Source organism: Gilliamella sp. B2838, assembly GCF_026536185.1.
GTDB lineage: Bacteria > Pseudomonadota > Gammaproteobacteria > Enterobacterales > Orbaceae > Gilliamella.
The window spans coordinates 1-115,343 of the sequence record NZ_JAFNOO010000009.1 but is presented as its reverse complement, the minus strand read 5'-3'; the positions used below and the strand labels follow the sequence as shown (position 1 = coordinate 115,343).

The 115,343-nt window shown below is 36.4% G+C and carries 121 protein-coding genes (1 of these 121 running past the window's edge); 38 read left to right on the top strand and 83 right to left on the bottom strand.

The window, feature by feature from the left end; translation table 11 throughout:
• From ompA to gyrB, 5 genes are all read left to right on the top strand, one after another.
• Positions 1 to 1,057: the 3' portion of a porin OmpA gene (gene ompA, locus J3U63_RS10325; RefSeq protein ID WP_267344429.1), read on the top strand. 41 nt of this gene lie to the left of the window's left edge; only the last 1,057 of its 1,098 coding nucleotides appear in the window; the start codon falls outside the window, past its left edge; the stop codon is at positions 1,055 to 1,057.
• 161 nt (positions 1,058 to 1,218) lie between these two features.
• Positions 1,219 to 2,577: a chromosomal replication initiator protein DnaA gene (gene dnaA, locus J3U63_RS10320; RefSeq protein ID WP_267367290.1), complete on the top strand. Its 1,359-nt coding sequence runs from the start codon at positions 1,219 to 1,221 to the stop codon at positions 2,575 to 2,577.
• Between the two features lie 15 nt (positions 2,578 to 2,592).
• Positions 2,593 to 3,696, top strand: a complete 1,104-nt coding sequence (gene dnaN, locus J3U63_RS10315; protein WP_267333878.1) for a DNA polymerase III subunit beta — start codon at positions 2,593 to 2,595, stop codon at positions 3,694 to 3,696.
• Positions 3,697 to 3,748: 52 nt separating this feature from the next.
• The gene (gene recF, locus J3U63_RS10310; protein ID WP_267371429.1) at positions 3,749 to 4,822 is read left to right on the top strand and encodes a DNA replication/repair protein RecF; all 1,074 of its coding nucleotides are present in this window, start codon (positions 3,749 to 3,751) and stop codon (positions 4,820 to 4,822) included.
• A gap of 42 nt (positions 4,823 to 4,864) precedes the next feature.
• The gene (gyrB, locus tag J3U63_RS10305; protein WP_267333880.1) at positions 4,865 to 7,276 is read left to right on the top strand and encodes a DNA topoisomerase (ATP-hydrolyzing) subunit B; all 2,412 of its coding nucleotides are present in this window, start codon (positions 4,865 to 4,867) and stop codon (positions 7,274 to 7,276) included.
• A 137-nt stretch (positions 7,277 to 7,413) separates the two neighbouring features.
• Here the strand turns inward: gyrB and J3U63_RS10300 are convergent, their stop codons facing one another.
• The 13 genes from J3U63_RS10300 to gss form a co-directional block, all read right to left on the bottom strand.
• Positions 7,414 to 8,898 carry a hypothetical protein gene (locus J3U63_RS10300; protein WP_267333881.1) on the bottom strand — a complete coding sequence of 495 codons (1,485 nt, stop codon included), beginning with the start codon at positions 8,896 to 8,898 and terminating at the stop codon, positions 7,414 to 7,416.
• 98 nt (positions 8,899 to 8,996) lie between these two features.
• Positions 8,997 to 10,385, bottom strand: a complete 1,389-nt coding sequence (locus J3U63_RS10295) for a VWA domain-containing protein (RefSeq protein WP_267371427.1) — start codon at positions 10,383 to 10,385, stop codon at positions 8,997 to 8,999.
• A gap of 62 nt (positions 10,386 to 10,447) precedes the next feature.
• Positions 10,448 to 10,930, bottom strand: coding sequence for a hypothetical protein (locus tag J3U63_RS10290; RefSeq protein ID WP_267333883.1), 483 nt, complete (start codon positions 10,928 to 10,930; stop codon positions 10,448 to 10,450).
• 2 nt (positions 10,931 to 10,932) lie between these two features.
• Positions 10,933 to 11,625 carry a hypothetical protein gene (locus J3U63_RS10285; RefSeq protein ID WP_267333884.1) on the bottom strand — a complete coding sequence of 231 codons (693 nt, stop codon included), beginning with the start codon at positions 11,623 to 11,625 and terminating at the stop codon, positions 10,933 to 10,935.
• Positions 11,625 to 13,238: an SUMF1/EgtB/PvdO family nonheme iron enzyme gene (locus J3U63_RS10280; RefSeq protein ID WP_267344425.1), complete on the bottom strand. Its 1,614-nt coding sequence runs from the start codon at positions 13,236 to 13,238 to the stop codon at positions 11,625 to 11,627. Before J3U63_RS10280 ends, J3U63_RS10285 begins: the two co-directional genes overlap by 1 nt.
• Positions 13,195 to 14,418 (bottom strand): ABC transporter permease, encoded by a 1,224-nt coding sequence (locus tag J3U63_RS10275; RefSeq protein ID WP_267371424.1) that lies wholly within the window; start codon positions 14,416 to 14,418, stop codon positions 13,195 to 13,197. The genes J3U63_RS10280 and J3U63_RS10275 overlap by 44 nt, the downstream gene beginning before the upstream one ends.
• On the bottom strand, positions 14,411 to 15,139 hold the full coding sequence (locus tag J3U63_RS10270) for an ABC transporter ATP-binding protein (protein WP_267367302.1): 729 nt from the start codon (positions 15,137 to 15,139) through the stop codon (positions 14,411 to 14,413). The genes J3U63_RS10275 and J3U63_RS10270 overlap by 8 nt, the downstream gene beginning before the upstream one ends.
• Positions 15,140 to 15,144: 5 nt before the next feature.
• Positions 15,145 to 17,118: a vWA domain-containing protein gene (locus tag J3U63_RS10265; protein WP_267367304.1), complete on the bottom strand. Its 1,974-nt coding sequence runs from the start codon at positions 17,116 to 17,118 to the stop codon at positions 15,145 to 15,147.
• 14 nt (positions 17,119 to 17,132) lie between these two features.
• Positions 17,133 to 18,143 carry a hypothetical protein gene (locus J3U63_RS10260; RefSeq protein WP_267371423.1) on the bottom strand — a complete coding sequence of 337 codons (1,011 nt, stop codon included), beginning with the start codon at positions 18,141 to 18,143 and terminating at the stop codon, positions 17,133 to 17,135.
• Between the two features lie 130 nt (positions 18,144 to 18,273).
• Entirely contained in the window at positions 18,274 to 20,952 is a 2,679-nt protein-coding gene (locus J3U63_RS10255) for a putative virulence factor (RefSeq protein WP_267367306.1), read from the bottom strand.
• Positions 20,949 to 23,975, bottom strand: coding sequence for a virulence factor SrfB (locus tag J3U63_RS10250; protein ID WP_267344420.1), 3,027 nt, complete (start codon positions 23,973 to 23,975; stop codon positions 20,949 to 20,951). Before J3U63_RS10250 ends, J3U63_RS10255 begins: the two co-directional genes overlap by 4 nt.
• Before the next feature lie 8 nt (positions 23,976 to 23,983).
• Positions 23,984 to 25,525 carry an SrfA family protein gene (locus J3U63_RS10245; protein ID WP_267371421.1) on the bottom strand — a complete coding sequence of 514 codons (1,542 nt, stop codon included), beginning with the start codon at positions 25,523 to 25,525 and terminating at the stop codon, positions 23,984 to 23,986.
• 258 nt (positions 25,526 to 25,783) lie between these two features.
• Positions 25,784 to 27,658: a bifunctional glutathionylspermidine amidase/synthase gene (gene gss, locus J3U63_RS10240; RefSeq protein WP_267333893.1), complete on the bottom strand. Its 1,875-nt coding sequence runs from the start codon at positions 27,656 to 27,658 to the stop codon at positions 25,784 to 25,786.
• A gap of 195 nt (positions 27,659 to 27,853) precedes the next feature.
• Here gss and ybeD point away from each other — a divergent pair, with 195 nt between their 5' ends.
• A complete protein-coding gene (ybeD, locus tag J3U63_RS10235) occupies positions 27,854 to 28,123 on the top strand; it encodes a DUF493 family protein YbeD (RefSeq protein WP_065634508.1) in 270 nt (89 codons plus the stop codon).
• A 74-nt stretch (positions 28,124 to 28,197) separates the two neighbouring features.
• Positions 28,198 to 29,475, top strand: a complete 1,278-nt coding sequence (locus J3U63_RS10230) for a bifunctional O-acetylhomoserine aminocarboxypropyltransferase/cysteine synthase (RefSeq protein WP_267371420.1) — start codon at positions 28,198 to 28,200, stop codon at positions 29,473 to 29,475.
• Between the two features lie 53 nt (positions 29,476 to 29,528).
• On the opposite strand, the gene adk is transcribed toward J3U63_RS10230, so the two are convergent.
• The 11 genes from adk to putP form a co-directional block, all read right to left on the bottom strand.
• Entirely contained in the window at positions 29,529 to 30,173 is a 645-nt protein-coding gene (adk, locus tag J3U63_RS10225; RefSeq protein ID WP_267333895.1) for an adenylate kinase, read from the bottom strand.
• A 39-nt stretch (positions 30,174 to 30,212) separates the two neighbouring features.
• Positions 30,213 to 30,461 (bottom strand): zinc-ribbon domain-containing protein, encoded by a 249-nt coding sequence (locus tag J3U63_RS10220; protein WP_267333896.1) that lies wholly within the window; start codon positions 30,459 to 30,461, stop codon positions 30,213 to 30,215.
• Between the two features lie 3 nt (positions 30,462 to 30,464).
• Positions 30,465 to 31,931, bottom strand: coding sequence for a ribosome biogenesis GTPase Der (der, locus tag J3U63_RS10215; RefSeq protein WP_267348791.1), 1,467 nt, complete (start codon positions 31,929 to 31,931; stop codon positions 30,465 to 30,467).
• 15 nt (positions 31,932 to 31,946) lie between these two features.
• Positions 31,947 to 33,119 (bottom strand): outer membrane protein assembly factor BamB, encoded by a 1,173-nt coding sequence (gene bamB, locus J3U63_RS10210; protein WP_267371419.1) that lies wholly within the window; start codon positions 33,117 to 33,119, stop codon positions 31,947 to 31,949.
• A 26-nt stretch (positions 33,120 to 33,145) separates the two neighbouring features.
• Entirely contained in the window at positions 33,146 to 33,862 is a 717-nt protein-coding gene (locus tag J3U63_RS10205) for a YfgM family protein (protein ID WP_267333899.1), read from the bottom strand.
• Positions 33,863 to 33,880: 18 nt separating this feature from the next.
• Positions 33,881 to 35,158, bottom strand: a complete 1,278-nt coding sequence (gene hisS / locus J3U63_RS10200; protein ID WP_267371416.1) for a histidine--tRNA ligase — start codon at positions 35,156 to 35,158, stop codon at positions 33,881 to 33,883.
• Between the two features lie 24 nt (positions 35,159 to 35,182).
• Entirely contained in the window at positions 35,183 to 36,292 is a 1,110-nt protein-coding gene (ispG, locus tag J3U63_RS10195) for a flavodoxin-dependent (E)-4-hydroxy-3-methylbut-2-enyl-diphosphate synthase (protein WP_065634500.1), read from the bottom strand.
• A gap of 86 nt (positions 36,293 to 36,378) precedes the next feature.
• Positions 36,379 to 36,813 (bottom strand): helix-turn-helix domain-containing protein, encoded by a 435-nt coding sequence (locus J3U63_RS10190; RefSeq protein ID WP_065634499.1) that lies wholly within the window; start codon positions 36,811 to 36,813, stop codon positions 36,379 to 36,381.
• A gap of 58 nt (positions 36,814 to 36,871) precedes the next feature.
• Positions 36,872 to 37,738: a pyridoxal kinase PdxY gene (gene pdxY, locus J3U63_RS10185; protein WP_267348795.1), complete on the bottom strand. Its 867-nt coding sequence runs from the start codon at positions 37,736 to 37,738 to the stop codon at positions 36,872 to 36,874.
• Between the two features lie 4 nt (positions 37,739 to 37,742).
• A complete protein-coding gene (gene tyrS, locus J3U63_RS10180; RefSeq protein WP_218056882.1) occupies positions 37,743 to 39,014 on the bottom strand; it encodes a tyrosine--tRNA ligase in 1,272 nt (423 codons plus the stop codon).
• Positions 39,015 to 39,067: 53 nt separating this feature from the next.
• Positions 39,068 to 40,561, bottom strand: a complete 1,494-nt coding sequence (putP, locus tag J3U63_RS10175; protein ID WP_416379599.1) for a sodium/proline symporter PutP — start codon at positions 40,559 to 40,561, stop codon at positions 39,068 to 39,070.
• 255 nt (positions 40,562 to 40,816) lie between these two features.
• Between putP and nth the strand changes: the two genes are divergently transcribed.
• Both nth and smrB read left to right on the top strand, forming a co-directional pair.
• Positions 40,817 to 41,455 carry an endonuclease III gene (gene nth / locus J3U63_RS10170; protein ID WP_065634495.1) on the top strand — a complete coding sequence of 213 codons (639 nt, stop codon included), beginning with the start codon at positions 40,817 to 40,819 and terminating at the stop codon, positions 41,453 to 41,455.
• 6 nt (positions 41,456 to 41,461) lie between these two features.
• On the top strand, positions 41,462 to 41,992 hold the full coding sequence (gene smrB, locus J3U63_RS10165) for an endonuclease SmrB (protein WP_267333904.1): 531 nt from the start codon (positions 41,462 to 41,464) through the stop codon (positions 41,990 to 41,992).
• A 639-nt stretch (positions 41,993 to 42,631) separates the two neighbouring features.
• Here the strand turns inward: smrB and cgtA are convergent.
• From cgtA to rplU, 4 genes are all read right to left on the bottom strand, one after another.
• The gene (gene cgtA / locus J3U63_RS10160) at positions 42,632 to 43,798 is read right to left on the bottom strand and encodes an Obg family GTPase CgtA (protein WP_267371415.1); all 1,167 of its coding nucleotides are present in this window, start codon (positions 43,796 to 43,798) and stop codon (positions 42,632 to 42,634) included.
• Positions 43,795 to 44,763, bottom strand: a complete 969-nt coding sequence (locus tag J3U63_RS10155) for a DMT family transporter (RefSeq protein ID WP_267333906.1) — start codon at positions 44,761 to 44,763, stop codon at positions 43,795 to 43,797. Before J3U63_RS10155 ends, cgtA begins: the two co-directional genes overlap by 4 nt.
• Before the next feature lie 88 nt (positions 44,764 to 44,851).
• Positions 44,852 to 45,112 (bottom strand): 50S ribosomal protein L27, encoded by a 261-nt coding sequence (rpmA, locus tag J3U63_RS10150; RefSeq protein WP_034915250.1) that lies wholly within the window; start codon positions 45,110 to 45,112, stop codon positions 44,852 to 44,854.
• 15 nt (positions 45,113 to 45,127) lie between these two features.
• Positions 45,128 to 45,436 carry a 50S ribosomal protein L21 gene (gene rplU, locus J3U63_RS10145; protein WP_025314436.1) on the bottom strand — a complete coding sequence of 103 codons (309 nt, stop codon included), beginning with the start codon at positions 45,434 to 45,436 and terminating at the stop codon, positions 45,128 to 45,130.
• Between the two features lie 738 nt (positions 45,437 to 46,174).
• Between rplU and J3U63_RS10140 the strand changes: the two genes are divergently transcribed.
• From J3U63_RS10140 to J3U63_RS10125, 4 genes are all read left to right on the top strand, one after another.
• Positions 46,175 to 47,197: a DUF4272 domain-containing protein gene (locus J3U63_RS10140; RefSeq protein WP_267333907.1), complete on the top strand. Its 1,023-nt coding sequence runs from the start codon at positions 46,175 to 46,177 to the stop codon at positions 47,195 to 47,197.
• Positions 47,198 to 47,504: 307 nt separating this feature from the next.
• Positions 47,505 to 48,002: a MarR family winged helix-turn-helix transcriptional regulator gene (locus tag J3U63_RS10135; RefSeq protein ID WP_267333908.1), complete on the top strand. Its 498-nt coding sequence runs from the start codon at positions 47,505 to 47,507 to the stop codon at positions 48,000 to 48,002.
• A gap of 75 nt (positions 48,003 to 48,077) precedes the next feature.
• Positions 48,078 to 49,196, top strand: a complete 1,119-nt coding sequence (locus J3U63_RS10130) for an HlyD family secretion protein (RefSeq protein WP_065634490.1) — start codon at positions 48,078 to 48,080, stop codon at positions 49,194 to 49,196.
• Positions 49,196 to 50,377, top strand: a complete 1,182-nt coding sequence (locus J3U63_RS10125; RefSeq protein ID WP_267333909.1) for an ABC transporter permease — start codon at positions 49,196 to 49,198, stop codon at positions 50,375 to 50,377. The genes J3U63_RS10130 and J3U63_RS10125 overlap by 1 nt, the downstream gene beginning before the upstream one ends.
• A 208-nt stretch (positions 50,378 to 50,585) precedes the next feature.
• On the opposite strand, the gene J3U63_RS10120 is transcribed toward J3U63_RS10125, so the two are convergent.
• Entirely contained in the window at positions 50,586 to 51,011 is a 426-nt protein-coding gene (locus J3U63_RS10120) for a lipoprotein (protein WP_267344413.1), read from the bottom strand.
• An 810-nt stretch (positions 51,012 to 51,821) separates the two neighbouring features.
• On the opposite strand from J3U63_RS10120, the gene agaR reads away from it, so the two are divergent.
• From agaR to agp, 8 genes are all read left to right on the top strand, one after another.
• Entirely contained in the window at positions 51,822 to 52,592 is a 771-nt protein-coding gene (gene agaR, locus J3U63_RS10115) for a transcriptional repressor AgaR (protein WP_416379600.1), read from the top strand.
• Between the two features lie 50 nt (positions 52,593 to 52,642).
• Entirely contained in the window at positions 52,643 to 53,809 is a 1,167-nt protein-coding gene (locus J3U63_RS10110) for an SIS domain-containing protein (protein ID WP_267344412.1), read from the top strand.
• Between the two features lie 42 nt (positions 53,810 to 53,851).
• Positions 53,852 to 54,340, top strand: a complete 489-nt coding sequence (gene agaV, locus J3U63_RS10105) for a PTS N-acetylgalactosamine transporter subunit IIB (RefSeq protein ID WP_267333913.1) — start codon at positions 53,852 to 53,854, stop codon at positions 54,338 to 54,340.
• 16 nt (positions 54,341 to 54,356) lie between these two features.
• Positions 54,357 to 55,133 (top strand): PTS N-acetylgalactosamine transporter subunit IIC, encoded by a 777-nt coding sequence (gene agaW, locus J3U63_RS10100; RefSeq protein ID WP_065634485.1) that lies wholly within the window; start codon positions 54,357 to 54,359, stop codon positions 55,131 to 55,133.
• On the top strand, positions 55,123 to 56,019 hold the full coding sequence (locus tag J3U63_RS10095; RefSeq protein WP_267333914.1) for a PTS system mannose/fructose/sorbose family transporter subunit IID: 897 nt from the start codon (positions 55,123 to 55,125) through the stop codon (positions 56,017 to 56,019). The genes agaW and J3U63_RS10095 overlap by 11 nt, the downstream gene beginning before the upstream one ends.
• A gap of 10 nt (positions 56,020 to 56,029) precedes the next feature.
• On the top strand, positions 56,030 to 56,467 hold the full coding sequence (gene agaF, locus J3U63_RS10090; protein WP_267333915.1) for a PTS galactosamine/N-acetylgalactosamine transporter subunit IIA: 438 nt from the start codon (positions 56,030 to 56,032) through the stop codon (positions 56,465 to 56,467).
• On the top strand, positions 56,457 to 57,617 hold the full coding sequence (nagA, locus tag J3U63_RS10085; RefSeq protein ID WP_267371414.1) for an N-acetylglucosamine-6-phosphate deacetylase: 1,161 nt from the start codon (positions 56,457 to 56,459) through the stop codon (positions 57,615 to 57,617). The genes agaF and nagA overlap by 11 nt, the downstream gene beginning before the upstream one ends.
• Before the next feature lie 120 nt (positions 57,618 to 57,737).
• Positions 57,738 to 58,997, top strand: coding sequence for a bifunctional glucose-1-phosphatase/inositol phosphatase (gene agp, locus J3U63_RS10080; RefSeq protein ID WP_267344410.1), 1,260 nt, complete (start codon positions 57,738 to 57,740; stop codon positions 58,995 to 58,997).
• 73 nt (positions 58,998 to 59,070) lie between these two features.
• Here agp and J3U63_RS10075 read toward each other — a convergent pair whose 3' ends face one another.
• From J3U63_RS10075 to gatA, 7 genes are all read right to left on the bottom strand, one after another.
• Complete coding sequence (locus J3U63_RS10075; RefSeq protein WP_267333918.1) at positions 59,071 to 59,730, bottom strand: HAD-IA family hydrolase; 660 nt, start codon at positions 59,728 to 59,730, stop codon at positions 59,071 to 59,073.
• 327 nt (positions 59,731 to 60,057) lie between these two features.
• On the bottom strand, positions 60,058 to 61,002 hold the full coding sequence (locus J3U63_RS10070; protein ID WP_267371412.1) for a hexose kinase: 945 nt from the start codon (positions 61,000 to 61,002) through the stop codon (positions 60,058 to 60,060).
• 184 nt (positions 61,003 to 61,186) lie between these two features.
• On the bottom strand, positions 61,187 to 61,960 hold the full coding sequence (locus tag J3U63_RS10065) for a DeoR/GlpR family DNA-binding transcription regulator (RefSeq protein WP_267371411.1): 774 nt from the start codon (positions 61,958 to 61,960) through the stop codon (positions 61,187 to 61,189).
• Positions 61,961 to 62,052: 92 nt separating this feature from the next.
• Entirely contained in the window at positions 62,053 to 63,096 is a 1,044-nt protein-coding gene (locus tag J3U63_RS10060) for an alcohol dehydrogenase catalytic domain-containing protein (protein WP_267344406.1), read from the bottom strand.
• 102 nt (positions 63,097 to 63,198) lie between these two features.
• Positions 63,199 to 64,575, bottom strand: a complete 1,377-nt coding sequence (locus J3U63_RS10055; protein ID WP_267344405.1) for a PTS galactitol transporter subunit IIC — start codon at positions 64,573 to 64,575, stop codon at positions 63,199 to 63,201.
• Between the two features lie 4 nt (positions 64,576 to 64,579).
• Positions 64,580 to 64,864 (bottom strand): PTS galactitol transporter subunit IIB, encoded by a 285-nt coding sequence (gene gatB, locus J3U63_RS10050; RefSeq protein WP_065634476.1) that lies wholly within the window; start codon positions 64,862 to 64,864, stop codon positions 64,580 to 64,582.
• 15 nt (positions 64,865 to 64,879) lie between these two features.
• Entirely contained in the window at positions 64,880 to 65,332 is a 453-nt protein-coding gene (gene gatA / locus J3U63_RS10045; RefSeq protein WP_267344404.1) for a PTS galactitol transporter subunit IIA, read from the bottom strand.
• Positions 65,333 to 65,602: 270 nt separating this feature from the next.
• On the opposite strand from gatA, the gene J3U63_RS10040 reads away from it, so the two are divergent.
• Entirely contained in the window at positions 65,603 to 66,133 is a 531-nt protein-coding gene (locus tag J3U63_RS10040; RefSeq protein ID WP_267344402.1) for a gluconokinase, GntK/IdnK-type, read from the top strand.
• 46 nt (positions 66,134 to 66,179) lie between these two features.
• A complete protein-coding gene (gene edd, locus J3U63_RS10035) occupies positions 66,180 to 67,985 on the top strand; it encodes a phosphogluconate dehydratase (RefSeq protein ID WP_267333925.1) in 1,806 nt (601 codons plus the stop codon).
• A gap of 100 nt (positions 67,986 to 68,085) precedes the next feature.
• Here edd and J3U63_RS10030 read toward each other — a convergent pair whose 3' ends face one another.
• Positions 68,086 to 69,807 carry a thiamine pyrophosphate-dependent enzyme gene (locus J3U63_RS10030; protein ID WP_065634472.1) on the bottom strand — a complete coding sequence of 574 codons (1,722 nt, stop codon included), beginning with the start codon at positions 69,805 to 69,807 and terminating at the stop codon, positions 68,086 to 68,088.
• A 311-nt stretch (positions 69,808 to 70,118) separates the two neighbouring features.
• On the opposite strand from J3U63_RS10030, the gene J3U63_RS10025 reads away from it, so the two are divergent.
• The 3 genes from J3U63_RS10025 to fmt all read left to right on the top strand — a co-directional run bounded on the left by J3U63_RS10025 (position 70,119) and on the right by fmt (position 73,406).
• On the top strand, positions 70,119 to 71,936 hold the full coding sequence (locus tag J3U63_RS10025; protein ID WP_369126357.1) for an SLC13 family permease: 1,818 nt from the start codon (positions 70,119 to 70,121) through the stop codon (positions 71,934 to 71,936).
• Between the two features lie 78 nt (positions 71,937 to 72,014).
• Complete coding sequence (locus J3U63_RS10020) at positions 72,015 to 72,317, top strand: hypothetical protein (RefSeq protein ID WP_065634471.1); 303 nt, start codon at positions 72,015 to 72,017, stop codon at positions 72,315 to 72,317.
• A 129-nt stretch (positions 72,318 to 72,446) separates the two neighbouring features.
• Positions 72,447 to 73,406: a methionyl-tRNA formyltransferase gene (gene fmt / locus J3U63_RS10015; protein ID WP_267371409.1), complete on the top strand. Its 960-nt coding sequence runs from the start codon at positions 72,447 to 72,449 to the stop codon at positions 73,404 to 73,406.
• A gap of 34 nt (positions 73,407 to 73,440) precedes the next feature.
• Here the strand turns inward: fmt and tehB are convergent, their stop codons facing one another.
• Positions 73,441 to 74,307 (bottom strand): SAM-dependent methyltransferase TehB, encoded by an 867-nt coding sequence (tehB, locus tag J3U63_RS10010; protein ID WP_267371407.1) that lies wholly within the window; start codon positions 74,305 to 74,307, stop codon positions 73,441 to 73,443.
• Positions 74,308 to 74,500: 193 nt separating this feature from the next.
• Between tehB and fabI the strand changes: the two genes are divergently transcribed.
• Positions 74,501 to 75,289 carry an enoyl-ACP reductase FabI gene (gene fabI / locus J3U63_RS10005; protein ID WP_267333928.1) on the top strand — a complete coding sequence of 263 codons (789 nt, stop codon included), beginning with the start codon at positions 74,501 to 74,503 and terminating at the stop codon, positions 75,287 to 75,289.
• 118 nt (positions 75,290 to 75,407) lie between these two features.
• On the opposite strand, the gene ppnP is transcribed toward fabI, so the two are convergent.
• Positions 75,408 to 75,698 carry a pyrimidine/purine nucleoside phosphorylase gene (gene ppnP, locus J3U63_RS10000; protein ID WP_065634467.1) on the bottom strand — a complete coding sequence of 97 codons (291 nt, stop codon included), beginning with the start codon at positions 75,696 to 75,698 and terminating at the stop codon, positions 75,408 to 75,410.
• Positions 75,699 to 76,025: 327 nt separating this feature from the next.
• Between ppnP and slyD the strand changes: the two genes are divergently transcribed.
• The 3 genes from slyD (at position 76,026) to J3U63_RS09985 (ending at position 77,678) form a co-directional block, all read left to right on the top strand.
• Positions 76,026 to 76,592 carry a peptidylprolyl isomerase gene (slyD, locus tag J3U63_RS09995; RefSeq protein ID WP_267371404.1) on the top strand — a complete coding sequence of 189 codons (567 nt, stop codon included), beginning with the start codon at positions 76,026 to 76,028 and terminating at the stop codon, positions 76,590 to 76,592.
• 159 nt (positions 76,593 to 76,751) lie between these two features.
• Positions 76,752 to 77,420 carry a RadC family protein gene (gene radC / locus J3U63_RS09990; protein ID WP_267344398.1) on the top strand — a complete coding sequence of 223 codons (669 nt, stop codon included), beginning with the start codon at positions 76,752 to 76,754 and terminating at the stop codon, positions 77,418 to 77,420.
• A 54-nt stretch (positions 77,421 to 77,474) separates the two neighbouring features.
• The gene (locus tag J3U63_RS09985; RefSeq protein ID WP_416379596.1) at positions 77,475 to 77,678 is read left to right on the top strand and encodes a SlyX family protein; all 204 of its coding nucleotides are present in this window, start codon (positions 77,475 to 77,477) and stop codon (positions 77,676 to 77,678) included.
• Positions 77,679 to 78,018: 340 nt separating this feature from the next.
• On the opposite strand, the gene rplQ is transcribed toward J3U63_RS09985, so the two are convergent.
• The 37 genes from rplQ to iscR form a co-directional block, all read right to left on the bottom strand.
• Positions 78,019 to 78,405: a 50S ribosomal protein L17 gene (gene rplQ / locus J3U63_RS09980; protein ID WP_034884211.1), complete on the bottom strand. Its 387-nt coding sequence runs from the start codon at positions 78,403 to 78,405 to the stop codon at positions 78,019 to 78,021.
• 29 nt (positions 78,406 to 78,434) lie between these two features.
• On the bottom strand, positions 78,435 to 79,424 hold the full coding sequence (locus J3U63_RS09975) for a DNA-directed RNA polymerase subunit alpha (RefSeq protein WP_065634463.1): 990 nt from the start codon (positions 79,422 to 79,424) through the stop codon (positions 78,435 to 78,437).
• A 25-nt stretch (positions 79,425 to 79,449) separates the two neighbouring features.
• Entirely contained in the window at positions 79,450 to 80,070 is a 621-nt protein-coding gene (gene rpsD / locus J3U63_RS09970) for a 30S ribosomal protein S4 (RefSeq protein WP_065558591.1), read from the bottom strand.
• 46 nt (positions 80,071 to 80,116) lie between these two features.
• Complete coding sequence (gene rpsK, locus J3U63_RS09965; RefSeq protein ID WP_034948028.1) at positions 80,117 to 80,506, bottom strand: 30S ribosomal protein S11; 390 nt, start codon at positions 80,504 to 80,506, stop codon at positions 80,117 to 80,119.
• Between the two features lie 15 nt (positions 80,507 to 80,521).
• Positions 80,522 to 80,878 carry a 30S ribosomal protein S13 gene (gene rpsM, locus J3U63_RS09960; RefSeq protein ID WP_025314404.1) on the bottom strand — a complete coding sequence of 119 codons (357 nt, stop codon included), beginning with the start codon at positions 80,876 to 80,878 and terminating at the stop codon, positions 80,522 to 80,524.
• Positions 80,879 to 81,047: 169 nt separating this feature from the next.
• Positions 81,048 to 81,161 carry a 50S ribosomal protein L36 gene (gene rpmJ, locus J3U63_RS09955; RefSeq protein ID WP_034884218.1) on the bottom strand — a complete coding sequence of 38 codons (114 nt, stop codon included), beginning with the start codon at positions 81,159 to 81,161 and terminating at the stop codon, positions 81,048 to 81,050.
• 26 nt (positions 81,162 to 81,187) lie between these two features.
• A complete protein-coding gene (gene secY / locus J3U63_RS09950) occupies positions 81,188 to 82,528 on the bottom strand; it encodes a preprotein translocase subunit SecY (protein WP_267371402.1) in 1,341 nt (446 codons plus the stop codon).
• 8 nt (positions 82,529 to 82,536) lie between these two features.
• Positions 82,537 to 82,971, bottom strand: a complete 435-nt coding sequence (gene rplO / locus J3U63_RS09945) for a 50S ribosomal protein L15 (protein ID WP_065634461.1) — start codon at positions 82,969 to 82,971, stop codon at positions 82,537 to 82,539.
• Between the two features lie 5 nt (positions 82,972 to 82,976).
• Complete coding sequence (rpmD, locus tag J3U63_RS09940) at positions 82,977 to 83,156, bottom strand: 50S ribosomal protein L30 (RefSeq protein ID WP_025314400.1); 180 nt, start codon at positions 83,154 to 83,156, stop codon at positions 82,977 to 82,979.
• Between the two features lie 6 nt (positions 83,157 to 83,162).
• Positions 83,163 to 83,663: a 30S ribosomal protein S5 gene (rpsE, locus tag J3U63_RS09935; RefSeq protein ID WP_025314399.1), complete on the bottom strand. Its 501-nt coding sequence runs from the start codon at positions 83,661 to 83,663 to the stop codon at positions 83,163 to 83,165.
• A gap of 14 nt (positions 83,664 to 83,677) precedes the next feature.
• Positions 83,678 to 84,031 carry a 50S ribosomal protein L18 gene (gene rplR / locus J3U63_RS09930; protein WP_025314398.1) on the bottom strand — a complete coding sequence of 118 codons (354 nt, stop codon included), beginning with the start codon at positions 84,029 to 84,031 and terminating at the stop codon, positions 83,678 to 83,680.
• A gap of 9 nt (positions 84,032 to 84,040) precedes the next feature.
• Positions 84,041 to 84,574: a 50S ribosomal protein L6 gene (gene rplF, locus J3U63_RS09925; RefSeq protein ID WP_267333932.1), complete on the bottom strand. Its 534-nt coding sequence runs from the start codon at positions 84,572 to 84,574 to the stop codon at positions 84,041 to 84,043.
• 11 nt (positions 84,575 to 84,585) lie between these two features.
• Complete coding sequence (gene rpsH / locus J3U63_RS09920; protein ID WP_034884228.1) at positions 84,586 to 84,978, bottom strand: 30S ribosomal protein S8; 393 nt, start codon at positions 84,976 to 84,978, stop codon at positions 84,586 to 84,588.
• Positions 84,979 to 84,995: 17 nt separating this feature from the next.
• Positions 84,996 to 85,301, bottom strand: coding sequence for a 30S ribosomal protein S14 (gene rpsN, locus J3U63_RS09915; protein WP_065634459.1), 306 nt, complete (start codon positions 85,299 to 85,301; stop codon positions 84,996 to 84,998).
• 11 nt (positions 85,302 to 85,312) lie between these two features.
• Positions 85,313 to 85,852 (bottom strand): 50S ribosomal protein L5, encoded by a 540-nt coding sequence (rplE, locus tag J3U63_RS09910; protein ID WP_065634458.1) that lies wholly within the window; start codon positions 85,850 to 85,852, stop codon positions 85,313 to 85,315.
• 17 nt (positions 85,853 to 85,869) lie between these two features.
• Positions 85,870 to 86,184, bottom strand: coding sequence for a 50S ribosomal protein L24 (gene rplX, locus J3U63_RS09905; RefSeq protein WP_065634457.1), 315 nt, complete (start codon positions 86,182 to 86,184; stop codon positions 85,870 to 85,872).
• A gap of 10 nt (positions 86,185 to 86,194) precedes the next feature.
• Positions 86,195 to 86,566, bottom strand: coding sequence for a 50S ribosomal protein L14 (gene rplN, locus J3U63_RS09900; protein WP_025314392.1), 372 nt, complete (start codon positions 86,564 to 86,566; stop codon positions 86,195 to 86,197).
• A 194-nt stretch (positions 86,567 to 86,760) separates the two neighbouring features.
• Entirely contained in the window at positions 86,761 to 87,021 is a 261-nt protein-coding gene (rpsQ, locus tag J3U63_RS09895) for a 30S ribosomal protein S17 (RefSeq protein ID WP_025314391.1), read from the bottom strand.
• Between the two features lies 1 nt (position 87,022).
• Positions 87,023 to 87,214, bottom strand: a complete 192-nt coding sequence (gene rpmC, locus J3U63_RS09890; RefSeq protein WP_065634456.1) for a 50S ribosomal protein L29 — start codon at positions 87,212 to 87,214, stop codon at positions 87,023 to 87,025.
• Positions 87,215 to 87,625 carry a 50S ribosomal protein L16 gene (gene rplP, locus J3U63_RS09885; protein ID WP_025314389.1) on the bottom strand — a complete coding sequence of 137 codons (411 nt, stop codon included), beginning with the start codon at positions 87,623 to 87,625 and terminating at the stop codon, positions 87,215 to 87,217.
• A 12-nt stretch (positions 87,626 to 87,637) separates the two neighbouring features.
• Complete coding sequence (gene rpsC / locus J3U63_RS09880; protein WP_065634455.1) at positions 87,638 to 88,375, bottom strand: 30S ribosomal protein S3; 738 nt, start codon at positions 88,373 to 88,375, stop codon at positions 87,638 to 87,640.
• A 14-nt stretch (positions 88,376 to 88,389) separates the two neighbouring features.
• A complete protein-coding gene (gene rplV / locus J3U63_RS09875) occupies positions 88,390 to 88,722 on the bottom strand; it encodes a 50S ribosomal protein L22 (protein ID WP_034884235.1) in 333 nt (110 codons plus the stop codon).
• Between the two features lie 13 nt (positions 88,723 to 88,735).
• Positions 88,736 to 89,014, bottom strand: coding sequence for a 30S ribosomal protein S19 (rpsS, locus tag J3U63_RS09870; protein WP_024496505.1), 279 nt, complete (start codon positions 89,012 to 89,014; stop codon positions 88,736 to 88,738).
• 19 nt (positions 89,015 to 89,033) lie between these two features.
• Positions 89,034 to 89,858 (bottom strand): 50S ribosomal protein L2, encoded by an 825-nt coding sequence (gene rplB / locus J3U63_RS09865; RefSeq protein WP_065562943.1) that lies wholly within the window; start codon positions 89,856 to 89,858, stop codon positions 89,034 to 89,036.
• An 18-nt stretch (positions 89,859 to 89,876) separates the two neighbouring features.
• On the bottom strand, positions 89,877 to 90,179 hold the full coding sequence (rplW, locus tag J3U63_RS09860; protein ID WP_034885052.1) for a 50S ribosomal protein L23: 303 nt from the start codon (positions 90,177 to 90,179) through the stop codon (positions 89,877 to 89,879).
• Positions 90,176 to 90,778, bottom strand: coding sequence for a 50S ribosomal protein L4 (rplD, locus tag J3U63_RS09855; RefSeq protein ID WP_025314384.1), 603 nt, complete (start codon positions 90,776 to 90,778; stop codon positions 90,176 to 90,178). Before rplD ends, rplW begins: the two co-directional genes overlap by 4 nt.
• Before the next feature lie 16 nt (positions 90,779 to 90,794).
• Positions 90,795 to 91,421, bottom strand: coding sequence for a 50S ribosomal protein L3 (gene rplC / locus J3U63_RS09850; protein WP_065567159.1), 627 nt, complete (start codon positions 91,419 to 91,421; stop codon positions 90,795 to 90,797).
• Positions 91,422 to 91,452: 31 nt separating this feature from the next.
• On the bottom strand, positions 91,453 to 91,764 hold the full coding sequence (rpsJ, locus tag J3U63_RS09845) for a 30S ribosomal protein S10 (RefSeq protein WP_006120582.1): 312 nt from the start codon (positions 91,762 to 91,764) through the stop codon (positions 91,453 to 91,455).
• A 373-nt stretch (positions 91,765 to 92,137) separates the two neighbouring features.
• Positions 92,138 to 93,073 carry a pseudouridine-5'-phosphate glycosidase gene (locus tag J3U63_RS09840; protein ID WP_267333933.1) on the bottom strand — a complete coding sequence of 312 codons (936 nt, stop codon included), beginning with the start codon at positions 93,071 to 93,073 and terminating at the stop codon, positions 92,138 to 92,140.
• Positions 93,070 to 94,161, bottom strand: a complete 1,092-nt coding sequence (locus J3U63_RS09835; RefSeq protein ID WP_267371400.1) for a PfkB family carbohydrate kinase — start codon at positions 94,159 to 94,161, stop codon at positions 93,070 to 93,072. The genes J3U63_RS09840 and J3U63_RS09835 overlap by 4 nt, the downstream gene beginning before the upstream one ends.
• A gap of 192 nt (positions 94,162 to 94,353) precedes the next feature.
• Positions 94,354 to 94,692 (bottom strand): ISC system 2Fe-2S type ferredoxin, encoded by a 339-nt coding sequence (gene fdx, locus J3U63_RS09830; protein WP_065634451.1) that lies wholly within the window; start codon positions 94,690 to 94,692, stop codon positions 94,354 to 94,356.
• Positions 94,693 to 94,706: 14 nt separating this feature from the next.
• Positions 94,707 to 96,566, bottom strand: a complete 1,860-nt coding sequence (gene hscA, locus J3U63_RS09825) for a Fe-S protein assembly chaperone HscA (RefSeq protein ID WP_267371398.1) — start codon at positions 96,564 to 96,566, stop codon at positions 94,707 to 94,709.
• 37 nt (positions 96,567 to 96,603) lie between these two features.
• Positions 96,604 to 97,122, bottom strand: coding sequence for a Fe-S protein assembly co-chaperone HscB (hscB, locus tag J3U63_RS09820; protein ID WP_267367348.1), 519 nt, complete (start codon positions 97,120 to 97,122; stop codon positions 96,604 to 96,606).
• A gap of 14 nt (positions 97,123 to 97,136) precedes the next feature.
• Positions 97,137 to 97,460 carry an iron-sulfur cluster assembly protein IscA gene (iscA, locus tag J3U63_RS09815; RefSeq protein ID WP_065634448.1) on the bottom strand — a complete coding sequence of 108 codons (324 nt, stop codon included), beginning with the start codon at positions 97,458 to 97,460 and terminating at the stop codon, positions 97,137 to 97,139.
• Positions 97,460 to 97,846, bottom strand: coding sequence for a Fe-S cluster assembly scaffold IscU (iscU, locus tag J3U63_RS09810; RefSeq protein ID WP_065634447.1), 387 nt, complete (start codon positions 97,844 to 97,846; stop codon positions 97,460 to 97,462). Before iscU ends, iscA begins: the two co-directional genes overlap by 1 nt.
• Before the next feature lie 15 nt (positions 97,847 to 97,861).
• A complete protein-coding gene (locus J3U63_RS09805; RefSeq protein ID WP_267333937.1) occupies positions 97,862 to 99,076 on the bottom strand; it encodes an IscS subfamily cysteine desulfurase in 1,215 nt (404 codons plus the stop codon).
• 38 nt (positions 99,077 to 99,114) lie between these two features.
• On the bottom strand, positions 99,115 to 99,570 hold the full coding sequence (iscR, locus tag J3U63_RS09800) for a Fe-S cluster assembly transcriptional regulator IscR (protein WP_065634445.1): 456 nt from the start codon (positions 99,568 to 99,570) through the stop codon (positions 99,115 to 99,117).
• Positions 99,571 to 99,732: 162 nt separating this feature from the next.
• Between iscR and sltY the strand changes: the two genes are divergently transcribed.
• Positions 99,733 to 101,673 carry a murein transglycosylase gene (gene sltY, locus J3U63_RS09795; RefSeq protein WP_267344394.1) on the top strand — a complete coding sequence of 647 codons (1,941 nt, stop codon included), beginning with the start codon at positions 99,733 to 99,735 and terminating at the stop codon, positions 101,671 to 101,673.
• A gap of 11 nt (positions 101,674 to 101,684) precedes the next feature.
• On the top strand, positions 101,685 to 101,969 hold the full coding sequence (gene trpR / locus J3U63_RS09790) for a trp operon repressor (protein ID WP_218056877.1): 285 nt from the start codon (positions 101,685 to 101,687) through the stop codon (positions 101,967 to 101,969).
• A 22-nt stretch (positions 101,970 to 101,991) separates the two neighbouring features.
• Here the strand turns inward: trpR and robA are convergent, their stop codons facing one another.
• The 3 genes from robA to J3U63_RS09775 all read right to left on the bottom strand — a co-directional run bounded on the left by robA (position 101,992) and on the right by J3U63_RS09775 (position 104,348).
• On the bottom strand, positions 101,992 to 102,906 hold the full coding sequence (gene robA / locus J3U63_RS09785) for an MDR efflux pump AcrAB transcriptional activator RobA (protein ID WP_065634442.1): 915 nt from the start codon (positions 102,904 to 102,906) through the stop codon (positions 101,992 to 101,994).
• Between the two features lie 85 nt (positions 102,907 to 102,991).
• Positions 102,992 to 103,567: a Fe-S biogenesis protein NfuA gene (gene nfuA, locus J3U63_RS09780; RefSeq protein ID WP_267333970.1), complete on the bottom strand. Its 576-nt coding sequence runs from the start codon at positions 103,565 to 103,567 to the stop codon at positions 102,992 to 102,994.
• A 109-nt stretch (positions 103,568 to 103,676) separates the two neighbouring features.
• Positions 103,677 to 104,348: a phosphoribosyltransferase family protein gene (locus J3U63_RS09775; protein WP_267344393.1), complete on the bottom strand. Its 672-nt coding sequence runs from the start codon at positions 104,346 to 104,348 to the stop codon at positions 103,677 to 103,679.
• Between the two features lie 251 nt (positions 104,349 to 104,599).
• Here J3U63_RS09775 and J3U63_RS09770 point away from each other — a divergent pair, with 251 nt between their 5' ends.
• Positions 104,600 to 105,166, top strand: a complete 567-nt coding sequence (locus J3U63_RS09770; RefSeq protein WP_416379670.1) for a peptidylprolyl isomerase — start codon at positions 104,600 to 104,602, stop codon at positions 105,164 to 105,166.
• A 62-nt stretch (positions 105,167 to 105,228) separates the two neighbouring features.
• Here J3U63_RS09770 and pepB read toward each other — a convergent pair whose 3' ends face one another.
• Entirely contained in the window at positions 105,229 to 106,509 is a 1,281-nt protein-coding gene (gene pepB / locus J3U63_RS09765; protein ID WP_267344392.1) for an aminopeptidase PepB, read from the bottom strand.
• A gap of 102 nt (positions 106,510 to 106,611) precedes the next feature.
• On the opposite strand from pepB, the gene J3U63_RS09760 reads away from it, so the two are divergent.
• Together J3U63_RS09760 and ftnA are read left to right on the top strand one after the other, a co-directional pair.
• Entirely contained in the window at positions 106,612 to 107,382 is a 771-nt protein-coding gene (locus J3U63_RS09760; RefSeq protein WP_267333941.1) for a tyrosine-protein phosphatase, read from the top strand.
• A 92-nt stretch (positions 107,383 to 107,474) separates the two neighbouring features.
• Entirely contained in the window at positions 107,475 to 107,993 is a 519-nt protein-coding gene (gene ftnA / locus J3U63_RS09755; RefSeq protein ID WP_065634437.1) for a non-heme ferritin, read from the top strand.
• Positions 107,994 to 108,043: 50 nt separating this feature from the next.
• Here the strand turns inward: ftnA and J3U63_RS09750 are convergent, their stop codons facing one another.
• On the bottom strand, positions 108,044 to 108,661 hold the full coding sequence (locus tag J3U63_RS09750; protein WP_267358454.1) for a 4'-phosphopantetheinyl transferase family protein: 618 nt from the start codon (positions 108,659 to 108,661) through the stop codon (positions 108,044 to 108,046).
• 97 nt (positions 108,662 to 108,758) lie between these two features.
• Here J3U63_RS09750 and metC point away from each other — a divergent pair, with 97 nt between their 5' ends.
• Positions 108,759 to 109,976, top strand: coding sequence for a cystathionine beta-lyase (gene metC / locus J3U63_RS09745; RefSeq protein WP_267344391.1), 1,218 nt, complete (start codon positions 108,759 to 108,761; stop codon positions 109,974 to 109,976).
• Between the two features lie 32 nt (positions 109,977 to 110,008).
• A complete protein-coding gene (tilS, locus tag J3U63_RS09740; RefSeq protein WP_416379672.1) occupies positions 110,009 to 111,295 on the top strand; it encodes a tRNA lysidine(34) synthetase TilS in 1,287 nt (428 codons plus the stop codon).
• Positions 111,296 to 111,379: 84 nt separating this feature from the next.
• Here the strand turns inward: tilS and J3U63_RS09735 are convergent, their stop codons facing one another.
• Positions 111,380 to 113,569, bottom strand: a complete 2,190-nt coding sequence (locus J3U63_RS09735; RefSeq protein ID WP_267344387.1) for a heavy metal translocating P-type ATPase — start codon at positions 113,567 to 113,569, stop codon at positions 111,380 to 111,382.
• A 198-nt stretch (positions 113,570 to 113,767) separates the two neighbouring features.
• Between J3U63_RS09735 and J3U63_RS09730 the strand changes: the two genes are divergently transcribed.
• The gene (locus tag J3U63_RS09730) at positions 113,768 to 114,088 is read left to right on the top strand and encodes a winged helix-turn-helix transcriptional regulator (RefSeq protein ID WP_267344441.1); all 321 of its coding nucleotides are present in this window, start codon (positions 113,768 to 113,770) and stop codon (positions 114,086 to 114,088) included.
• A gap of 83 nt (positions 114,089 to 114,171) precedes the next feature.
• On the opposite strand, the gene suhB is transcribed toward J3U63_RS09730, so the two are convergent.
• Positions 114,172 to 114,975, bottom strand: a complete 804-nt coding sequence (gene suhB / locus J3U63_RS09725; protein WP_267333946.1) for an inositol-1-monophosphatase — start codon at positions 114,973 to 114,975, stop codon at positions 114,172 to 114,174.
• Positions 114,976 to 115,343: the final 368 nt, after the last annotated feature.

Sequence of the window (115,343 nt, the reverse complement as noted above, 5' to 3'; positions counted from 1 at the left end):
CTTAACAGCTACTGCCGCTAACGCAGCATATGAAGACAACACTTTTTATACAGGTGCTAAATTAGGTTGGGGAGAACTTTATAGCTTAGATGCACATAAAGTTCGTGGTGATGATGAAATTGGCATTAAAACTTCAGACCGTAGCAACGTTGCTGGTGGTGCTTTTGTAGGCTTCCAAGCTAACCCTTATTTAGCATTTGAATTAGGCTATGATTGGTTAGGTTCAGCTAAATATAAAAGAACTTGGTCAGATGATAATACCAAAGCAGGTAACAGCAAAGTTTCTGCGCAAGGTGTTTCTTTAACTGGTAAATTAAGCTATCCATTATCATTCATCTCTGACGATTTAGATGTTTACGGTCGTGCTGGTGGTATGGTGACTATTGCTAAATGGAAAAACAGTGGTGACTATAAAGACTATTATGGTCATGGTGGCACTAAAACTGATGTATCTCCAGTTTATGCATTAGGTCTTGATTATCGCTTAGACGAAGACTTCTCTACTCGTTTAGAGTACCAATACACTCAACATATTCATACTAAAAGTGATGCATCACCTGATTCAGGCTTGTTAACTTTAGGTATTACTTACCGTTTAGGTTCTCCAGCAGTTGCTGCTCCAGAAGTTGAAGTTAAAACTCAAGAAAACCGTTATGTATTAAACGAAGATGTTCTATTTGCTTATGCAAAAGCTGATTTAAAACCAGAAGGACGTCAAGCACTTGATAACCTATTAACATCTCTTGTTAAAATTAACCCAACTCAAAGTGCAATTGTTGTAATTGGTCATACTGACCGTATTGGTTCAGACAGCTACAACCAAAAACTATCTGAACAACGTGCACATTCAGTAATGAAATACCTAGTAGAAAAAGGTGTTCCAGCTGATTTAATTAGTGCTCGTGGTATGGGTAAATCTCAACCAGTTACAGGTACTAAATGTAATGCACTTCGCGGCGCTGACTTAAAAGCATGTTTAGCACCAGATCGTCGTGTTGAAATTGAAGTTAAAGCACGTAACGTTAAAGAAGTGAAAGTGATCGACTCAACCAATTAATTTTGATTGATTTAATCACTAAAACCCGGCTGATGCCGGGTTTTTTATTTATAAGATTTGGTTAGTAACTAAATAATATATCACCTTCGATCTATAAATTACCCACAAAAAAGATTATAATCAGTACTGTTTTGTTAGTAATTATAATTAAAGGGGTTATTGTGCCTACCGCTATTTGGCAAGATTGTCTTTCTCAATTACAAGAAGAACTTCCGACAACTGAATTTAATTTATGGATTCGGCCATTGCAAGCGGAAATGGTTGATAATAAACTTTACATCTATGCCCCAAATAGATTTGTGCTCGATTGGGTTCGAAATAAATATCTCTCAACTATCACACAACTATTAAATAAACATTTCAATAACGATTCTTTAAAGCTATATCTTGAAGTTGGCTCTACGTTATCAATTGATAAAAAAGTCAAAAAGGAACAACCGAAAGCTGATCTGGCTCCGGCATGGAAAACAACTAAAGAAAATAATAGTAACTATAATTATCATTCAGGAATCAATCAAAAACATACCTTTGATAGTTTTGTAGAAGGTAAATCTAACCAACTTGCTGTCGCGGCGGCAAAACAAGTGGCAGAAAACCCAGGTAAAGCCTATAACCCATTATTTTTATATGGATCAACAGGTTTGGGCAAAACACATTTATTGCATGCAGTTGGTAACCAAATAATTGAAGAACAAAATAATGCAAAAGTTGTTTATATGCATTCGGAACGATTTGTGCAAGATATGGTCAAAGCATTACAAAATAATGCTATTGAAGAATTTAAAAATTACTATCGATCAGTTGATGCGTTATTAATTGATGATATCCAATTTTTTGCCAATAAAGAGCGTTCACAAGAAGAATTTTTTCATACTTTTAACTCATTATTAGAAGGTAATCAACAAATTATCTTGACATCTGATCGCTATCCGAAAGAAATAAATGGTGTTGAAGATCGTTTAAAATCACGTTTTGGTTGGGGGCTAACAATAGCAATAGAACCACCAGAGCTTGAAACTCGCGTTGCGATACTAATGAAAAAAGCAGAAGAAAATCATATAAAGTTACTTGAAGAAGTAGCATTTTTTATTGCTAAACGCTTACGTTCTAATGTACGAGAACTAGAAGGTGCATTAAACCGAGTCATTGCCAATGCTAATTTTACAGGTAAAGCGATAACGATTGATTTTGTTAAAGATGCGTTAAAAGATTTACTCGCATTGCAAGAAAAACTTGTGACTATTGAAAATATTCAAAAAACTGTGGCGGAATATTATAAAATTAAAGTATCAGACCTATTATCTAAACGCCGCTCTCGCTCTGTAGCAAGACCTCGTCAAGTTGCGATGGCATTAGCTAAAGAATTAACCAATAAAAGTTTACCTGAAATTGGTGATGGATTTGGTGGCAGAGATCACACTACAGTTTTACATGCATGTCGAAAAATTGCAGAATTAAAAGAAGAAAACAATGATATTAAAGAGGATTATTCCAATTTAATTCGAACATTATCAACTTAAAAAAGAATCAACATTATGAAATTTATTATTGATCGCGAAAAACTTATCAAACCACTGCAACTTGTCAGCGCACCTTTAAGTAGCCGTCCAACGTTACCCATTTTAGGTAATTTATTATTACAAGTGAACGATAATACTTTATCAATGACAGGCACCGATCTTGAAATCGAAATGATTGCGCATTTACCTTTAACCGAAGCAAATGAACCGGGTGCAACAACAGTTCCAGCAAGAAAATTCCTCGATATCTGTCGAAATTTACCCAATAATGCGCAAATTTCGATAACCGTTGACGATAATCGATTAATAATTCAATCGGGTCGAAGTAAATTTTCCTTAGCGACCTTACCTGCTAGTGATTTTCCTAATTTAGAAAATTGGCAAAGCGATGTTGATCTTGCAGTTCCGCAAAAAACAATAAAACGACTTATTGATGCTGTTCAATTTTCAATGGCTAATCAAGATGTAAGATATTACTTAAATGGTATGTTATTTGAAATTGAAGACGGTCTATTAAAGACAGTTGCAACTGATGGGCATCGTTTAGCCGTTTGTGCTCAACCAATTGGTCAAAATATTGCTAGCCCTTGCTCAGTCATTATGCCAAGAAAAGGGGTGATAGAACTTGCAAAATTAGTTGCCGATAATGAAGAACTGATTAATATGCAAATTGGTAATAATAATTTACGCGTTAATCTTGGCGATTTTACCTTCACTTCAAAACTCATCGATGGTAGATTTCCCGACTATAAACGCGTATTACCTAGAAACCCAGATAAACCACTTGAAGTATCCTGTGATGAATTAAGAAATGCATTATCTCGCGTGGCAATTTTATCCAACGAAAAATTTCGTGGAATAAGATTATACGTACATAATGATCAGATAAAAATTACGGCCAATAACCCAGAACAAGAAGAAGCAGAAGAATTAATTGATGTTAAATATCAATCATCAGAGCTCGAAATCGGCTTCAATGTCACCTATTTATTAGATATATTAAATACTCTAAGATGTGATAGCGTACAACTTTTATTAACTGATGCAACATCCAGTGTTCAAATTGAAGATATAAATGATCAATCTGCCACATATGTTGTCATGCCAATGCGCTTATAATCATAACTTCTCTTAGCTTCTGATCCCAGTCGGAAGCCTTATTTTATACTATATGACAATTTCACAAATCAAAATTCATCATTTTCGTAATATTGATCATGCCGAGTTATCGTTATCTCGGCATTTTAACTACATCATTGGTGATAATGGTAGTGGAAAAACTAGCCTACTTGAAGCAATATACATGCTTGGGCATGGCCGGGCATTTAGACATATTCAATCCAATCGAATTATACAACATGAACAACCTGAATTAATTTTATTTAGCCAAATTGAATCTGCCAATCAACAAACACGCACAATTGGCTTATCAAAAACACGCAATAATGAAAACAAAATAAAAATTGATGGTGATGAAGGTTTTCGGCTCACTGATTTAGCAAAACTATTGCCTATTGAACTCATTACGCCAGAGGGTTTTGATTTACTCACTGGTGGTCCTAAATATCGACGAGCTTTTATCGATTGGGGCTGCTTTCACCATTACCCTGAATTTGTCTATCTTTGGAACAATTTAAAACGATTATATAAACAGCGTAATGCGTTATTAAAACAATCTTATAACTATAACCAACTATTACCTTGGGATAAACAGCTAGTCCCAGTTGCTGAAAAAATAAGCCAGATTAGAGCGGATTATACTCACCATATTTTTCCAAAAATTATAAAAACCTGTGTAGATTTTCTACCTGAATATCAATTAAATTGCCTGTACTATCAAGGTTGGGAACACAGCAGTGATTATGCAGAAATACTTTACAAGCAATTTGAACGAGATAAATTACTTAATTATACCTCGCTAGGTCCACATAAAGCAGATATCAAATTGCGAGTTGACAACATTCCCGTTGAAGATCTTTTATCACGTGGTCAGTTAAAACTACTCATGTGTGCTTTACGTTTATCACAAGGTGAGTATTATTCAAAACAAACAGGGCAATCATGTATTTATTTAATTGATGATTTTGCTTCTGAACTTGATAACAATAAACGAAATCTATTAGCAAAACGTTTAAAACTTGCAAATTCACAAGTGTTTATTACAGCCGTTAACCAAGACCAAATAACCCAGATGATCGATGAAAATGATAAGATTTTTAACATAAAATCTGGTATAATTTCATAATTGTACGAAACGATAAAAGAAATTAAATAGGTCAAAAAATCCATGTCTAACTCTTATGATTCATCTAGTATTAAAGTGCTTAAAGGGCTTGATGCAGTCCGCAAACGTCCTGGTATGTATATTGGAGATACCGATGATGGAACAGGCCTTCATCATATGGTTTTTGAAGTCGTTGATAATGCCATTGACGAAGCATTAGCAGGTTACTGTAACCATATCGAAGTAATCATTCATCCTGATAACTCTGTATCCGTTCGTGATGATGGACGCGGTATTCCAACGGGTATACATAAAGAAGAAGGTATCTCAGCAGCTGAAGTCATCATGACTGTTTTGCATGCTGGTGGTAAATTCGATGATAATTCCTATAAAGTATCGGGTGGTTTACACGGTGTTGGTGTTTCGGTAGTTAATGCTTTATCTGATAAATTAGAACTTGTCATTTATCGTGAAGGAAAAATACACAAGCAAACCTATCATTTAGGTGTGCCAGAAGAACCGCTTAAAGTTATTGGTGAAACCACTGAATCAGGGACTTATGTTCGTTTTTGGCCAAGTCCAAAAACGTTCACCAATATTGAATTTGTCTATGAACATTTAGCAAAAAGGCTACGCGAACTATCATTTTTAAACTCTGGTGTTTCTATTAAACTCATTGATGAACGTACAGGTAAAAGTGAGCACTACCATTATGAAGGTGGTATTAAAGCATTTGTAGAATATTTGAATAAGAATAAGAATCCAATTCATCCTAAAATATTCTACTTTAGTACTGAAAAAGATAATATTGGTGTTGAAGTTGCATTGCAATGGAACGATGGTTACCAAGAAAATATCTACTGTTTTACTAATAATATTCCTCAACGTGATGGTGGTACCCATTTAGCCGGTTTTCGTGGTGCTATGACTCGTACACTAAACAATTACATGGAAAGCGAAGGGTACAGTAAAAAAGCAAAAATTAGTGCCACCGGTGACGATGCACGTGAAGGGCTTATTGCTGTCGTATCTGTCAAGGTTCCCGACCCTAAATTCTCATCACAAACTAAGGACAAATTGGTTTCATCAGAAGTTAAATCAGCAGTGGAATCGGTTATGGGTGAAAAGTTAACCGAATACCTACTTGAAAATCCTTCTGATGCGAAAATTGTTGTCGGTAAAATTATCGATGCAGCCAGAGCGCGTGAAGCAGCACGTAAAGCACGTGAAATGACTCGACGCAAAGGCGCATTGGATTTAGGCGGTTTACCTGGCAAACTTGCTGACTGCCAAGAAAAAGATCCTGCTTTATCTGAACTTTATTTAGTGGAAGGGGACTCTGCGGGCGGTTCAGCCAAACAAGGACGAAACCGTAAAAACCAAGCAATTTTACCATTAAAAGGTAAAATTCTAAATGTTGAAAAAGCTCGCTTTGATAAAATGCTCTCTTCTCAAGAAGTCGCAACATTAATTACAGCATTAGGTTGTGGGATTGGTCGTGATGAGTATAATCCAGATAAAATGCGATATCATAGCATTATCATCATGACCGATGCCGATGTCGATGGTTCACATATTCGCACATTATTACTCACGTTTTTCTATCGTCAAATGCCAGAAATTATTGAACGTGGTTATGTTTATATCGCACAACCTCCACTCTATAAAGTTAAAAAAGGCAAACAGGAACAATACATTAAAGATGATGATGCAATGACACAATTTCAAATTGCATTAGCATTAGAAGATGCCTCATTACATGTTAATGATCATGCACCAGCACTTGCTGGCGAAGCGCTTGAAAAACTGATTGCTGAATATCAAAAAGTTGAAAAACTCATTACCAAAATGGAACGTCGTTACCCTAAAGCGTTACTTTCTGAATTGGTTTATCATGATGTTTTAGATGAAAGTATTTTACAGAATCAACAATCAGCACAACATTGGGCTAAAACCATTATTGATAATTTAGCCAGCAAAGAACAACACGGTAGCAGTTATCGCTATTCAGCAGACTACAACGATAAAACACAATTATATGTGCCAATAATTAAAGTAAGAACACATGGTGTTGATAATAACTATGCATTAGATCAAGTGTTTATTCATAGTAATGAATACCGTAATATTTGTCATTTAGGTGCGCAATTAAAAGGTTTACTGGAAGATGGTGCTTTCATTCAACGAGGTGATCGCAAACAGCCAGTTAACTCATTTGAAGAGGCAGTAGATTGGTTAATTCGTGAATCTCGTCGTGGTTTAACCATTCAACGCTATAAAGGGCTTGGTGAAATGAACCCAGAACAGTTATGGGAAACAACTATGGATCCAACCAGCCGTCGCATGTTACAAGTGACCATAAAAGATGCAATCGAAGCTGATCAGCTGTTTACTACCTTAATGGGAGATGAAGTTGAACCACGTCGCTTATTTATTGAAGAAAATGCGCTAAAAGCGGCTAATCTTGATTTTTAACAGCCTATCAGCCCTATTACAGATAACAAAAAACCAGATAAACATCTGGTTTTTTTATAGTGATTAATAGTGATGGCTAAAGCAAATTAGCCTTATTTTGTAAGATAAGTTAATGCCTTAATACTTTATTATTGTCTTTATTGGCAAACAGGTCTATTTATTTTCAAATCAGACACCGCATTGTTCATCTGTTTAATCATATCTTTTGGACTCTGAGCGATATAGACCTTCCCTCCTGTCATATCCGCAACACAATCAATTTTATGTTCGCCTGCTATATCGACAATGTTAATTTTTAATTTTGGTTTCTGCGTCGAAATATAATTCGCTAAAGTACAAATATTATTCCTTGAACAGCTATCTTCACCATCACTGATGATCAAGATATAATCATTACGATTCACACCATCTAGCATACTACTCGCTTTTTCAAGTCCGCTATAAAGTGGTGTTCCACCCCCACCTGCACCTGATGGATTAAGTCTGGTGATATTATTTTTTAAAATACTACGACCAGCATAATCATAAAATTGCGTAAAATTTGCCGCCGGACAGCGATTTAACGTGACAAGCGATATACCAATATTGGGTTGTATTTTATCGATACTCGATAACGCTACGCTTTTACTTGTTGATAAACGACTGGGTAAACGCGTCATTTTTTTCTGATAATCAACTTTTTCCTGTTCGGACATATTACGAGGATAACCATAAGACAGGTATTGAAAAAATTGCTCAACTTCTGCTGGCGATTCAGCTAAAGTTGCAGTCATCGATAGGGAATTATCAAACACAATAACCATTTTCGATGGATTTGGATTGTTCTTTATCTCATCTTGAGTGATACAATTAGGCGGATTTTTAACCTTAGGTTTTGGTTTAACTTTGGGTACTTCTTGAGTATTAATGATAGGCTCTGGCTCTATAGCAGGTACGGGATCAGGTTCTGGCGTAGCGACAACTTGCGGCGCTTTCGGAGGTTCCACTACCGGTGCCGGCTTAGATACAGGTTCAGGTTTATTGACTAATACTGGCGGAATAATAATTAACTCAGGTACAGATTGCACCTTGTTTTCTGGTGAAGATGGATAAAAAATGTACCACAATAGGCTCAATAATCCTAGTAATAGCAATGCCAAAATTAACCAGTACCACCAACGCCAAAATGATTTTGAAACCGTAACAGGGGGAATAACCGGTTGCGATAAAACGGGTTTTGCTAGATCGAAAATAATAATGGGTTCATCATTAATAACAAAAATTTGATTGGCTAAATTTTTTATTCTAGGCAACCATAAAGCTACCAATTTTTGTTGTTCATCATTTAAAGGAATTGATTTAATCGCCGTTTCAATATCATTAATTCGCGTGGTTAATGTATCTTTTATTTTTTGCTTATGCGATTCATCTGCAACATGATCAATTAATATCGGTTGCCCTTCAAGATGAGTATACCAACCTAAATAGTCATTGTTACTCATAAGTTTAGGTATAGCAAAAATAGAAAAAGTGCGTTCTGTCAAATGCGGTTTTAACAACGATAACATTAAGGAGTATTGCTCCAATAAAGCCAACTTAGTTGAATCATTATGATCAATTGAAATCCGGGTTATTCGTTGCATTATTCACGCATTTCCTTCTATTTTGAACGTATAATAAACAAGCTATTAACTCAAGGCTGTTTTTATCAACAACATCAAAAATTTATTATCGCTTTACACTACTCACAAATCGGTTTACTAATATTCATATCAGACACAGCATGATTCATTTGATTGACAATTTCTGTTGGATTTTGTGCAATGTAAACTTTACCACCAGTACTTTGAGCAACACAGTCAATTTTATGTTGCCCTGCAATGTCGACAATATTAATTTTCAAACGTGGTTGCTTAGCCGCTATATTACTCGCTAAGGTACAAATATTACTTTTAGTACAATTATCATCACCATCACTAATAATTAAAATATAGTCATCACGATTTACGCCATTAAGTAATTTACTGGCTTGTTGTATACCACTATAAAGTGGCGTTGCGCTGTTATATTCTAACGGATTTAATTTATTGATTTTATTTTTTAACTTTGATCGATTAGTATAATTATAAAATGATGTGGTTTGAGCGACAGGGCAACTTGTAAGTGTCACTAATGCGATATCAATATTTTGCTGTATTTTATCAATTGTGGATAGTGCCACTTTTTTACTACTTGATAAACGATTAGGTAACCTAGTCATCTTTGCTTCATAAGCGTTGGCTTGACTTTCTGACATGGAATTCAAATTAGTTTTTAAATATTGATCTATTGCGGATTTTGACTCCATTAATGTCAATGTCATTGATGCTGAATTATCAAATATTATTACCATTTTAGAGGCGTCATTATTATGGGCGACGTCTTCTTTTCGAATACAATTTTTAGCTACTGGCTCAGGCACAGGTTGCTGAACAACAGGTTCAGGCTCTTTCGTCGGCGGTTCAACAACAGGAGCTGGTGGCTTGTTAACTAACACAGGCGGAATAATTATTAACGCCGGAATAACATCAGGCTTTTTATCTTTATTAAATGGGCAAAAAAAGTACCCTAACACACCTAAAAGTCCTAATAGCAATAATGCCAACAATAACAAATACCACCATCGCCAAAATGATTTTGGGGCAACCACAGGAGGAACCGGCGTAGGTTTGGGTAAAATTGGTTCTTCAAAAGAATTAATAATGACAGGTTCACCATTAACAAGATAAATTTGATTACCTAAACTTTTAATTCTTGGTAACCAAGACGAAACTAATGTTTGTTGCTCACTATCTAAACGCATTGACTTAACGGATAATTCAATATCGTTGATGCGTGTTTGTAACGTTTCAGTAACTTGTTTCTTCACGAGCTCATCATTAACATCACTCAGTGAAGTAGGCTGTCCTTGAAGTTCGGTGTACCAACCTAAATATTGATTATCATCAATTAATCGAGGTATCGCGAGAATTGAAAATGATCGCTGAGTTAAATTGGGCTTTAACAACGATAACAAAGAATTATATTGATCCAATAAAGCCATTTTTTGTGAGTCATTATGGTCAACTATAACCCTTGCTATTCGTTGCATGCGCAATATATTCCTTAATTTTAACTTTTCAAATAAATAATACTGTTCAAGTTTTCAGATAGCTAAATATTTAGTGCTTTCTGTAATTGTTGAAGTTTTTTATTTAATTTATCCAGTTCGACCTGTTTTTCTACTTCTGATTTGTTTGATTTATTTACTTGATTATACTGTTGCTCAATGTCATTAACTTGTTTTAATAAATCGTCACGACCTTTCGCTTTTGCTTTTATTTCGCTCGTTAATTTAGACAGATCTTGCTTTAACTTCTGCTGCTGAGCTTGTTTCTGTTTTACACTCAACGTAGTATCGTTTTTCTGTTTTTCGATATTTGCATAAATCTCTTTAAATTGTTGATTAGCCCTTTGTTCGTTCTCAAGAATTTGTTTTTTCTGATCAATTCTAGCCTGATAATTACCGGAATAATTGCAACTTATTTTATCCATAATACCGATATTAGTATTTTTAGGATCACATTGTTCTGGAGTTGTAGAACAGCCGGCGAGTAAAGCAAGCGATAAAATAGAGATAAAAGATATTTTTTTCATAATTAACCAACCTTAACAGCTGAGCGTTGTTGAGTAACTAAATTCACTTGTTTTTCAAGTGCTGCTATTTGTTTATGTAATTGACCGATTTCTTGATCCAATCTAGTGACGTTCACACCGGATCGTTGTTCCTGAACAGACAGGTTAACCCAATCATTTTCAACTTTCTTAATTCGTTTTAATTTATCATTTAAATAAGCAATATTCGCGTCGATTTGAGTTAACTCTTTCTGAGCCTGCTTTTTATTGACACTTTCGCTTTTTATTTGTTGATTTAAAGCGTTAAGCGTAGCTAAATTTCTATCCACAACATCTTTAGCACTTCGTGTAATTGATTGCACTTCTGCGGTGTTTTGTTGAACATCTTGAATATAGGCATCAATGCGCGCCTCAGCATTAGCATATTCTGCTCGTTTTTTATCCAGATAATAATTTCCGCCCATCATTACTCCACAACCAACAGCGGCAGAAGCAAGGCATGCAGCAGGTTTTCCACCTAATAACACACAGCCAAGCCCACTAATACCTGCACCTATGGCACAAGATTGCCATGCAGATTTACTAAAAAATTCAGCAGTTGAACCTTTAGTTAATTCAGGATCGACATTTTTTGTACTCGCTCCGCCAGATGTAGATTGACAACCTGCCAAAACTAGAGAAATGCATAAAGCAAGTGTACCTATCATTTTGTTCATTATTTCTTTCCTTTTATCTCATTACAAGATTGCAGCCAAGTTGTTCTTTCAATCTTACCAGACTCAATATATTGATTAATATGTTGTAAATAAAGTTTTAAGTAATCACTCATATTCGCTTTACCACTGTTTTCTAAAATAAATTGCGTGGGCTTTGCTTGCTCATCAAGAGTATTTTTTTCATAGTTTGATGCAGTATTAACAATGGTGTCAGCATAATATTTTAAAATAAAGTCTCTGGCATTTTTCGACTCATCAAGAACGTGTTTTAAATTATTGAGTTTTTCGGGTGAACACACACCGTCATTATTAACATTTTCTGAATCTTTTGTTTCACAAACTTCATTATTTATGGTGTTATATAAATTATTATTATATTCAAATTTACTATTTAAGTCAGAGACATTTGCACACAAAAAAGCGCCTAACTGTAGCGCGGATTGAATTGAGCGGTTTCGCTGTTCGTCGCGAGCTTGATTGGCACTACGTAAAAGGGTATTTAGTTGATTGAGTTCTTTTTTAGTCTTTTCATCTTCGACTTGTTTAGTGATTTTTTCAAGCTCACTCACCACATTTTGTTTTTGATTTTCTTCCGCTTCTGAGCCTAATTCATTCCATTCTTTGTCTAATTCTTTGATAATATCGCTACTAGACATCACTTCAGTTGTATAGACCACTCGAAAACCGACATCCATACTTTTATAAGCACCTTTATCATCGTAATACGGTTTTTCAATACGAAAAGCAGTGGTGATTGACGATTCAGGTGTCAAATAACTGCCACCTCTAACCGTCATACCACCAGGTTGACCATGATAACGATCAAGTTTATTCATACGAAAAGAATCAAACATCATTTCGCTAGCATTGCCTAACATATCATAAAGATCAACAGGATTAGGCTGTAAGCGTCCAATAAGCTGTAATTTACCATTGGCTGATTTTGCACCAGAAAACCATGCATAATTTTCTAAATTTGCCGTCATTGGGAAACGCATTTCACGGAACTCAGAATCTGTCACTTTTGACCCTCCACGAGCTGCATATTCCCATTCGGTATTATTAGGTAGACGGATATAACCTTTCGGTAAGGTATTAGCGTTAATCTTCGACTGATTTTCAATCAACCAACGATTATATTTATCAGTAAAAGCAACAGCATCAAACCAACTAATGTTGGTAATAGGAAAGGTAAGTGCTAGTTTTGCTGTGGGGCAAGTATCACTCATGACAGCTTGATATTGCAAAGCGGTTATTTCATATTTGCCAATCAAATAATAACGCTCTTTTCCCTTTTCAGAAAAACTACCAGAAATATAATTGGGGGTTGCATATTCGGCAAAACCGAGCTCTTTTTGATTACTGCCTAAAATAACTTTAATATCATCTAAAGGCTTATTCGTTGGTGTATAGATTTTTTTCATTACCAAACTACCATCACATGGCATAGGCAAAATAACATCATCTTTTGCTGGTTTTGGATTGAAAAAATTACTATTCCAAGGTTCAGCATAGCAACTTAACGGAAATAAACTGATAGTTAATCCCCAAAAAGCAATTTGTTTTAAGTTACGCTTCGCGTAAACTTTCTGCTGGTTGGATCTTAATAGCACGTCGACCTCCTATGGCTGCAACGACACCTGAAATAACTATACACAACAAAAATGCAATGATAAGGTGGTAAAATTGTAAGCGACTTACAATTGGTTGTGAAATCAAATTTTTACCTAACACAGCATTAAAGGCATAATTGCCTAATAAAAATAACACAAAGGAAACGAAAAACGCCAAACAACTCAAAATAACGGCTTGATTGATTAAATACCCCATTATCGCTTTGGATTGGAAACCAAGTAATCGCATAAAAGCAATATCTTTGCGCTTACGTTCAATATTTGATAGAAACGAACCCGCAAACGATAAAATACAACCTAGTCCTGCGGTTATTGCAATCACGCTAAAAATAAAATTGAGTACCCGATCAATCGCCTTAACATTTTCAATGACATTAGACTGCGTGCGTGTTTCGATGTTCTTTTCTCTTAATTTAAACGATAATGGTGCTACGTTATCTAACGAATTGGCATAAATGCGAGCCCTTGCAAATAATGAATGGGGTGGCGGATTATTTTTACCGGTATTAGTTGCAAATAATTCACTTTGATAGCCATCATAAAAATTTTCCATTGCAATGAGTAAATCTAAACTGACAAACGCAGCAGCACGACTATAGCGATTGTCAGGAATAATACCTTTGACCTCTAATTCAATTGATCCTTTCTCGAACTTGCCATCTAATTGACGGGTAATAAATAATTTTATATGACTACCCACAGTTACTTGCAATTTTTCCGCTGATAATGCACTTAATAAAATTTGAGTTTTATCATTAATAGAAGGCAAATCCTGTGTAAGCGGATCGCCACTCGCTGTAGGAATAATTTCAGCACTGCTCACAAAGTGGCTTGAATCTTTGACTAGATCGGCTTGAGTATTAAGCGAACGCGTTAAAGGAATCACAAAGCCAGTTTCAGGTTGTTTTTTTATCCAGTCAAACATGGCATCATCCAGATTTAAATTACCCACAATCTTTATCTCTAAATTTTGTGGATCATTAAGTAGTTGCTGCCGTAGCTGCGAAACTACGCCATATTTTAAGCTGAACAATAACAATAATGGTGTAATGACCGATATGACCGATGCGATAATACAAAATGAGACTTTTTTGTCGTACCATAAATCAGACAATGATAACCGTATGATTAGCAACCATTTTAATATCATTTTACTCATCGACGCATACCTTGCTTTGTAATGGTAAAAAAACTGATGATTGTGGAGAGTTTAATTTGGCCGATAAAGTAAATAAGCCTTTACTTTCAATACGTTGCCAATCATGCGTAACAATCATCGCGGCAATATTATCTTGTTTTGCCTGTTCAATAATCAAATCAAACAGTAAATTGGCGTTATATGGATCTAACGCTGAAGTCGGTTCATCAGCGAGTAATAGTGCTGGTTTATGAATAATCGAACGAATAAACGATGCTCGTTGCCTTTCACCAATTGATAACTGCTTAGGATATTTACTGAGTAAATGTGCAATGTTAAGCTTGTCGACTAAATAATCGAATCTTGACATATCAACGGGTAGCTGAAGTAATTTAAGCGGTAATACAATATTTTCCCAAATAGTCAAAAACGGCAGTAAACCACCAGTTTGTAACATAAATCCTAAATAACGAGCACGAATAATCGCTAACTCATCGATATCATTACGGTGAATTAATTTAGCTATATCAATATCACTATTATCTAAAACTAATTTATAACAATCCAGCTCATCAGGTTTTAAAATCATGCCAATCATTTCAAGCAACGTACTTTTACCCGATCCGCTATCGCCTTGTATCACGACAACTTGCCCTGCGTTTAATGATAGCTCTGGCAGGCAAACGTTGAAAAAAGATTTGCCTGTAGAGCGAGAGATGGCTAATTGCTTTATTGTTAACATGAGCTTTACGGTAACATTTCTAATGGGATAGGATAAACATTATCACGAGCATCACTACCTTCAGCTAATGAAATCCAACGATCAACATCGGCATTACATTTCTGATAATAACGAATTTTGCTATTAAGATTACGAATAAATTTTTCTTGTTCAAGTCCACTCATGCTTTTCCAAGTATCTTGATCCAGTCCAGTAACATCACTTTTATAAGGAATATTATCCAAATATTCGCCAAGCAAACCTAAATCAGCAATTTTGGTAACTGAATCTGATTTTAGTTTACTTGGATCTTGCCCCATAGCTGCGGCAACAGAACGTAATTGTGAAAACATATCATCAGAAGAAATCAATCCATCATTAGCTGCATTAGCAATTTTACTAACCACATCACTTAAGTCACTCAATTGCGACTTAGTTAATAAAATCCGAGGCTCTGCTGTTGGTATTGTTGGTTTAACAAAATCTTTATCCGCAATCCACGCTTTAAAAACTGAAGGGGCTTTCGTTCCATTGGTATCACCTAAATAAGCAAGCTGCATTGCTTTACTCAATAATAATGCATCTTTTAGCATATCCGAATCATCATCTTTAGCATTAAGTGCATTACCTACAGATGCTTCACCTTTATATGCTAATTTCACTTGTTCAGACAACGCATCAGCTAATAAATCAACCTTCTTACCAAATTCTTGAACATCACCAGCATTAACAGGGTAATAAAGTGATTTATGAATAAAATCATTGTAGGTTAAATCAGAATATTGCGCGGCAGCGACTTGATGATCTTTTTCACCACTTGGTGTTTTTAAATGCAGTGCATAAATAGCAACACCTTTATGCTGAGCTTCAAGCCTTAATTGTGCAGCATCCATACCGGTGCTAGACAGTTTATCGTCACCAGGAATGGCACTAGCATCAGTAATTAAAATCATATATCGCGCGCCAAAACTATTCCAATTGATATCATTTAGCGCTTGTGCAACACCTGCATAAGAATCTTCTGCAAAATAAGAAGTTGAAACAGTCGCTTGCTTGAGTGAAGCACTTAATTTCATGAACTCTTCTTTATTTTGAACTTTATTAGGATCAACAAAAATTTTAGAAACAAACTCCAATTTATCAGACGCTTTTAAACTAGAACGGAACGATACTAAACCAAATTTAACCTGATTTTGTAAGTGTTCCTTTTCAATATGTTGATAAACACGTTCAACTGCCTCTTTGGTTCTCGAAATATAAGGATCCATTGATATGGTTGAATCAATGACAAAAACAATTGCAGCTTTAAATGGTACAACTTGATTGGCCGTATTATCATCCGAGCTTTGGTTATTAGTGGAGTTAGAATTAGTGTTATTTTTAACCAATTTATCTTGTTTACTCACTGAAGCGACTTCTAAAACTCGCTCATAAAAACCTTTACCATTCATCACCTCTTCACCTTGTAAAATAGGTAATAAATAAAAGTTTGTTTTAAAATCAATATACGCTTTCGGCTCTTGCGCCACAATTTCAGGCGTTGCTTTATCAGCGTTTAGTGAGTCTCGAATGGGTTTTAACAAAGTTTCGGGCTGATCTGAATCTACAATTTTGGTTAAAGCCGCTTTATCTTTAAAAAATAATAGAGGATCACGATCAACTGGATTGGTAAAAACCAATGTCATTTGCATATTCCATGCTATTGCACAGGAATTATTTATCCAACCTACTGTATTACCATATGAATCAGGTCCAATACTAAGCCACTCTTGATTATTATCTGTTTTTCGTTCATACACATAATACCGAGAAAAAGCAGGTAATGTAGCGCCTGTTGGATCCGTAATATTTTTTTTCAATTCACAAGTTGGTGTACTTAGCACTCGTTGATAAAGTGTTGTTTTACCCTCTTGTTTTAGTGGTTCAGCAGCTGAACTTATCAACGGCATACAGGCAAGCGTTAGACTGATAACTAATTTTGAAACGGCTATTTTTTTCATACCTGTGTTCCCCATTATTTTTGTAACTCGTCTAATCGTTCTTTAGCTAATGTATTATTCGGATCACGGTCTAATGCAGTTTCATACCAATAACTTGCTGTACCTTTATCTGCTTTAAAACAATTATTTGCTTGATAAAATTTTTCGTCATACTCTTTAGCATAAAGGAAAGCAATCTGACCATTTTGCTGGGCTTGATTTGCATATAGACGCTGAGCAATATTACATTTATCCGCCTTTTTTGCATCATTAATTAACTGGATAATTGCCTGAATATCAGGCTTGGTTTGTAAACACTGTTGAATAAAAGCCAGATCGTCAGTTGTGGTATTATTTAAACTGCATTGCGCATTAACTTGAGCTGTAGGTTCGACAGGTTGTGTTTTTTGAAACACTAAAAAATACCATGCAGCTAGGCCAAGACCAGCTAAAATCAATAGAACAATGATAATGGTGATAACCAAGCCTAATTTACTCTTCGATTTTTTTAACTGAGGAGTCTGAGCAATCTCTGGTTCAATTACTGTTTCGACGTCAAGTTTAACCGGCTCAATAAGGTCATCATTTTGCGTCTCAATGTTGGGGGTTTGTTCAGGCTCTTCAGGTAGTTCAACAAGTTCGGTAAGTGATTTGGTTTCAACCGATGGATTATCTAATGGCGGTTGAACAACATTTAATGCTGTTGAAGCAAGTACATCTTCGGCAATACTAACAACACCACCATCAATATAACGTTGGTTTTGTTTGTCGCGTAACTGTATTAGAAATCGTTTGGTATTGTCCTGAGATAATAACGAATCAACTAACCATTCACTCACATAACCACTAATTTGTTGGTTATCTACTGACAAATCGGCTATTGAATGCCAACACTTTTCGGGTCCCCATTGTTGCAAACCAGATAAATAATAACCATCTTGATTACGCTGTATAAGCATATCGATATCGGCACTACCATTCCACTTTTTTGCCGAAAACTTCGCAATTCCAGGTTTATAACCTTCTAATTCAATTCTTAATGCCATAGTACCCTCTATTTCGCCTCCCAATCACCAAGCTATTTTGTCATTCAGTAATCAATAACAAAACTTTCATTTAAAATCAGGAAGATCTAATATTATTTTTAGTTAATTTTTCAATCTTATTGTTATAACATTAATTTATATAAGCTTGCTTAAAACTAGCCAAAATCTCGCCCAGACGACTATTTTGTTCTTGACTAATTTCACGCCCAGCATGATGTCCAATGTTTTCTTGAGCAAGCATCGCAAATGCAATAAACCAATCGAATATTGCATACTGAGAATAATTTTTAGTTTTCTCATCTAATATAGGCAATGGATGCGATTGCTGATGCGTAAATTCAGCTACCGGTGAAGAAAAAATAGGTTTACCTTGATTCACCCGGCTCATTGGTATATCAACAGCTTGTCCCTGAACAAAACCAAGCCAAGCAATAAAATCTGCTAATAAAGTATGAATGGTGCTCACTTGTCTTGACTCAAGATCATCACGTTTACTACCCGTATTTTCATTATTTAAAATGCGATCAGTTAAATTTGCCTCAAGCTTTAAACGATTTGCAGCTGTGATTAACTCTTCGACGATAAAAGATAACGATTTCTGATGTAAACCAAAGAACTGCAAAACATGTTTATCTAATACCATATTTCTTAAATAATCCAACCAAGCGGTAAAAACTGTTTTGGCTAATTTTGACTCGGTAGGTAACGAAGATGTAAGCGTCACTTCAGACGAAAAGGTTGCATCAGAAAATAACTCAAAATCAGTATTTAAGCCAAAATCAGTTGATAAATCATCACTATTTGCATGCACATTATGAGTATCTTGAGTTGTTTCAGTATCAATATTACTCGTATGATAAAGCGCACGGATAGTTTGATCTGGCAGTTCTAAAGTTTTGAGTAATTCGCCAAGTAATAATGCTTTCCCTTGTAGTTCTTTCACTACATCAGTAATAATCTGTTTTTTCTTACTTAGTTCTTCATCACTATCAGCATGATACCAAGTATCAAAACGCATATTTATAATATAATCAATTTTTTCATTAAGCTGTTCTAAAATACGCTGTTGCTTAACTTCAGTAATGGCAACTTGTTCTAAATATTGGCTAATGCGTTCAATCCCACCATCATTTAGCTGCAACATAGCATCCCACGCATTAGCCGGTTGATTAACATATTGCTCAATATCAGGATTTTCAATAAATGTTTTTCTCAATAGCAACATTTTTTGTTGATAACTTTCGTTATAAGATAATTCACGATTGGAAGTGGCATCAACGTTTAAAAACGGCACATCAAAACCGGGTTTTCGCACTAAAAAAACATTATTGAATTTATGACCATTTGACCAATTTGTTAACCAATCATAATTACCAAAGCGCTCTAAAATAGTTTGTTGTAGTAACCCACCTTTACCCCAGCTATTTTTGAGATTATCTTCTGAAAGTATTAATGAGCTACCAATACGTTTATCAAACATGGTAATCGCCCATAATAATCCTGCTTTTTTTGTTGCTCTTTTTTCAGCTGTCTCACCTTGGGTTTTATCAATCCAACGTTCAAGCACGGGGCCGACATCGTTAACATCAGACTGTTTGTCTGATGGCGTACAGACAACCAGTACGTTCATTTCTTGATTATCAGTATATTTTTCAAAAAGATAAGCCACTTTACCTCGCAATAAAAGCTGAGCAATCGGGTTACCTTCTTTAACATCAGAGACAGAAATCAAATTCAAACGGCCGCGATACCCAGGAAAATCAAGCAAATCAACTTTTTCAAAAGTAGTAACCCGTGTTGGATTGACTAAAGGAAAAATCAGCTCAGCAGTCAAAAATGCTAATTGAGCGATAGATATTGTAGTTGGCTCACCATTTAGTGGCGTAATAGTGACTTGAGTATCGCGATCGGTATTTAATCGTTCAAGAATATCGACATTCATAATGCTATCAATTTGCGATTTAACACCATCATTATCTTTCACTAATACTGATAGTGGAGCATAAACAGTATCAACATGGTTTAAGCTGCTTAACGTTGTGGCGAGTTGGGTATAAGCCACAGTCAATTCGTTTATGCCACCCCATAACACCGAAAAAAGTTCACCTCGATCAAGTATTGAAAGATAGGGGAGTAATTGCATCGCCTTTTCCCAATAGCCGCCTTTCAATCCTTCTAAAGCATTGCCAAAATTTTCGGAAAGATAATCATAAAGATCAACAATATCGTCTTCGGTTATCCCACTAGTGCGCTCAGTTTGCTTCTTGCCTTCAAGCTGTAGAAGCAGCTGTTTCAATGAAGAGAATTCGATTTTATTCGTGATTTTTTGTTGATCAAAATCTTTAAAATAAGCATTAATTAAAATTTTTACAATTTCAATTTCTTGAAATAATCTTAATTCTAATGGGTAGTTGGCTATTCCCCCTTTGGCTATACGACTAAAACGGGTAACCAGTCCAGTTGCTTCTTTACCACTTCCAACAGGATTAACATGTTCAATAAAGTCTAACACTTGATTGTCAACAACTGTTTCAAGTTTACCGTTTTCACCGGCAGCTAATGCCGAGATAAGATAAGATTTACCCGCTTGCGATAACCCAAAAAAACCGACCGCCACAGATTTACTTGAGACATCACCCAATCTTTTGGCTGTATTACGTAAACGACGAAGATCAAGAATTAAGTTATCAGCCTCGCTATTCAATCGTTTGGATGAATCACGAGTCTGTTTCACCCATTCAATCGCTTGTGCTGACGCTTGATACACTTGATCCCAAGATTTAGGAAGTTGTTCATTTAAATTATTCATCGTTTTATCATTCCACTATCAAGCCAATATTGTGTACTTATTAATCCAGAATTAACCATTGTATTTAGGTTCAATTTGATATCCTGATTTTTATTACAAGCACGCCCATCAGAGGCTTTAACATCTTTAATATAAAAATTCTCAATGGTTTTTTGTCGACTTTTTATGCCTAATGTCACTTCTAATACCACACCTTCAGTACTCAAGCGTTTAGCCACTTCACTGTTTTCTATAGTTAAAATATAAATTGGTGACGCCGGCCAACGTTCGATTTCTAATTGCTTGAAACCTAGCCGTGTGGTGCCACGGATCTCAAAAGAGGTATCGGGAAAGTCATAATCAGGATCATCTAAATCAATATCTCGGTAATAAACATTTTCCTTTTTTATCATATTAAGATTATCTAAAAGACCAATATATTTAACTGTAGAATATAAATCGATATTTGATGATCTAAAATAAAAATTAGGTAAACGTAAATTTTTACTTAAAAAGCATAACATAGCCCCAACAGCCGCTGTTGTTTTAGGATCGTCAATACGTTCTTGTTTATGGAATGGATACCAACCACCAGTATAATAACCATGTAATGGTAAGATTCTTCCGGCTGGAATTGACAAGCGCGATCGAAAATAACTTTGTACACCAGGTAAACGTGACGGGCGACCGGTTAACAATAATACATCACATTGATAACAACTAATGATTTCAGACAGCGCGTCAAACGTTTTACAAATATTGTAATAATCACCACGTATAAATAAATAATGAATTCGTTTAAGATTAATCTCAATATTTAAGTCCAATACTGAAAAAGTAGGATTATTCAGTGCTCGCCGAATCGGTTCATTAATAAAATTAAGCACATGATCAGTCATGACATTATGCTGTAATAGCTCCCTAAAAGTAGCATTATACACATGTTGCTCGGCATGCAGCGGATCATAAAGCTCATACCTTTTTAGTACTTGCAAACCTAATGGCGTAAATAACTGTAAAGTTAATTGTTGACGTAATACCGCATCTTGAATAGAAAGCTGCTGAGAACCAATAATTGCTGATAAAATTGGATTAGGATCAGTAAGCCCAGCTTGTTTTAAGCCATTAGTCAAAGCTGTGAGTACAGTGTCTTGAATAATATCAAGTAAAATATCATCGCCCGCCACTTTAAAGCCATCACGAAAACGTTGAATTGGAACAATATAAGCATTACTGCTATTGATTTGCTTGCTGGTACCGTAATCAAGCTCATAATCATTTATGACTAAATCAGTAGTACCACCACCAATATCTACTGTTGCAATTGTGAGCTTTTGTTTATTGGTTTTATCTGGACGTACCATTGATGCAATAAATTCTTCACTGCGCCCATTGTAATTATTTTGTGTTTCGTTAAATAAATATACAACTTGTCCACAAGTTGCTTCATCCCATTGAATATAAACTTCAGGGATGTTTGGCCAAACACTTTTTAATTGTTCTGGATTATTAAAATCAATATTATCATCAGAACTATCCCAACCAAGACTTTTCCATACAAGTCCAATAGCTTGGTATACACAACTTTTAAAAATGGCTTGTTCTGGTTTTGGCATTGCAGGTGGAATAGTCAAAATAATAGAACGTAGGTTACGCGGCGTTTTAGCGTGTTCGAGTTTATTACGTTGCGCAACGCTATTCATCTGCATTAATGCATGCATCAAAACTTCACAGAGCATGAATGTCATTAACGAACTTCGCGAATATTTTGGATGAAAAACCGGCATTTTGCGATCAAACTCTTCCTCAATATCATTACTTAAAATATGTAGTGCTTCACCATATTCGTTAATTAAACTCGAAAATGGTTCAGCGGTAGCAAAGGGTTCATGATCACTTTTTACATAATGGGAATTAAAACGCCAACCTTGCTCATATTTATCTTGATCCCATAAATAGCGTTTAGGGCTAGAAAGGCCAGTAGCACCTTCATTGCCTTCTCGTTGACTTGCTAAACGGCTTGCCTCAGTCCCAACACGAACAATACTTGGCCAACGGAATGTGTCTCGTCTTCCACTTTGTAACGAAAAATGTTCCTTACCAAAAAAAGTTTGCGCAAATTCAACACGGCTTTCGAAAGGTTCATTATAGATATGCTCAGGCTGACCTAAATCACGAATCTCAAGCTCATAACGACGATTTAAGCTATCTTTATCTTGCACATGATCTTCAATCAATATTCCACAAGTACGTGAATTACCCACGTCAAGAATCATATCAACAGGTATTGATTTAATCACATCATCTTTAGCATTTGATACAATCTTAATAGTTGGTAATTGTAATGAATCAGCAAGTAAATTGATGATATTTAGATAGTGTCCATAATAAGCTTTATTATTAATTTCTGTATTAATATCATCTTTATGTATTTTTAAACGATCAGTTTGAGGCGCTAGCTCTTGAAACAAATCAATTAGCCAGCTTGTTACCCATTTAAGTTCTAAATACCATGAGACGTGATCTGAACGATGTGCCAAACTAAATACCGCTCCAGTTTTAACATCATTTTCGGTAGGCGCTAAATAGATCACATCTTGCATATTGGTGAAAATTTTAGTATCAAATGCAAAGGTGATGCGATGGGTATTGCCATCAGGATCTTCACCCTCAGGGATACTGACAATTCGCACGCGGCTCCAATTATGCGGTCCTTTATCAAAACGTTCTGGAGGAATCGATCTTAAGACAGGAATTGGCAACCAAATCCCATCATATAATTTTAGTGATTGCTCAACACTTATTTCTTGTGTTGGTTTAACCGCAAAAGATAAATCATCTGGCGCAAAAAATTTACCACTCTCGGCATTCTCAATCAGTCTTATTAATGCCCCGCTTTCAGATGGGTCAATAAAATAACCATTTAATTTACTGCGCCATTGATTATCTTTCCAATCTATCTTAAGTGCAAAATCAAGAAACTGAATACCACTATTCATAATAAGTGTGACTTCTTGACCATAATTGCGTAATTCTGGAAGCATATACTACCTTATTGTTTTTTCATAGTAATTGGGAATGTTTTCCCGTTATCATAAACCCCTTGGCAATCAGCTTGATTGTTTTTACCAGGCGTACATTGAATTTTTGGTAATTGATATTTACTATTGTCACTACACATTGCTTCAGTATTGCTGGCAATATTTAAATTCGACTTGTTAATACCGCTCTCTACTTTACCTACACACTTAACACCATCACTACGTGTTACGGTAACTTGACCATTACCTTCATTAAAGTCATAACTCAATTGTAATGGTTTGCCTGTAGCTTTATCTTGAATACCGCCTCCAACAGACCATTGACCATCTAAAAATTTAGTTGATCCTTGTTTAAGTTGATCTTGAGATAAAGCTAAATTATTAGTTTGATCTGGGTTAGTTCCTGTGCCTGTTTGCTTACCATCATCTAAATCGGGAGGAATTGATCCTTTGCTATTTTCATCTTTTTTATCAGGTTCATTAGTCGGCGACTTATCATCGTTATTATTTTGATTATCAACTTTATCTTTTTCTGAATGATTAACCTGCTCATCTTTATTTAACGTGTCTGAGTTTTGGTTAAGACTATTATCATCTTTAACATCATTAGGTAATGTAGCGGAATCAACAGGATTAACGGTGTTAGCTACAACATCACCATTCACTCGGGTACCATTGGCATCAATAATATCATGACCGTTGGTTGTTACTCCGTTAACCACTTTAATGTTTCTATCGATTACTTTATCAGTAGGTTCAGGATCTTTTTTATCTTGTTCCAGCTTTTCATCGGTAACAGTAGAAGAAGAAACATGATTATCTCTACCTAAATCAGCATTAATCGATACTACAGGGGATTGCCAACAGCCTCGAAGCCAAAAAATCGCCAATAAAAGTAATAATAGAGGCAGTAATGCAAGTAACCAGAGCCACCAGCGTTTCCACCATGGTTTGTTAATAGTGGCCGGCTCAGTAAATGTATGAGTGGCTGATGGAGTTGGTTGTTTGAATGATTCTAAACAATAAAATGGTGAATTGACTTGCGCAGTTTGCGGATAAACAAATCCCCAAAAAGTAATAACAGGTTTACCGTTAACAATATAGACAAATTGATTACTTGGAAATCGAATTGCCATCAAATTGGGTTCTAGGTCATCACTCTTATTGTTGGGATCATAAATCAAGCGACTAAAAAGCAGTTGATCGCCTTCTAAATTAGGGTTGCTTGCTAACTGTTTACCAAAATTCAATACTTTGTGTTCAAACTCTTTGAGTAAAATCAAAGCTGATTCTTGCTCTGATTCGCTCGCTGATGTCCAAGGTACAATATCATATTGCCCATCAGGTTGATCTGATTCAAAAGGAATGTACCAATCAATAATATTACCTTGATCATTACGTTGTGGTATAGCTAAACAATCGGCATATTGTTTACCTAATTTAATTCTAAACATTTCACGGATTTGCGCCGCAACAAGATAAGCGGCTTTTCCATCATGCCCAAGCATTTTGAAATCTTTAATATCACCACTTCGAAGTAATGTATTTACCATATATTCCTTTTTATCCCATTATTTTAATTATATTTATGTAACTCAATCAATTTCAACAAAAACCTAATTATAAACATAACCACACTACATGATAGTGTAAGTTTTTCATCGAATTTTTTTAGTCGACTAGGGTTAGTCAATAACAACGAGAACTTATTAAAAATAAATTAATCAAGTGATAGTCATTTACCTATCTAAAATATGTCTATTCTTGTTACATCTGGTATAACTATAACCTGAAAATTCTTTACAAAGAAATTATTTCATAAATTGCTCATCAGTTAATACACGTAGTGGTTGCATATCACTTTCACCTTTTATCACCAAAGTGGGATCTGAACGTAAACACGCGCCACCATAATGACCTCCAACAGTGAAAGTACAAACTTGTAAATATCGATCATCGACCTTAGGTAAACACCAAAGCTCTTGGTAAATATTTTCTTGCTTAGCAAATTGACCAACCGTTTTGCCTAGTGTTTGTTCTTGACTACTGACTAATTCAATATCACTACCGCGTCGACCGGCAATAGGTTTAATGGCATACCCTTTTTTGATAAGATCTGCATTAAGTTCAAACGTTGATTCTAATAAATAACGATGATTAGGAAACAATGACCATAGCACTGGTAAAATCGCTTTATTACTTGGTATTACTGTCCATAAAGGCTCAAAAACCGAGACTTCAGGTCTTAAAAGCACGTCAATTAATCGGACCGCATTTTCAGGATGCCAAGTACGAATCGGTAAGCCAGCAACTTGCGCCTCACTTTCTTGTCGCAGCTGCTCTAATACTGTTTCCCATGCCCATGTTTTCCATACACAAGTGACCTGCCTGTTTTCATCATCAACTAATTGCCCTTGCTTATCCCATTTTAAACCAGTTAAGCCTCGTAATATTTTGCTTTTAAAACCAGCTAAAGTCAGGGCTTTTTGCATAAACAAAGCGTGATAATTTTCCTCACTATCATTGTCTTGCATGATGTGTACAAAAGCTTGAGCATCACTATGCTTCCAACAGTTAGCAAGCGAATTGAGTAACCCTGCACTTGGATTAGTACCAATATTGAGTTCAGCTTGTACCGCCCATTTTTCCAAAATTTGCCCAGCTTCTGTATGACAAGATGCAGAATCTGCATTGTATTCATAGACTTTTAAACCGCGCTCATCCATACAAAAATCTAAACGACCTGTTATCATTTGATAGCGGCGCTGTTGCCATGAAAGCCTTAATCTTGGCCAAAGTATTTCTGGAATATTAAAATTATTTAATAAATGATCGTCTTTTAGCACTTTATCCGTTGCATGCAAATACATCAAATGTAATTCATTCGTCGCACGGATTAATTCTTGTTCAGCACTTTCTGAAATAGTGAAGTAACGATAATGATCATCATGACTAATTGCATGGCCTGCGGCTAACACATAGGTGCTTTCTAAAGGATCTGACTCATCAAGCCATTTTTTTTCAAATTGTTCTTTATTCGTTATATGAGCACTATGAATTTGTAGTAAGGGTTTTGCTACTTCAGGTTGCGGTAAACTATGTTCAGTTTTATCTGTTTGAATCATCCAACCTAAAATTTTCGTATCATCAAAGGTATCGTGTAATAAATAACCTTCATTTGTTACTGTCATCTTAAGTTCACGCGTCCATTGTTGACCAATAGGTAAACGCGTATGTATCACATTTTGTTCAGCTATTCTAATTTTGTCATCAAATACTTCAGTAATAACTGCAACATGCCCCGTTCTATCAAATACGCCACCATCATCCCAGATTAATAATGAGCCTGCTTCGGGTATTTTTTTACTACCATTAGCAAAAGCTTGTAAAGGTAAAATAGCTTCATTAACCACTTGCCTTAAAAAGCGTAGTGAAAATATTTCGTGAGCCATACCAACATCAGTGAAAACAATCCCATAATTCAAAAACAAAAAGCGCCTTGCAAATTCGACACATTGCCACTTATAGCCCATATATTCGTATCCTGAATAACTACGAAAGGATGCATCATCAGGGTATTGTTCGGGATCTAATGTTTCATAATCTGAAGAATAAATGGCAACGCCGCCCGGTGCATAACCTAATAATGTGCCAAAGGGTTCTTTATTGTTGGACTGAGATAACATGCTGTATGGCCTTATGATTGATAGTTAAGATATGTTTTATAAGTCATAATAGAATTTTATTATCATAGATCAAATTAGAGCCTTTAAAAAGCGATGTTTATTTTTTGTTACTTGAAGAATCATAAAATGCCTATATATAAGAAAAAGTAGATTACACTAGTAATTAAAAATACCGATTAACTGAGAAATCAAATTATGCAACAGAAAACAAAATTAAATGAATTATTAGAATTTCCATGCTCTTTCACGTATAAAGTAATGGGAGAAGCAAAACCTGAATTAGTTGACAAAGTGGTGACAGTCATTCAAAAACATGCGCCGGGTGATTATACACCTTCAGTTAAACCAAGTAGCAAAGGTAATTATCATTCGGTTTCAATTACAATTAATGCAACGCACATTGATCAAATTGAGAATCTATATAAAGAGTTAGGTGATATTGATATCGTAAGAATGGTATTATAACACTTTACCTTTTCAGGATTTTTTGCGCAAAATAGAGCCTTGTTGTTATATTATTATAATTATGAGGCTCTAACATGAAACCAGAAACAATTGCTCTACACACAGGCTATAGTCCAGAACCAACCACCCATGCTGTTGCTGTCCCCATTTATCAAACAACATCATATGCTTTTGATGATACTCAACATGGCGCTGATCTTTTTGATTTAAAAGTCGCTGGCAATATTTACACACGTATTACTAACCCAACCAATGCTGTACTGGAAGCGCGCATAGCTGCTCTCGAAGGAGGAATAGGTGCATTAGCTGTCGCCTCAGGTATGGCCGCAATTACTTATGCAATTCAGGCTATTACATTTGCCGGTGAAAATATTGTTTCGGTTTCCAAATTATATGGCGGAACGTATAATTTATTTGCTCACACACTACCTAACTTCGGCATTACAACCAAGTTTGCACCGCATGATAACCTTCAAGCTATCGAACAACAAATTGATGATAAAACCAAAGCGTTATATTGTGAAAGTATTGGTAATCCAGCCGGAAATATTGTTGATTTATCGGCACTTGCAGAGATCGCTCATCGGCATGGCATTCCTTTAATTGTCGATAACACTGTAGCAAGTCCAGCACTTTGTCGTCCTTTTGAGTTTGGTGCCGACATTATAGTGCATTCATTAACTAAATATATTGGCGGCCACGGCAATAGTTTAGGTGGCATGATTGTCGATTCCGGTAAATTTCCATGGAAAAAATATCCGGAAAAATATCCAATGTTAAATCAACCCGATCCCTCTTATCATGGTGTTTCATATACTGAAACTTTTGGCGATGCTGCTTATATTGCGCGTTGTCGAGTTATTCCATTGCGTAATATGGGAGCGGCACTTTCACCATTTAATACTTTTTTATTACTGCAAGGGCTTGAAACATTATCTTTACGTATTGAACGTCACTGTCAAAACACCTTAAAAGTCGCTAGATATTTAGCATCTCATCCACAAGTAAGTTGGGTTAACTATGCCGGTCTTGATACTCACCCTGAGCATTACTTAGCGGTTAAACAGATGGATAAGGGGTTGCCGGCTGGAATTTTATCTTTTGGGATAAAAGGCGGCATACAAGCTGGGGCTAAGTTTATTGATGCTTTAAAGCTAATTCTGCGTTTAGTTAATATTGGTGATACACGTTCACTTGCTTGTCATCCAGCGTCAACAACTCATCGTCAACTTAATGATGAAGAATTACAAAAAGCCGGAGTAAGTCAAGAAATGGTGAGATTATCTATCGGAATAGAACATATCGATGATATTATTGCCGATTTAGAACAAGCGCTTAACGCTGCAAAATAATGTCAAAAAGAGCAAGATAAAATTAACTTCTTGCTCTTTTAGTTAACCCGTAATTATCCTAAAATTTTAGCTAACTCTTTAGTGACCTCTGCCACAGGTTGCGTTCCATCAATACGGAAATATTGCGTATGACCTTGTTTAGCTTCATGCTGATAATAACTCACTAAAGGTTTAGTTAATTGATGATATTCAACAAGACGTTTACGCACGATATCTTCGTGATCATCTTTACGAATAGTTAATGGTTCACCAGTAACATCGTCAATATTCTCAACTTTTGGTGGATTATGGCGAACATGATAAACCCGTCCTGACGGTGCATGAATTCGTCTGCCACTCATACGGTCAATGATTACTGAATCAGGAACATCGAACTCAAGCACATAATCTATGTCAATATCTGCCGCTTTCATTGCATCAGCTTGCGGTACTGTGCGAGGAAAACCATCTAGTAAAAAACCATTAGCACAATCACTTTGCGCAATACGCTCTTTAACTAACGCAATCACCAGCTCATCAGTAACAAGCTTACCGGCATCCATTAGTTCTTTAGCCTGCAAACCAAGTGGACTACCCGATTTAACTGCTGCACGTAACATATCCCCTGTTGAAATTTGGGGAATACCATATTTTTGCATAATAAATTGTGCTTGAGTGCCTTTTCCAGCGCCTGGCGCACCTAATAAAATAATTCGCATAAAATAACCTCTTATGACTCTAATATAGATAAAGTCTTTTTACTCTGGTAAATAGTGAAATATCACCTTACTGCTAGCAATTAAACCATCAGTATGACAAATATAATTAATTGCACCACAACCTTTAATCATTTGAGCATTTTGCTGACAAATGGGACAAATGTATTGTTCAAGGTAGTGCTGCTTACAATGAGAACAGACATAGTGTTGAGGTGAAACAACTTGCATTTTACAATGGCATTTAGGACAAAAACCCTCTTTACCATCTATACTAACTTGCTCTGACATAAACTACTTTCGCCCCCTAACATGTTTCATCAATCGACGGCGTTTACGTTGTTGAGATGCGGTTAAACTATTTTTTCTGCCTTCAAATGGATTAGCACCTTCTTTAAACTGAATACGAATAGGTGATCCCATAATTTTCAATGAGCGTCTAAAATAATTCATCAAGTAGCGCTTATATGAATCAGGTAACTCTTCAACTTGATTACCATGAATCACAACGATCGGTGGATTATATCCTCCCGCATGAGCATATTTTAATTTAACTCTGCGCCCTTTAACTAAAGGTGGTTGATGATCATCTTGAGCCATCTGCATAATTTTAGTTAATAATGCAGTGTTAACTCGTCGTGTTGCACAATCATAGGCTTCTTGAATTGAATCAAACAAGTTGCCAACACCACTGCCATGGAGAGCAGAAATAAAATGAACACGTGCAAAATCGATAAAATCCAGTCTATCATCTAGCGTAGTTTTCACTTGTTCTTTAATATCTTGCGATAAGCCATCCCATTTATTCACCGCAATAACAAGTGAGCGCCCACTATTAATAATAAAGCCAAGGAGTGATAAATCCTGATCAGATATACCCTCTCTAGCATCAATGACTAAAATCACAACATTGGCATCTTCAATAGCTTGTAGTGTTTTAATAACAGAAAATTTTTCAACGGTTTCTGTCACCTTGCCACGCTTACGAACACCAGCAGTATCTATCACAACATATTCGCGCTCATCACGGGTCATAGGGATATAAATACTATCACGAGTGGTGCCGGGCATGTCATACACGACAACGCGCTCTTCACCTAGAATACGATTTGTTAGTGTTGACTTACCAACATTTGGACGACCAACAATAGCTACTTTAATTGGCTGATTAATCAATGATTCGGTTTCATCACCTAAATCATCGTATGATTCAGGTAAATCATCTAGTTCATTGTGAACACTAACTTCAGTTGCTTCTTCTGATTCAAATTGAAAAATTGGATCTAAGACAGTTTCGATTAATGAGGTTACGCCACGACCATGACTAGCCGCGATGGGGTGAATTTCACCTAATCCTAAGCCATAAAAGTCAGAAACAGCAGTATCGACATCAATACCATCAATTTTGTTAGCAACTAAAAAAGTCGCTTTTTGACGTGAGCGTAAATGCTTGGCAATAGCATGATCAGCAGGCATAACACCCGATCTAGCATCGACCAGAAAAAGCACAATATCGGCTTCTTCAATTGCTTGTAGGGATTGTTCAGCCATAAAGCTTTCAACCCCTTCTTCTGTGCCATCGATACCGCCGGTATCAATCACGATATATTCATGACCTTTGATCTCAGCTCGGCCATATTTACGATCACGAGTTAATCCTGGAAAATCAGCGACTAAGGCGTCTCGAGTCCGAGTTAAGCGATTAAATAAAGTCGACTTTCCAACATTCGGACGACCAACTAGTGCTACTACAGGTATCATGTTTATCTAATTACCTTAATTTTTTGTAAATGCGTAAATATCACCATTTTTTGCTTGGACAATTAATTTATTGTCCACAACTAATGGTCGGGAGATTAATCCACTACTACTTACTTGTGTTTTAGCAACAATTTCACCATTGTCTTTATTTAGCCAATACAAATAACCCTCAAAATCACCCACAACAATATAATTTTGATACACAACAGGATCGGTTAATTGACGATGTAAAAGACTGGATTGAGTCCAATCGACAGCCCCACCATTTTTAGTGATAGCTTGGATATTGTCATCTTGATCAACAACAAATAGTTGATGGGAATCAACTGCAAAACTGTGCGTTGAGCCAATTTGTTTTTTCCATACAACTTGACCATTACTTAAATCTAATGCAGCAACATTACCATTATACCCTACAGCATAAACAAGATTGCCTTCAACAACTGGTGTGGAATCAACATCGTTCAATTTTGCAATTTCAGTTGAACCTGTTGGTTGCGAAATACGCTGCTGCCAAATAAGTTGTCCATCTTTAATAAAGTAAGCATCAACACGTCCATTATCATCACCGACAATTGCAGCACCATGAGCTATAGTTGGTGTTGAATTCCCCCTTAAAGATAAAGCAGGAACATCAAAAGACACATCCCATAATTCATCGCCAGTGTTACGATTAAGTCCTTGTAGTACACCGTTAGCAGTATGTATGATTAATTTATCTTCTGAAGATACAGGGCGCGCTAAGACTTCACCTTTCACCGGTTTTTCCCAAACCACTTTACCACTATTGCGTTCTAAAGCATAAACAACTGCTCGTTCACTGCCTACATATACATAATTATCATCTGCACTTACGCCACCAGAAAATAAAGCTGTTTTACTGCTAAATAAGGTACTTTGTGATAAATTGATATCCCAAATCGTATTACCGCTTGATACATCAAGGGCTTTTACCTGACCACTACGACTCGCTACATAAATAGCATTATCATAATTAATCGGCCCTAATAAAGAGTAAATTTGCGTATTACCTGATGTACTATTTCGCCAAATTTGTTGAATAGGAAATTGATTGTTGACTGTCGGTGATGGTGAAATTTGAACCACATCTTCTTCACCACCAAATAACGAGCATCCAGCAAGTGAGAACATTAAAACACCGGTAAAAAAACATTTTGATAACTTCATTTTAAAGACCCTTATAGCAGGATAAATTAATTTTTATTTTGTTCTGTTGTTGCTTGTTGTGTCTGAGCTTTCTGCTCAGTTTTAGCTTGTTCTTCTTGTTCAACTTGTTGTTTAGCTTTTAAATATTCAGCTTGATTTAACTTCATTTTGATATTTGTTTCTAACTCTTTAGTTGGTCCCGAAGTTAAAGCGAGATTATATGCATCAACTGCATCACTGTAACGCTCTAATTTGACTAATATATCACCACGCAGATCGTTAACAATTGGCGCCCAACTTTTTTCAGTGATATTCGTTAACGAATTTAAGCTATCTTGATATTGACCTTGCTGATTTTGTAAGCGAGCAATACGAACATAAATGAGCGATTTTATCGGTTCTGCATCAGTCTTTTTCAGCGAATCAGTTAGCAATGTTTGCGCGCCAGCATAATCTTTTAATACATCAACATAAAACTTAGCTGCACGTAAATTAGCAAACACACTATAAACAGTATCATTATCTTTAGCAAAGGCAACTAATTCATTGACAGAATCGGATTTTGTCTCATCTAACTTTTTAATTAATTGCTCATATCGATCTGATGATTCTATCGATTGATTCACTTTATAAGATTGCCAGTAACGCCATCCATAAAAGCCTAATAATCCAATTACGATAACTGCTACAATAATTTTCCATGTCTTAGCAAGAAATTCTTTTATCATCGAAAATTGTTCTTCACTCGTTAATTGATGACTCACTTTTTTCTCCTATTTTCCTTATTCTATTGCTAAACAAGTTTGAACAATGTTGGCCTTTGCAACTTCAATTTGTTCACCTGTTTTCAAATTTTTAATCGTAACTGTTTGGTTTGCAATTTCATTTTCGCCAATAATGACGGCTATTTTAGCACCTAATTTATCTGCTTTCGCAAATTGTTTCTTAAAATTACTTGATCCATAATTAGTCACAATTCGTTTGTTAGGTAATCCATCGCGTAATTGTTCTGCAATACATTGTGCCGCTGAAATCGTTTTTTCATCGCCTGATGAAATCATATAGATATCAATCGCGTTTTCTTGCGTAAATGATGGATTTACCGCCTGAACTAATAATACTAAACGTTCAAGCCCCATCGCAAATCCTACTGCTGGCGTAGGTTGCCCACCGAGTTGGCTAACCAGTCCATCATAACGACCGCCACCACAAACAGTCCCTTGCGCACCTAAACTACTTGTTACCCATTCAAAAACAGTACGATTATAGTAATCTAAGCCGCGAACTAATCTTTGATTAATATTGTATTTTATTCCTGCATTATCTAACAATCGACATAAGCCTTCAAAATGCTGCTTAGAATCGTCATCTAAATAATCAAATAATTTTGGCGCTTGGTTAAGCAACTCTTGTACTACTGGATTTTTTGAATCAAGGACTCTTAGTGGATTAGTATACATTCTACGTAAACAGTCTTCATCCAATTTATCTTTATGTTGCTCAAGAAAGTCAACTAAAGCTTTTCGATAATTCGCTCTTGCCTCAAGTGAACCGATTGAATTTAATTCTAAAGAAGTATGTTTTTCAATACCTAAGGCTTTCCAAAAGCGTGCAGTTAACAATATCAGTTCAGCGTCAATATTGGGACCTTCAAGTCCAAATACTTCAACACCAAATTGATGAAATTGACGATATCGTCCTTTTTGCGGTTTTTCATAGCGAAAAGCAGGACCTAAATACCAAAGGCGCTGTTCTTGGTTATAAAACATCCCATGCTCAATACCTGCACGTACACAACCAGCCGTTATTTCTGGACGTAAGGTAATACTTTCATCATTACGATCGTTGAAAGTATACATCTCTTTTTCAACAATATCAGTTACTTCACCTACGGCTCTTTTGAAGAGTGCTGTATCTTCAACAATGGGGGTTCTTATTTCATTATAGCCATAGCTATTTAAAACACCTTTGACAATTTTTTCTATCTGTTGCCAACTTGCACTATCTGCTGGGAGTAAATCATTCATTCCCCGTATTGATTGGATTTTTTTCTCTGCCATTCGTTTATTCGCTATTAAATAAAATTATAATTCAGTTGCTACAATTCGGTTTTTCAAAATCGAGGCTTTGGCTCGAATTTTGGATTCTAATTCATCAATCATTTTTTCGTTATCAATTCGACCTATACGCACACCATCTTCATAAAAGCCACTTTTATTATGTCCACCAGCAACGCCCATTGTCGACGCAAGTGCCTCACCAGGGCCATTGACAACACATCCAATAATAGAGACATCCATTGGAGTAATAATATCTTCTAATCGTTGCTCTAATATATTTACAGTGTTAATTACATCAAACTCTTGTCTTGAACAGGTAGGGCAAGCAATAAAATTGATGCCTCTTGCGCGTATACGTAACGATTTTAAAATATCAAATCCGACTTTAACTTCTTCCGTCGGGTCTGCTGCTAACGATACACGAAGCGTATCACCAATACCTTCAGACAGTAGTAAACCTAACCCTATTGCCGATTTTACCGCACCACTACGCACGCCCCCCGCTTCAGTTATACCTAAATGTAAGGGTTGCTTAATTTGCTTCGCTAATAATCGATAAGCATCTACCGCAGTAAAAACGTCCGATGCTTTAACGCTTACTTTAAATTGTTCAAATCCAAGCCGGTCGAGTATATCCACATGCCGCATCGCCGATTCAACAATTGCTTGAGGTGTCGGTTCGCCATATTTTTCTTGAATATCTTTTTCTAAAGAACCCGAGTTAACACCAATTCTTATCGGAATATTTTTATCTTTTGCACAATCAACAACCGAGCGAATTCGGGTTTCATTACCAATATTACCTGGATTAATTCTTAAACAATCCACACCATATTCAGCAACTTTTAAAGCAATACGATAGTCAAAATGAATATCAGCTATGAGTGGAACTTTAGCCTGTTGTTTAATATATTTAAACGCTTCAGCTGCATCCATAGTTGGAACTGATACTCGCACAATATCAACACCTACGCGTTCAAGTGCTTGTATTTGAGCAACTGTTTTGGCAACATCAGTTGTACGAGTATTGGTCATCGATTGAACTGCTATAGGCGCACCACCACCTATAGGTACGTTGCCAACATAAATCCTTGTAGATTCTCGTCTAATAATCGGTGAATCTTGATGACTCATAACCTGCCTAATTATATTACAAAATAACTAGCCAGTAATCTTAACAAGATTTAAAGCAAAAGTCTGTATGAGAATAACAAAATTTGCTAACTATTAACATGGTTAGACGTCGAGGGAGAAATATAATGGCTAACTTCAACAAAATTACTTTTATTTGCTTTATTAACACAATATAGAGTGATACCTAATGCACATAAAATGACAAAAATAATCATAAACCAGATTCCTTTTCCGCGTTTACGCTTATAATTACATTGATAATTACTCTTTTGTTGGGAAGGATATTGCTCAGATAGCTGATCAATATAAGGTTGATACTCTTGAGCGGATAAACCAACAAGTTCAGCATAAGAACGAATATATCCTTTAACAAATACGAGGGGGGTTGTAATTATCTGTCCGGTTTCAATATCTTCAATAATCGTTTTGCGGACATGGATTTTATTGGCGATATCATCTTGAGTTAACCCCATTTTTTCCCTTAAATCTGAAAGTTTTTCTCCTAATGATATAGTATCCATTATCCCCTCATTTATTTTGTTAAACGCAATTTAGTTTTATTTTTACATATTTTAATAATTAATCAATTTTTTTTGCACGAAACCAATGAGTTGGTTTTTCAATTTCATTTTGTGCTGCAACTAATTGTAATTCATATTCGTGTTGTTTTAAAGTTTCAAGCATCACTGCATATACCGCAGCAGTGGTATGTTCTAATGCCTCAACAAGCGATTTTCCAAGTAATATATTCGCCAAAAATAATCCACTTGTCATATCACCAACACCAACCGGTTGTTTAACACCAAAATCAACTAATGGACGGCTTATATGCCAAGCTTCATGTTGTGTAACTAGTAACATTTCAAAATTATCTTTGTTATAGCCTGCTCGGCTTAAATGTTTGACTAAAATAACTTTAGGACCTTTATTACAAATTTTTCGGCAAGCAATAACTGCTTCATCAACATTACTAATGTGTTGTTTATCATTTAGCTCTTCTAATTCGAGAATGTTAGGCGCCATCATGTCAGCAACAGATAAAGCGGTATTACATAAAAACTCAGCAACACCGGGCGCAACAATACAACCTTTTTCAGGATGTCCCATCACAGGATCGCAAAAGTAAATCGCATTTGGGTTGACCGTTTTGACCTTTTTAACAACCTCAATAATTGCATTGCCTTGTTCTGGCGAACCCATATATCCACTTAAAACTGCATCACACCGCTTTAATTCATGAATTTGATTAATTCCATCAACAATCTCAGTCAAGTGCGATGCTGGCATTACCGTTCCAGTCCATTGTTGATATTGTGTATGATTAGAAAATTGTACGGTATTTAAAGGCCATACATTTACACCAATACGACGCATAGGAAATACAGCCGCACTATTACCAGCATGACCAAATACCACATGTGACTGGATCGATAAAATATTTTTCACTCGATTATCCCCAAATTAACAAACAGTAATATTTTTTACCACGACGCAGTAAAGTATAACGATTAAACAGTTTATCGCTATCAGTAAAACGGTAATCAATTGTTGAGTTACGTTCTCCATTTACCGAAATGGCATTTGATTCTATCATGGTTCTGGCCTGACCTCGGGAAGGTGCAAACTGTGCATTAACGATTGCTTGTTGTAAATCAGCATCACTTTCAATTGATAGTGTTGGCATACCATCTTGCGCTAACTGTTCAAAATCTGCTTGCGATAAATCACTCAATTTTCCTGAAAAAAGACTTTCGGTAATACGTTTCGCGGCAATTAGCCCCTCTTCACCATGCACTAATCGAGTCACTTCCTCTGCCAATACATATTGAGCCCTTGGTGCAACGCCACTATTTTTGTCTTCTTCTTCCAGTGCATCAATTTCACTTAATGGCATGAAAGTGAAGAATTTTAAGAAGCGATATACATCAGCATCAGCCGTATTAATCCAAAATTGATAGAATTTATATGGACTAGTCTTTTTCGGATCAAGCCAAACAGCACCACTTTCTGTTTTACCAAATTTAGTTCCGTCAGATTTTGTGATTAATGGCACAGTTAAGCCATATACCTGTTTTTGATGTAAACGGCGGGTTAAATCAATACCTGCGGTAATATTTCCCCATTGATCTGAGCCACCAATTTGTAATACGACACTGTGAGATTTATTTAAGCACGCAAAATCATAAGATTGTAATAGACTATAAGAAAACTCAGTAAATGAAATGCCTTGCTCATCGCGGTCAATACGTTGCTTCACTGATTCTTTATTAATCATAGCATTGACTGAAAAATACTTACCAACATCACGTAAAAAAGTGAGCACATTCATACCACTAAACCAATCATAGTTGTTGGCAACAATGGCGGCATTTTCACCACAATTAAAATCTAAAAATGGTGATACTTGTTGTTTAATTTTTTCACTCCATTCAACAACTGTTTCTTCTGTATTGAGTTTACGTTCAACGGCTTTAAAACTCGGGTCACCAATTAAACCCGTTGCGCCACCGACCAAAGCTATCGGTTTATGGCCAGCTAATTGAAAGCGTTTTAAACAAAGTAAAGGAACTAAATGACCAAGATGCAAACTATCGGCAGTAGGATCAAAACCACAATAAAGCGCAATGGGATGTTGTTCTATGAGTTCTACCAGTGCTTTTTCATCAGTAAGCTGAGCAATCAGTCCACGCTCTTGCAGTTGTTTGATCACATTTTTTGTCATGATATTTACCTATTATATTTTGTTACGTTTAGAGTTTACTTTAAATAAAAATTTTATTCTGCTTTATTATGAAAACGTTTATACGCCTGTTTAAAATGGTCTGCCACAACTTCGTTAGGTCTGTTATCGCATAAACTAACAATCACAATGGCAATAGATGCAAATAAAAATCCAGGAATAAGTGAGTAAAGGTTAAACCAATTAAAATTGATCCAAAGCAACACGGTTATTGCACCAATCACCATTCCCGCTAATGCACCATTACGTGTCATTCTTGACCAAAATACAGAAAAAACAATAATTGGTCCAAAAGCTGCGCCAAATCCTGCCCAAGCATGACTAACTAAATCAAGTACACTGTTATTAGGGTTTATTGCTAATAAAATAGCGATAACCGAAACCAATAGCACCATAATACGCCCCACCCAAACAAGTTCGCGCTGTTTAGCGTTTGGTCTTAAAAAGGCACGGTAAAAATCTTCGGTTAAAGCACTTGAGCAAACAAGTAGCTGACAACTTAACGTGCTCATTACTGCAGCTAAGATTGCAGCAAGTAAAATACCAGCAATCCAAGGATTAAACAGTAATTTTGATAGCTCAATAAAAATACGTTCATGCTTACCATTATTAATTAAGTAAGCTAAATCTGGGTTATTAGCAAAATAGGCGATTCCAAAAAAACCAACCGTAATGGCACCGACTAAACATAAAATCATCCATGTCATACTAATTCGACGAGCATTTTTCATTACCTCATGTGAATCAGCAGCCATAAACCTTGCTAAAATATGCGGTTGACCAAAATAACCTAATCCCCATCCTAATAAAGAGATAATAGAGATAAAGTCCATATGGGCAAAGATATTTATATAATCGGGATTAAGTGATTCAATATGAACAATAGCATCATTAAAACCACCTGCATTAGCTATAACCATAATTGGGGTTAAAATCAGGGCAAACATCATTAAACTAGCTTGAATCGTATCAGTCCAGCTCACCGCTAAAAAACCCCCAATAAAAGTATAGGCAATAGTCGCACCAGCGCCAGCTAACATTGCCCAACCATAGCTCATACCAAATGTACTTTCGAATAATTTTGCGCCAGCAACGACACCAGAAGCACAATAAATGGTAAAAAAGATCAGAATAATTACTGCCGAAATAATACGAAGTAAAGAGCTCTTATCATCAAATCGTCGAGCAAAATAGTCTGGTAATGTTAAAGAATTATGGTTAATTTCGGTAAAAACACGTAACCTGCCAGCAATGAGTAACCAATTTAGATAAGCACCGATTATCAAACCAATAGCAATCCAACTCTGAGATATACCGAATAAAAAAACGGCACCGGGAAGCCCCATTAACAACCAGCCACTCATATCAGAAGCACCGGCTGAAAGTGCTGTCACAACACTACCGATACGACGCCCACCGAGAATATAATCACCAAAGTTTTGCGTTGCACGAAACGCAAAAAAACCGATCGCAATCATCCCTAAAATGTACACACTAAAGGTGACAATCATTGGTAACGACATTTTTATAAAAAACCTTGTATTATGAAATTGAAATAGTGGGGTAGCTTATCATAAAAAGACGATGCTAAAAAGCAGGCTATTTAGGTATTTGAATCAATAAAAAATCAATAGCAAACCGTTATAAACATTATACTATTGGCTAATAGTCATATAGTATTGCTTATATTTATTTTAAATAACGCAATTTAACTTACCGATAAAGTCCAAATAAAGTATATAATATTAACCCAACATTCCACTATTTTTGATTATAATTAGTTTGTGAAACAATCAACTCGAATTCAGATTCTAGAAAGACTGAAAGAACATATTAAAGATCCTACAACAGAACTAGTATATCAAACACCCTTTGAATTACTTATTGCTGTTGTATTATCTGCTCAAGCAACTGACGTTAGTGTTAATAAAGCAACCAAACCGCTATTTGCTGTTGCTAACACGGCCGAGCAAATATTAGCACTGGGTGTTGATAAGTTGAAAAGTTATATCCGCACCATCGGTTTATATAATAGTAAAGCCGAAAATATCATTAAAACTTGCCAGATATTAGTCAATAAATATCAAGGTCAAGTGCCAGAAAATTTTGATTCATTAATTGAACTGCCAGGAGTTGGCAGGAAAACCGCTAATGTAGTACTTAACACAGCTTTTGGTTGGCCTACAATTGCTGTTGATACCCATATTTTTCGTGTATGTAACCGGACTGGTTTTGCACCCGGTAAAAACGTAGAGCAAGTCGAAGAAAAACTGTTAAAAGTTGTACCTAAAGCGTACAAACTAAACTGCCATCACTGGCTGATTTTACATGGTCGATATACTTGTATTGCTAGAAAACCAAGATGTGGCTCTTGTGTTATTGAAGATTTATGTGAATTTAAAGAAAAAATCTACCCTGAGTGATAATCAATGACAAATAAATATACATTGGATGACGAAGATATAAACTTATTTAAAAGTAGTATTGGTCATACTAAACAATTAAAACAAGATACTGTCATTCATCAACCGCAAAAACGGTCACAAAAAATAATGGAAACACAAAAACTTCAACATGAAAAAGGTCATGCTGAGTTCTATTTTTCTGACACCTATCAACCACTATTACAAGATGACCCAATTCGTTATATACGAGAAAATGCCGATCCATTTGAACTTAAGAAATTACGACGAGGTTTTTACGATCCCGAATTTTTTTTAGATTTGCATGGTTTAACCCAACAAGAGGCAAAAAAGGAAATAGCAGCCCTTATCGCAGCCTGCTTAAAAGAAGGGGCACACTGCGCTTGTATTATGTATGGTCATGGTAAGAATATTTTAAAAAAACAAACACCAATGTGGTTAGCCCAGCATCCGCATATAATCTGTTTTCATCAAGCCCCCAAAGAATTTGGCGGCAGTGCAGCATTATTGATTTTATTTGATATAATTAATCAATAGATATTGCTAATTCTATCCCAACAATTATTTGAATTGAGCATAATGATTGTATATCATTGATTCAACGCTATTTTTATAAAACTAATAAAACTCATACCCTAAAAAGTCTATAGCCTTGGGTCTAATTAAAAATAGCATTATTTATTATATAGAATTTTTTGATCTCTATTTAACGATGTCACAACATTTATAGATGATATTTCTAAATAGTGTATTAGAATTTAATACATTATTTTAAAATTTGGCTTTGTTGGTTAATGGAGTAAATGCAATAGCGCACAATAATAAGTGGCTTATTAGTTATACAAAAAACGGATTTAGCTTAGTGCTAAATGAAAAAAGCCAGCTTAGTTAGTGCTAGGCTGGCAAACATTGGAAGCAATGTGAGCAATGTCATACTTTTTCAGAAGTCTTGCGACGCTCTAACAAAGTACAAATTAATGATAATAATTCTCATTACTAAAATCAAGCATTATTTTTGACTTTTTTCAAAAAAAGGGTAAAAAAACTTTCAAACTCAATGGTTTTTAATTTTGACAATGAAGAATATTTAGAAAAAACAGTTAAAAAAGCAGAGCATAACCCTGCTTTTTTGTAAGAGATTAAATTTTGTAAAGAATAAAAAATGCATATCAACATCTATTTTTGGTAAATAAATTCGACGCCTTCCTCATCACTTTCATCCCAGTCGTCAAAATCATCATCGTCATCAAAAGCATCGTCCATAGCTTGTTGATGATAATCATCCCACATAAATTCAACTTTTTCGGGTGAGTTTTCTTCTTGTTCAATTTCTCGTGGGTGAGCATTCATATATTCCATCAGATCCCAACACAAAGATTTTACACCTTCATGATTGACCGCAGAAATCAAATAATATTTATCATCCCAATTAAGTGCTTTCGCGATTTCGGCGGCTCGGTTAGCACTTTCTTCTTCACCTAATACATCCATTTTATTAAACACTAACCAGCGTGGTTTACTGGCGAGTTTTTCACTATATTGATGGAGTTCTTGAATGATCACTTTTGCATTTTCAACAGGATCAGTACCATCAATCGGTGCAATATCAACTAAATGGACTAATACCCGGCATCGTTCAAGATGTTTTAAAAAGCGAATTCCAAGCCCAGCCCCTTCAGCAGCACCTTCAATCAACCCAGGTATATCAGCAACCACAAAGCTTTGTTCGTTATCCATTCTAACCACACCTAAACTCGGTACTAATGTTGTAAAAGGATAATCTGCAACTTTAGGCTTAGCTGCCGATACTGAACGAATAAACGTTGATTTACCCGCATTAGGTAAACCAAGCATTCCCACATCAGCAAGTAATAATAACTCTAATAAAACATCCCGCTTTTCACCCGGCGTACCATCGGTTTTCTGTCTTGGTGCGCGGTTAACTGACGATTTGAAACGAGCATTTCCCAAGCCATGAAAGCCACCTTTGGCAACTAAGACTTTTTGTTGATGATGAGTTAAATCACCAATTATTTCACCAGTATATTTATCGGTAATACGTGTTCCAACAGGCACTTTAACGGTAATATCTTTACCACGTTTACCCGTACAATCAGAACCTTGCCCATTTTGTCCGCGCTCTGCGCGATAATTTTTTTCAAACTGAAAATCAACCAAGGTGTTCAAGTTTTCATCGGCAACAAAAAACACATCACCACCGTCACCACCATCACCACCATCTGGACCACCTTTAGGTATATACTTTTCCCGACGAAAACCTACACAACCATTGCCACCATCTCCGGCTTCAACTCGAATTGTAGCTTCATCAACAAATTTCATAAATTTTCCTCTTTTTTTCGGTTAATCAGCAAACCTTTTCTTGGTTGCCAAATATGGTGTCCAATTGTTGCAAACATCGCCCCGGCAACAACCGATATTGCGCCAATATAACCTAAAATATTTAAATATTGCATGGCAAACTTTTCTGGCCAAATTAATGCAAATAAATCAGAGAAGATCAATGAAAACAACGGTGTGAGTGTTGTTATAGCACTAACTTGAGCAGCTTGCCAACGCTCCATAGCCATTACTAATGCGCCATAAGCGATAATAGTATTTAAACCACAAAAAATAATGGCAAATAATTGTGTTGCATCAGCATGAGCAATTTTACTTGGCGAAGCAAGTGGCCATAAAAATACAGTACAAATTAGATAAATTAACCAAAGTAATTGTTCTGCGCGCAATTTACGTAATAATACCTTTTGCGCAAGAGCATAACTGGCCCACGAAACAGATGCAAGCAAGCCCAGCCAAACACCAATACCATAAGTAGACATATTAGAAAAAAGGTCAGCAATATTTTTATTAAAAAATAGTACTAAACCAGTTAACAATACCAAAATACCAATAATTTGGGTTGGTCTTAATCTTTCTTTAAAGATGAAAGCACTTGCTATCATAAATATCACAATACCGGTTTGGCCAACAACTTGCGCAGTTGTCGCCGACAGATATTGAACAGCGCTAGCAAATAACGCAAAATTACCGAGCAAACCAAACCCAGCAATCATTAATAAGATAAAACGGCGACGTTTTTTAAACATAATTAAATTAGGAAATTGCTTTTTATAAGCAAGCCATATCGTAATTCCAATCGCAGACATCCCTAGCCGAGACCACGCTAAAGTCAATGGATCAACAACGGCTAATGCATATTTCATTGCAATTGGCACTATGCCCCACATAACTGCCGTTAACATGGCTAATGCAAAACCTAATTTTACATTTTGCTGTTTTATCATAATAGATAATATTATATAAAATTTAAGAAATGAAAAAAGCCCCACAATAACTGTGAGGCTTCTATAATTTTTTTTAAACCGTTTCTAATTAGCTGTTAGCAACGACACTAACATACCGACGGTTTTTAGGACCTTTAACTTCGAACTTTACTTGTCCGTCAATTAAAGCAAATAAGGTATGGTCACGACCACAACCTACATTAGTACCTGGGTGAAATTGCGTTCCACGCTGACGAACTAAAATATTACCAGCAAGAACTTCTTGACTACCATAACGTTTAACACCTAAACGTTTACTTTGGGAATCACGACCGTTACGTGATGAACCACCAGCCTTCTTATGTGCCATTGTTCGATACTCCTATTAAGCGATTGCAGTGATCTTCACATCAGTGAACCACTGACGGTGACCTTGTTGTTTACGATAGTGTTTACGACGACGGAATTTAACAATTTTTACCTTGTCACCACGACCGTGTTCAACAATTTCTGCTTTAATTGTTGCACCTTCAACAAACGGAGCACCAACTTTGATGTCTTCACCATTTGCTACCATTAAAACTTTATCGAAAACAACTTCTGCGCCGGTTTCGACTTCAATTTTTTCCAAGCGAACGACTTGTCCTTCGCTAACTCGGTGTTGCTTACCACCACTTTGGAAAACTGCGTACATACTTAACTCCGCAATAAAAAGCAGACGATTACTTGATTTAAAATATATGTCTGCATTGATTAATCTTATAGGGCGTGAATTTTACGCAAAATTTATCCTTGTTGCAAGCTCTGATTTCTAAAAGATCGCAAAAAGTTACAAAAAAGATCAGAGGCATACACTTTTCAACTTAGAATAACGATAAATGATTATTTCTTTTACGATATTTATTATCAAATACTATTGAGTCTTAACGCGGTAAAAATAAAGCTACGCTGTCATGTATCAATTATAACCGCTCTTGGTTTTCAAGTGAAATAGCTTAGTTTCACTTTTTTACTTACTCTAATCAGATAACAAGAATATGCAGTATATTTACCGATAAGCTTAATCCTTGATTAATTAAACTGAAAAGCCATCAAATTTTAACCACAATGACATTAAATAAAATACCGTATCATCAATTAGATGATATCAAGATATTCGTTATTAAATTGTCAGTAAAATACGTAAAAAGTAGACATCAAAAGTCTCTAACAAAACTAAATTTTAAAGTCAGAAAAATAATAGCAGGTTGTTTATATTGTAAACAGTAAATTCAATAAAAAAGCCAAGTATGACTTAACCTCGTTGCATAAATAAAATGTTCCCTTTTATTAATTAATATAAATTAATTAATTAGTTGATAAAAAACTTATTTTTATTATGATAAATTTTATACTTCTATATACATGAAATTTAAGATAAGGTCAGTTTAAAATGTCTACATTAATTACTGCTTACTCAACCCTCACCAATCCACCTGCTATTGATTTTCCGTGTAAACTACTTAATCAACTAAGCTTAGAATCATCTGAACTTCCCGATCACCTTGATGATTTTATCGGTTTTGTGATGAACGCAGGAGACGGAGAAATGAATTCTCGTCGTTATGCTTTATATCGTCATATACAAAGAGTACGACATCTGTTTAGTATTGAAATTGACGAAGATAAATTTGATCAGTTCGCCGATTGGGGCTGGCGAGCTAACGTAATTATTTATCTATATGACAATACTATTCGTAACCCTGACGGCGATGTGTTGCAAGATCCTTATGGCAAGTTTGATAAAAATGCCACCATGCCTTATCCTTTAGATGCAAAACAACGTAAAGCAAAAACAGAACAATATTTAAAAGAACTTGGTATAAACGTTCCCACCAGTTTACCGCCTGTCGTTGCTGAATCTGAAGTAGTATTAAGATCGCCTGACGAGATAGCCCATCGAGCTTTAGCTTTGATGATATGTTGCATTCAAGCAGAAGGCTTTTATGAAAACGACCCCATCGATCCTGATGAGTTTAAACAGCGTTGCCCGATCGGTTATGCTGCTCTATCCGATAATGAACGAGCGTTTATCCACAGTAAGCAACCAGAACAAAAAGATGTAATCAATAAGTCTTGGCGATATGAAGCTTTATTAGCTTTACAATGGGCAATTGAGTGGCAATCTCAGTTACCTTTTGCAGATACTGTATGTGATTCATCTGATTTAGTTAATCAAGCAATGAACTATAACCAACAACCAAATCAGTCTGTCAATTTAAGACCAGTGAGTGAAATATTGGATGCTTTAGATTTACATTATCGTTTACATTGGTTAACAAGAGAATACGGGCGTGAGGATAAGGCGCTTCCTGCATCAATTAACGGCGGTGTGATTTACGAACGCCATTACGCATTAAACTGGCTAACCAATTTTGAAAATGCTGATTGGGATGATGTGGATACGCCAACTTGATTTATAAGCGCTATTTAAAACCATAAACCCTCTGAACAAATAGAGGGAATTGCCATCAATCGATACACAAACGAACACAATAATTTAGATTTTAACTGCAAGATGTTTTACTTAAAATCCACATAATCCTAACTAAAGGATTATGTTAAGTGAAGTAAGCACATACTTGTGGTGAGATCTTATCCGTAAAATCTAATTATTTAACAAAACTTGCTAATATTTGACACTAAAAAGCGTGTAAAAAATTAATTGATAATTGTAGTGAAATTTGTATAATTAGCCGACTAAATAAATTGAGTAATGATAATTGAATTACAATTCAAGAATGCTACCATCTCGTGAAACTTTAGCACGAGCGCAAAGATTTAATGATGATGTTGTTGACGTTTCGGGTGTGGATCTAGTATTAAGCTTGATCACCACAGCAGATTTAATTCGAGCAAATATTTATGCACAGTTAACCAAAGATTATGGTGTATCTGAAGGCAAGTTTGCTTTATTAATGTCGCTCTATTCTGAAGGCGAAACTAATGCCAGCGATTTAGCATTGCGAATAGGCGTAACACCGGCAACCGTTTCAATTATGGTCAAGCGAATGCTTGCAGCATCAAGCCCTTTAATATCAATGAGCAAAAGTGGAGAAGATGGCCGTACACGTCTGATCGCTTTAACTGATGCTGGCATTAAACTTATTCATAACGCATTACCCAATCATCTCAAAGCTATCCGGGCTTTTGCTCAAGTTTTAGATAGCCAAGAACAAGAATCTTTAATACAGATGTTACGTAAATTATTACGAAAATAAACGACTTTATTACCTTAAAGTCATATTACTTTATCTTAATACTTAGCTGACTAAATAAATGGAAAATAAGCTATAATGAATATGCCAAAAAATATTAAAATCCCCGTTATATTTTTACTACTGCTTTTATTAGGATCAACATTAATTTATTTTGGTTCTCGAAACGACGCTGTATCGGTTGCCAAAAGCATTAAATCAGGTGTACTCACTGCTGATGAAATTAATGTCGCTTTCCAAAATGTTAGTGGTAAATTGTTAAAACGTACCGTCCAAGAATCACAACATGTGAAAAAAGGTGATGTTTTAATGGTACTGGAAGATACCGATACACAGCTTGCTATTGATCAACTTAAAGCAGTAATAGCAGGTCAAGAAGCGGCAATTAATCAAGAACAGGCCGCAATAAAAATTGCTGAAGATGAAACTAATCTATCAGAAGTATCAACGTGGCGAAATATTGAATCAACACAAGCTAATATTGATGCGGCAATTTCAGCAAGAGATTTTGCAAATACAGAATATGATCGCCACACCCAACTTCGTAAAACGGGTGGTGCATCACAATCGCAATTAGATAGTACGCGTAATACTTATATTTCAACTAAGATGAGTGTTATACAATTACAAAGTCAATTAGCTACATTAATGGTCGGTGCAACACCAGATCAAATAAAACAATTTGCTCAAACTAAAAATGCTACCGGCATGACTTTACAATCGATTATTAATGCGCGTCATAATATTGAAAATCGTCAAAATCAATTAGCACAATTGCGTGCACAATTAGCACAATCACAAGCAGAATTAAAACAACTTGAGATCAATTATCAACGATTAACCCTTACCGCGCCAGAAGATGGAAAAGTCTTAAAACTCATGTATGAAGAAGGGGAATTAGTTCCTACTGGCGCACCAGCAGTGCTGTTAGAAACTGATCGTCAATATGTTGATATTTATGTCAATGAAAAGATGGTTAACGATTTCCAACCAGGTACTAGCGTAAGTGCTAATGTAATTGCGCTTGATAAAACAGTTAAAGGCAAGGTTAGATTTGCGACTGCAGCGCCGTCTTTTGCTGATTTACGCATGACTCGAGAAAGAGGACAAGCCGACTTAACATCTTATCAAGTTAGAATTTATGTTGATCCTATCCCACACTTATTAACGGGTATGACATTAGAGGTCGATCGATAATGCAAAACATGATTAAATCTATGCTTGAAGAGCTTGATGCTATGCTGTCCGGTCACTTTATACCTTATTATAAAGTAGCGATCGGTTTAGCGGCAATTGTTGCACTCATTTTTTCGCTCGTTCTTAGTCATGGAGCCGTGTTTGAAGGTAAAATTGCGGTAATTGATCTTGATGGTTCTAAATATTCTACTGAATTAATTAGTAAAGTGAACACTTCACCTTATATCCAAGTTGCTGAAGTGATAAGATCACCGGTTAATCCGATAACCCTAGTGTCACACGATCGTAATTTGGGAGTGTTATATATTCCTAAAGGCTTAGAAAAAAGTTTAAAAAAAGGCGATCAGACCGTTCGTTTAGGTTATTTTGCCGATGACACCAATGACGCGCAAAATGCGAAAGTGTTACAAAGTCTGAATGAATATATACCTGAATCAGGTGCGGAGCTAAGTGTTAGTCGTGTTTCTGCGTTAGGATTAGGTCGTGAAGGCACCGAGGCAGCATTATCACCAATGCAAATCAAAACACGGTATATGTTTAACCCAGCAAGTTCTTCGACCATATCGACCATTATTTATTTTGTCTACTTTTTTTCTTCTTTAACTTATGGTTTAACATCGTTAATGATCATCGGTCGCCTAAAAGTAACAGGCATGTGGCAAACGGTGTTAGAACGAGGTTTTATGCCATTATTGGCAAGAACAATACCTTATGCACTATTTTATACAACAGGGCTAACCTTGATTACGGCTATATTAGTAATATTTGGACAATTACGCTTTGATGGTAATTATTTTGCTTTTGTACCGAGTATTTTTATGACAGGACTTGCTTTTGGCTGGTTAGGTTTATTGCTATCTTGGAACACCAACAACCCAGGTGAAGGTGCTAGTCGTATGATCTTTTTGGTACCACCTGGGTTCATCATGGGGGGATCAACCATGGCCGTAGGTATCATGCCTATATGGGCTTATTATATCAGTCATGCCTTTCCTTTAGTGTGGCTTTTTCGCTTTTTCCGAGATTTTGCCATGCGAGGACGCTCATTAATTGATATGTTAGCAACATATGGCATGTTTATTATCTATCTGACCATTATTGCTTTTGTCGTCATGATGGTAATTAATCATGTTAGAAAGAAAACAGGTATTGAAAATGTAAACCAGATAAAAGATTACTAGTTAAAATACACTAAAATTTTATACTGAAACGCATTTATTTTCTTAACGTTTTTACAAAATTTGGTACTGTTTATTCTATGTGATTTAGATATTGTTAATTTTGGTGATAACGTGTTAACCCAAAGGGGGATGATCTGCCCCCCGCTTAAATCTCAATTCAAATACGACAATAATAATATGCTTTTTGTACTATATTCTGGTCAACAGATTAATATATAGTCGTTGGCAAGATATCTGTATTGCCATTTTGATCTATAAACAAACGGAACACTTTTTTTTCACCATTGTTAAGGGTAAATTCACGTTCACGACGAGGTGCATTGAAACTACACAATCCCTTTCCTTGTATTGATGCGCCAACTAAAATGTTTCCACTAGGTGCATACAATGAAACATACTCTTTTGTTTCTAGCTTTGCTGCCTCGTTACCATTAATGAATACATTAATATAACAGCCACTACCGACAAAGCCTTTATCTCTTATTAATACCAAATTGGCATAATTATCGACTCTATTGTCAAATCCTAAAATTCTCTCTTTTGGGGTATACTTAGCTTCACTCAATAAAGTCGGAGTAGTTGAGCAACCAGCAAGAAAGGTGACAATTAACAATGCAATAATTACTTTTTTCATCTTCTTTCCTAAATCACTTATTTTTCGTAATGTCATGTGATTTTATGGATTTAATTGATAAAATTCAAACATAATCGCTTCAATAAAACGGTCAATGAACCAATTGCATCAAAAACGAGAAAATTGCAAAATAAGTTTCTGACAGAAATTTTAAGGAACTTTATGTCTTTAAGTATAAAAATATTTAGTACTACTCTCTAATTCGGGATAACACATAAAGGAGGATTAAAGACAACTTTGTCCTTGATGTTGCGTTGGAATGTTAGGGTATTTTGCAGCACATATCCCTATTTAAAATTATGACTAAAACGATAAAAACCTAAACATCAAGTGCTTACAATTTGAAATGAGAAAAAAGTCCCTAATAGATATAAAAAAGTAAGGTAACCGCATTATCCTTTTAACCCAGATACAATATTTGTAATAACTAAATAGTTTTACATAAACCATCCACAATCTAAATAACCACAAATACCCGCTGTTAAAAATGTTCGTATTTATATAAAAAGATGAAACTTGTGATCAAGATCACTTCGCTAATCGAAATCGACTATTTTGTAAATTGGTCAAATTGTTTTCTTTTACTTCTTATCAAGAATTACCTAACAGACTAAATTTACTGATAATATTCTATTTTTTGTTTTCTCCTATTTTCCCACTCCTTTCGTTTAATTTAAAAAAGAAAGTAATATTTACCGTTATTTTCATAAAAGCATTTTGTGACTTATCTATCATTTTCATTGTCTTTCGTGTGTTTAAATTTAATAACTCAATGAAAGTAATGTGAATGAACGTGTTATGAATGATGAAATGATGACCACACTACAACGCCGAGAAAAAATAATTCATTTACTTGATAACCAAAATACAGTTTCGGTTAATAAGTTGAGTAAATTATTTAAAGTATCAACAGTGACTATTCGTAATGATTTACGTCATTTAGAAGATAAAGGCTGCGTATTACGCTGTTATGGTGGTGCTATATTAAATAAGGCCTTTGCCTTTGATAAACCATTGTTAGATAAAAGCCGCATCAATTCAAACATAAAAAATAAAATAGCCCAAAAAGCTGCTGAGCTAGTGCAAGATGGCGATCGTATTATCCTTGATTCTGGCTCGACAACAGCAGCAATGGTGCCATATTTATATAAAAAACAAAACTTAATTGTTTTTACCAACGCTATCAATATTGCTTACGACTTATCAACCAATACCGATATTGATGTGATTATTGCTGGTGGCAATATTAGAAAAAAAGCCTACTCGATTTCAGGCCCTACTGTTGAAGAGCAACTAAAAATGTTTCACTTCAATAAGCTCTTTTTAGGCGTTGATGGATTTGACTTAAATGCTGGGATCACAACACCTAATTTTGCTGAAGCTGTTGTTAATCGAATCATGTGTCAAGTATCAAGCGACATTATTGCTATTACTGATTCGACCAAATTTGGACGTAAAAGTTTTTGTCTGATCGAAAAGATCAATTGTATTAATACGCTAATTACTGATTCAAAAATTCCAAAAGATTACTTAACACAATTACATACATTAGGCATCAATGTCGTTATTGCAGATTCATAAACGACTTTATTTTTATCAAAACAAATTAATTACTAAACAGGGTTCTTATTATGCAACAATACTTTAATTATTCACTAGATTGGTTAACACAACGTAATGCACAACATACCGCTAAAGAAATTTGGCAACAACCACAAATTTGGCGCGAAGTTCTTGAACTAATTCAGCAAAAACAACCTGAACTACAACAATTTTTGCAACCTATACTGGCTGATGCCAATTCAGATATCATTTTAACTGGCGCTGGTTCATCTGCTTTTGGTGGTGTTGCACTTGCCCCTTGGCTTCGTGAGCATACCCACCGCAACTTTTTTGCCTATGGCACAACCGAAATTGTCGCAGATCCACTACAATACCTACGTCCTAATAAAAAAACCTTAATCATATCCTTTGCGCGTTCAGGAAACAGTCCTGAAAGTGTGGCAACAGTTCAACTTGCTGACCAATTAGTGGCAGATTGTTATCACCTTTTTATAACTTGTAATCCGAATAGTGCTTTAACCCAATATGCAGCTAACGCCAACAATAGCAAACGAATTTTTGAGCTCATTATGCCAGAAGGTACCAATGATTTAAGCTTTGCTATGACATCGAGTATTAGCAGCATGATGCTAGCAACATTACTGATTTTTGGTCATTTTGATAACCAAACAACTCTCAATGCTGTTAATAAAATTGCTGATATAGCAGAGCAAAAATTGATAAGCTGGCAAGATATTACTAAACAATTAGCAGCAAAATCACATCAACGAGTGATCTATGTGGGTAGTAGCTGTTTTACCGGACTTGCTCAAGAATCAGCATTAAAAATTTTAGAACTAACAGCCGGCAAAATAGCCAGCCGTTTTGACTCAATACTAGGGCTTCGCCATGGTCCTAAATTTATGGTAGATAAACAAAGTCTAGTTATTTGTTTATGTTCGAATGATGCCTATATACACAAATATGATAACGATTTATTTAATGAATTAGTTCACGATCATATCGCTACCGATGTTCTAGCCCTTAGTGGCAAAAACAATAACACCCCAAATGTCTTATCGATTGATAGTGATCTGGCTGATTGTTGGCTACTCTTCCCTTATCTTGTTTTTGCCCAAATGCTCGCTTTTGAAAAATCATTAAGCTGTGGCTTAACGCCCGACAATCCATGTCCTACCGGTGAAGTAAATAGGGTTGTAAAAGGTGTGACTATTTATCCATTTAATCGAGTCTAAACGGTAATTATTTTATATCAAACCACTAAGGAGGGAATCAGTATGGGGACGCCAAATATTCTAATGACACGCATAGATAATCGTTTAGTCCATGGTCAAGTCGGAGTCACTTGGGTAAATGCACTTGGTGCTAATTTATTATTAGTTGCCAATGACAGTGCTGCACAAGATCCAGTCCAACAAAACCTTATGGATATGGTCATCGCTGAAGGTATTCAAACCCGTTATTTTACTTTGCAAAAAACGATCGACATCATCGGCAAAGCCGCCGATCGTCAAAAAATTTTTATTGTTTGTAAAACACCACAAGATGTTCTTACGCTAGTAAAAGGTGGCGTACCTATCAAATTTGTCAATGTCGGTAACATGCATTTTTCAGAAGGGAAAAAACAGATACATAAAACGGTATCGGTTGACGAAAGTGATATTGCCGCATTTAAAGAACTTCACCAATTGGGTGTCACTTGCGAAATTCGCCGAGTGCCCGATGAGTCCGGTGAAAAAATTTCAGATTTACTCAACTTTTGTTAATAACAGGGAGCACTATATGTTAATCGATGCGTTATTAATTGGGCTATTAGCAGGTATTGCTGGCGTTGATCTGTTTGATGGACTCACGCATTTACATAGACCGGTTGTTATTGGTCCTTTGGTCGGTCTAATTTTGGGCGATGTCACAACAGGTTTATATGTTGGCGGTTCATTGGAATTGGTCTGGATGGGGATGGTACCGTTAGCCGGTGCACAACCACCAAATGTGGTCATTGGTGGTGTAATTGGTACCACATTTGCCGTTTTAACTCATGCCGATCCTAAAGTAGCGATTGGAATTGCCGTACCATTTGCTATTGCAGTGCAAGGTTGCATTACTATTTTATTTACTATCTACTCACCAATGATGCATAAATGCGACAAATTTGTCGATCAACTCAACTTCAAAGGTATTGAATGGGTCAACTACTTAGGAATGATTATATTATTTTGTTTCTATTTTATTGTCGCATTTTTACCTATCTATTTTGGTGCAGATGCAGCTACTGAGTTAGTCAAAAAATCACCACAATGGTTACTTGATGGGTTAAGTATTGCCGGTGGTATGATGCCTGCAATTGGATTTGCCATGTTAATGAAAATTATGATGAAAAAAACTTATATCGCTTATTTTATTCTCGGTTTTCTTGGCGTGACATTTCTAAAATTACCTATTTTGGCAATTGCATTAGGCGCACTTGCCATTGCAATGATCGATTTCTTTAATTATAGCCGTGATAACAATCAAAGTAACAAGCCAGCCGGCTCAATGGAGGTGGAAGATGGGATTTAATAACGATAGTGAAAGCCAAATGGCACAAAAAGCAGAAAAGCGTATGGAACAAGCGTTAGCTACCAGCAAAGTATCGACCGATACCTACAGTGATCAAAGCCAAAATATCACATTAACTAAGAGTGATATCAATCGTATGGCATTTCGATCACTTGCATTACAAGCTTCATTCAATTATGAACGTATGCAAGCGGGCGGTTGGCTATTTACAATTTTACCTGCATTACGAAAAATTCATCAAAATAAAGATGATTTAAAAAATTCAATGCATATGCATATGGAATTTATTAATGTCCACCCTTTTGATGCGACATTCTTGTCTGGACTGGTATTAGCCATGGAAAAAGGCAAAGAAAATATTTCAACCATCCGAGCAGTTAAAGTTGCATTAATGGGGCCTTTAGGCGGTATAGGTGACGCATTATTCTGGCTGACATTATTACCTATTTGTGCAGGAATTGGGGCATCATTGGCATTAGAAGGTAGCTTATTTGGACCAATTATCTTTCTATTAATGTTTAACGTGGTACACTTTGGATTACGTTTTGGCCTTGCTCACTACGGTTATCGGGCTGGTATCAGCACTTTACCATTATTAAAAACGCACACTAAACGTATTTCGCATGCTGCATCAATAGTTGGCATGACCGTTATTGGTGCTTTAGTTGCCTCGTATGTACATTTAGCCACACCACTAGAAATTAATGCAGGACAGGCACATATTGCACTACAAACCGATGTACTGGATAAATTAATGCCTAATCTATTACCGTTAGGATTTACATTAATGGTTTATTCACTCATGAAACGTAACTTTTCACCGGTTAAATTAATTGGTTTAACTGTAGTAATTGGTGTTTTAGGTAAATTAGTTGGTTTTTTATAAAGGACAAATTATGATAGGTGTGATATTAACCGGTCACGGTAGCTTTGCTACCGGCCTTTTTCAGGCTGCAACACAAATTATTGGCGAACAAATACAATTTAGCGCAGTTGATTTTCCTGATGGGATGAGTAGTGAACAACTTGAACAACAGCTCAAAGCATCATTAAAATCAAACGATACCGGTGAAGGCGTCATTTTTTTGACCGACATTGTTGGTGGATCTCCTTTTAAACTATCGGCTACGCTTAGCTTCGAATTTGAGAAAATCGAGGTGATTAGTGGTATTAATATGCCGCTATTATTAGAAATATTGTTACAACGCGATGAATTGGATTTGCAAACCTTACGTTTAAAAATTGTTGAAAATGCCGATAAAAGTATCAGTAGTTTATGGCATGAACAACAAAAAAAATCAACTTATGAGAAGGAATGTTCAGATGGCATCTAAGCAAATTCATGCAAAACAAGTTTTAACACCTATTGGTTGGTTAGAAAATGCCATTATCACTATTGAAAAAGATAGAATCACCAATATTGAGCTTAGTGATAAACCCAGTGTCAATGAGATTAAGGTATTACCAGCACTAATTGATACCCATATTCATGGCGTAATGGGTGCAGATACGATGGATGCAACGCATACCGCTCTTGATACCATGAGTCGTTTTCTAGCACAGCGTGGTGTAGGTGCTTTTTTGGCAACAACAGTAACGGAAAGCCATGAAAAAATTGAAGCGGCTTTAATACAAGTAAAAAATAGTATTAAACAAGGGGTATCTGGTGCAACCTTACTTGGGTCATATCTAGAAGGACCTTTTTTTACCGCAACACACAAAGGTGCACACCCACAAGAACTACTACATGCCCCCAATCAATTACTCATTGAAAAATGGTTAAAACTTGCAGAAGGGACATTAAAGTGCATCGCTTTAGCGCCTGAATATCCTGAATCGATAGCGATAATCAAATGGCTATCTAGCCAAAAAATACGTGTCATGCTAGGACATACTGATGCAGACTATTCAACTACTAAAGCGGCACTGTTGGCCGGCGCAAGTGGCGTAGTACATTGTTATAATGGGATGTCAGGTTTACAGCATCGTAATCCCGGTGTTGTTGGCGCAGCACTCAGTATTGACAATTGCCAAGCAGAAATCATTGTTGATGGCCACCATGTTCATCCTGCAGCTGTTGCGATTGCTCACAAATGTTGTGGTAAAAATTTATTACTCATCACTGATGCTATGCGAGCAACCGGTATGCCTAATGGAGATTATCAATTAGGCAAATTAGTCGTACATATGCAAGATAATGTTGTACGCACCGATGAAGGAAGTCTTGCTGGAAGTGTATTAACGCTGGATCGTGCTGTTAACAATTTTGCTAAATTTACAGATATTTGTTTTGAACAAGCATGGCTACATGCTAGCTATTACCCAGCAAAAGCATTAGGTATTGATGAAGATTTAGGTAGTATTTCCATCAATAAATTAGCTAATTTAGTCTTACTTAATAAGCGAAATGAACTAGTTGCAACTATTGTTAATGGTAAAGTGGTATATAAATCAAAAGAATATGATGATCATTATTTTTGCTAAATGCTGAACAAAGCATAATTATGATCACTAAACCACGCCTAAAGAATATTTTTATGCTATAACCAAAAGAGTATAACAATGTTATAACTCACGTTTTTAAATGACATAAAAGGAGGTCATATGAAACAAATCCTATTTAAAGGAATATTAGGTTTAACAGCATTGTTGTCATTTTCAACATATGCAACAGATACGCTAGATGATTATACTTTAGAACAAGTGGTCGTATTTAGCCGTCATGGTTTACGTGCACCATTAGCAAGTCCAACAAGCACACTAGGGAAAGTCACGCCAAACCAATGGCCACAATGGGATACACCAGCGAGTTATTTGACCATACGCGGCGGTGTGTTAGAAACATATTTTGGTCACTATTTTAGCCAATGGCTTGTGGATAATAAATTATTAAATGCCGATAGTTGCCCAACTGAAAAAGATGTTTACATTTATACCAACAGCCTTCAACGAACAATTGCGACCGGACAATATTTTGCGGTTGGTGCTTTTCCTGGCTGTATAGTGCCTATTATTCATAAAGAAAAACTCGGTACGATGGATCCACTGTTTTTCCCTGTTATTCGAGATGATAGTCCTGAATTTAAACAAGCTGCGATTAATTCAATTAATCAAAATGCAGATTCTAATGGTATTGACGGGTTAAATAAAAAGCTAAATAAAGCCTATCGAGACATGGCTAATGTCATCAATTATCCAAAATCAAAAGATTGTTTAAACAACAAGCAATGTGACTTTATTGCTTTACCAACACAATTGATCATCGAAAAAGGTAAAGAACCTGGTATTACTGGACCACTACGAACAGGAACATCTATTGCCGATGCCTTTATATTACAATACTATGAAGGCGTACCTTTAGCAAAAGTAGCTTGGGGCAAAATAAAAAATGAGCAGCAATTTAAACAACTAGTTGCCATTAAAGAAGATTATAATAAGGTTCTGTTTGGCTCACCTGTTGTGGCAAAACACGTCGCTGCAAATTTAGTTAATTATATTAATCAAGCATTCACTGAAAATGACTCAACTATAAAGTTTACTTTTTTAGTAGGGCATGACTCCAATGTAGCTTCTTTATTTTCAACACTGCAGATTCAACCTTATAACTTACCAAACCAGTTTGAAACAACACCTATTGGCGGCAAAGTGGTATTCGAAAAATGGCGAAACAACAGTAGTGGCGAAAAATTTATGAAAATTGAGTATGTTTATCAATCTACAGATCAAATTCGCAACTTATCACCATTGAATCGTGATAATCCACCACAAAAAGTCACCTTAAACATGACAAAATGCCCAACAAATGCAATGGGACTTTGCTCATTCACCACCTTCAAACAAGTGATGGATGATATCAGCAAATAGTGTTATTTATTAATAGTAAGCAAAAACTGTTAACTGGCGTTTTATGCTTACTATCCATTATGTTTATCTAAGGTTATTCAGCATTAATTTTTGAAATCACAATATCCGTTGGCATAACTTTTTTAATGATTAATTCATCAAAACTATTAATGTTCAATGCAACGTTTGCCTGAGCACAGTTAAGTAAATTAACACCAATAACTTGGCATTTAGCATTAAAAGCAGATTGTATTCCCGCAATCGAATCCTCAAAAACAATACATTGCTCAGCAAGTAATCCAAGTGCTTTTGCGCCTTGCAAGTAACCGTCCGGAGCAGGTTTAGTCTTTGCTACCATTTCACCCGTGATAAAAACGGGTGGTTTCGCTACGCCAAGCAGGTTGAATCGAGATTCAGCAACTATTTTAGTGCCAGAAGTCACAATGCCCCAAGGTATATTTTGCGATGATAACAATTGTAAAAATTTACTCGCGCCGGGTATTTCACCTATGCCATCTAAGTCTTGTGATTCTAATTGCTCCATCCAGTTAAACTCTTGTTTTATCTCTTCATTAGGTTTATCCGGTAAAAAAAGCTTTATATTGTCAATCGCTTTACGCCCATGAATTGAAGTCAACACATAATCATGATCTAGATGATGACGCTTGGCAAATTTTAACCAACAACGCTCAACTGCTGATAATGAGTTGACTAATGTCCCATCTAAATCAAAAAGAAGTCCTTTAGCTTGCATATTATAATTTTCCTGTACGACTACATTGAATTTACTCTTCTATCGATTTTTGCATTAACTGATTTCCATTTAATGCAAATAACGTCAATCAATCACTTTTGCCATACCTGTATAGAGACTCATTAAACATTCAATCTCAACACAACAATACGCTGCTGATATTGTCACAAGTATCACAACAGGCTGCGACTGCATAGCCACATGAACTCACCGTTGAAATAGTTAACAAGTGATAAATAGTAAAAGTCGTTATCTGCTAACTTTATTATTGTGCTTTTTAGTATTTATTAAGATGAAATAAGTTAAATAGCCCCGCCTTTTCAAGCGTTATTTATCCATTACTTGTTGGACAACAACTTGCTGGAAATAGCCATCATAGTTTTGCATATTGGCAAAACCAGTTTGTGACTCCATCGTATTTAACATACCCATCGTCATAGCTCGTTTAAGCATCACCTCTACCGGTTCATGTTGGTGAATACCAACAGCCAGCCCAGCTAAAGTTACATCTCCAGAACCGACAGGATTAACCACATTAATTTTAGGAATTGTTACTCGATAATATTGTCCATGACAACGAGCAAAGGCGCCATTTTTACCCAATGATACAATGACAAAAGCGATGTTATCCAACAAAGGATGATTAACCGCTGAAATCAGTGAATCAATATTTTGTTCATCAATATTAACTTGTAGAATTTGTTGTAGTTCACTCTTATTGGGTTTTATCAAATATGGTTTATTTTGGGAGATTAACACCTCATGCAGCATGTTGCCAGATGAATCAAGTAAAACGGGAATATTGTTTTTATTCGCTTTTTCAATAAGTTGAGCATAAAAATTAACAGGAAAACCTTGGGGCAACGATCCAGAAATTGTGATTACTTTGGCCTGACTTAATAGTGTTTGATAATGATTGAAAAAATGAATCACATCTTGTTCAGTAAGTATAGGTCCTGATTCAAGAATTTCAGTTTGATTCCCCTCATGTAAAATCGCTATACAATTTCTTGATTCCTGCTTTGTAATATAAAAATCATATTTAATATCATCTTCAGTCAATTTTTTTTGAATATATTCACCCGTAGTGCCACCAACAATACCCGAAGCTAATACATCTATCCCCGAATATTTAATCCCCCGAGTTACATTCAGTCCCTTCCCTCCGGCTGTTTTTCTGACGTCTTTTACTCGATTAATATCATTAATGTTAAATTTTGCCAGTGGATAAGAGATATCCACCGAAGGGTTCATTGTAATGGTTAATATCATGTTTTTTTCCTACACAAATGATGCTCTACTATTGTTTATGAGAAATATTCAACTTACTTAATTTGGTTAATATGATGTAAGAAAAAAGTTTGTAACAGTATTAGTCTTTGCTTAAATTCGATAAGCTGAAATTGATGATTTTTTTATAAACGACATTCCATCGAAATCCCATCATCCTTGTATTTTATACAGCTATAAAACCAACACCTTTTGCTTCAAATTCTTGTTTACATCGACTATTAACATCAACATCTGTAATAATTACATCAAGCTGGCTCATAGGTAACACAACATTGATACCATTACGCCCAAACTTTGATGAATCTAAAACCGCAATCACATGTTTTGCAGCTTTAGCCATAACGCTACTTATAGTATAACCTTCATTAAACGTTGTTATTCCTCTTTCAGCATCAATCCCGTCTGCGCCAACAAACAAAATATCTGCTGAAATGCCGGCTAATGATTGCTCAGCAATTTTTCCATGAAAAGAACGTGTTTTGTGTCTGAGCGTACCTCCACACATAAACAACATGATGTCACTATTGTCTGATAAGATAAATGCTGACGTCAGACTATTGGTAATCACTGTAATATGTTTTAGTTTTACCAGCTCTTCAGCTATTAGCATAGTTGTACTACCGCTATCTAAAATAATTGTATCACCTTCTTTAACATATTTAACTGCTTCAATTGCAATACGTTTTTTTGCTTCTATAAATCGCTGATAGCGCTCTTCTAATTGCAACTCTTTAAACGATTTCATTTCTCCATTATCAACGATTTTAGTTGCGCCACCATGAAAACGTATTAATACGCCTTGTTTTTCTAGCAATCTGAGATCGGTTCGAATCGTGACTTCTGAAACATCATATTGCTGAGATAAATCACTCACCAATAAAGTACCTTTCATATTAATAAGCGCTAATATCTGTTGTCGTCTTTCACTTGCATTCATATTATTTCCTTTTTCGAAAATTTTTCAGCAGTGTATAACAAACAAAATCAAAAGATAAGCGCTCTTTTTCATGGTGGAATTAATTTAAAATTCTAACGGCAATTCAATAAAATTTTGCCATTCATGGGTTGTCCATTCAAACTACTCACTTCATGAACAAAAGCGTCAAAATCACCAATCACAGCAATGAGATCATCAAGCTTAATTTTGCCGTCTACAAAAAATTGGCTCACCAGTTGCCACTCTTTACCAGGCCAAGGATCGGAATAGTTCATCCAACTACCTAAGATTGCAAGCTCCTTCCTTAAAATCAAACCAAATGTTTTTTCTGGCAAGGTAAGATCATTATGCAGTGTGCCAATCAAACAGACCTTGGCCCTAGGACCGGCAATCTCGATAGCTAATTTAACCGTAATAGGCGATCCTGCAGTTTCTAAAACAATTTGCTCAAAACGGCATGATGACAAAGCTTGATGAATATCTTGAGCGGTTAAATCTTTAGAATTATAGACAGCATCAGCGCCTAATTTTTGAGCTAGTTTTAAACGCTCATCATTGATATCAACAACCGTAATCGATTTAGCCCCCATCGCTTTGGCACATAACAGGGTAAGTAACCCTATTGTGCCACCACCAACAATCACTAAATTTTTATCTTGGCATCCTTTAGCCAATAATAGTGCATGCATACCCACTGTCATTGGCTCAAAAAAAGCGCCTTCCAATGCATTTACTCCTTCGGGTAATTTAAATGCGTTTTTTTGATCTAATACTATATATTGAGCAAATCCACCTGCCATTCTTGATCCGACAAAGGTATAGTTTTTACACAGTGAATAATAGTGTTTTTGGCATTCATCACATTTAAAACAAGGCAATAAAGGCACACAAGAGATCAAATCACCAATTGCAAAGCCTGTGACTGCCTCGCCTTTTTCAACCACGGTACCACTAAACTCATGACCCAGTGTAATTGGATAAAAATGTGCAGCATGATGAAAGATTCTTGGGATATCAGAACCACATAAACCACAATAAGCCACTTTTACTAAAATTTGATTTTGCGAGGTTATTTTAGGTACTTCAACATGTTGTACAGCTAAAGTTCCGCCTTCATTGACAATAACCGTTTTCATTTTCATTTCCTTACGTTAGTCATCACATTTTGTTAATGTATTGCTTTGACTTATTACGCATAGTCAAAGCCAGTTAATTTTTTTTAAAGTGCAACTTCGAATTTATTGATTTATCTGGTCTTTTGCTATTATTTGCTGTTGCAATAATTTATGTTTTTGTGCTCGTTTCCAGGTTAAATACAGGCAGAACAAATAAAAGATACCAATAACTGCAAAACCAATAGGTTGATTTAAATTAACTAACTGAACCATGATATAGGTAATAGGCGAACCACCTTGATCCATCGCACCAACCGAGATGCCATTACCAGCAGTAATAGTACCGGCATTGACGGCAAGCTGAGTGGTTAGTGGCACCATTTGAGTTGCAATCCAAAGCGTAATAGCAATAATGATTGAACCGGAAATAATAATCCTAAACAGATTGCCTTGATGAATCGCCACACCCATTGCGATAAAAAAGCCGATAGTTGCTAAGTCACCAAAAGGAAGAACTTCATTACCGGGCAGCACAATGGCAATAAAAATACTTAACGGGATAAAAATTAAGCTGGCAGATACGACTGTTGAGTGACCGAGTAATAAGGCAGGATCTAAACCAATTAAAAAGTCTTGCCCGCCAAATTTTGACTGTAAATGTTTACGTGCTTGTTTAGAAATGGGGGTTAATCCATCCATGATGGGTTTAATCACTCTTGGCATTAATAACATGACTGCCGCGGTTTGAATCGCAAGTTGCAAGGTCTGTTTAACCCCATAACCGGCTAATACGCCTAATAAAATCCCCATAAATAGACCAACTGTGACTGGCTCGCCAAATGCGCCAAACCGTTTTTGCATATCTACCGCATTGAAATTAATCTTTCTAATGCCAGGTATTTTTTCAATCACCGCATCGACAAATACCGCTATCGGTCCACAATAGGCCGAAGTACCATGTGGCACGGCAATGCCGTCAAGTTCAAAAAAATCTTTGGTATCTTTAGCAAACCAATCCCCCAATTTATAAGCAATAATTGCATGTACAACCACGCCAGCAATACCTAGCCAGTAAGAGCCGGTTGCAATATAAACCAGCGCCCCGCTGAAAGTCATATGCCAAATGTTCCAAATATCAACATTCACCACACGCGTCAATTTTAAAATTAACATAACTATATTGACGACAATGGCGATAGGAATGGCAACTAAGGCAATTTGTGAGGCCCAAGTCATTGGCGCTGCACCTGGCCATCCAACATCAACAATACTAAGACTAATATCAAACCGTTCCGCCATTGCTTGCGCCGCAGGTCCGACCGAACTAGTTAATAAACCAACAACCAATCCAATACCGACAAAACCAATACCTATATGGATTCCAGCTTTTAATGAATCACCCAGTTTCATTCTTAACGCTAACGAAAATAGGATAATGACAATAGGTAACATTACTGATGGACCTAGATCCAAAATGTACTGCATAATTTCAGTAAACATAGATTTATCCTTTTAAAATAGATAAGATTTTTTGTTTAAGTTGATCGATACCTACACCAGACACAAAAGGCATGCCATGTACAATAGGAATATCACCAAACTGTTGATCCATCTTTGCTGTAGTACAAATTAAGTCGACATCATCAATAAACGTGTTTATTTCGTTTATACGACATTGAATAAGATCAAGTTGAATATTATTTTCATTGCATAGTTCTTTTATTTCTTCCGCGGCTAATGTCGAAGTTGCAACAGCACCACCACAGGCAACAATAATCTTTTTTTTCATAAAAACTCCTGTAACTCATTGATGAAATATTACATTTTCAAAATGCGTCGTAATTTGTTCTTGCGATGCATTTAGAAGAAACTGATAAAATTCTTCATGTTGCAAATTAGTAAATAAGGCTTTTAAAAGCGCTAATTGATCTGCAGGCGAGGTAACAACTAACGAAATAATTAGCGAGACATCAACTAAACTATCATCATCAGCCCGATTGAAAGCAACCGGTGAACCTGTTCGCAAAATAAAAATAGCAGGGGTATTGGCATGTTCAGCTTCACAGTGAGGAATCGCAACAGCATAATTATCAAATGCAATGCCGGTTGGAAAGGCATTTTCTCTTGCGATAAGTGCTTGCAAATGACTTTTTTTAACAATTGTTTTTTGCTGCAATTGCTGACTGATATAGGTTAATGCTTCTAATTGATTTTTAAAAACAAGGTTGTCTTCGAAAAGAAGCCGGCATTTTTTCATAATTAATCTCCATACTTGATTTATGTTATTTCGAAAACAAAAGCTATATTCGAAAGATTATTTTCTTTCGAATATAAAAGCAAACAGCAATAATAAGTTTTGTGATCGAAATCTATTTTTTTCAAATAAAGAGAAATAAATCATCTCCATCTAATTGAGATAGCAAAAGATAAAATCTGATCACGATCACAAAAAAATGTTTTATCTATTGCAAAAAAAGATTAATGTGACAAAATGTTACCCGTAACAAATGAATAATAAGGATAAACAATGACTAAAAAAAATAAACAAGTTTTTGTTTTTATGGGAGTATCTGGTTGTGGAAAATCAGCAGTCGCAAAGCAAGTGGCTTATGACTTTGATGCTGCTTTTCTTGATGGTGATTTTTTACACTCTAAAGCAAATATCATAAAAATGCGTAATGGTATCCCATTAAATGATGAAGATCGTATGCCTTGGCTCCATTTAATCAGTAATGCAGCATTTGCAATGAGTAATGTTAATAATATTTCGATCATAATTTGTTCATCGTTAAAAAAACGCTATCGAGATATTATTCGGGGTGAAAATGAAAATGTTCACTTTATATACTTAAAAGGCAGCTTTGATGTTATTGCTGAACGGTTAGCAAAACGTGAAGGGCATTATCAAAAAGCCAATATGTTGCAATCACAATTTGATACCTTAGAAGAGCCGACGCCTGATGAAAAAGAGGTTTATACCATCAATATCGAACAGCCATTAGCAGGGGTTATCAACGATACTGAAAACGTCATCCGTTCAATTTGCCACTGCTTTTAACATATAAAAATTAAAAGAATATAACAATAAAAATTAAGAGGTTAATGTGAATCCAACAGTTCAAGCAGTTACACAGCGTATTATAGCGCGCTCAAAAGCTTCGCGTGAAGCTTATTTACAGAAAATAGAACATGCCATGTCTAACAGAGTCAATCGAGCCAATCTGCCTTGCAGTAATTTAGCACATGGTTTTGCCGCTTGTTGTATTGATGATAAAAATGACTTAAAAAATATATTAAAAAGTAATATTGGCATTATTAGTGCTTATAACGATATGTTATCAGCACATAAACCTTATGAGTTTTATCCAGAACAGATACGAAAAGTGCTGCATAAACTAGGTGCTGTTGGCCAAATGGCTGGCGGTGTACCGGCCATGTGTGATGGCGTTACGCAAGGTGAGCCGGGGATGGAACTTTCGTTAATGAGTCGAGATATCATTGCTATGTCAGTTGCTATTGGTTTGTCACACAATATGTTTGATGGCGCTTTATATCTTGGTATATGTGATAAAATTGTACCAGGATTATTTATCGGCGCGCTCACTTTTGGGCACTTACCTGCTATTTTTATACCAGCCGGCCCAATGCCTTCAGGTTTGCCAAATAAAGAAAAAGTTCGTATACGCCAGCTCTATTCAGAAGGAAAAGCTTCTCGCGAAGATTTATTAGAATCTGAATCAGCGTCATACCATACCAGTGGAACGTGTACTTTTTATGGCACCGCAAATAGTAATCAAATGGTCATTGAACTTATGGGATTACATTTACCCGGAGCCGCATTTGTCCATCCAGAAACAGCATTACGTTTTGAGTTAACTAATGCAGCCGCGCAGCAAATTACCCGCCTCACAAATCAATCAGGTAATTATATGCCTGTTGGTAAAATGGTTGATGAAAAAGTAATTGTAAATGGTCTAGTTGCATTACTCGCGACAGGTGGCTCAACCAATCTAACAATGCATATTGTTGCTATGGCTAAGGCTGCTGGGATTATCGTTAATTGGGATGATATTTCGGATCTTTCAACAGTTGTTCCACTCTTATGTCGAATTTATCCAAATGGCCCAGCTGATATTAATTATTTTCAAGCTGCCGGAGGAACATCACTACTTGTCAGAGAATTGCTTGAAGGTGGTCTATTACACGAAGATGTTGAAACTGTTGTTGGGCGAGGTCTTAGCCACTATACCAAAGAGCCTATTTTAGAAAATGGTAAATTAATTTTCCGCGAAGGTCCAAACAAATCACTCGACGAAAATGTTATCGCATCAATTAAAAAGCCATTTGATTCACATGGCGGCTTAAAAGTCATGTCTGGCAATTTAGGGCGAGCTATTATGAAAACCTCAGCTATCGCTAAAGAGCATCAAATAATTGAAGCACCAGCAGTAATATTTAATAGTCAATATGATTTAGATGCAGATTATAAAGCAGGTAAGTTAGATAAAGATTGTGTTGTTGTTGTGCGTTATCAAGGACCAAAAGCAATTGGTATGCCTGAATTACATAAACTGATTACACCACTCGGTGTTTTACAAGATCGTGGGTACAAAGTTGCGTTATTAACGGATGGTCGATTATCTGGTGCATCAGGCAAAGTACCAGCAGCAATTCATGTGACGCCAGAAGCTTACGAAGGGGGATTGTTAAGTAAAGTGCAAGAGGGTGATATTATTCGAGTTAATGGTCAAACGGGTGAAATCACTTTACTTGTAGATGAAGCTGAACTCGCTAAGCGTCAACCTTATGCGTTTGATTTACATGATTCTCATTATGGCTATGGCCGTGAGCTTTTTTCGGTTATTCGGGAAAATTTAACTTCAGCAGAACAAGGGGCGGTGAGCTTTTAATTCGATTTTCTGCCGCATGTTGCGGCAGAAATCTTAATATATCATGTAATTAGCCTTTATCTTAAACTTCATGATACATCATTAGGCGACTTAGCATGAATTATTTTTTAATGAAATTATCCACTAACAAATCAACTACATCTCCCATTTTGCCGTGCAATGAGGCTTTTACACTATAAAGTGCCATGCCCATCACTTGTGACGCTTGGATTTCAGGTGGCATAACAAGCTCATTTGAGCTGGTTTTCACATCCAACAATGCAGGGCCTGGGTGTGATAAAAATGATTGCATTGCTGCTTCAAGCAGATCAGAGTCTTCTACACTTATTGCAAACAATCCCATAGATTCAGCAACTTTAGCAAAATTAGGGTTTTGTAGGTCGGTATAATGATCAACCAATCCTTCTACTTTCTGCTCTAATTCAACAAAATTAAGTGAACCATTGTTAAGTACGATAATTTTTATTGGTAATTTTTCTTGGATGGTGGTTAATAAATCCCCCATCAACATACTAATACCACCGTCACCAGATAAAGTTATGACTTGGCGATTAGGAAATGCCTTTTGTACACCTAACGCTTGAGGCATCGCATTTGCCATTGTGCCATGTTTTAAACTAATTACGGTGCGTCTTTTACCATTAGTATTAAAATGTCTACATGCCCAAACCATAGCAGATCCAACATCAGCACAAAGAACCGCATCATCTGTTGCATATTTATCCACTAATTCAGTTAAATATTGAGGATGAATGGTTGCTTTTGAAGGCATTGATTTTTTATTTAATTTATTCATTGACTTGGTGTATAGCTCACGACATTTCACTAAGAAAGCTGTCTCTTGCTTTTCGTTAATTAATGGCAATAAAGCTGTAATTGTTGGTTTAGTACTACCAACAACGCCCACACTCACAGGATGACGTCGTCCAAGATGCGTAGCATCAATGTCAACTTGGATAATGATTGCTTTATTTGGGTAAAATTGTGACCAAGCAAAATCAGCACCTAACATCAGTAGTACGTCACAATCTTTGATTGCGGTCGAACCTGATTCAACCCCAAACATACCAGTCATACCCACATTATATGGGTTATCATATTCAACAAAATCTTTGGCTCTTGATGTATGCACAATTGGCGCTTTTAGTTTTTCTGCAAGACCAATTAATTCATCATGAGCCTCATGAGCGCCTTGTCCGGCAAAGATTGCTATCTTATGATTTTTATTTAATATATCGGCAATTTGATTAAGTTCTTCGTTAGAAGGATGAATAATTGGTTTAGGATGGTAAATTTTATGACCACTATTATCTTCTACTTTTTCTAAACTAATATTATAAGGAATGACTAAAACAGCAACGCCTCGTTGATTAATCGCAGCTTGAACTGCCGCTGTGGTTATTTGTCTTGCTTGTGTTGGATCATTTATTTCCTGACAAAATACCGAACAATTTTTATAAACAGATGGAAAATCAACTTCTTGTGGAAAATCAGTTCCTCTTTGTGAAGTAACCAATTGGCTTGCTAATAAAATAACCGGCACTTTATTACGTTGCGCTTCGTAAATACCATTAATAAAGTGTAAGCTTCCTGGTCCACATGAACCTGCACATGCAGTTATTTGATCAGTTAGATAAGCTTCAGCGCCTGCAGCAAAAGCCCCCACTTCCTCATGACGAACGTGCACCCACTCAATATCACTTTTTTTAATGGCAGATGTAATTTGGTTTAATGTATCGCCCACAATCCCATAACAATGTTTAACTCCGGCTTCACCTAAAACATCGACTATAATTTGTGCTACTGATTTTTTTGATGACATAGTTTCTCCTAAAAACTTTTATTGTTTTATTCCACTTTTAGATGCATAAATTACACCTACTTTGCCATAATGCGAATAGGTTATAAAAAAAACAGCAGAAAATGTTAAAAATGTAATAATAAAGTGGTCAATTTTAAGATAACTTGATTGGATAATATTCCCTATTACAATAAATCAATGTATTATGTTTAACATAGTATTTACTTCATAGAGTTGCTTTTGTGAAACAATTGTCATCTGAGCATGGGTTAATATCATCAATTTCTGCTCTGTTACCTGATTATTTATCCCAATATTTTCCATTATTAATTATTTGTATATTGTTATTGATCGCAATTTTACTATTTTCGTTTAGTAAATTGAGAATGGACATAATAGCGATACTGACAATTACCGCTATTACCATTACAGGTATATTAACACCATCTGAAGCATTAGCCGGATTTAGCGATCCCAATATCGTTCTTATTGCATTATTATTTATCATTGGTGAAAGCCTAGTTAGAACCGGTATATCGTTTAAAATGAGTGAATATATCCTAAAAATAGCGGGTAAGAACGATATTCGTATCATCATTTATATTATGCTGGGCTCTGCTCTACTCGGTTCAATAATGAGTTCTACTGGCGTAGTTGCGATTTTTATTCCGGTTGCTATCAGTATTGCCAATCATACGGGTATTCATGTCAAAAAATTGATGATGCCACTTTGTATTGCCGCTCTTATTAGCGGTATGATGACTTTAGTTGCAACTGCACCAAATTTAGTCGTAAATAGTGAACTTAGCCATTTTAAATTAACTGAGTTTGGTTTTTTCTCAATTACGCCAATAGGTTTAGGCGTATTGTTTGTTGGTCTTATTTACTGTGTATTAACTCGTAACTGGTTGCTTACCGCAGATCAGCTTGCGCCAACAACAATTCAACCGCAAAGACGACGAATTACGGATTTGATTCGTGACTATAAATTAATTGGTCGAGCACATCGTGCGCAAATTTTAGCGGGTTCACCTTTTGTTGGTCGAACCATCGATGGCCTACACTTGCGTAGTGAACATGGCGTAAATGTTATTGGTATTGAACGTTGGCGTAAATTCCAAAAGGTTCTTATTCCCGTCAATGGTTCAACGGAATTTAGAGAAAACGATATATTACTGCTTGATATGTCACACTCCGAAGCTGACTATCGTACTTTTCTAAATACCAATAATCTTGAACCTAAGGTATTGCGTGGTGAATATTTTTCAGAACAAGTTAAAGAGGTCGGTATGGCTGAAGTTGCCTTATTACCGGAATCAAGCTTATGTGGTAAAACACTTAATGAAATCGATTTTCGTAGTAAATATTTTTTGACCGTAATCGGTATTTGGCGCAATCATGCTCCTGTTGAAACTAATAACTTATTCCAAGAACGATTAGAAATGAGTGATACCCTGTTAGTCTGTGGAGATTGGGGATCAATTCAAAAACTACAAACCCGTACCAGTGATTTTGTAGTACTCGATTATCCTTCCGATATCGATGACATTGCTCCAGCAAGCTCACAAGCTTATGCTGCCTTAATTAATTTAGCTATCATGATTATATTAATGGTAACCGGTATTGTGCCAAATGTTGTTGCAGCACTTATTGCCTGTTTATTAATGGGCGCAACAAAATGCATTGATATGACTAATGCCTACAAGTCAATACACTGGCCAACATTAATTTTAATTATAGGGATGATGCCTTTTGCATTAGCACTAAATAAAACTGGTGGTATATCTCTCATTTCGGCTTGGCTTGAAGTCCATTTACGATCTTTTGGTCCATATATGGTACTTACCTTTGTTTTTTTATTATGTTCAATTGTCGGATTATTTATTTCTAATACAGCGACCGCCATATTAATCGCGCCAATTGCGATTGATTTAGCCTTAAAATTTGGTTATTCCCCTTATCCATTCGCTATGACTGTTGCCATCGCAACCTCTGCGTCGTTTATCACACCCGTTTCTTCGCCAGTTAAAACGATGGTAGTTGCGCCTGGGGGGTATAGTTTTAGTGATTTTGTTAAAGTTGGCGTACCATTAACCTTTTTAGTGATGGCGGTTGATATTGCTTTAGTGCCAATATTCTTCCCGTTTTAAAGCTTAACGGCTATAATGATTGATAACTGATAATATTAATACATACTTCACGAAATTAATGAATAGGAGAATTAAAAAATGATGAATTTTCTACAAACTATTTTAGCTCTAGCGGTTGCAGCCGCGATTATTATCGGTTTACTGACTTTTATCGGATTACTGGCTAAGTTTCAATGTTATAGAACTATAAAACAAGTTGAATCTGGCAAAATGAGTGATGCCACACTGATGCGCCGTTATAATATGACCAAAAAATATAAAGACAGTGTTTTTTGGACATTTTTTAATTATGGTATTTACTATAAATACGGTAAGAAATTAAATCAAAAAGTTTTTGAAGTTTTTAAAGAATGTATGATTAAACGAAATCTACCTTTATAAAATTTTTACTTATTCTCTATCTTGAAGCAAAGGCGCTAATTATCAATTAAGCGCCTTTCTGTTTAAAGATTCTCAAGAAAATTTCAGTTATAATGCCACTCATTATTTTCTGATTATGGATAAAGATACATGCCACAAAATATCAAGCCATTAAACATTATTTTTGCAGGTACCCCTGATTTTGCAGCCAAACACCTACAAGCTTTAATCGAAGCGAAACATAATGTGATAGCTGTTTTTACTCAGCCCGATCGTCCTGCTGGGCGTGGTAATAAGTTAACGGCAAGTCCGGTTAAACAATTAGCCATCGAAAATCATCTTCCGGTTTATCAACCAGCTACACTCAAAACTGAAGAAAATCAAAAAATCATTGCTGAGCTCAATGCCGACATTATGATTGTGGTGGCATATGGTCTTATTTTACCGCAAGCTGTGCTTAATATGCCTAAACTAGGTTGTTTAAATGTGCATGGTTCATTATTACCAAGATGGCGCGGCGCCGCCCCTATTCAACGCGCTTGTTGGGCGGGTGATACTTTAACCGGTATCACAATTATGCAAATGGATGCCGGGCTTGATACGGGTGATATGTTATATAAGCTCACCTGTCCAATTGAACCTTCTGATACCAGTGCAACGTTATATAACAAGCTGGCACAATTAGGTCCACAAGGGCTACTTGATACCTTAACGCTCATTTCTGAAGGAAAAATCCAACCCGAAAAACAAGATCCATCACAGGTTACTTACGCTGAAAAATTATCTAAACAAGAAGCTAAACTTGATTGGAACCTATCGGCACAGCAACTTGAACGTTGCATTCGCGCCTTTAATCCTTGGCCTGTGAGTTATTTTGACGTTAATGGCGAGCCAGTAAAGGTATGGCAAGCAGAAGTGATAAAAACATCCAACAATCAACCTGTTGGTACTATTTTACAAGCGGATAAAAAAGGGATATGTATTGCAACAAGTGATGGCGCATTAAATATGACACTTTTACAACCCGCAGGTAAAAAACCGATGTCAGCTCAAGATCTATTGAACTCTCGCAAAGCATGGTTTGAAGTAGGTAAGATACTGGGGAAATAGTTAAAAAGATATTACAGGATAAATTCCTGTAATATTATCGTTTTTTGGCTAACAGCGTCGCAAAGCGGAGCTTTATTCGGTTGCCATGGATATCCGTTTTATGCAGTTCGCCAACATCTTCATTGTATTTTAGGATGTCCCAATTTTGATAATAATTAAGTAACTCATTCTCTTTAAACGTAAACGAAAATCCTACAGTGCAAGGAAAATCATCAGTTGACATAGCGCAAACAATTAAATTATAACCACCCGTTTTAGTTATGTTTTGCATATTATGAATGATATCGGGAATTCTATCTGGTTGTAAAAACATCATTACAACAGTTGAAATAATTAAATCGTAGTTACCTTTTAAATTAGCCTGGTTAATATCATAAATAGATGCATTGATATGCGATAAATGATCGTTTGCAATAATTTCTTGTAAATTACTAATACTCATTTCTGACTTATCAACAGCATCAACATCAAAACCAAGTAGCTGTAGATAGAGTGAATTACGACCTGAACCACAACCTAAATCTAGCGCTTTTCCGACCTGAATGATTTGACAGACTTCCAACACGTCAGAATGGGTTTTAGTCATCTGATATTTTTTTTGGCTATAATCCTCAGGTTGACAATAAAAAGCCAACTGGCACTGCAAATCATCTGAAACTTGAGCTATTCGATGCCATTGCTGAGGCTCAATAAATGGAGGCTGATGCTCAACATCAAAAACATATTGAGAAACGATATCGCCTTGCTCGGTTAACATATCAAAATTGATATGACCTTTTATAATGTTTAATTTTGCCCAAGTACCTAGTTGTGTATTATGTTTTTCACGAAACAAATCGGGTAACGTTTTTGCATCCCAAACAGGAAACGTTTTGTAGCAAACTAAATCTTTATCTTTCATCACGAAGTACCAACAATGCTATCTAATAGTTGATTATTATAGTCAAGTATTAACCCAATAAACAACTTACTTTTTATAAATAAAATGATGTTTAAATCAGGAAAAATAAATTTATAGTAGCGAAGTTAACTATATCAACATATAATCATCAGCATTCTAAAATATAGAGTAATAAATATTAGAGGAACAATTTATGGGATTTTTAACAGGTAAACGCATACTGGTTACCGGCGTTGCAAGTAATCGTTCTATTGCTTACGGTATTGCAAAAGCGATGCACCGTGAAGGCGCAGAATTAGCTTTTACTTATCAAAGCGAAAAATTAAAAGGCCGTGTTGAAGAGTTTGCTGCTGATTTTAATTCTAAAATCGTTTTACCTTGTGATGTCGCGCATGATGAAAGCATCACAACATTATTTACAGAGCTAGCTAAAACTTGGGATAAATTCGATGGTTTTGTTCATGCAATCGCCTTCGCACCAGGTGATCAATTAGATGGTGATTATGTTAATGCGGTAACGCGTGAAGGTTTTGCCATTGCGCATGATATTAGCTCTTATAGCTTTGTTGCGATGGCTAAAGCTTGTCGTTCAATGCTAAATCCTAACTCAGCATTAGTCACGCTTTCTTATTTAGGCGCTGAACGTGCAATTCCTAATTATAATGTTATGGGTCTTGCTAAAGCATCTTTAGAAGCAAATGTACGTTATATGGCAAATGCAATGGGACCTGAAGGTATTCGTGTCAATGCAATTTCTGCTGGCCCTATTCGTACTTTAGCCGCATCAGGCATTAAAGACTTTAAAAAGATGTTATCACATTGTGAATCAGTAACGCCTATTCGTCGTACAGTAACGATTGAAGATGTCGGTAATTCAGCAGCATTCTTATGTTCAAATTTATCGTCAGGCATTACGGGTGAAGTCATCCATGTGGATGGTGGCTTTAGCATCGCGGCGATGAATGAGTTAGAACTTAAATAAGTTATCGATTCAGTTATAAAAACGCTAAAATACTCCCACCACCATTGGTGGGAGTATCGTTTTAGGCATTAATTAATGTTTAATTATCTTAAAGCCATAATAAATTAAAATAGCCTTATTAATTTGCTAAATAACGACAAAGATAAGCTGTCGCTTCAACAACCTGAACATCAAATTTGCTTTCACCAGCAACATGAAAAACTTGTCCTGCTTGGAAAACTTGCCAATCATCGGCTGTAGGTAGTAACACCTTAAGCGAACCCGTTATAACTGTCATTTCTTCAGGATTGATAGTACTAAAAATATATTCGCCCGGTAACATTACACCAACAGAAGCAGAACCAGCCGAAGCATTTTCAAAACTAATTGATTTAACTTTACCATCAAAATATTCATTAACATTTAACATTGTGATACCTACCCGTTATTTTCTATATCGTAAATTTAACTGATTGCAACCTTCTGATTTAAGTCTACAAATTCGAATCATCATTTCCTAATACACTATAATTTACTGTCATATACAGTTAAGGTAAATAAGATTTTTACAAGGCCATATAAAATAACCAATTTAGCAATAACGTAAATTTTGATAAATTAATTTTTTATAAAAACCTTATTTAGTTTCATCTTAAACATAGTGATTTGTAATAAACTTAAGAAAATAGCATACAGATGGAGTTTTTTCCGTTAAAATCTATGCCAATTTGTGCAATACAAGTTTGTTGGAGAAAATATGAAAATAGCAAAAAACACGGTGGTTAGTTTAGCTTATCACGTTAGAACAAAAGATGGGGTTTTAGTTGATGAAGCAACAGCGGCTGCACCACTTGAATATTTACAAGGTGCAGGAAACTTATTACAAGACCTTGAAAATGCCTTAGAAGGCCATCAAGTTGGTGATAAATTTGATGTTGAAATCATCAATGCCTATGGAGATTTTAACGATGCTTTAGTACAAAACGTTCCTCGTGATGTTTTTGTAGGCGTTGATGAATTAGAAGTTGGTATGCGTTTTTTTGCTGATACCGACCATGGCTCATTACCGGTTGAAATCACAGCTATTGATGGCGATACAGTGACTATTGATGGTAATCATATGTTAGCAGGACAAGATCTACAATTTAATGTTGAAGTATTAGCGGTTCGTGAAGCAACAGAAGAAGAGATAGCACATGGACACATTCACGGTGCACACGGGCACGACCATGGACATGGTGGTTGCGGTTGTGGTGGCCACGATGATGAAGATGAAGATACAGGTTGCTGTGGCGGTGGTCATGGTGGCTGTGGTTGTCATTAATTCACCGAACAAAATTCATTACAAAAGCGCCTGTCGGCGCTTTTTTTTCGTAAAGAATTCATGTATTTTGTGATTAATTTCCCAAAATTTTAAATTGGGCCTTTATACTTCCTTCTTTTTATCAATAATTTATTCTTATTTTGGAATAAATTACCAATTATGTCCTCACCCTCGCCAACATTAATGCCTCGTGAAAAACTCTTACGTTTTGGGGTTGAAACATTAAGTGATGCTGAATTGCTCGCCTTATTTTTACGTACAGGTACGCGAAATATACCTGTTTTAGAATTATCACAAAAATTATTAAATGAATTTGGTTCTTTTTATAATTTAATTAATGCAAGTCACAGTGATTTTTGTAAAAAACATGGTTTAGGTACCGCCAAATACACACAACTAAAGGCGGTTGTCGAACTTTCACATCGCTATCTTAAAGTGAAAATAATGAAAGAAAATTCCCTTACTTCACCTTCTTTAACTCATCATTATTTAGCAAGTCGATTAGCAAACAAAGATCGTGAAATTTTTATGGTGATTTTTTTAGATAACCAAAATCATGTAATTACTGCAGAAGAAATGTTTACTGGTACCTATAACTGTGTAGAAGTTCATCCACGCGAAATTGCTAGACAGGCATTACAGTATAATGCAGCTGCATTAATTCTAGCGCATAATCACCCTTCTGGTATTGCAGAGCCCAGTCAAGCCGATCGCGTCCTGACACAAAAGATTGAACAAGTTTGTGAATTAATTGATATTCGGATTCTTGATCATCTTGTGATAGGTAAAGGACAATATGTGTCATTTGCTGAACGAGGATGGATTTAATAACCATTTTTACTTACAATGTATCTTTACCTACACACTCTTATTAAAGATCTTATGAAACAACGATTAGAATTATTAGAAACCAAAGTAGCATTTCAAGATATGACCATTGAAGAACTCAATCAGATGGTCATGCACCTACAAGCTGATATTAGCAAATTAAAAGAACAATTAATGCTTTTATCACAAAAAATACAAGCAAATCAGTCATCTAATATTGCCAGCTTAGCAGAAGAAACACCACCCCCACATTATTAAACGACCTTGAAATTAACCTATTTTTATTTAAGAACAATTAAAATTAATCAACAAAACAGACAGTAAGCTTAATATATTTTAATTACGTGAAATTAATTGAAGTATTAAAACGACTTTAGTATAGCTAACAATATAACAACTGTATGTCAGATAAAATATCGAAAACTATAAACAATTTATTCCAATTATTTGTTTAGGAAACTTATCAAAGCAACCATTACGATAGTGGTTGTCTAAAATCATCAAGTTTGTTTATTAAAGATGAAGGTATAAAAGTTAAATTCAGCTCAATAAAAAACCGGCTTAATTGCCGGTTTTAGTTCTCAATGAGTTAAATTTTTTATTCAGCTGCTGCTTCTGCTTCTACTGCAGGGCGATCAACTAATTCAATATAAGCCATTGGTGCATTATCTCCATCGCGGAAACCACATTTTAAAATACGTACATAACCACCAGGACGGGTAGCAAAACGTGGACCTAAATCTGAAAATAATTTTTTCACTGTATCTTTATCACGGATACGAGCAAAAGCCAAACGGCGATTAGCTACGCTATCGCTTTTGGCTAGCGTAATTAACGGTTCAACAACACGACGCAACTCTTTTGCTTTAGGCAATGTAGTTTTGATGATTTCATGTTCAACAAGTGAACTAGTCATGTTACGAAACATTGCTTGACGATGGCTGCTATTTCGGTTCAGTTGACGACCACTTTTACGATGGCGCATAACTTTATCCTTCTTATATAAATTTTATCTTAGTCTTCAACAATACTTGCTGGTGGCCAGTTCTCAAGACGCATGCCTAAAGATAAACCACGAGAAGCGAGCACATCCTTAATTTCAGTAAGCGATTTCTTACCAAGATTAGGGGTTTTAAGTAGCTCAACTTCGGTACGTTGTACTAAATCACCAATATAATGAACTGCTTCTGCTTTTAAGCAATTAGCAGACCGAACAGTTAATTCGAGATCATCTACTGGACGTAGAAGAATCGGATCAAATTCCGGTTTATCTTCTTTAACTTCAGGTTGACGTACATCACGTAAATCAACGAAAGCTTCAAGTTGTTCAGCCAAAATAGTTGATGCACGACGAATAGATTCTTCTGGATCAATGGTACCATTGGTTTCCATATCGATAACCAGTTTATCTAAATCGGTACGTTGTTCCACACGAGCCGCATCGACAGAATATGCAATGCGCTCAACTGGGCTATAACAAGCATCAACTAATAGACGACCAATTGGTCGCTCTTCATCTTCTGACTTAACGCGAGCAGAAGCAGGGACATAACCACGTCCTCGTTGTACACGAATACGCATACTAATTGAAGCATTGGCATCAGTAAGATGACAAATTACTAAATCAGGATTAACAATTTCAACATCACCATCATGAGTGATATCCGATGCAGTAACTGCACCAATACCTGATTTATTTAAAGTCAGCATAACATCATCTTTAGTATGCACACGTACTGCTAATTTTTTCAAATTAAGCAGAATATCAAGTACATCTTCTTGAACGCCTTCTTTAGTACTATACTCATGCAGAACACCGTCAATTTCAACTTCGGTTACTGCATATCCCGGCATAGATGATAATAAAATGCGGCGTAGTGCATTACCTAAAGTATGTCCAAAACCACGCTCAAGTGGCTCTAAAGTCACTTTTGCATGAGTTGGGCTGTATTGAACAACATCAACTAGGTGAGGTTTTAAAAACTCTGTTACAGAACCCTGCATTATGTCCTCTCTTAAGTGCTAAACTTTACTTAGAGTAAAGTTCGACGATCAAATGTTCGTTGATGTCAGCAGATAAATCTGAACGTTCTGGTAAGCGTTTGAATACACCTTCCATTTTGCTAGCATCAACTTCTAACCATGTTGGTTTTTCACGTTGTTCAGCTAACTCTAAAGCGGCTTTAATACGTGCTTGTTTTTTTGATTTTTCACGAACACTAATCACATCTTCAGGCGAAACTTGATAAGACGCAATGTTCACAACGTGACCATTAACAAGAACAGCTTTATGACTAACTAACTGACGAGCTTCAGCACGAGTTGCACCAAATCCCATACGATAAACAACGTTATCTAAACGACGTTCTAAAAGACCAAGTAGGTTTTCACCAGTATTGCCTTTAATACGCGCAGCATTTTTATAGTAATTACGGAATTGACGTTCTAAAATTCCATAAATACGTCTAACTTTTTGTTTTTCACGTAACTGAACACCATAATCGGATAAACGCGGTTTACGCGCACCATGTTGTCCAGGCGCTTGTTCTAACTTACATTTACTGTCAACCGCTCGGACACCAGATTTAAGGAATAAATCAGTACCTTCACGACGACTTAATTTGAGCTTTGGTCCCAAATATCTTGCCATTTTATTTCTCCAATAATCCTATAAACATTCGATGTTTAATAAATAATTAAACACGACGTTTCTTTGGTGGACGACAACCGTTATGAGGGATCGGAGTAACATCAGTAATGTTAGTGATACGATAACCCGCAGCATTTAATGCACGAATTGTTGACTCACGACCAGGACCAGGTCCTTTTACCATAACTTCTAGATTCTTAATTCCGTAGTCTTTTACGGCTTCTGCACAACGCTCTGCGGCCACTTGAGCTGCGAACGGAGTTGACTTACGAGAGCCACGGAAACCAGAACCACCAGCGGTTGCCCAACCCAACGCATTACCTTGACGATCGGTAATAGTTACGATTGTATTGTTAAATGATGCATGAATATGAGCTACACCATCAGAAACTTGCTTTTTAACACGTTTACGTGTACGAACAGGTGTCTTTGCCATTTATTATCACCTCAATTATTTCTTGATTGGCTTACGCGGTCCCTTACGGGTACGAGCGTTAGTCTTAGTGCGTTGACCACGAACAGGAAGTCCACGACGGTGACGCATGCCACGATAACAACCAAGGTCTAATAAACGCTTGATACTCATAGTTACTTCACGACGTAAATCACCTTCAACAGTAAATTTAGCGACTTGTTCACGTAACTTTTCAATCTGATCTTCAGATAGTTCTCTGATCTTTACATGTTCAGGAATACCGGCTTCAGCACAAATTGTCTTAGCGCGAGTATTACCAATTCCATAAATTGCTTGTAACGCAATTACAGCATGTTGTTGATCAGGAATGTTAATGCCTGCTATACGGGCCACTATGCACTCCTTTATTGTTAATGTTAGTAAACTTACTATACTGAAAAGCCCGTTTTCAGGATACTCAAACAGCAAGTTTACAAATAAATTTAGGCTGGCTATTCTAGCCAGCTTTACTATACTTTGGCAAGTAAAATATGCAAAAGTTCAACTTTACAGTTAAATAAAATTAACCTTGACGTTGTTTATGCTTACCTTCAATGCAAATAACACGAACGATGCCATTGCGTTTGATGATTTTACAATTTCTGCATAATTTCTTGACTGAAGCACGAACTTTCATTTTTTTCTCCGTAACTTCTGGCTAACTTATCGGCCATAGCCTTTAAGGTTCGCTTTCTTTAACACTGACTCATAACGATTTGGCATCATTAAAGTCTGTACTTGTGCCATAAAATCCATGATTACAACAACCACAATTAATAAAGAGGTCCCACCAAATTGGACAGGAACTTTCATTGCACTTGTCATAAACATTGGTACCAAACATACAAAAGTAATGTAGATAGCGCCAATTAGCGTTAACCGTGTCATTACCTTGTCAATATACTTCGATGTTTGTTCACCTGGACGGATACCTGGAATAAATGCCCCAGATTTTTTTAACTGATCTGCTGTCTCTCTTGGGTTGAAAACCAATGCGGTATAGAAGAAACAGAAGAAAATAATCGCAGCTGCAAAAAAGATTATGTATAACGGTTGATCATGAGAAAAATATTGACCTATAAGAACAATAATGTATCTCCAACCTTCACCATCTCCTTGAAACCAAGAAGCCATCATAGATGGTAACATAACGATTGTTGAAGCAAATATAGCCGGAATTACACCTGCCATATTAATTTTCAATGGTAGATGTGTACTTTGTGCGGCATACACACGACGACCTTGCTGACGCTGCGCATAGTTGACGACAATACGTCGTTGACCACGTTCAACAAACACAACAAAATAAGTCACACCAACTACTAATGCGGCGACTACTAGTAATAAAATTGGGTGCAATGAACCAGAACGAGCTTGTTCAATTGTTTCATATATTGCATGGGGAAGACCTGCCACAATACCCGCAAAGATAATGATTGAAATACCATTACCTACACCGCGTTCCGTGATCTGTTCACCCAACCACATAAGAAACATAGTGCCAGTAACTAAGCTAACCGATGCAATAAAATAGAAAGAAAATCCTGGATTAATCACAACATGACCATAATCAGGAATATTCGGTAGACCAGTCGCAATACCAACTGCCTGTACAATCGCTAAAGCAAGAGTGCCATAACGAGTGTATTGGCTAATTTTCTTACGACCTGATTCACCTTCTTTCTTCAATTCTGCGAGTTTAGGGCTAATAGCTGTTAATAACTGTACGATAATCGATGCAGAAATATATGGCATTATCCCTAATGCGAAAATTGAAGCACGGCTTAAAGCACCACCAGAGAACATATTGAACATACCGACAATACCATTAGATGATGCTTGTGCTAGTAAGTCCGATAACGCTTTAGTATCAATACCAGGAACCGGAATATAAGAACCTAGACGAAAAACAATAAGCGCTAAAAGCACAAATATTAAACGTCTTTTAAGCTCACCACTACCGCCTCGAGTACTTTGAAAATCTAATCCTGGTTGCTTTGCCATCTTTCTAATTATTCCTCAATTTTTCCGCCAGCAGCTTCAATTGCAGCTTTAGCACCTTTCGTTACTCGAATACCACGAACGGTAACTGGTTTAGTTACTTCACCAGATAACATGATTTTAGCATATTCGATTTGTGAATTAATCACATTAGCAACTTTTAAGCTATTTAAGTCAACAACATCGCCTTCAACTTTCATTAAATCTGAAAGACGAACTTGTGCTGTTACCATAGCTTTACGTGAGGTAAAACCAAATTTTGGTAAACGACGATATAAAGGCATTTGACCACCTTCAAAGCCACGACGAACGCCGCCACCTGAACGAGATTTTTGACCTTTGATACCACGAGTACCCGTTTTACCTAATCCAGAACCGATTCCTCGACCTAGACGTTTTGGTGCATGCTTTGAACCTTCAGCAGGAGATAAAGTATTTAAACGCATTACTATTACTCCTCTACTTTAACCATGTAATAAACTTGGTTTACCATACCGCGAATCGCAGGTGTATCCTCGCGCTCAACAGTATGACCAATACGACGTAATCCTAAACCTACTAACGTTGCTTTATGCTTCGGTAGACGACCAATAGAACTACGAGTTTGTGTAATTTTAATTGTCTTTGCCATGGCTAATTACCCCAAAATTTCTTCGACGGTTTTACCACGCTTAGCAGCAACCATTTCAGGTGATTTCATGTTTTCTAAGCCATCAATTGTTGCACGAACCACGTTAATTGGGTTTGTAGAACCATATGCTTTAGCTAGAACGTTACGAACACCAGCAACTTCTAATACCGCACGCATCGCACCACCGGCGATAATACCAGTACCTTCTGATGCAGGTTGCATATAAACACGAGAACCTGTATGAGCACCTTTAACCGGATGCTGTAAAGTATCGTTGTTTAACGCAACATTAATCATATTACGACGTGCTTTTTCCATTGCTTTTTGGATTGCTGCTGGCACTTCACGTGCTTTACCATATCCAAAACCTACGCGGCCATTACCGTCACCAACAACAGTTAGTGCAGAAAAACTAAAAATACGACCACCTTTTACGGTTTTAGAAACTCGGTTAACTGCGATTAATTTTTCCTGCAGTTCACCAGCTTGTTTTTCGATGTTTGACATCTTTAACTCCTACCTTAGAACTGTAGGCCAGCTTCGCGAGCAGCATCTGCTAGCGCCTGAACTCGACCATGATATTGGAAACCTGAACGATCAAAAGAAACTTCTTTGATATCTTTCGCTAATGCACGCTCTGCGATTGCTTTACCAACTGCTGCTGCTGCATCTTTGTTTCCAGTGTATTTTAAACTTTCACTGATAGCTTTTTCTAATGTAGAAGCGGCTGCCAGTACTTCTGATCCGTTTGGTGCGATAATCTGCGCATAAATATGACGCGGAGTACGGTGAACTACTAAGCGAGTTGCAAGTAGTTCATGCATCTTACGACGCGCTTTAGTTGCACGACGGATACGAGCTGATTTCTTATCCATAGTGTTACCTTACTTTTTCTTAGCTTCTTTAGTACGCACAACTTCATCTGCGTAACGAACACCTTTACCTTTATAAGGTTCAGGACGACGATAAGCACGGATATCTGCTGCTACTTGTCCAATTAACTGTTTATCAGCACTTTTTAGTACGATTTCAGTTTGAGAAGGACATTCAGCTGTTACACCTTTAGGTAATTGATGTTCAATTGGATGTGAATATCCAAGAGATAGACCAATTGCATTACCTTTAACTTGTGCACGATAACCGACACCAACTAGCTGAAGTTTTTTAGTAAAACCTTCAGTAACACCAATAACCATTGAGTTAATCAATGCGCGCGCTGTACCTGCTTGAGCCCAAGCATTCGCAAAGCCGTCACGAGGGGCAAATTTAATTTGACCTTCTTCTTGATTAATAACAACAGCATTATTAATTGTACGAGATAACTCGCCATTTTTACCTTTAATCGTAATTACCTGACCATTGAGTTTTACCTCTACGCCAGCAGGAACAACGACAGGTGCTTTTGCAACACGAGACATTTTTTTCTCCCTTACGCTACGTAGCAGATAATTTCACCACCAAGACCTGCTTGGCGTGCTGCTCGATCAGTCATAACACCTTTAGAAGTAGAAATAACTGCGATACCTAATCCTGCCATTACTTTTGGCAATTCGTCTTTACGTTTATAAATACGTAGACCTGGACGGCTAACACGTTTAATACTTTCTACAACAGCCTTACCTTGGAAATATTTTAAAGTGATTTCCAATTCTGGTTTAGTGTCACCAACTACTTTATAGTCCCCGATATAACCTTCTTCTTTTAGCACATTGGCAATTGCCACTTTTAGCTTAGAGGAAGGCATGGTGACTGCAACTTTATTCGCAGCTTGACCGTTACGAATGCGGGTCAACATATCTGCTATAGGATCTTGCATGCTCATCTATAACACTCCCCTGATTACCAACTTGCCTTTTTAAGACCTGGAATCTCACCACGCATGGCTGACTCACGGACCTTAATACGGCTTAAACCAAACTTACGAAGGACGCCATGAGGACGACCGGTTTGACGACAACGACGACGTTGACGTGATGGACTAGAATCACGAGGAAGCGTTTGCAATTTAAGCACTGCATTCCAACGATCTTCATCTGATGCATTAAGATCAGAGATAATCGCTTTTAATTCTTGACGCTTCGCAAAATATCTTTCTGCTAGCTTTACGCGTTTCTTATCGCGTTCAATCATTGATTGTTTAGCCATTATGCCCTACCTTACTTACGAAATGGGAAGTTAAAGGCAGATAATAAAGCTCGGCCTTCTTCATCTGATTGTGCACTTGTTGTGATAGTAATATCTAAACCACGAACACGATCAACTTTATCATAATCGATTTCAGGGAAAACGATTTGTTCTCGAATACCCATGCTATAATTGCCACGACCATCAAAAGATTTTGCGCTTAAACCACGAAAATCTCGAGTACGAGGAAGAGCAATATAAACTAGACGTTCAAAAAATTCCCACATACGTTCGCCACGTAAAGTGACTTTACAACCAATAGGATACCCTTGACGGATTTTAAAACCAGCAACTGATTTGCGTGCTTTAGTGACAAGTGGTTTTTGACCACTGATTGCTGCTAAGTCAGCAACTGCATTATCTAATAATTTCTTATCAGTAATTGCTTCACCCACACCCATATTCAAGGTGATCTTTTCGATCCGAGGGACTTGCATGACAGATTTGTAGCCAAACTGGTCTTGCAGTTTATTTACTACCTGTGCTTTGTAGTAATCATGCAGTTTCGCCATCGTACACTCCAAATTACTTAATTGATTAATTCATTAGTAGACTTATAAAAACGGACTTTTTTTCCGTCTTCAAAACGAAAGCCTACGCGATCTGCTTTGCCTGTAGCTGGGTTAAAAATTGCTACGTTAGAAACATTAATAGCTGCTTCTTTCTCAACAATTCCACCATCTTGATTTAATGCAGGTACTGGTTTTTGGTGTTTTTTCACCAAATTGATACCTTCAACAATCACTTTGCCTGTAGACAAAACACTTTTTACTTTACCGCGTTTACCTTTATCTTTACCGGTTAACACGATAACTTCATCTTCTCGACGGATTTTCGCTGCCATTACCCGCTCCTTACAGTACTTCTGGTGCTAATGAAATGATCTTCATAAACTTCTCAGAACGAAGTTCACGAGTGACCGGTCCAAAAATACGCGTACCAATCGGTTGCTCACTGTTATTATTTAAAATAACACACGCATTGCGATCGAAACGAATGACAGATCCATCAGGACGACGAACACCTTTTCTAGTGCGCACAACCACAGCTTTAAGTACATCACCTTTCTTTACTTTACCACGTGGAATTGCTTCTTTAATGGTAACTTTGATGATATCACCAACCGCTGCATAACGACGGTGCGATCCACCGAGAACCTTGATACACATTACACTACGTGCGCCAGAGTTATCGGCAACATCTAGCCTAGTCTGTTCTTGGATCATTTTAATGCTCCGTATAAATAAATTATTGTCTAATCTACCTTCATCCACCTCAACTACCATGGATAAGAATAGACAACCAAAAACCCACATATGTGAGGGCGCATAGTATAACACCACTCAAATAAAATGGATAGCATAAAATAAACGGCCGATGAGCCGTTTATTATATTATGTACAGTTTTTAATCAAAAAGATTAACTAACTGCTTTTTCTACGATTCGAACAAGAGTCCAAGATTTGGTTTTTGATAATGGACGACACTCTTTAATTTCTACAGTATCACCAATACCACACTCGTTGTTTTCATCATGTACATGCAATTTAGTCGTACGTTTAATGAACTTACCATATAACGGATGCTTCACTTTACGTTCAATAGCTACAGTAATAGATTTATCCATTTTGTCGCTAATAACACGACCTTGCTGAGTACGAATTTTTACTTCAGTAGTCATATTACGCACCCGCCTTCTCAGTTAATAATGTTTTAACTCGTGCAATATTACGACGCACTTGTTTTAACACATGAGTTTGTGTTAACTGACCCCCAGCTAATTGCATACGTAAGTTAAATTGCTCACGTAATAAATTAAGAAGTTCAGTATTTAACTCTTCAACGCTTTTTTCGCGTAGCTCTTTTGCTTTCATTTACATCACCGTCTTAATCACAAAGGTGGTTTTAATTGGCAGTTTTGCAGCTGCCAACGCAAATGCTTCACGAGCAACTTCTTCCGGTACTCCGTCCATTTCATAAAGGACTTTACCTGGTTGAATCTGAGCAACCCAGTATTCAACGTTACCCTTACCTTTACCCATACGCACTTCAAGTGGTTTTTCAGTAATTGGTTTATCAGGGAAAACTCGAATCCAGATTTTACCTTGACGCTTAACTGCACGAGTCATAGCACGACGTGCTGCTTCGATCTGGCGCGCAGTCAAACGACCACGACCCACAGCCTTAAGACCGAATGTACCGAAACTAACGTCAGTACTTACAGCAAGACCACGATTGCGGCCCTTGTGCACTTTACGGAATTTTGTACGCTTTGGTTGTAACATCAGCGACGCTCCTTATTGTTTTCGGCCTTTGCGCTGCTTTTTCGGTTGAGCAGCAGGTTGTTTTTCTGCTTGTTCAACGGCAGCCATACCACCAAGGATCTCACCTTTGAAGATCCACACTTTAACACCAATAATACCATAGGTAGTTAATGCTTCAGATGTACCATAATCGATATCAGCACGTAGAGTATGTAGAGGCACACGACCTTCACGATACCATTCACTACGTGCGATTTCAGCGCCGCCTAAACGACCACTTACTTCAACTTTGATACCTTTAGCACCCGCTTTCATTGCATTTTGTACCGCACGTTTCATTGCACGACGGAACATAACACGGCGTTCTAACTGAGAAGTAATACTGTCAGCAACTAATTTAGCGTCAAGTTCAGGTTTACGAACTTCAGCTATATTAATTTGTACTGCAACATCACGTTTCTCTTTCTTGTCTTTATATTTATTGACAATAGAAGCTACGGCATTACGTAATTTTTCAACGTCCTCGCCTTTTTTACCAATCACAATACCCGGACGAGCAGTGTGAATAGTAATGCGAACGTTAGTTTCTGCTGAACGGTCGATTACAATCTTAGAGATTGATGCTTGTGCTAATTCTTTGTTTAAGAATTCACGCACTCTAAAATCACTTTCTAAATTATCAGCGAATGTCTTTGTACCCGAATACCATGTAGATGTCCAAGGCTTGACGATGCCTAGTCGGATACCATTTGGATTTACTTTTTGACCCATTGCTATTCTCCAGCCTAGCGATCAGAGACGATCACGGTGATGTGACTCGTACGCTTCAAAATTCGATCTGCACGACCTTTTGCACGAGGCATAATACGCTTCATGGTTGGGCCTTCGTCTACGAAAATTTTCGCAACTTTTAGATCATCAATATCAGCACCATCGTTATGCTCTGCATTAGCAATAGCAGACTCTAATACTTTTTTAACTAGTACAGCCGCTTTTTTATTGGTGTACGTTAAAATATCAAGTGCCTGAGACACTTTCTTACCGCGAACAAGATCTGCAACTAAGCGAACTTTTTGTGCAGAAGAACGAGCGTGGCGGTACTTTGCAATTGTTTCCATCTCTTTCTCCTACTTATTTCTTCTTAGCTTTCTTATCCGCAGCGTGGCCGCGATAAGTACGAGTCGGCGCGAATTCACCCAATTTATGACCAACCATTTCGTCGGAAACATAAACTGGAACGTGCTGACGACCATTATGGACAGCGATGGTCAAACCGATCATGTTAGGAAAGATCGTTGAACGACGGGACCAAGTACGAATTGGTTTCTTGTCCCCGCTTTCCACCGCTTTCTCTACCTTCTTCAGCAAGTGTAGGTCAATAAAAGGACCCTTCTTGAGAGAACGTGGCATAGCTAATCCTCTATATTAATTATTTCTTATTGCGACGGCGAACAATATACTTATCAGTACGTTTGTTGCTACGCGTTTTCAATCCTTTGGCTTTTTGACCCCATGGAGACACAGGATGTTTACCAAAGTTACGACCTTCACCACCACCATGTGGATGGTCTACCGGGTTCATTGCTGTACCACGAACAGTAGGACGAACACCGCGCCAACGCGAAGCACCCGCTTTACCTAGTACGCGAAGCATATGTTCTGAGTTACCCACTTCACCAATAGTGGCGCGGCAATCAGATAACACTTTACGCATTTCACCTGAACGTAGACGTAATGTTACATAAGCACCATCACGCGCAACGATTTGAACATAACTACCAGCAGAGCGAGCAAGTTGTCCGCCTTTGCCTGGTTTCATTTCAATATTATGCACGGTAGAACCGACTGGAATATTGCGCATTGGTAAACAGTTACCTGTTTTAATTGATGCATCAACACCAGATTGGATCTGATCACCTGCTTTTAAGCCTTTAGGCGCTAAAATATAACGACGTTCACCGTCTTTATATAGAACCAATGCAATATTTGCACTACGGTTCGGATCATATTCCAAACGTTCAACAACTGCTGGAATACCATCTTTATTACGCTTAAAGTCGACAATACGATAATGTTGTTTATGACCACCACCGATATGACGGGTAGTGATACGACCATTATTATTGCGACCACCAGTTTTGCTTTTTGAATCAAGCAACGGTGCATAAGGCTTACCTTTATGCAACTCTGGGTTAACCACTTTAACAACGTGGCGACGACCCGGAGATGTAGGTTTACACTTAACAACTGCCATTGTTCTTACTCCTCCGAATTACTCAGCGACGCCAGCAAGGTCTAAGTTTTGACCTTCTGCTAAAGTAACGTAAGCTTTTTTCCAGTCGCTACGGCGACCGATTTGTTGACCACGACGTTTTACTTTGCCTTTAACAACAAGCGTATTTACGTCATCTACTTTAACTTCAAATAGTTGTTCAACTGCGGCTTTAATCTCTCTCTTAGTAGCATCTTTAGCAACTTTCAATACTAATGTATTTGTTTTTTCCATTGAAATAGATGCTTTTTCAGAAACATGTGGTGCTCGCAGGACTTTAAGCAGACGCTCTTCACGAATCATGCTAACATCTCCTCTACTTGTTTAACGGCATCAACAGTGATAACCACTTTGTCAAATGCAATCAAACTAACTGGATCAATACCTGCCACATCACGCACATCAACTTTATGCAAGTTACGTGCTGCTAAGAAAAGATTTTCATCAACGTCAGAGGTAATGATTAGAACATCATTAAGATTCATATCATTTAATTTCTGAGTTAATAATTTAGTCTTAGGTGCTTCAACAGTAAATGTTTCAACCACAACTAAACGTTCTTGACGCACTAATTCAGAGAAAATACTCTTTAATGCACCACGATACATTTTACGGTTAACTTTTTGGCTATGATCTTGTGGTTTTGCTGCAAATGTTACACCACCACTACGCCAGATTGGGCTCTTAATAGAACCTGAACGAGCACGACCTGTGCCTTTTTGACGCCATGGTTTTTTGCCTGAACCAGCGATTTCTGCACGAGTTTTTTGTGCGCGAGAGCCTTGACGAGCAGCAGATGCATAAGCAACAACTACTTGGTGAACTAACGCTTCATTAAACTCACGTCCGAAGGTAGTTTCGGAAACAGAAAGCGCTTGCGCGTCTTTTACTACTAATTCCATCTCTATCTCCTCGACGTTAAGCCTTGATTGCTGGTTTAACAATTACGTCACTATTGATTGCGCCAGGAACCGCACCTTTAATTAATAAAAGGTTACGCTCTGCATCAACACGTACAATATCTAAGTTTTGAACAGTTACACGTTCATTACCTAGGTGACCTGCCATTTTACGACCTTTGAACACTTTACCTGGAGTTTGGTTTTGACCAATTGAGCCATGACCACGGTGTGCCAAAGAGTTACCATGGGTTGCATCTTGAGTACGGAAATTCCAACGTTTAGTTACGCCAGCAAAACCTTTACCTTTAGATGTACCAGTAACATCAACTTTTTTAACGTCTGTAAAAATATCAACGTTAATGCTTTGACCTACAGTAAATTCACCTTCTTCAAAACGGAATTCCCATAGACCACGACCAGCTTCAACGCCAGCCTTAGCGAAATGACCTGCTTCAGGTTTGTTTACGCGGCTTGCTTTTTTGCTGCCAGTAGTAACCTGAATAGCTTGATAACCATCATTTTCAAGCGTTTTTACTTGAGTAATGCGGTTACTTTGAACTTCAACTACGGTGACAGGAATAGAAACACCCTCTTCGGTGAAGATTCGTGTCATTCCTACTTTACGACCGATTAAACCAATCATTGTTTCGACCTCTCAATCATTCAGCCTAGGATTAACCTAAACTGATCTGCACATCAACACCGGCAGCAAGATCTAGACGCATTAAAGCATCAACTGTTTTTTCAGTTGGCTCAACAATATCAACTAGACGTTTGTGAGTGCGAATTTCATATTGATCACGCGCGTCTTTATTAACGTGCGGAGAAATCAATACGGTAAAACGCTCTTTGCGTGTCGGTAATGGAATAGGACCACGAACTTGTGCGCCTGTGCGCTTCGCAGTTTCTACAATTTCAGCAGTTGATTGATCTATCAAACGATGATCAAACGCTTTTAACCGGATACGGATTCTTTGGTTCGACATGAGACCAGAGCTCCACTATTTAAAAGTTATAACAAAAGACTACTCCTCTTACCCTGTTTCGATTGACAGGAGAGTGTAATCCGTTCTTTTTCGTAACCCCCAAATCGGGAGTATTGTTGATATAATTCAATATTATTAAATAAGGATTATATCTTCATACGCATTTGCTTATCAAAAATTCAACAAACAAAGTGCGTCAATTATACGTAAATAATTAACTAATGCAAGGAGTAATTCATAAAGAGTAAAGATAATGACTTTAACAAATCAAACAAATATTTTTAGGATTACAGGTACTAAAGCGATAATACCTAAAGGAAGTGCATTAAATAAATATAGCTATTCTTCCTTTAGACTAAAAATTTAATAGTAATTATTTAATATGGCAATAATTTATTGCTATTTCTGATGCTAATTTAGCATTATTAAAGACGAGATTGATATTAGCTTCTAAACTATCACCACCCGTTATTTCTACCACTTTGGCTAACAAGAATGGCGTGGTTTCTTTACCTTTAATCCCTTTCTCAACCGACTCTTGTAACGCTTTTTCAATCGCAACGGAAATAATTTGCTCATCCATTGCATATTGTTCAGGAATAGGATTTGCAACCACAACGCCACCCTTTAAACCCAAATCCCATTTTACGTTAATCATGTCGGCAATCTGTTTAGCGCTATCTAGTTTTACGCTAACATCAAACGGACTAGTTCGGCTAAAGAACGACGGCAGTTTTTCGGTTTGATAACCAACCACAGGTACCCCATATGTTTCAAGGTATTCCATCGTTAGACCTAAATCTAAAATTGATTTGGCACCAGCACAAACTACAGCGACACTTGTATTAGCGAGTTCTTGAAGATCGGCTGAAATATCAAAGGTATGCTCAGCGCCACGATGAACGCCACCAAGCCCGCCGGTTGCAAAAACTCGAATACCCGCTAATTCAGCAATAATCATTGTAGCTGCAACGGTTGTCGCACCATTTTGTTTATTGGCTACAACAACTGGTAAATCACGACGGCTTACTTTTGTTACATTTAATCCTTCTTTACCAAGAATGGTGATCTCTTCTTTTGATAACCCAGCTTTTAATCGACCGTTAATTACCGCAATCGTTGCAGGAATTGCGCCATTTTTTCTGACAATTTCTTCCACTTTTAATGCGGTTTCCACATTTTGCGGATAAGGCATGCCATGTGAAATAATGGTCGATTCTAAAGCAACGACAGGTTGATTATTGTCAAGCGCTTGTTTAACTTCTGGCGAGATATCGAGATATTGATTATAGGTAGATACATTATTCATGAAACAGACTCCAATATATTTTGAACACAATTAATAGATAGATTTGGATTATTGGTAAATTCAGATGATAACGTTAAAGATGAGCACGCTTGAGCAAATCTCACACTTTGATAAAAACTCATATTATCCAAATAGCCATGAGCAAGGCCAGCAAGCATCGCATCACCTGCACCTGTAACGCTAATAATTGTTGTAGGAATAGAAGCGGACCAACCTTGCTCACCATTGATTTCGCTGTAATAAACACCTTCAGCACCCGTACTGATCGCTATACGCTGCACGCCTTGTTTATGAAACCAATCAATAACAGCTGGTATGTCTTTATCGCTATTAATTTTTATGCCACTTAACATTTCAGCTTCAAGGCGGTTAGGTTTTAAAGTATGAATATGTGATAACCAATCTTTTATTTTATGCGATTTAAAGGCTGAAACGGTATCAACAAAAATAGGGACTGAGCCTGCGTTACTGAATAACCAAGCCAAAGCCTCTGATAGTAAATTACAATCAATAATTAATAATTTTGCATGTTGAATCAATTGTTTTGACTCATTTAATAAACTTGGTGTTAACTTATCAATAATGTCCATATCGTTGATAGCTAGAATCATTTCACCAGCTTCATCTAATAGAGAAAGATAAGTTGAAGTACTATCCCCTTTTACAACGTGGCAATGATCCATATTAACGCCAGCTTTTCGCGTGTGCTCAATCAATTGCATGCCATAAAAATCATCACCTATCATAGAAACCAGATGAGTATCTTGTCCCAATAATGCTAAATTTTCAGCAATATTACGACCGACACCACCAGGTGTACAAGCAATTTTGCCTGGGTTTGAATCACCATAAACTAATTTCTTATCTGAATATCCAGTCACATCCATATTGCTCGAACCAACCACCACAATATGATTATTTTCTGATAAAATATAACCCTTTCCTTTTATATAGCCTTTTTGAGTCAGTGTCATAATATAACCTGCAACACTCGAGCGAGTGATACCTAACATGTCAGCTATTGTATGTTGTTGGATAAGCGGATTATTACGGATAATTGTTAAGATTTGCTTTTCTCTATGATTCATAAACACCTGTTTATTTTTCAGCACATGTCTATAAATCAACTATACCAAAACGATAATCAAGTTAATAGTAAAGTATTATTTTTGATAAGAAAAATGTGACAAAAATCACAACGATATCAAAATCAAAGAAAAATAGAAAAAATTAAAATCTCAAATGATAAGTAAATTAGGCGCCGCCATAAAGGCGACTGATTAATGATCTTCTTTAGCGTGGTTAAGACTATATCTTGGGATTTCAACCTCAAGATCTTCATCGGTCACTCGAGCTTGGCAACTTAAGCGACTATGCGGTTCAACACCCCACGCTTTATCCAGCATATCATCTTCTTGTTCATCACTCTCTTCGAGTGAATCAAATCCTTTTCGAACAATACAGTGGCAAGTTGAACAAGCACAAGACATCTCACAAGCATGTTCAATTTCAATGTCATTGCGCAAAGCAACTTCTAAAATAGATTCGCCTTCTTCTGCTTCGACAGTTAATCCATCAGGACAAAGATCGGCATTAGGTAAAAAAGTAATTTTTGGCATAATAATCTCGTTAGTTAAATATCATCAACTTTATGACCAGTTAAAGCATGACGAATTGACCTATCCATTCGCTTAGCAGCAAACTCCTGTGTCACTTTATCAACAACTTTGATTTGTTTTTCAATGGCATAACTGTCATCTAATTCACTTACGGCTTGTAATTGATGTTTAGCTGCTAAAATCTGATCCAGTTCATTTTCACTTAATAAATCGACGTCTTTATCTAAGGCGCTTTGCAAACTCTCAAGAACTCGTGCGGCTTCAACTTTTTGTTCAGCGAGCATCCTAGCTTGTTTATCTTGCTGTGCATAGCTAATAGAATCTTGAATCATGGACGCGATTTCTTTATCTGTTAACCCATAAGATGGCTTGACTTGGATCGCTGCTTCAACGCCTGTTGATTTCTCTTTTGCAGTGACACTTAACAAACCATCAGCATCAACTTGAAAAGTGACACGAATATGTGCTCCACCTGCAGGCATAGGAGGAATACCCCTTAACGTAAATCTTGCAAGTGATCGGCAATCAGCAACAGTTTCACGTTCACCTTGTAAAACATGAATCATCATCGCCGTTTGTCCGTCTTTAAATGTGGTGAATTCTTGCGCCCTCGCACAAGGAATGGTGCTATTACGTGGAATAATTTTTTCAACCAATTCGCCCATCGTTTCTATCCCTAAAGACAAGGGAATAACATCAAGCAATAGCATGTCGGAATCTGGCTTATTGCCAACGAGTATATCCGCCTGTATTGCTGCACCAATAGCAACAACTTTATCCGGATCAATCGACGTTAAAGGCTCAGTTTTAAAATAATCGCCGACAAGTTTACGAACTAACGGTACGCGAGTAGAACCACCGACCATCACAACTTCAACGATATCACTCATATCAGTTTGAGCATCTTTTAATGCCCGGCGACAAACCGCCAATGTGCGTTTGACTAACGGTTCAATTAACGCTTCAAATTGTTTACGTGTTATAGTTAGAGATTGTCCTTCTATGTTGACTAAAACAGAATCTTTCTGGCTTAGTGCAATTTTGATTTGAACCGCTTCATCAATAATTGTTTGGTTAATATGGGGATCAGTGTTAGTTTCTAGACCGACTTGTTTTTTTAGATAATCTGCAAGTAGTCGGTCAAAATCATCACCACCAAGTGCAGAATCGCCCCCCGTTGCTAATACTTCAAACACCCCTTTATGTAAGCGCAAGATAGAAATATCAAACGTTCCGCCACCTAAATCATAAACGGCAATCACCCCTTCTTTGCCGGAATCTAAACCATAAGCAATCGCGGCGGCGGTTGGTTCATTTAAAAGACGAAGTACATGCAATCCAGCTAACTTTGCAGCATCTTTGGTTGCTTGCCGCTGAGCATCATCAAAATAGGCAGGAACAGTAATCACCGCGCCATCAATTTCACTTTGTAATGTCTGTTTTGCTCTATTGGCTAAAGCAACTAAGATTTCGGCTGAAACCTGAATAGGATTAACTTGGCCATTAGGTAAATTTAATAAGGGTACGCCATTTTCAGTTTGTGAAAATGCGTAGGGAAAATGCGAAAATTGAATATCGGATAAACTTCTGCCCATTAACCTTTTAACAGAACTTACTGTATTTTTGGGATCGTTGGCAGCATTATCTTTAGCATTCTTTCCAACGGTAATAACCGGATTATCATCATGATCGATGCCATAATGAACAACTGATGGCAATAAAGCATTACCGTCTAAATCAGGTAAAACCTCGGATTGTCCACTACGAACTGTTGCGACGAGTGAATTTGTTGTACCAAGATCAATGCCTACCGCCACACGACGTTGATGGGGTTCTGGTGTTTGTCCTGGTTCACTGATCTGTAATAATACCATTTAATCTATCTCTGTTGACGTGCGACTAATCTTAAAATTATAAAGCAAATTGCTTTTCTTGTAACTTCTCGATTTGTTCAATCAATCTAGTGAGATAACGGATTTTATAGAGTTGATTAAGTGCAGTTTGCCAATCTTGTTTAGCAATGAGCGCTAGTAATTGATTATAAACTGTTTTTTCACGTTCAATAATTTCTGCATGAAAATCATCTAACAAGGTAAAATTAGCTTGATTTTCAATGTCATCAAGCCTTTCACGCAAAGAAAATTGCTCCATTAAAAAATCGGCATCATGAATAATGCTCTGTTCTGCTGCAATATCAAAACCTTGTAACGATAAAAAATATTCAGCCGCTTTGATCGGATTTTTTAATGTTTGATAACCATCATTAATTTTAGCCGATTTTTGTACAACAGCCGATTTTTCGCTGTCATTTGCAGTCGCAAAATTATCTGGGTGATATTGTCTTTGTAGCTGTTGATAATGAAGCGCTAACTGTTTTGAATCAACCGGCAACTGTACAGGTAACTGAAATAACTCAAAGTAATTATCCATAATGATAGCTCCAACTAAACATTAAAGCTTTCGCCACAACCGCATTCATTCTTAGAATTAGGATTATTGAATTTAAAGCCTTCGTTTAAACCCTCTTTGACAAAATCAAGTTCTGTTCCATCAATATAAACTAAACTTTTTTTATCTACGATCACTTTGACATTTTTATCTTCAAAAACGCTATCATCGTCATTAATCACATCAGCAAATTCCAAGACATAAGCCATACCTGAACAACCGGATGTTTTTACACCTAACCTAAGCCCAACACCTTTTCCGCGATTAGCCAAAAAGGATTGAACTCGATTTGCTGCACTTGTTGTTAATGTGATTGCCATTAACCTTGCCCTTTCTTAGTTTTATAATCATCAATTGCGGCTTTAATTGCATCTTCGGCTAAAATTGAACAGTGAATTTTAACAGGTGGCAATGCAAGTTCTTTTGCGATATCAGTATTTTTAATCGCTTGCGCTTCATCTAACGATTTACCTTTAATCCATTCGGTGACTAAAGAGCTGGATGCTATTGCACTACCACAACCATAAGTTTTGAATTTAGCATCTTCAATAATACCCGCATCATTCACTTTGATTTGTAATCGCATTACATCGCCACACGCTGGCGCACCAACCATACCACTACCAACATTAGGATCATTTTGATCGAAAGAGCCAACATTGCGTGGGTTTTCATAATGATCAACGACTTTTTCACTATATGCCATAATTTGCTCCTAATTTTAATGGGCTGACCACTTAATTTTTGTTAGATCAACGCCATCTTTAAACATTTCCCAAAGTGGCGATAAATCTCTCAATTTGCCAATAGAATTTTTGATTAGTTTAATTACATAATCCACTTCTTCTTCAGTGCTAAAACGGCCTAATGAAAAACGGATTGAACTGTGAGCCAGTTCATCATTTAATCCTAATGCACGCAAAACATATGAAGGTTCTAAACTAGCTGAAGTACAAGCAGAGCCAGATGAAACAGCTAAATCTTTTAAAGCCATCATCAATGATTCGCCTTCAATATAAGCAAAGCTAACATTTAAGATATTGGGTGCACTGTGCTCTAACGAACCATTTAAGTAAACCTCTTCAATATCTTTTAAACCATTCCATAGGCGATTTTTAAGTGCTAATAGTCGCGGCATTTCAGTAGCCATTTCTTCTTTAGCTATGTGATAGGCTTCGCCCATCCCAACAATTTGATGTACAGGTAACGTGCCTGAGCGCATACCACGTTCATGACCACCACCATGCATTTGTGCTTCGATACGAACACGAGGTTTACGTCTTACATAAAGCCCACCAATGCCTTTAGGACCGTAAATTTTATGTCCAGAAAACGACATAAGATCGACTTTTAACTTTGTTAAATCAATCGGTAATTTACCAACACTTTGCGTTGCATCAACATGAAAAACAATACCTCGTTCTCGGCACATCTCACCGATTTTTTCAATATCTTGAACCACGCCTGTTTCATTATTAACGTGCATAATAGATACAACAGTTGTATCACTACGCATTGCAGCTGCAAGCTTATCTAAATCCAATATTCCATTAGATTCAGGGGCCAAATAAGTCACTTCATAGCCTTCTCGTTCTAATTGACGACAAGTATCAAGTACCGCTTTATGTTCCGTTTTACAGGTAATAATGTGTTTACCTTTTGCTTGATTAAAATGGGCAGCCCCTTTAATGGCTAAATTATCGGCTTCTGTAGCGCCAGAGGTAAACACAATTTCTCGTGAATCTGCGCCAATAAGATCAGCAATTTGGTTTCTTGCTATATCTACCGCTTCTTCGGCCTGCCATCCAAATTTATGAGATCGAGATGCCGGATTACCAAATATACCGTCGAGTGTTAAATATTGCATCATTTTTTCAGCTACTCTAGGATCAACCGGCGTTGTCGCTGCATAATCCATATAAATAGGTAGTTTCATTTATTACTCCCAATTACAAATTCTGTATTATATATTTATTAGTTAATCCTAACTTGCTGTATGTGACTTTGACGGTCTGCTACCGCTTTAACTTCCTTATTATTCACTAATTCACTTAGTGTAATGCTTGTTAAAAAGTCATCAATGCGTTCACTTAAATCATTCCATAAACTATGTGTTAAACATCTAACACCACCTTGACAGCCATTTTGACCATGGCATTTTGTGGCGTGAACTGTTTCATCTACAGCTTTAACAATCGAACTAATTGCAATTTGATCCATACTTCGACTTAGCACGTAACCACCACCTGGTCCTCTAACACTTAGTACTAAGCCATTTTTACGTAAACGCGCAAACAATTGTTCAAGATAAGATAATGAGATTTCCTGACGTTCTGAAATATCGGCAAGTGAAACCGGACCAGAGCTTGAATGTAGTGCTACATCCAACATTGCTGTTACCGCATATCGCCCCTTTGAAGTCAATTTCATTGATCATCTCCTCTTTATATTTTGGATGTATTGTATATATCCTTTTAGTTTAGTCAAGTATTTAGTTGACTATTTTACTAGGAATTAAATATACGTTGCTTATCGACGAATAACGCTAAAATATGCTAATCTAATAAACTAATATGCTACCGGAGTTAAAGGATGAGTTTAGTATTGCGTTCTTTTTTATTGATAACTTTACTAATAGCTAATAGTAGTTTTGCAAGCAATGCTCAGACTAACTTGCGAGCTAGCTATCAAAAATGGACCAATTCTTATCAATCATTAAGTTTTGAAGAACAACAAGCTTTGCTAAACGAGTTAACAACTTATCCTCTTTATCCTTATGCTGCTGTACAATTTTTGCAAAGTAATATTAAAGTTGTTTCACCCGAATTAGTCAGAAATTTCATCACGCAATATAATGACTTTCCGTTAACTTCATCATTGATACAAGCTTACCTGGCAGAATTGACTAATCGTCAAGATTGGAACACGATTGTCAATTTTCCACAAGATGGGTCACCTGCAGCAAATTGCCGAAATCTCTATGCCCAATTACAACAAAATAGTAATAATGAGTCCATTTACAATGAAATTGAATCATTATGGATGACAGGCAAAGAACTGCCTTCAGCCTGTGACTCGCTAATTAATGCATGGTCACAAACCGGTAAACAGACCGGAAATATGATATTATTACGCATCGAACTCGCCCTTGAGTCCAACAACATAAAACTGGCACGATATTTAGCAAACACATTAGATAGTAGTTATCAAACCACAAAAAGTCATTTACTTGCTCTATTTGATAATCCACAAAAATTAAGTGAATTTTCAAAAAATATTACAGCGAGTAAATTTACTAAAAAAATTGTTCTTGCTTCCTTTGCACGTTTAGCTAAAGCTGATATGAATTTGGCCGAAGCAATTTTACCAAAACTTATTGAACAACAAGCACTAACTGAAGAAGAGCAAATTGTTTTACAAAAAAGCTTGGCTGATCGTTTCTTTAATGATTCAGCAACGCAGCAACAAATTGAGTGGCGTGATAATTTTATTGCCAAAACACATGACACGCCATTAGTTGAAAAACGTATCCGTGTCGCGATTGATAACAACGATTTTAAAGATATTGCTTATTGGTTAACACAGCTTGATCCAAAAGATCAGTTGAAAGACGATTGGCAATATTGGCAAGCACGCGTGCTACTTAACAATAATCAACGTGAACAAGCCCATACCATTTTACAAACATTAAGCAATAATCGAGGCTTTTACGGTATGATTAGTGCACAAACACTTAATCAACCTTATATACTTGTCAATTTATCACAAGACCTTTCAGCTGCAGAACGTAGCAAATTAAATACTCAATATGATAGTCAAGCATTTATCAAAAGAATTAATGAATTACGTTTTTTAGGCATGATATCAGAGTCAAACCGTGAATGGCGATATGCATTAAGGAATCTACCCAATAATGATTATTTACAGTTAGCTAGATACGCTTACCAAAAAGGATGGGGCGATCTCAGTATCCAAGCAACAATCTCGGGAAAATTATGGGATAATTGGACAGAAAGGCTCCCAATTATGTATCAAAACTTATATAACAATGCATTAAAAGACAAAGTTATACCGCTTTCTTACGCATTAGCTATCTCGCGCCAAGAAAGCGCACTTGATACCACAATACAATCTCCCGTCGGTGCAAGTGGTTTAATGCAACTTATGCCGGCAACAGCTAAAGATACAGCTAAAAAAATGGGTTATGTAACCTATATCTCCCCTGCTCAATTATTTGATCCTGAAATCAATATACAACTTGGAACTTACTATCTAAATAGTGTCTATTTACAAAATAATAATAATCGTATTTTATCCTCTAGTGCTTATAATGCCGGCCCTAATCGTGTAAAAAAATGGCTTAATAAAAGTGGCGGCAAACTTGATGCTGTCTCATTTATTGATAGTATCCCTTTTACCGAAACCCGTAATTACGTGAAAAATGTATTAACTTATGATTACATTTACAAAACCATTTTAAAGCAAGAAAACGTAGGGATTCTAACCACAATTGAATTTAACCAACAATATTAATGACGAACAAGATGAAAAATAAAGAATGGCAACAAACCGTTGAAATATTACATCAAGCATTTAATGATGGCTATTCGCTTGATATATTAAAACTCCTATTAACTGCCGATGAACGAGATGCATTAATTACCCGAGTAAAAATTGTCCATGCTTTGTTAGATGGTTCAATTAATCAGCGTCAATTAAAAGAACAGCTTGGCATTGGTATTGCCACTGTCACTCGTGGTTCAAATAGTCTAAAAGAAGCATCGCCTGAATTTAAATATTGGTTAGAACAAAACTTATTAAATGACTAGTAAAAAAGGGAATGAAACAATTTTATCCACCATTTTTTTGGCGAATTTCATTTTCAGTAATGACGGGCACACAATAATCACACTCAATGCGTTGAAGATTTTTGACTGATTTAACCGAATCATCATGCAAATTATGATGAATTTCAATTAAACACCCTGAACGTAAACGAACTTTTAATGCAGGCATAGCAGCCAAGTGGACTTGCGAAATAAAATCTTTAAAATTTTCTGGTGGTCCGAAATATTTAAAACAAAGATACAATCCACCTTCACTTACAAATTGTTCAATATGTTCAAGGTTATTATTGTGTTCTAATGCAATAGTATAAAAAAGTTCTTGCTCATTGGCATTATCTTTACTTTTTAGTATTCGATTAAATGCATAAATTCTTTCTGGCAACGCTTCATTTTTATTAGCATAACGCGTTAAATAATTATGAAAAAATTGCACTCTTAATTTAATCTCTTCATCTAATAATTTACTTAGATTACAGTTATTTTTATAAGTAATTCCCCAAAAAGTCTGTTTAGGCATAGTGACAAATGTGGGTTCAGGCAGCGACAATCGCGTCTTATTGAGTTCAATGGCTGGCGTTAATCCTGTTGGATCCCAATATTCACTACGCCTATAACTTGCCGGTGTTTCATTAAATTGTTTTTTAAATGAACGGGTAAAAGTTTGTTGGGAATCAAAACGATATTGCATTGCAATATCTAATATAGGTTTACTGGTCATTCGTAAAGAAAGTGCAGCGTAAGTTAACCTTCGATGACGAATATAAGTACCAAGCACTTGACCGGTTACTTCTTTAAACATTCGTTGTAAATGCCATTTAGAATAACCTGATTTTTGCGAAACATTATCTATAGATAATGGCTGCTCCAGATTTTTCTCAATCCAAACGATAAGATCTGAAATAATACTAACTTGATTCATAAAACCCCATCATAAAGTGAATTGGCAAACAGCATTTGATTATGACTTAATCTTAGCAATAAGCAAGATTAAATTAGAAATTATTTTAACAATAAGAGTGGCTTCCGGCTTGATGTTCAGTAATATCTTTCACCCCTGCTAATTCTGGAAATTCGGCCAGTAACTGCTTCTCGATTCCTTCTTTTAAGGTATAATCCACCATCGAACAACCATTACAACCTCCACCAAATTGTAATATGGCATAATTATCTTCTGTCAACTCAACCAAGCTCACATGACCACCATGGCTAGCAAGTTGCGGATTAACTTGAGCTTGAATCAGATAATTAACGCGCTCGATTAACGGTGCATCATCTGCAACTTTCTTCATTTTTGAGTTTGGTGCTTTTAATGTTAATTGTGAGCCAAGTTCGTCGGTTACATAATCAATCACTGTCTCTTCCAAAAATGGAGCACTGATCTCATCAATATAAACAGAAAAACCATCTTGCTTTTCTTCAATATCACTCTCTTCAACAGTATCAGCGGGACAATATGACACGCCACATTCCGCTGTTGCGGTACCAGGATTGATAACAAACACCCGAATTTGTGTTCCATCCGCTTGATTAGCAAGCAATTTTTTAAAATGCTGTTGAGCTGCTTGAGAAATGGTAATAATAGACATAAACCCCTCACTTTGATGCCGGTTATTCAATGAATAATTATGAGCATCACTGATTATAATAGTTGACTAACTCTGTTGGTTATTATAGGGATTGTTTATGATTTTACAATACTGTGCGACATAAACAAATGACTTGAACACTTATTGCACCGCAGTTTTTCAATTGTTGACTAATAACATTTATAGTATTGGCGGTAGTGACTATATCATCTATCAGCATAACAGATTGATTAGTAAGATCTTCCCGACAAAAATAGAGGGTATCAACATTATCAATTCGTTGTTGCAATGAAAGTGTTTTTTGATCTAAAGCTCGCTGTTTACGATATAATAAATGCGGATAAAAATCACGACCTAACCACTTAGCAATGGGGTTAGCCAATAATTCGGCTTGATTATAACCACGAGACCAATATCGTAAATGATGTAACGGGACACATGTCACTAAATCGGGTTTCATTAACCCGTCTACTTCTCGTTGTTGATACCACGCTAAAAACATCAATCTAGCTAATGCTAAAGCAAATTCAGTTTTATGATAAAACTTTAACTGGTGAATAAGTTTTTTCAATGGATTAATATAATCACTCACTGCTATAAGCTTGTCATACTTTGGTTTATTGTCTCGACAACGGTAACAGATCTCAGTAAATAAAGAGTGTGGTAAGCAACATTGCTGACACACTTTATTTAACTTAGGTAAATTGTTCACACATTGACAACAAATGCCATGATGGCTTAAAGCTAATGGCATATTACATAAAATACAACGCATGAGTTCTCATTCTATTTCAAAATACAATTCAACAAAATAAATGTGGCATTTAAATGTTTCTATTTAATTAAAGCTATGTGAGGAATGCTAATAGTTAATTAAAGATAACAACTTTAAATAAGTCATACGATATAGAACAGTATTATTGTGAACTAAAACTCAAATTTTTATCTTATTTTACATATTTGTCATTTAAAATAGTTTAATATTCGGTATAATCTGCCAACTAAATTGGATAAGGAATTTAATATATGAATAAAATCAAAATGTTATTTGCTTCATTGTTGTTAACAATGGCTACTACTTTTGCTTATGCTGATACAAAAGTACTATTACAAACCAGTATGGGTGATATCGAAATTGAATTAGACAGCGAACATGCGCCTATTTCTAGCAAAAATTTTATTGATTATGTCAAAAGCGGATTTTATGAAAATTTAACTTTCCACCGTGTTATCCCAGGTTTTATGATCCAAGGTGGTGGCGCAGATGATCAATTAAAATTCAAAGATAATACTACTCCAATTCAAAATGAAGCAAATAACGGTCTAAAAAATGATCGTGGCACTATTGCCATGGCAAGAACCAGTGAAATCAACAGTGCAACTAGCCAATTTTTTATTAACCTAGTAAATAATGATTTTCTTAATTATCAATCACCAGAAAAATATGGTTATGCAGTATTTGGTAAAGTAATTAAAGGAATGGATGTGGTTGATAAAATTGCCGCGGTACCAACTAAACGTATGGGACCTCACCAAAATGTTCCTGTTGAACCCATTTATATTAAAAAAGCAATAGTGGTTGAAGACAAATAATTTATCCCACTTTAAATATCTAAAATATAAAAAAACCACTCTTACAGTGGTTTTTTTCAATCCTAGTTAAGTTCACTTAATAAATGTGCTATGGCGCGAACACCTACTCCGGTTGCCCCTGTTGCCCATAAGGAAGTAGCACTTTTACGAAATGTGGCTGAGCAGTCAATATGTAACCAGTTTTGTTTATAATTTTTTATAAAATGCGATAAAAATGCCGCTGCGGTACTAGCACCTGCGGTATTAGGTAAGCCAGAGTTAGCCATATCGGCAAAAGATGAAGGAAATTGCGAACGATGAAACTCAGCTAACGGTAATCGCCAAAATGCTTCGTGTTCGGTAGTCGCACTTTCAATTAGCCGATTAGCAAATGAATCATCGAATGATAACAAGGATTGATAATCGTTACCTACGGCAATTTTTGCAGCGCCGGTTAGCGTGGCACAATCAATAATATAGTGTGGTTTATCATTATCTGCGCAAATTAATCCATCAGCTAACACTAAGCGTCCTTCCGCATCCGTGTTATCAACCTCAACTGTTTTGCCATTACGATAATGAATAATATCGCCTAATTTAAACGCATCACCACTGACTAAATTATCTGCACAACATAAATAAAGCTTAATACGGTGTTGTACACCACGAGCTATCGCTAATGCTAACGCGCCACTCACCAGTGCAGCTCCGCCCATATCAGCACGCATTGACTCCATAAAACTGCTTGGTTTTAAGCTATAGCCACCAGAATCAAAGGTAATACCTTTACCCACTAAACAAGCAATAATCGGTGCTTTAGGATCTTTGCTCGGATTATAATCAAGTTCAAGCAATGCAGCTGGTCTATCCGAGCCTTTGCCAACAGTATAAATTCCCATATAACCTTGTTCTTTTAAGGCTTCGCCTGAAATAATTTTATAAGTTACATCAGATGAATACGCACTAATTAATTTTGCACTTTGTGTTGCTAATTCAAGAGGACTTAAGGTTTCGGCTTGCTGATTAACAATATCGCGACACCAATCAATAATATCCAAACGATATTTAAGTTCTGTTTTTTCTTTGCTATTGAGTTTTGCCCACGTCACTTTATTGTTTTTTTTGGCATTACGGTAACCTAACCAAAAATGCCAAGACGCTTCTAAATCCCAACCCTCTCCTGTCAGTTTCACCGCTTTAATGCCTTGATTATCCAATTTACGCCCTGCTCGCTGAATTGCACCTAAGCGATGTTCCGACTTATAGTGTATTGTTATAGCATCATCAGAAAAGCTGAGTAAGGCATCTTTGCCCCACTGCGCTTGAGCCGGTTCATTTGAAAGAAAAATAGATAACATCGACATATTAAAAACCTCATTGATTATCAAACAACAAAACATTGACTTAATTCTAATCAGAAACATGTTAATATAGCAAGCGAAGTTAAGAATAAATAAGGAGCGGTAATGACATCAGTTATCCCTATCAAAAACAGTATCAATTTTCGTGATTTAGGTGGAATCAAGACAACTGACGGCCGTCAAATTCGATCGGGGTTGTTATACCGTGCTGGTGACTTTTCTCGCTTAACTGAAGATGAAAAAAACATTTTATCTAACCAATTAAAGCTTCATCATATTTTAGATTATCGTGATCAGCATGAAATCGATCGCTGTCCCGATAATTTATGGGCTAATACTCAATATATTAATGTCCCGGCTAATCCATTAAGTAACGAAATTACTGCAAGTTTAACTAGTGATTATGATGATATCTTTATTTTAAAAAAATATTCACCATTTGATTTTATGGTAAAACTTTATCAGTTACTTCCATTTAATAATCAGGCTTATCAACAATTAATCTCACTTTTACTTAACGCTAATGGTAAACCATTAGTTCAGCACTGTGCAGTTGGTAAAGATAGGACCGGCATTGGTGTCGCGCTAACACTTTTTGCATTAGGCGTGAGTGAAGAAGATGTCATGCAAGACTATCTATTTACTGAACAATGCTTACAAACTTTTCGTGAAGAAACACTTAATCAATATAAAAATAAATTTACGCAGGAAGAATTAGACAAGTATAAAATCATATTTTCTGCCAAAAAAGAGTTCTTAACTGCTGCTATAAATGAAATTAAACAGCGTTATCAAACCATCGACAATTGGTTAGCCAAAGAGTACCAATTAGATGAAAAGCACAAAAAAAACCTACAACAAATTTATTTAGTTTAATCAATTTAAACCAATTAGCTAAATCGCTAAGGTTTATATAATAACCACGTTTAAAAAGTGGAATAATAAAATAGCAATGAGAGGAAAGTCAGATGTTAACAACACAAATGGTCAAAAAACTTAATGACCAACTGAATCTAGAATTTTATTCTTCAAATCTTTATTTACAAATGAGTGCATGGTGTGATGACCAAAATTTTCCCTCTTTTGGAAAATTTTTACGAGATCATGCCGGTGAAGAGCGCAAACATATGGAACGTTTGTTTGATTATGTTCTAGATTGTGGTTCACTTGCATTAATTGGAAAAATTGATGCACCAGAAGCAAAATATAAATCGTTACTCGATGTATTTAAAGCAGCCTATCAACATGAATTGACCATTACCAAAGCAATTAACTCACTGGTCGATTATGCCCTTACTCAAAAAGATTTTTCAACTTTCAATTTTTTACAATGGTATGTATCAGAACAGCATGAAGAAGAAAAGCTATTTAAAACCATTGTTGATAAACTAGAATTAGTAGGCGAAAATAAACGTGATTTATTCTTTATGGACAAAGACTTTAATAAAACCTTAAGTGAGTCAGGATTACTCACCACAAACGAATAATAAAATATTTGTAATAACTGTTACCCTAAAAGGGTAACAGATTATAATAATTAGGATTTTACAACAATATTGGTAATAGGATTATCACAATTAACCGCAAGATGAACGCCTGACAGCTGTTGATAATGAAAATAGAAATGCTGTCCAAAAGGGGCGCAAATAGAGTGACGTTCTAAATTAACATTGACTGATTTTATTTGCCAAACGCCTTTAGCATAAAGTTTTAATGCCGATTCTTTCAATGTCCAAAGCTGCCAAAAAGCTAATAATGTATCTTCTTGGTTAATCATCCATTGGTACTCTTCATCAGCAAAACAATGTTTAGCGACATTTAGGTAATTTTTTCGCGGCCTGTCTACCTCAATATCGACGCCCACCTTTCCTGACAATGCAACCGCTACAGCAACCCAATCCCCACTATGACTAATATTAAAATCAGGAAACGAGCAATCTAAAAAACGAGGTCGACTATTATCGCCAATGACCATTTCGGGTAAAATATCGACACTATAATGTTGTTTGAGTAACTGCGCTAAGATTGAACGACAAACTAAAAATTGCCTTTTACGTTGGCCATGCAATTTATTTGCATAATCAACAATTTGCTTAGGTAATAACGAAAAATCGATGATTGCATGATTTAGGTTAGCCAGTTGAGTTATTAGCATTATCAGAAAACAACTATTCATAAAAATTATTTTTTACTATTTTAACAGCATGCTATGCTAACTGTTATTAAAATTTATCCCTAACCTAGGATTGATCATGTCATTACCAACAAAATTAGTTCATGCAGGACGAAAACAACGCTATACCCAAGGTGCAGTAAATACCGTTATTCAACGAGCCTCTTCATTGGTGTTTGATACTCTTGCAGCCAAAAAAGAAGCGGCAGAAAATCGTACAAATGGTGCACTATTTTATGGACGACGTGGCACATTAACCCACTTTGCTCTGCAAGATGCCATGATTGAAATTGAAGGTGGAGCAGGTTGCTATCTTTACCCTTGCGGTGCTGCTGCCATTGCTAATACGATTCTAGCTTTTGTCAAAACTGGGGATCATATCTTAGTATCCGAGGCAAGTTATGAGCCAACCCAAGAATTTTGTGAACATATTTTAAAAGATATGGGGGTTGAAACTGATTACTTTTCCCCTTTAATTGGCCGTTATATTACCAACCATATCAAACCTAATACCAAAGTGGTATTTTTAGAGTCACCAAGTTCAATCACTATGGAAGTTCAAGACATACCGGCAATTGTTAAGGCCATTCGAAGTGTTAATCCTGAAATCACCATTATGATCGATAATACATGGGGGGCTGGGATATTATTCAAAGCATTAGAACATGGTATTGATATCTCAATTCAATCAGGCACTAAATATCTTATTGGGCACTCAGATGGCATGTTAGGGACTGCTGTTGCCAATGAGAGATGTTGGGATAGATTACGAGAACGTTCTTATTTAATGGGACAAATGTGCGATGCCGATACGGCCTATATGGCGGCGCGTGGATTACGTACCTTAGCGGTGAGACTTAAACAACATCATGAAAATGGCTTAAAAGTTGCTAAATGGCTTGCTGGTCACCCGAAAGTGGCAACCGTTAATCACCCTGCACTTGAAAGTTGCAAAGGACATGAATTTTTCAAACGTGATTTTAGTGGTGCAAGTGGTTTATTTTCGTTTGTTCTCAAAGACCGCTTAACCGACATACAATTAGCTGATTTTTTAGATCATTTAAACCATTTTACCATGGCGTATTCATGGGGAGGATTTGAATCATTAATTTTAGCAAACCAACCTGAAGAATTAGCAAAAATTAGACCGGTATCAGGTGTCGACTTTACTGGCACATTAATTCGTCTGCATATTGGTCTTGAAGATCCTAACGATTTAATTGCCGATTTAGCTGCTGGTTTAGATAGAATAAAACTTGATAAAATCAAAACTACTGCGCTAACAAGCTTAATATAATTCACTGTAATATGAACAATATACATAACCCAATGCTTGATGACGTAATAAAACAAACCGTTTTACATCATTTAAAAGGCAGTAATGCACTACTGGTGGCTTTCAGTGGTGGCGTCGATTCGACGGTATTACTGCATGTATTGGTAATGTTGAAAAAACAGCTTTTACCCAATTTACAAATTAGGGCTATTTATATTCATCATGGTTTAAGTCAAAATGCCGATAACTGGGCAAACCATTGTGTACAACAATGCCAAACATGGCAAGTACCTATAATTATTGAAAAAGTGAAGCTTGATGATATGAACAAGAATATCGAAGAACAAGCTAGAGAGGCCCGCTATCAAGCAATTCATCATCACTTAAAAAGTGACGAAATGCTCTGCACAGCCCAACATCTTGATGATCAGTGCGAAACCTTTTTATTAGCCTTAAAGCGAGGTAGTGGTCCTGCTGGGCTCTCTGCTATGCCCATCGAAAATGGACAACATCTTCGCCCATTATTATCGATATCACGCAAACAGATAGAAACTTATGCGAATCAAAATCAACTAACTTGGATAGAAGATGAAAGTAATCAAGATGACCATTACGATCGCAATTTTTTACGTTTAAATGTTTTACCAATTATCAATCAACGTTGGCCACATTTTCCGCAAATGGTCGCTCGAAGTGCCGAGTTATGCCAACAACAAGAAGCCTTAATTAACGAGCTATTACTGTCCGAGTATCAACAAGTGATCACCGTTCAAGGTCAGCTATGCTTAAAACCCTTGTTTGATTATAGCGAATATAAACGCAATGCTATTTTACGAATGTGGCTTCGGCAACAACAAGTTATCATGCCAAGCCAAAAACAACTCACGCTAATTTGGCAAACTGTTGCGCAAGCGAAAGACGATGCCAATCCACAATTTATTTTGCATAATAAACAAATCCGCCGTTACCAAAACCAACTCTACCTGTTGCCACTATATCAAAATATTGAACAACACGTGCTTAAATGGGATTTATCGTCATCGTTAGTCTTACCTGATCATATTGGTGAATTACACGCCAATAATAAGCACAACTTAAATTGCCGCTTACCTCGTGCCGACGAAGATGTAACTGTACGCTTTCATGCACAAGGACAGCTAAAAATTGTCAATCGTCAGGGTTCAAGAGCAATCAAAAAATTATGGCAAGAGCACCATATTCCACCTTGGATGCGAACCCGCATTCCTTTAGTTTATTATAATGAACAGATAATTTGTGCCGTCGGCGTATTTATTACTGAACAAGGAAAAGGATCGCAAATCCATTTTAGTTTGACGTAAATGGTCAATATGCAGACAAACAAACCTATTGCCAGAAAATGACCCGATTAGGCGGTATAAACGACCGCCTTAATTCAACGACCGTTATTGGTTATCGGCTCTCGCTTTCCAACGTTTAAGCAGTAATGCATTTGTTACCACACTAACGCTACTTAAAGCCATGGCAGCACCTGCAATCATTGGATTTAAAAATCCTAAAGCAGCTAATGGAATGCCAATTAAATTATAGAAAAACGCCCAAAACAGGTTTTGTTTTATCTTATTATATGTTCGACGCGAAATATCAATGGCATCAGCAATAAGGTACAAATTACCACGCATTAATGTAATACTCGCCGTATGCATAGCAACATCGGTGCCCGTTCCCATAGCAATGCCAATATCTGCGGCTGCCAATGCAGGGGCATCATTAATACCATCGCCGACCATGGCAACTAAATTATTGTGCTCACTATGGCTCTCTTTTTGTAATTGATAAATATAGTTTGCTTTATCTTGCGGTAAAACTTCAGCAATCACTTTATCTAAACGCAACTGCTGCCCGACATAATTAGCCGCTTGCTGATTATCGCCAGTTAACATAACACTGGTAACATGCAATTGATGTAATGCTTCAATTGCATTTTTGGCTTCAGGTTTAATGACATCAGAAAAACCAAATAAAGCCAAAATTACGACCTGATTTTCTGATTGTTGTTTAGCCAAAAATGAAATAGTGTAACCTTTACCGGTAAGCTCATTGATTTTATCATCCATATTCACAAAATAGGCATTTAACGATTTCATCCAGCGTAAACTACCTAAATAGTATTCGGTATTATCAATCATTGCCATAATCCCTGAACCAGCTACTGAGGTAATATTCTGTGCATAATTATAGTGCTTAGCTTTAGATAACATCGCTTTAGCTAAAGGATGTTCACTCCCCGCTTGCATTGATGCCGCAATTGATAAAATCTGCTCGGGTGTTTCAGTACCGACGACGTCAATTTCCACTAATTCAGGTTTACCTACTGTTAACGTACCGGTTTTATCAAATGCGATCGTATTAATATTGTGCAGCGTTTCTAACGCTTCGGCATCTTTAATTAAAATCCCCTGACGAGCCGCTGCTCCCGTTCCCACCATAATCGCAGTAGGTGTTGCCAATCCTAAAGCACATGGACACGCAATAACCAATACGGCAACGGCATGAAGCAAGGCTTGTTGCCAATCATGATAAATTACTCCCCAAAACAGCAAGGTTACCAACGCAATAACCAAAATCACCGGTACAAAAATCGCACTGATACGATCTACAATTCGCTGGATTGGTGCTTTTTTAGCTTGGGCTGATTCAACCATATTTATAATTTTTGAAAGCATTGAGTCAGCTTGAATTGCGGTAGTTTTCACTATCAGCAACCCTTCACCATTAATTGTCCCCCCAGTAACAATATCATTAATGGATTTAGTTACAGGAAAGCTTTCCCCTGTTAACATCGACTCATCACTACTGGATGAACCTTCAATAACAATACCATCAACAGCAATACGTTCACCGGGTTTAATCACCACAATATCATTTACTTTTACCTGGTCGATAGGTACATTCACTTCTTGGTTACCTTGCCTGACTAATGCCATCTCTGGTCGTAACGCTGAAAGAGCTTCAATTGCTTGGGTTGTTTGATGCTTCGCTCTTAACTCTAACCACTTACCAATCAAAATTAAGGTAATAATCACCACTGATGATTCAAAGTAGAGGTGATCATAATGACCACTAATAAGCTGATATAACGACAAGCCATAAGCGGCACTGGTACCAATTGCGACTAATAAATCCATATTACCGGTTAATGCTTTTAACGCATTAAACCCACTACGATAAAATTTACCACCTAGTCCAAATTGCACAATCGAAGCAAGAATAAATTGCAACCAAGCAGGTAGCATCAAATTAATGTCAAACGGTTCAAGTAACATAGGGATGACAAAAGGTACAGACAAGATAATAGACAAAACAATAGGCCAAAGTGAAGCTTGCTTATCAACATCTTTATGGTGCATTTGTTGATCAGTAATTTTTACCGCATGATATCCGGCATTGTCCACAGCTGACATGAGTGTGTCTAACTTAACATTCGAATTTGCATTAACGGTTGCTTTTTCAGTCGCAAGATTCACACTAACATCAATGACACCATCAATCTTTCTCAGCGCCTTTTCAACTCGACTAACACATGATGCACAGCTCATATCCTCAACAAAAAAATGGTATTCGACAGTTTTCATTTAACACATCCCTTAATTTTTGGTGTGGTACATATTGTAGTATTAATTATCCTTTTAACAAGAATGCACTTTTTTGATATATACTACCCAAAAAGATACTATCAAGATAATTAAGTGAAAAATAAATCAATCAATAAAAGCTGCTGTGAAAACAAACATCAAACAATAACCTATTGCCCTGTTGATGCCACCATCAATATGATTGGTGGTAAATATAAATCGCTCATATTATGGAAACTTATGGCTAAAACTACCTTAAGATTTTCTCAGTTACGTAAGGAAATCCCTACGGCTACAGCTAAAATGCTAACCCAACAACTACGCGAACTTGAATCTAATGGCTTAATTCATCGACAAGTTTTTCCAGTGGTACCACCTAAAGTTGAATATTCTTTAACAAACTTTGGCAAAAGCATTAGACCAGTACTTGAATCAATGTATATATGGGGCAGTGACTATTTAAACAATCAAGGTTTACACGTTAATTGTTCAATGACGTCATTAGATGACGCAAAATAACGAAAATGACTCTTTGTAGTTGATGACTAGTATAAAGCAAAATGCAAGGCTACAACCCTGCATTTCGAATAAAGAAAGTACAATTAATTACGCAAATTTTCTGGCCAATCGTTTTGGGTCGAAACTAACAAATCTTTGACCACACGAGGATTACCCGCCACAATATTGCCCGAAACCATATAATTATTGCCACCAGCAAAATCGGTGATAACGCCACCTGCTTCACGTAAAATTAACTCGCCTGCGGCAATATCCCAAGGTTTTAAGCCAATTTCAAAAAAGCCATCTAAACGGCCTGCTGCTACATAAGCTAAATCTAACGCGGCAGACCCACTACGGCGAAAATCACCACATCTTACAAATAATTTTTGCAATACCGCAAAATAACTATCACTATATTGTTTAACTTTAAATGGGAAGGCCGTTGCGAGCACACTACCCTCAAGGTCTTTAGCATTGCTAACACGAATACGATACCCATTAAGCTGTGCACCTTTACCTCGCGCCGCGGTAAACAGCTCATTACTCATAGGATTATATACAACGGCAATTTCTGTTTTACCTTTAACTCGAGCCGCAATAGAAACTGCAAAATGTGGGATATTTTTAATAAAATTGGTCGTACCATCAATTGGGTCAATTATCCACTGCGTATCGGCATCACTACCTTTAGCTAAACCACTTTCTTCAGCAATAATCGTATGATCAGGATACGCTTTTTTGATTGTTTCAATAATAAGTGATTCAGCAGCACGATCTGCATTAGTGGCAAAATCGTTAGCACCTTTAGTATCAATTTCGATTGAACTTGGGTTTTCATAAGCCTTAATGGCAACATTACCTGCTTTACGAGCAGCACGAATAGCAATATTAAGCATCGGATGCATAAATTTTTTTCCAATTGATGATGTTAAAGAACGGAGTGTTTTAGTAAAACTCTATAGAGTGATACCAATAATGACGGCATAGTATAAAGGTTTTGCCGCTTTATTGCCAGAATATGTTAGGGTTGATAAATAAAATATTAAAAATCACAAATTTTAATGCTAGCGTGAAATGTGAGGAAGGATGTGATATAAAATCCAAAAGTTCCCAACGAAAAGCATTTTTATTTCGATTAACAATCCCTTTTCAACTCCAATAACAAACGCATTATTTAACTTTTTATTTATTGGTTTGATTTAAATTCAGGACTTTATATCTCAATCAACTTATCAATATTTACATAAAAATTACAGTAAAATCACAAACATTT

Coding starts and splice junctions, on each gene's coding strand:
- J3U63_RS10190 (WP_065634499.1), bottom strand. CDS start 36,813: ATGGATACTATATCATTAGGAGAAAAACTTTCAGATTTAAGGGAAAAA.
- J3U63_RS10300 (WP_267333881.1), bottom strand. CDS start 8,898: ATGCAACGAATAACCCGGATTTCAATTGATCATAATGATTCAACTAAG.
- agaR (WP_416379600.1), top strand. CDS start 51,822: ATGATGACCACACTACAACGCCGAGAAAAAATAATTCATTTACTTGAT.
- agaF (WP_267333915.1), top strand. CDS start 56,030: ATGATAGGTGTGATATTAACCGGTCACGGTAGCTTTGCTACCGGCCTT.
- tyrS (WP_218056882.1), bottom strand. CDS start 39,014: ATGACAAAAAATGTGATCAAACAACTGCAAGAGCGTGGACTGATTGCT.
- J3U63_RS09770 (WP_416379670.1), top strand. CDS start 104,600: ATGAATAAAATCAAAATGTTATTTGCTTCATTGTTGTTAACAATGGCT.
- trpR (WP_218056877.1), top strand. CDS start 101,685: ATGAAAAATAAAGAATGGCAACAAACCGTTGAAATATTACATCAAGCA.
- rplO (WP_065634461.1), bottom strand. CDS start 82,971: ATGCGTTTAAATACTTTATCTCCTGCTGAAGGTTCAAAGCATGCACCA.
- rpsH (WP_034884228.1), bottom strand. CDS start 84,978: ATGAGCATGCAAGATCCTATAGCAGATATGTTGACCCGCATTCGTAAC.
- rplD (WP_025314384.1), bottom strand. CDS start 90,778: ATGGAATTAGTAGTAAAAGACGCGCAAGCGCTTTCTGTTTCCGAAACT.
- gatA (WP_267344404.1), bottom strand. CDS start 65,332: ATGAAAAAATGCCGGCTTCTTTTCGAAGACAACCTTGTTTTTAAAAAT.
- J3U63_RS09835 (WP_267371400.1), bottom strand. CDS start 94,161: ATGAATCATAGAGAAAAGCAAATCTTAACAATTATCCGTAATAATCCG.
- gyrB (WP_267333880.1), top strand. CDS start 4,865: ATGTCTAACTCTTATGATTCATCTAGTATTAAAGTGCTTAAAGGGCTT.
- agaV (WP_267333913.1), top strand. CDS start 53,852: ATGGGGACGCCAAATATTCTAATGACACGCATAGATAATCGTTTAGTC.
- J3U63_RS10120 (WP_267344413.1), bottom strand. CDS start 51,011: ATGAAAAAAGTAATTATTGCATTGTTAATTGTCACCTTTCTTGCTGGT.
- J3U63_RS09735 (WP_267344387.1), bottom strand. CDS start 113,569: ATGAAAACTGTCGAATACCATTTTTTTGTTGAGGATATGAGCTGTGCA.
- cgtA (WP_267371415.1), bottom strand. CDS start 43,798: ATGAAATTTGTTGATGAAGCTACAATTCGAGTTGAAGCCGGAGATGGT.
- J3U63_RS09775 (WP_267344393.1), bottom strand. CDS start 104,348: ATGCGTTGTATTTTATGTAATATGCCATTAGCTTTAAGCCATCATGGC.
- rpsE (WP_025314399.1), bottom strand. CDS start 83,663: ATGTCAAACATCGAAAAACAAGCTGGTGAACTGCAGGAAAAATTAATC.
- J3U63_RS10270 (WP_267367302.1), bottom strand. CDS start 15,139: ATGTTAACAATAAAGCAATTAGCCATCTCTCGCTCTACAGGCAAATCT.
- J3U63_RS10245 (WP_267371421.1), bottom strand. CDS start 25,525: ATGGTAAATACATTACTTCGAAGTGGTGATATTAAAGATTTCAAAATG.
- bamB (WP_267371419.1), bottom strand. CDS start 33,119: ATGAAGTTATCAAAATGTTTTTTTACCGGTGTTTTAATGTTCTCACTT.
- adk (WP_267333895.1), bottom strand. CDS start 30,173: ATGCGAATTATTTTATTAGGTGCGCCAGGCGCTGGAAAAGGCACTCAA.
- iscA (WP_065634448.1), bottom strand. CDS start 97,460: ATGGCAATCACATTAACAACAAGTGCAGCAAATCGAGTTCAATCCTTT.
- fmt (WP_267371409.1), top strand. CDS start 72,447: ATGCCACAAAATATCAAGCCATTAAACATTATTTTTGCAGGTACCCCT.
- rpsQ (WP_025314391.1), bottom strand. CDS start 87,021: ATGACTACTGAAGTAAAAATTCGTACTCAGCAAGGTCGTGTTATTAGC.
- J3U63_RS09805 (WP_267333937.1), bottom strand. CDS start 99,076: ATGAAACTACCTATTTATATGGATTATGCAGCGACAACGCCGGTTGAT.
- J3U63_RS10125 (WP_267333909.1), top strand. CDS start 49,196: ATGCAAAACATGATTAAATCTATGCTTGAAGAGCTTGATGCTATGCTG.
- secY (WP_267371402.1), bottom strand. CDS start 82,528: ATGGCAAAGCAACCAGGATTAGATTTTCAAAGTACTCGAGGCGGTAGT.
- J3U63_RS09760 (WP_267333941.1), top strand. CDS start 106,612: ATGACATCAGTTATCCCTATCAAAAACAGTATCAATTTTCGTGATTTA.
- hscA (WP_267371398.1), bottom strand. CDS start 96,566: ATGGTATTATTACAGATCAGTGAACCAGGACAAACACCAGAACCCCAT.
- radC (WP_267344398.1), top strand. CDS start 76,752: ATGTCCTCACCCTCGCCAACATTAATGCCTCGTGAAAAACTCTTACGT.
- rpmD (WP_025314400.1), bottom strand. CDS start 83,156: ATGGCAAAGACAATTAAAATTACACAAACTCGTAGTTCTATTGGTCGT.
- J3U63_RS10260 (WP_267371423.1), bottom strand. CDS start 18,143: ATGGCATTAAGAATTGAATTAGAAGGTTATAAACCTGGAATTGCGAAG.
- rplQ (WP_034884211.1), bottom strand. CDS start 78,405: ATGCGCCATCGTAAAAGTGGTCGTCAACTGAACCGAAATAGCAGCCAT.
- iscR (WP_065634445.1), bottom strand. CDS start 99,570: ATGAAATTGACTTCAAAGGGGCGATATGCGGTAACAGCAATGTTGGAT.
- J3U63_RS10250 (WP_267344420.1), bottom strand. CDS start 23,975: ATGCTTCCAGAATTACGCAATTATGGTCAAGAAGTCACACTTATTATG.
- hisS (WP_267371416.1), bottom strand. CDS start 35,158: ATGGCAGAGAAAAAAATCCAATCAATACGGGGAATGAATGATTTACTC.
- J3U63_RS10295 (WP_267371427.1), bottom strand. CDS start 10,385: ATGCAACGAATAGCAAGGGTTATAGTTGACCATAATGACTCACAAAAA.
- ybeD (WP_065634508.1), top strand. CDS start 27,854: ATGCAACAGAAAACAAAATTAAATGAATTATTAGAATTTCCATGCTCT.
- iscU (WP_065634447.1), bottom strand. CDS start 97,846: ATGGCATATAGTGAAAAAGTCGTTGATCATTATGAAAACCCACGCAAT.
- J3U63_RS10030 (WP_065634472.1), bottom strand. CDS start 69,807: ATGTCATCAAAAAAATCAGTAGCACAAATTATAGTCGATGTTTTAGGT.
- fabI (WP_267333928.1), top strand. CDS start 74,501: ATGGGATTTTTAACAGGTAAACGCATACTGGTTACCGGCGTTGCAAGT.
- rpmA (WP_034915250.1), bottom strand. CDS start 45,112: ATGGCACATAAGAAGGCTGGTGGTTCATCACGTAACGGTCGTGATTCC.
- J3U63_RS10095 (WP_267333914.1), top strand. CDS start 55,123: ATGGGATTTAATAACGATAGTGAAAGCCAAATGGCACAAAAAGCAGAA.
- rpmJ (WP_034884218.1), bottom strand. CDS start 81,161: ATGAAAGTTCGTGCTTCAGTCAAGAAATTATGCAGAAATTGTAAAATC.
- J3U63_RS10065 (WP_267371411.1), bottom strand. CDS start 61,960: ATGAATGCAAGTGAAAGACGACAACAGATATTAGCGCTTATTAATATG.
- tehB (WP_267371407.1), bottom strand. CDS start 74,307: ATGAAAGATAAAGATTTAGTTTGCTACAAAACGTTTCCTGTTTGGGAT.
- rplW (WP_034885052.1), bottom strand. CDS start 90,179: ATGATTCGTGAAGAGCGTCTGCTTAAAGTCCTGCGAGCACCACATGTT.
- J3U63_RS10255 (WP_267367306.1), bottom strand. CDS start 20,952: ATGAATAATTTAAATGAACAACTTCCTAAATCTTGGGATCAAGTGTAT.
- ftnA (WP_065634437.1), top strand. CDS start 107,475: ATGTTAACAACACAAATGGTCAAAAAACTTAATGACCAACTGAATCTA.
- ppnP (WP_065634467.1), bottom strand. CDS start 75,698: ATGTTAAATGTTAATGAATATTTTGATGGTAAAGTTAAATCAATTAGT.
- agp (WP_267344410.1), top strand. CDS start 57,738: ATGAAACAAATCCTATTTAAAGGAATATTAGGTTTAACAGCATTGTTG.
- rpsC (WP_065634455.1), bottom strand. CDS start 88,375: ATGGGTCAAAAAGTAAATCCAAATGGTATCCGACTAGGCATCGTCAAG.
- J3U63_RS09750 (WP_267358454.1), bottom strand. CDS start 108,661: ATGCTAATAACTCAACTGGCTAACCTAAATCATGCAATCATCGATTTT.
- J3U63_RS10140 (WP_267333907.1), top strand. CDS start 46,175: ATGTCTACATTAATTACTGCTTACTCAACCCTCACCAATCCACCTGCT.
- gatB (WP_065634476.1), bottom strand. CDS start 64,864: ATGAAAAAAAAGATTATTGTTGCCTGTGGTGGTGCTGTTGCAACTTCG.
- recF (WP_267371429.1), top strand. CDS start 3,749: ATGACAATTTCACAAATCAAAATTCATCATTTTCGTAATATTGATCAT.
- ispG (WP_065634500.1), bottom strand. CDS start 36,292: ATGAGTCATCAAGATTCACCGATTATTAGACGAGAATCTACAAGGATT.
- tilS (WP_416379672.1), top strand. CDS start 110,009: ATGCTTGATGACGTAATAAAACAAACCGTTTTACATCATTTAAAAGGC.
- sltY (WP_267344394.1), top strand. CDS start 99,733: ATGAGTTTAGTATTGCGTTCTTTTTTATTGATAACTTTACTAATAGCT.
- robA (WP_065634442.1), bottom strand. CDS start 102,906: ATGAATCAAGTTAGTATTATTTCAGATCTTATCGTTTGGATTGAGAAA.
- rpmC (WP_065634456.1), bottom strand. CDS start 87,214: ATGAAAGCAAAAGAGCTACGCGAAAAAAGCGTTGAAGAGTTAAATACT.
- J3U63_RS10020 (WP_065634471.1), top strand. CDS start 72,015: ATGATGAATTTTCTACAAACTATTTTAGCTCTAGCGGTTGCAGCCGCG.
- rplB (WP_065562943.1), bottom strand. CDS start 89,858: ATGGCAGTTGTTAAGTGTAAACCTACATCTCCGGGTCGTCGCCACGTT.
- rplF (WP_267333932.1), bottom strand. CDS start 84,574: ATGTCTCGTGTTGCAAAAGCACCTGTCGTTGTTCCTGCTGGCGTAGAG.
- metC (WP_267344391.1), top strand. CDS start 108,759: ATGTCATTACCAACAAAATTAGTTCATGCAGGACGAAAACAACGCTAT.
- J3U63_RS10230 (WP_267371420.1), top strand. CDS start 28,198: ATGAAACCAGAAACAATTGCTCTACACACAGGCTATAGTCCAGAACCA.
- J3U63_RS10285 (WP_267333884.1), bottom strand. CDS start 11,625: ATGAACAAAATGATAGGTACACTTGCTTTATGCATTTCTCTAGTTTTG.
- suhB (WP_267333946.1), bottom strand. CDS start 114,975: ATGCATCCGATGCTTAATATTGCTATTCGTGCTGCTCGTAAAGCAGGT.
- J3U63_RS10220 (WP_267333896.1), bottom strand. CDS start 30,461: ATGTCAGAGCAAGTTAGTATAGATGGTAAAGAGGGTTTTTGTCCTAAA.
- rplN (WP_025314392.1), bottom strand. CDS start 86,566: ATGATCCAAGAACAGACTAGGCTAGATGTTGCCGATAACTCTGGCGCA.
- pepB (WP_267344392.1), bottom strand. CDS start 106,509: ATGTCGATGTTATCTATTTTTCTTTCAAATGAACCGGCTCAAGCGCAG.
- rplX (WP_065634457.1), bottom strand. CDS start 86,184: ATGGCAGCGAAAATCCGTCGAGAAGATGAAGTTATCGTGTTAACCGGT.
- fdx (WP_065634451.1), bottom strand. CDS start 94,692: ATGCCAAAAATTACTTTTTTACCTAATGCCGATCTTTGTCCTGATGGA.
- nagA (WP_267371414.1), top strand. CDS start 56,457: ATGGCATCTAAGCAAATTCATGCAAAACAAGTTTTAACACCTATTGGT.
- rpsD (WP_065558591.1), bottom strand. CDS start 80,070: ATGGCAAGATATTTGGGACCAAAGCTCAAATTAAGTCGTCGTGAAGGT.
- rplV (WP_034884235.1), bottom strand. CDS start 88,722: ATGGAAACAATTGCAAAGTACCGCCACGCTCGTTCTTCTGCACAAAAA.
- J3U63_RS10075 (WP_267333918.1), bottom strand. CDS start 59,730: ATGCAAGCTAAAGGACTTCTTTTTGATTTAGATGGGACATTAGTCAAC.
- J3U63_RS09975 (WP_065634463.1), bottom strand. CDS start 79,424: ATGCAGGGTTCTGTAACAGAGTTTTTAAAACCTCACCTAGTTGATGTT.
- J3U63_RS09730 (WP_267344441.1), top strand. CDS start 113,768: ATGATTGGTGGTAAATATAAATCGCTCATATTATGGAAACTTATGGCT.
- rpsJ (WP_006120582.1), bottom strand. CDS start 91,764: ATGTCGAACCAAAGAATCCGTATCCGGTTAAAAGCGTTTGATCATCGT.
- hscB (WP_267367348.1), bottom strand. CDS start 97,122: ATGGATAATTACTTTGAGTTATTTCAGTTACCTGTACAGTTGCCGGTT.
- rplC (WP_065567159.1), bottom strand. CDS start 91,421: ATGATTGGTTTAATCGGTCGTAAAGTAGGAATGACACGAATCTTCACC.
- J3U63_RS10040 (WP_267344402.1), top strand. CDS start 65,603: ATGACTAAAAAAAATAAACAAGTTTTTGTTTTTATGGGAGTATCTGGT.
- rplP (WP_025314389.1), bottom strand. CDS start 87,625: ATGTTACAACCAAAGCGTACAAAATTCCGTAAAGTGCACAAGGGCCGC.
- smrB (WP_267333904.1), top strand. CDS start 41,462: ATGACAAATAAATATACATTGGATGACGAAGATATAAACTTATTTAAA.
- rplE (WP_065634458.1), bottom strand. CDS start 85,852: ATGGCGAAACTGCATGATTACTACAAAGCACAGGTAGTAAATAAACTG.
- J3U63_RS10060 (WP_267344406.1), bottom strand. CDS start 63,096: ATGAAAACGGTTATTGTCAATGAAGGCGGAACTTTAGCTGTACAACAT.
- J3U63_RS09840 (WP_267333933.1), bottom strand. CDS start 93,073: ATGAATAATGTATCTACCTATAATCAATATCTCGATATCTCGCCAGAA.
- J3U63_RS10275 (WP_267371424.1), bottom strand. CDS start 14,418: ATGAGTAAAATGATATTAAAATGGTTGCTAATCATACGGTTATCATTG.
- J3U63_RS10265 (WP_267367304.1), bottom strand. CDS start 17,118: ATGAAAAAAATAGCCGTTTCAAAATTAGTTATCAGTCTAACGCTTGCC.
- J3U63_RS10130 (WP_065634490.1), top strand. CDS start 48,078: ATGAATATGCCAAAAAATATTAAAATCCCCGTTATATTTTTACTACTG.
- J3U63_RS10155 (WP_267333906.1), bottom strand. CDS start 44,763: ATGATAAAACAGCAAAATGTAAAATTAGGTTTTGCATTAGCCATGTTA.
- J3U63_RS10110 (WP_267344412.1), top strand. CDS start 52,643: ATGCAACAATACTTTAATTATTCACTAGATTGGTTAACACAACGTAAT.
- J3U63_RS10290 (WP_267333883.1), bottom strand. CDS start 10,930: ATGAAAAAAATATCTTTTATCTCTATTTTATCGCTTGCTTTACTCGCC.
- rpsK (WP_034948028.1), bottom strand. CDS start 80,506: ATGGCAAAGACACCTGTTCGTACACGTAAACGTGTTAAAAAGCAAGTT.
- der (WP_267348791.1), bottom strand. CDS start 31,931: ATGATACCTGTAGTAGCACTAGTTGGTCGTCCGAATGTTGGAAAGTCG.
- rplU (WP_025314436.1), bottom strand. CDS start 45,436: ATGTACGCAGTTTTCCAAAGTGGTGGTAAGCAACACCGAGTTAGCGAA.
- rplR (WP_025314398.1), bottom strand. CDS start 84,031: ATGGATAAGAAATCAGCTCGTATCCGTCGTGCAACTAAAGCGCGTCGT.
- J3U63_RS10070 (WP_267371412.1), bottom strand. CDS start 61,002: ATGATATTAACCATTACAATGAACCCTTCGGTGGATATCTCTTATCCA.
- dnaN (WP_267333878.1), top strand. CDS start 2,593: ATGAAATTTATTATTGATCGCGAAAAACTTATCAAACCACTGCAACTT.
- slyD (WP_267371404.1), top strand. CDS start 76,026: ATGAAAATAGCAAAAAACACGGTGGTTAGTTTAGCTTATCACGTTAGA.
- rpsN (WP_065634459.1), bottom strand. CDS start 85,301: ATGGCTAAACAATCAATGATTGAACGCGATAAGAAACGCGTAAAGCTA.
- agaW (WP_065634485.1), top strand. CDS start 54,357: ATGTTAATCGATGCGTTATTAATTGGGCTATTAGCAGGTATTGCTGGC.
- gss (WP_267333893.1), bottom strand. CDS start 27,658: ATGTTATCTCAGTCCAACAATAAAGAACCCTTTGGCACATTATTAGGT.
- J3U63_RS09985 (WP_416379596.1), top strand. CDS start 77,475: ATGAAACAACGATTAGAATTATTAGAAACCAAAGTAGCATTTCAAGAT.
- rpsS (WP_024496505.1), bottom strand. CDS start 89,014: ATGCCACGTTCTCTCAAGAAGGGTCCTTTTATTGACCTACACTTGCTG.
- J3U63_RS10055 (WP_267344405.1), bottom strand. CDS start 64,575: ATGTTTACTGAAATTATGCAGTACATTTTGGATCTAGGTCCATCAGTA.